Annotated in this window: 104 protein-coding genes, 1 other RNA gene and 1 pseudogene; 42 read left to right on the forward strand and 64 right to left on the reverse strand. The window is 62.8% G+C overall.

What is annotated here, in order from left to right; translation table 11 throughout:
• Positions 1-28: 28 nt before the first annotated feature.
• The 4 genes from FF124_RS16470 to FF124_RS16485 all read left to right on the forward strand — a co-directional run bounded on the left by FF124_RS16470 (position 29) and on the right by FF124_RS16485 (position 3405).
• A complete protein-coding gene (locus tag FF124_RS16470; RefSeq protein ID WP_138749580.1) occupies positions 29-1060 on the forward strand; it encodes a cysteine synthase A in 1032 nt (343 codons plus the stop codon).
• Positions 1061-1231: 171 nt separating this feature from the next.
• Positions 1232-1954, forward strand: coding sequence for an alanyl-tRNA editing protein (locus tag FF124_RS16475; protein ID WP_138749581.1), 723 nt, complete (start codon positions 1232-1234; stop codon positions 1952-1954).
• 29 nt (positions 1955-1983) lie between these two features.
• A complete protein-coding gene (sseA, locus tag FF124_RS16480) occupies positions 1984-2835 on the forward strand; it encodes a 3-mercaptopyruvate sulfurtransferase (protein WP_138749582.1) in 852 nt (283 codons plus the stop codon).
• Positions 2836-2838: 3 nt separating this feature from the next.
• Entirely contained in the window at positions 2839-3405 is a 567-nt protein-coding gene (locus FF124_RS16485; RefSeq protein ID WP_138749583.1) for a GNAT family N-acetyltransferase, read from the forward strand.
• Positions 3406-3458: 53 nt separating this feature from the next.
• Here FF124_RS16485 and FF124_RS16490 read toward each other — a convergent pair whose 3' ends face one another.
• Positions 3459-4118, reverse strand: a complete 660-nt coding sequence (locus FF124_RS16490; RefSeq protein ID WP_246072513.1) for a PadR family transcriptional regulator — start codon at positions 4116-4118, stop codon at positions 3459-3461.
• Between the two features lie 251 nt (positions 4119-4369).
• On the opposite strand from FF124_RS16490, the gene FF124_RS16495 reads away from it, so the two are divergent.
• The gene (locus tag FF124_RS16495; protein ID WP_138749584.1) at positions 4370-4855 is read left to right on the forward strand and encodes an Lrp/AsnC family transcriptional regulator; all 486 of its coding nucleotides are present in this window, start codon (positions 4370-4372) and stop codon (positions 4853-4855) included.
• Here FF124_RS16495 and FF124_RS16500 read toward each other — a convergent pair.
• Positions 4836-5423, reverse strand: a complete 588-nt coding sequence (locus FF124_RS16500; RefSeq protein WP_187326981.1) for a GNAT family N-acetyltransferase — start codon at positions 5421-5423, stop codon at positions 4836-4838. The two genes, FF124_RS16495 and FF124_RS16500, sit on opposite strands and share 20 nt — an antisense overlap.
• A gap of 177 nt (positions 5424-5600) precedes the next feature.
• Here FF124_RS16500 and FF124_RS16505 point away from each other — a divergent pair, with 177 nt between their 5' ends.
• Positions 5601-7589 (forward strand): bifunctional 2',3'-cyclic-nucleotide 2'-phosphodiesterase/3'-nucleotidase, encoded by a 1989-nt coding sequence (locus FF124_RS16505; protein WP_138749586.1) that lies wholly within the window; start codon positions 5601-5603, stop codon positions 7587-7589.
• Between the two features lie 409 nt (positions 7590-7998).
• Here FF124_RS16505 and FF124_RS16510 read toward each other — a convergent pair whose 3' ends face one another.
• On the reverse strand, positions 7999-8793 hold the full coding sequence (locus FF124_RS16510) for a toll/interleukin-1 receptor domain-containing protein (RefSeq protein ID WP_187326982.1): 795 nt from the start codon (positions 8791-8793) through the stop codon (positions 7999-8001).
• A gap of 330 nt (positions 8794-9123) precedes the next feature.
• Complete coding sequence (gene cckA / locus FF124_RS16515; RefSeq protein WP_138749588.1) at positions 9124-11724, reverse strand: cell cycle histidine kinase CckA; 2601 nt, start codon at positions 11722-11724, stop codon at positions 9124-9126.
• Between the two features lie 363 nt (positions 11725-12087).
• Between cckA and FF124_RS20835 the strand changes: the two genes are divergently transcribed.
• Complete coding sequence (locus tag FF124_RS20835; RefSeq protein WP_425462544.1) at positions 12088-12450, forward strand: flagellar biosynthetic protein FliO; 363 nt, start codon at positions 12088-12090, stop codon at positions 12448-12450.
• A 128-nt stretch (positions 12451-12578) separates the two neighbouring features.
• On the opposite strand, the gene dksA is transcribed toward FF124_RS20835, so the two are convergent.
• Positions 12579-12998 (reverse strand): RNA polymerase-binding protein DksA, encoded by a 420-nt coding sequence (gene dksA, locus FF124_RS16525; protein WP_138749590.1) that lies wholly within the window; start codon positions 12996-12998, stop codon positions 12579-12581.
• A 406-nt stretch (positions 12999-13404) separates the two neighbouring features.
• Between dksA and FF124_RS16530 the strand changes: the two genes are divergently transcribed.
• From FF124_RS16530 to FF124_RS16545, 4 genes are all read left to right on the forward strand, one after another.
• A complete protein-coding gene (locus FF124_RS16530; protein WP_138749591.1) occupies positions 13405-13923 on the forward strand; it encodes a SixA phosphatase family protein in 519 nt (172 codons plus the stop codon).
• An 82-nt stretch (positions 13924-14005) separates the two neighbouring features.
• Positions 14006-15481 (forward strand): YcjX family GTP-binding protein, encoded by a 1476-nt coding sequence (locus tag FF124_RS16535; RefSeq protein WP_138749592.1) that lies wholly within the window; start codon positions 14006-14008, stop codon positions 15479-15481.
• A complete protein-coding gene (locus tag FF124_RS16540) occupies positions 15478-16545 on the forward strand; it encodes a YcjF family protein (RefSeq protein ID WP_138749593.1) in 1068 nt (355 codons plus the stop codon). Before FF124_RS16535 ends, FF124_RS16540 begins: the two co-directional genes overlap by 4 nt.
• Before the next feature lie 113 nt (positions 16546-16658).
• Positions 16659-17207 carry a hypothetical protein gene (locus tag FF124_RS16545; RefSeq protein ID WP_138749594.1) on the forward strand — a complete coding sequence of 183 codons (549 nt, stop codon included), beginning with the start codon at positions 16659-16661 and terminating at the stop codon, positions 17205-17207.
• Between the two features lie 109 nt (positions 17208-17316).
• Here the strand turns inward: FF124_RS16545 and folK are convergent, their stop codons facing one another.
• The 4 genes from folK to FF124_RS16565 all read right to left on the reverse strand — a co-directional run bounded on the left by folK (position 17317) and on the right by FF124_RS16565 (position 19456).
• Complete coding sequence (folK, locus tag FF124_RS16550) at positions 17317-17832, reverse strand: 2-amino-4-hydroxy-6-hydroxymethyldihydropteridine diphosphokinase (RefSeq protein ID WP_138749595.1); 516 nt, start codon at positions 17830-17832, stop codon at positions 17317-17319.
• Positions 17819-18190: a dihydroneopterin aldolase gene (gene folB, locus FF124_RS16555; protein ID WP_138749596.1), complete on the reverse strand. Its 372-nt coding sequence runs from the start codon at positions 18188-18190 to the stop codon at positions 17819-17821. Before folB ends, folK begins: the two co-directional genes overlap by 14 nt.
• Positions 18187-19059 carry a dihydropteroate synthase gene (gene folP, locus FF124_RS16560; protein ID WP_138749597.1) on the reverse strand — a complete coding sequence of 291 codons (873 nt, stop codon included), beginning with the start codon at positions 19057-19059 and terminating at the stop codon, positions 18187-18189. Before folP ends, folB begins: the two co-directional genes overlap by 4 nt.
• A 76-nt stretch (positions 19060-19135) precedes the next feature.
• Positions 19136-19456, reverse strand: a complete 321-nt coding sequence (locus tag FF124_RS16565) for a 2Fe-2S iron-sulfur cluster-binding protein (RefSeq protein ID WP_138749598.1) — start codon at positions 19454-19456, stop codon at positions 19136-19138.
• Between the two features lie 532 nt (positions 19457-19988).
• Between FF124_RS16565 and FF124_RS16570 the strand changes: the two genes are divergently transcribed.
• On the forward strand, positions 19989-26225 hold the full coding sequence (locus tag FF124_RS16570; RefSeq protein WP_138749599.1) for an apolipoprotein A-IV repeat region-like domain-containing protein: 6237 nt from the start codon (positions 19989-19991) through the stop codon (positions 26223-26225).
• A gap of 217 nt (positions 26226-26442) precedes the next feature.
• Here FF124_RS16570 and FF124_RS16575 read toward each other — a convergent pair whose 3' ends face one another.
• The 7 genes from FF124_RS16575 to FF124_RS16605 form a co-directional block, all read right to left on the reverse strand.
• Positions 26443-27453: a branched-chain amino acid ABC transporter permease gene (locus FF124_RS16575; protein WP_138749600.1), complete on the reverse strand. Its 1011-nt coding sequence runs from the start codon at positions 27451-27453 to the stop codon at positions 26443-26445.
• 9 nt (positions 27454-27462) lie between these two features.
• Positions 27463-28323 carry a branched-chain amino acid ABC transporter permease gene (locus FF124_RS16580; RefSeq protein WP_138749762.1) on the reverse strand — a complete coding sequence of 287 codons (861 nt, stop codon included), beginning with the start codon at positions 28321-28323 and terminating at the stop codon, positions 27463-27465.
• Complete coding sequence (locus FF124_RS16585) at positions 28323-29045, reverse strand: ABC transporter ATP-binding protein (RefSeq protein WP_138749601.1); 723 nt, start codon at positions 29043-29045, stop codon at positions 28323-28325. The genes FF124_RS16580 and FF124_RS16585 overlap by 1 nt, the downstream gene beginning before the upstream one ends.
• Positions 29029-29763, reverse strand: coding sequence for an ABC transporter ATP-binding protein (locus FF124_RS16590; protein WP_138749602.1), 735 nt, complete (start codon positions 29761-29763; stop codon positions 29029-29031). Before FF124_RS16590 ends, FF124_RS16585 begins: the two co-directional genes overlap by 17 nt.
• A gap of 153 nt (positions 29764-29916) precedes the next feature.
• Complete coding sequence (locus tag FF124_RS16595; RefSeq protein ID WP_138749603.1) at positions 29917-31194, reverse strand: ABC transporter substrate-binding protein; 1278 nt, start codon at positions 31192-31194, stop codon at positions 29917-29919.
• Between the two features lie 254 nt (positions 31195-31448).
• Positions 31449-31982, reverse strand: coding sequence for a redoxin domain-containing protein (locus tag FF124_RS16600; protein WP_138749604.1), 534 nt, complete (start codon positions 31980-31982; stop codon positions 31449-31451).
• A gap of 9 nt (positions 31983-31991) precedes the next feature.
• Positions 31992-32708, reverse strand: a complete 717-nt coding sequence (locus FF124_RS16605) for a GntR family transcriptional regulator (protein WP_187326983.1) — start codon at positions 32706-32708, stop codon at positions 31992-31994.
• Between the two features lie 185 nt (positions 32709-32893).
• Here FF124_RS16605 and FF124_RS16610 point away from each other — a divergent pair, with 185 nt between their 5' ends.
• From FF124_RS16610 to FF124_RS16655, 10 genes are all read left to right on the forward strand, one after another.
• A complete protein-coding gene (locus FF124_RS16610) occupies positions 32894-33259 on the forward strand; it encodes a 2Fe-2S iron-sulfur cluster binding domain-containing protein (protein ID WP_138749606.1) in 366 nt (121 codons plus the stop codon).
• A 24-nt stretch (positions 33260-33283) separates the two neighbouring features.
• Positions 33284-34204 carry a catechol 2,3-dioxygenase gene (locus FF124_RS16615; RefSeq protein WP_138749607.1) on the forward strand — a complete coding sequence of 307 codons (921 nt, stop codon included), beginning with the start codon at positions 33284-33286 and terminating at the stop codon, positions 34202-34204.
• Positions 34204-34635 carry a GlcG/HbpS family heme-binding protein gene (locus tag FF124_RS16620; protein WP_138749608.1) on the forward strand — a complete coding sequence of 144 codons (432 nt, stop codon included), beginning with the start codon at positions 34204-34206 and terminating at the stop codon, positions 34633-34635. Before FF124_RS16615 ends, FF124_RS16620 begins: the two co-directional genes overlap by 1 nt.
• A 66-nt stretch (positions 34636-34701) precedes the next feature.
• Positions 34702-36150 (forward strand): 2-hydroxymuconic semialdehyde dehydrogenase, encoded by a 1449-nt coding sequence (locus FF124_RS16625; protein WP_210237492.1) that lies wholly within the window; start codon positions 34702-34704, stop codon positions 36148-36150.
• Positions 36151-36159: 9 nt separating this feature from the next.
• The gene (locus FF124_RS16630) at positions 36160-36954 is read left to right on the forward strand and encodes a 2-keto-4-pentenoate hydratase (RefSeq protein ID WP_138749609.1); all 795 of its coding nucleotides are present in this window, start codon (positions 36160-36162) and stop codon (positions 36952-36954) included.
• A 4-nt stretch (positions 36955-36958) separates the two neighbouring features.
• Entirely contained in the window at positions 36959-37903 is a 945-nt protein-coding gene (locus FF124_RS16635; protein WP_138749610.1) for an acetaldehyde dehydrogenase (acetylating), read from the forward strand.
• A 1-nt stretch (position 37904) separates the two neighbouring features.
• Positions 37905-38924 (forward strand): 4-hydroxy-2-oxovalerate aldolase, encoded by a 1020-nt coding sequence (gene dmpG / locus FF124_RS16640; protein ID WP_138749611.1) that lies wholly within the window; start codon positions 37905-37907, stop codon positions 38922-38924.
• Positions 38921-39688 carry a 2-keto-4-pentenoate hydratase gene (locus FF124_RS16645; RefSeq protein ID WP_138749612.1) on the forward strand — a complete coding sequence of 256 codons (768 nt, stop codon included), beginning with the start codon at positions 38921-38923 and terminating at the stop codon, positions 39686-39688. Before dmpG ends, FF124_RS16645 begins: the two co-directional genes overlap by 4 nt.
• 1 nt (position 39689) lies before the next feature.
• Positions 39690-39890 (forward strand): 2-hydroxymuconate tautomerase, encoded by a 201-nt coding sequence (locus FF124_RS16650; RefSeq protein WP_138749613.1) that lies wholly within the window; start codon positions 39690-39692, stop codon positions 39888-39890.
• Positions 39887-40456 (forward strand): antibiotic biosynthesis monooxygenase, encoded by a 570-nt coding sequence (locus FF124_RS16655; protein ID WP_138749614.1) that lies wholly within the window; start codon positions 39887-39889, stop codon positions 40454-40456. The genes FF124_RS16650 and FF124_RS16655 overlap by 4 nt, the downstream gene beginning before the upstream one ends.
• Positions 40457-40475: 19 nt before the next feature.
• On the opposite strand, the gene rarD is transcribed toward FF124_RS16655, so the two are convergent.
• From rarD to cysS, 4 genes are all read right to left on the reverse strand, one after another.
• Entirely contained in the window at positions 40476-41417 is a 942-nt protein-coding gene (gene rarD / locus FF124_RS16660) for an EamA family transporter RarD (RefSeq protein ID WP_138749615.1), read from the reverse strand.
• A 112-nt stretch (positions 41418-41529) separates the two neighbouring features.
• Positions 41530-43149, reverse strand: a complete 1620-nt coding sequence (gene cimA, locus FF124_RS16665) for a citramalate synthase (protein WP_138749616.1) — start codon at positions 43147-43149, stop codon at positions 41530-41532.
• Between the two features lie 43 nt (positions 43150-43192).
• Positions 43193-43696: a GFA family protein gene (locus tag FF124_RS16670; RefSeq protein WP_138749617.1), complete on the reverse strand. Its 504-nt coding sequence runs from the start codon at positions 43694-43696 to the stop codon at positions 43193-43195.
• A 193-nt stretch (positions 43697-43889) separates the two neighbouring features.
• Positions 43890-45311 (reverse strand): cysteine--tRNA ligase, encoded by a 1422-nt coding sequence (cysS, locus tag FF124_RS16675; protein WP_138749618.1) that lies wholly within the window; start codon positions 45309-45311, stop codon positions 43890-43892.
• Positions 45312-45700: 389 nt separating this feature from the next.
• Between cysS and FF124_RS16680 the strand changes: the two genes are divergently transcribed.
• Positions 45701-46402 carry an outer membrane protein gene (locus FF124_RS16680; RefSeq protein WP_138749619.1) on the forward strand — a complete coding sequence of 234 codons (702 nt, stop codon included), beginning with the start codon at positions 45701-45703 and terminating at the stop codon, positions 46400-46402.
• A gap of 150 nt (positions 46403-46552) precedes the next feature.
• Complete coding sequence (locus FF124_RS16685) at positions 46553-47122, forward strand: hypothetical protein (protein WP_138749620.1); 570 nt, start codon at positions 46553-46555, stop codon at positions 47120-47122.
• Between the two features lie 98 nt (positions 47123-47220).
• Here the strand turns inward: FF124_RS16685 and FF124_RS16690 are convergent, their stop codons facing one another.
• Together FF124_RS16690 and FF124_RS16695 are read right to left on the reverse strand one after the other, a co-directional pair.
• Positions 47221-47673, reverse strand: a complete 453-nt coding sequence (locus FF124_RS16690; protein ID WP_138749621.1) for a L,D-transpeptidase — start codon at positions 47671-47673, stop codon at positions 47221-47223.
• Positions 47674-47790: 117 nt separating this feature from the next.
• The gene (locus tag FF124_RS16695; RefSeq protein WP_138749622.1) at positions 47791-48741 is read right to left on the reverse strand and encodes a nucleoside hydrolase; all 951 of its coding nucleotides are present in this window, start codon (positions 48739-48741) and stop codon (positions 47791-47793) included.
• A gap of 141 nt (positions 48742-48882) precedes the next feature.
• On the opposite strand from FF124_RS16695, the gene FF124_RS16700 reads away from it, so the two are divergent.
• Positions 48883-49668 carry a TSUP family transporter gene (locus FF124_RS16700; protein ID WP_138749623.1) on the forward strand — a complete coding sequence of 262 codons (786 nt, stop codon included), beginning with the start codon at positions 48883-48885 and terminating at the stop codon, positions 49666-49668.
• Here FF124_RS16700 and cobU read toward each other — a convergent pair.
• The 3 genes from cobU to FF124_RS16715 all read right to left on the reverse strand — a co-directional run bounded on the left by cobU (position 49658) and on the right by FF124_RS16715 (position 52873).
• Positions 49658-50191 (reverse strand): bifunctional adenosylcobinamide kinase/adenosylcobinamide-phosphate guanylyltransferase, encoded by a 534-nt coding sequence (gene cobU / locus FF124_RS16705; protein ID WP_138749624.1) that lies wholly within the window; start codon positions 50189-50191, stop codon positions 49658-49660. The genes FF124_RS16700 and cobU overlap by 11 nt on opposite strands.
• 221 nt (positions 50192-50412) lie before the next feature.
• Complete coding sequence (locus tag FF124_RS16710) at positions 50413-51417, reverse strand: glycine betaine ABC transporter substrate-binding protein (protein WP_138749625.1); 1005 nt, start codon at positions 51415-51417, stop codon at positions 50413-50415.
• A gap of 328 nt (positions 51418-51745) precedes the next feature.
• Positions 51746-52873, reverse strand: coding sequence for an ATP-dependent DNA helicase (locus FF124_RS16715; RefSeq protein ID WP_138749626.1), 1128 nt, complete (start codon positions 52871-52873; stop codon positions 51746-51748).
• A gap of 143 nt (positions 52874-53016) precedes the next feature.
• On the opposite strand from FF124_RS16715, the gene FF124_RS16720 reads away from it, so the two are divergent.
• Together FF124_RS16720 and FF124_RS21065 are read left to right on the forward strand one after the other, a co-directional pair.
• Positions 53017-53403: a COG4315 family predicted lipoprotein gene (locus FF124_RS16720; RefSeq protein WP_246072514.1), complete on the forward strand. Its 387-nt coding sequence runs from the start codon at positions 53017-53019 to the stop codon at positions 53401-53403.
• An 88-nt stretch (positions 53404-53491) separates the two neighbouring features.
• Positions 53492-53887: pseudogene (locus FF124_RS21065) on the forward strand (RNA polymerase sigma factor); the annotation flags it as partial.
• A gap of 33 nt (positions 53888-53920) precedes the next feature.
• On the opposite strand, the gene FF124_RS16730 reads toward FF124_RS21065, so the two are convergent.
• The 4 genes from FF124_RS16730 to miaA all read right to left on the reverse strand — a co-directional run bounded on the left by FF124_RS16730 (position 53921) and on the right by miaA (position 58156).
• Complete coding sequence (locus FF124_RS16730; RefSeq protein WP_138749765.1) at positions 53921-54517, reverse strand: LysE family translocator; 597 nt, start codon at positions 54515-54517, stop codon at positions 53921-53923.
• Between the two features lie 88 nt (positions 54518-54605).
• Positions 54606-55178 (reverse strand): acetolactate synthase small subunit, encoded by a 573-nt coding sequence (gene ilvN, locus FF124_RS16735; RefSeq protein WP_138749627.1) that lies wholly within the window; start codon positions 55176-55178, stop codon positions 54606-54608.
• Positions 55179-55199: 21 nt separating this feature from the next.
• Complete coding sequence (locus tag FF124_RS16740; protein WP_138749628.1) at positions 55200-56972, reverse strand: acetolactate synthase 3 large subunit; 1773 nt, start codon at positions 56970-56972, stop codon at positions 55200-55202.
• A gap of 278 nt (positions 56973-57250) precedes the next feature.
• Positions 57251-58156 (reverse strand): tRNA (adenosine(37)-N6)-dimethylallyltransferase MiaA, encoded by a 906-nt coding sequence (miaA, locus tag FF124_RS16750; protein ID WP_138749629.1) that lies wholly within the window; start codon positions 58154-58156, stop codon positions 57251-57253.
• Between miaA and serB the strand changes: the two genes are divergently transcribed.
• A complete protein-coding gene (gene serB, locus FF124_RS16755; RefSeq protein WP_138749630.1) occupies positions 58155-59042 on the forward strand; it encodes a phosphoserine phosphatase SerB in 888 nt (295 codons plus the stop codon). The two genes, miaA and serB, sit on opposite strands and share 2 nt — an antisense overlap.
• A complete protein-coding gene (locus FF124_RS16760; protein WP_138749631.1) occupies positions 59039-59599 on the forward strand; it encodes a GNAT family N-acetyltransferase in 561 nt (186 codons plus the stop codon). The genes serB and FF124_RS16760 overlap by 4 nt, the downstream gene beginning before the upstream one ends.
• 5 nt (positions 59600-59604) lie before the next feature.
• Here FF124_RS16760 and FF124_RS16765 read toward each other — a convergent pair whose 3' ends face one another.
• The 6 genes from FF124_RS16765 to FF124_RS16790 all read right to left on the reverse strand — a co-directional run bounded on the left by FF124_RS16765 (position 59605) and on the right by FF124_RS16790 (position 65020).
• Complete coding sequence (locus tag FF124_RS16765; protein ID WP_138749632.1) at positions 59605-61113, reverse strand: Do family serine endopeptidase; 1509 nt, start codon at positions 61111-61113, stop codon at positions 59605-59607.
• A 107-nt stretch (positions 61114-61220) separates the two neighbouring features.
• Positions 61221-61412, reverse strand: a complete 192-nt coding sequence (locus FF124_RS16770) for a DUF2065 domain-containing protein (RefSeq protein ID WP_138749633.1) — start codon at positions 61410-61412, stop codon at positions 61221-61223.
• Positions 61412-62362 (reverse strand): protease modulator HflC, encoded by a 951-nt coding sequence (gene hflC, locus FF124_RS16775; protein WP_138749634.1) that lies wholly within the window; start codon positions 62360-62362, stop codon positions 61412-61414. Before hflC ends, FF124_RS16770 begins: the two co-directional genes overlap by 1 nt.
• Positions 62362-63528: an FtsH protease activity modulator HflK gene (hflK, locus tag FF124_RS16780; protein WP_138749635.1), complete on the reverse strand. Its 1167-nt coding sequence runs from the start codon at positions 63526-63528 to the stop codon at positions 62362-62364. Before hflK ends, hflC begins: the two co-directional genes overlap by 1 nt.
• Positions 63529-63681: 153 nt before the next feature.
• Positions 63682-64200, reverse strand: coding sequence for a dihydrofolate reductase (locus tag FF124_RS16785; RefSeq protein ID WP_425462545.1), 519 nt, complete (start codon positions 64198-64200; stop codon positions 63682-63684).
• A gap of 25 nt (positions 64201-64225) precedes the next feature.
• A complete protein-coding gene (locus FF124_RS16790) occupies positions 64226-65020 on the reverse strand; it encodes a thymidylate synthase (protein WP_138749637.1) in 795 nt (264 codons plus the stop codon).
• 98 nt (positions 65021-65118) lie between these two features.
• On the opposite strand from FF124_RS16790, the gene ssrA reads away from it, so the two are divergent.
• The 4 genes from ssrA (at position 65119) to FF124_RS16810 (ending at position 66495) form a co-directional block, all read left to right on the forward strand.
• Positions 65119-65478: a transfer-messenger RNA gene (gene ssrA / locus FF124_RS16795) on the forward strand.
• A gap of 103 nt (positions 65479-65581) precedes the next feature.
• A complete protein-coding gene (locus tag FF124_RS16800; protein WP_024707937.1) occupies positions 65582-66061 on the forward strand; it encodes an SspB family protein in 480 nt (159 codons plus the stop codon).
• Between the two features lie 6 nt (positions 66062-66067).
• Entirely contained in the window at positions 66068-66286 is a 219-nt protein-coding gene (locus FF124_RS16805) for a DUF4169 family protein (RefSeq protein WP_138749638.1), read from the forward strand.
• On the forward strand, positions 66283-66495 hold the full coding sequence (locus FF124_RS16810; RefSeq protein WP_138749639.1) for a ribbon-helix-helix domain-containing protein: 213 nt from the start codon (positions 66283-66285) through the stop codon (positions 66493-66495). The genes FF124_RS16805 and FF124_RS16810 overlap by 4 nt, the downstream gene beginning before the upstream one ends.
• A gap of 133 nt (positions 66496-66628) precedes the next feature.
• On the opposite strand, the gene FF124_RS16815 is transcribed toward FF124_RS16810, so the two are convergent.
• Entirely contained in the window at positions 66629-68155 is a 1527-nt protein-coding gene (locus FF124_RS16815) for a helicase HerA domain-containing protein (RefSeq protein ID WP_138749640.1), read from the reverse strand.
• Positions 68156-68232: 77 nt separating this feature from the next.
• Complete coding sequence (locus tag FF124_RS16820; protein WP_425462546.1) at positions 68233-68955, reverse strand: ArsR/SmtB family transcription factor; 723 nt, start codon at positions 68953-68955, stop codon at positions 68233-68235.
• Between the two features lie 126 nt (positions 68956-69081).
• Between FF124_RS16820 and FF124_RS16825 the strand changes: the two genes are divergently transcribed.
• Complete coding sequence (locus FF124_RS16825; RefSeq protein ID WP_138749642.1) at positions 69082-69291, forward strand: DUF1127 domain-containing protein; 210 nt, start codon at positions 69082-69084, stop codon at positions 69289-69291.
• On the opposite strand, the gene mntR is transcribed toward FF124_RS16825, so the two are convergent.
• A complete protein-coding gene (gene mntR, locus FF124_RS16830; protein ID WP_138749643.1) occupies positions 69288-69704 on the reverse strand; it encodes a manganese-binding transcriptional regulator MntR in 417 nt (138 codons plus the stop codon). The two genes, FF124_RS16825 and mntR, sit on opposite strands and share 4 nt — an antisense overlap.
• 341 nt (positions 69705-70045) lie before the next feature.
• Between mntR and FF124_RS16835 the strand changes: the two genes are divergently transcribed.
• A complete protein-coding gene (locus tag FF124_RS16835; protein ID WP_138749644.1) occupies positions 70046-71359 on the forward strand; it encodes an Nramp family divalent metal transporter in 1314 nt (437 codons plus the stop codon).
• A gap of 103 nt (positions 71360-71462) precedes the next feature.
• Here the strand turns inward: FF124_RS16835 and murI are convergent, their stop codons facing one another.
• The 3 genes from murI to FF124_RS16850 form a co-directional block, all read right to left on the reverse strand.
• Positions 71463-72278 carry a glutamate racemase gene (gene murI / locus FF124_RS16840; protein WP_138749645.1) on the reverse strand — a complete coding sequence of 272 codons (816 nt, stop codon included), beginning with the start codon at positions 72276-72278 and terminating at the stop codon, positions 71463-71465.
• Entirely contained in the window at positions 72271-73065 is a 795-nt protein-coding gene (locus FF124_RS16845) for an RNA methyltransferase (protein ID WP_138749646.1), read from the reverse strand. The genes murI and FF124_RS16845 overlap by 8 nt, the downstream gene beginning before the upstream one ends.
• A 73-nt stretch (positions 73066-73138) precedes the next feature.
• Positions 73139-73579 carry a VOC family protein gene (locus FF124_RS16850; protein ID WP_138749647.1) on the reverse strand — a complete coding sequence of 147 codons (441 nt, stop codon included), beginning with the start codon at positions 73577-73579 and terminating at the stop codon, positions 73139-73141.
• Positions 73580-73930: 351 nt separating this feature from the next.
• On the opposite strand from FF124_RS16850, the gene rplM reads away from it, so the two are divergent.
• Both rplM and rpsI read left to right on the forward strand, forming a co-directional pair.
• The gene (gene rplM / locus FF124_RS16855) at positions 73931-74395 is read left to right on the forward strand and encodes a 50S ribosomal protein L13 (protein ID WP_138749648.1); all 465 of its coding nucleotides are present in this window, start codon (positions 73931-73933) and stop codon (positions 74393-74395) included.
• Positions 74395-74874: a 30S ribosomal protein S9 gene (gene rpsI, locus FF124_RS16860; RefSeq protein WP_138749649.1), complete on the forward strand. Its 480-nt coding sequence runs from the start codon at positions 74395-74397 to the stop codon at positions 74872-74874. The genes rplM and rpsI overlap by 1 nt, the downstream gene beginning before the upstream one ends.
• Before the next feature lie 74 nt (positions 74875-74948).
• Here the strand turns inward: rpsI and lpxB are convergent, their stop codons facing one another.
• From lpxB to FF124_RS16930, 14 genes are all read right to left on the reverse strand, one after another.
• Positions 74949-76112, reverse strand: coding sequence for a lipid-A-disaccharide synthase (lpxB, locus tag FF124_RS16865; RefSeq protein WP_138749650.1), 1164 nt, complete (start codon positions 76110-76112; stop codon positions 74949-74951).
• A 30-nt stretch (positions 76113-76142) separates the two neighbouring features.
• The gene (locus tag FF124_RS16870; RefSeq protein ID WP_138749651.1) at positions 76143-77024 is read right to left on the reverse strand and encodes an LpxI family protein; all 882 of its coding nucleotides are present in this window, start codon (positions 77022-77024) and stop codon (positions 76143-76145) included.
• Positions 77021-77851 (reverse strand): acyl-ACP--UDP-N-acetylglucosamine O-acyltransferase, encoded by an 831-nt coding sequence (gene lpxA, locus FF124_RS16875; RefSeq protein ID WP_138749652.1) that lies wholly within the window; start codon positions 77849-77851, stop codon positions 77021-77023. The genes FF124_RS16870 and lpxA overlap by 4 nt, the downstream gene beginning before the upstream one ends.
• Entirely contained in the window at positions 77848-78315 is a 468-nt protein-coding gene (gene fabZ, locus FF124_RS16880; protein ID WP_187326984.1) for a 3-hydroxyacyl-ACP dehydratase FabZ, read from the reverse strand. The genes lpxA and fabZ overlap by 4 nt, the downstream gene beginning before the upstream one ends.
• Positions 78308-79363: a UDP-3-O-(3-hydroxymyristoyl)glucosamine N-acyltransferase gene (gene lpxD, locus FF124_RS16885; RefSeq protein WP_138749653.1), complete on the reverse strand. Its 1056-nt coding sequence runs from the start codon at positions 79361-79363 to the stop codon at positions 78308-78310. The genes fabZ and lpxD overlap by 8 nt, the downstream gene beginning before the upstream one ends.
• 45 nt (positions 79364-79408) lie before the next feature.
• Positions 79409-81748 carry an outer membrane protein assembly factor BamA gene (bamA, locus tag FF124_RS16890; protein ID WP_138749654.1) on the reverse strand — a complete coding sequence of 780 codons (2340 nt, stop codon included), beginning with the start codon at positions 81746-81748 and terminating at the stop codon, positions 79409-79411.
• A 318-nt stretch (positions 81749-82066) separates the two neighbouring features.
• Entirely contained in the window at positions 82067-83161 is a 1095-nt protein-coding gene (rseP, locus tag FF124_RS16895; protein WP_138749767.1) for an RIP metalloprotease RseP, read from the reverse strand.
• A 31-nt stretch (positions 83162-83192) separates the two neighbouring features.
• Complete coding sequence (locus tag FF124_RS16900) at positions 83193-84071, reverse strand: phosphatidate cytidylyltransferase (protein WP_138749655.1); 879 nt, start codon at positions 84069-84071, stop codon at positions 83193-83195.
• Entirely contained in the window at positions 84071-84817 is a 747-nt protein-coding gene (locus FF124_RS16905) for an isoprenyl transferase (protein ID WP_138749656.1), read from the reverse strand. Before FF124_RS16905 ends, FF124_RS16900 begins: the two co-directional genes overlap by 1 nt.
• 38 nt (positions 84818-84855) lie before the next feature.
• Positions 84856-85416 (reverse strand): ribosome recycling factor, encoded by a 561-nt coding sequence (frr, locus tag FF124_RS16910; protein WP_138749657.1) that lies wholly within the window; start codon positions 85414-85416, stop codon positions 84856-84858.
• 53 nt (positions 85417-85469) lie between these two features.
• On the reverse strand, positions 85470-86189 hold the full coding sequence (gene pyrH / locus FF124_RS16915) for a UMP kinase (protein WP_138749658.1): 720 nt from the start codon (positions 86187-86189) through the stop codon (positions 85470-85472).
• 94 nt (positions 86190-86283) lie between these two features.
• Entirely contained in the window at positions 86284-87210 is a 927-nt protein-coding gene (tsf, locus tag FF124_RS16920) for a translation elongation factor Ts (RefSeq protein ID WP_138749659.1), read from the reverse strand.
• A gap of 277 nt (positions 87211-87487) precedes the next feature.
• Positions 87488-88285 carry a 30S ribosomal protein S2 gene (gene rpsB / locus FF124_RS16925; RefSeq protein ID WP_138749660.1) on the reverse strand — a complete coding sequence of 266 codons (798 nt, stop codon included), beginning with the start codon at positions 88283-88285 and terminating at the stop codon, positions 87488-87490.
• Between the two features lie 208 nt (positions 88286-88493).
• A complete protein-coding gene (locus FF124_RS16930) occupies positions 88494-89303 on the reverse strand; it encodes an EipB family protein (RefSeq protein ID WP_138749661.1) in 810 nt (269 codons plus the stop codon).
• A gap of 95 nt (positions 89304-89398) precedes the next feature.
• On the opposite strand from FF124_RS16930, the gene FF124_RS16935 reads away from it, so the two are divergent.
• The 4 genes from FF124_RS16935 to FF124_RS16950 are packed head-to-tail and all read left to right on the forward strand — an operon-like array spanning position 89399 to position 92240.
• A complete protein-coding gene (locus FF124_RS16935; protein WP_138749662.1) occupies positions 89399-89866 on the forward strand; it encodes a RidA family protein in 468 nt (155 codons plus the stop codon).
• Positions 89866-90576, forward strand: a complete 711-nt coding sequence (locus tag FF124_RS16940; RefSeq protein WP_138749663.1) for a glycerophosphodiester phosphodiesterase family protein — start codon at positions 89866-89868, stop codon at positions 90574-90576. The genes FF124_RS16935 and FF124_RS16940 overlap by 1 nt, the downstream gene beginning before the upstream one ends.
• Before the next feature lie 22 nt (positions 90577-90598).
• Positions 90599-91774, forward strand: coding sequence for a GNAT family N-acetyltransferase (locus tag FF124_RS16945; RefSeq protein WP_138749664.1), 1176 nt, complete (start codon positions 90599-90601; stop codon positions 91772-91774).
• Positions 91775-91802: 28 nt separating this feature from the next.
• Positions 91803-92240 (forward strand): HIT family protein, encoded by a 438-nt coding sequence (locus FF124_RS16950; RefSeq protein WP_138749665.1) that lies wholly within the window; start codon positions 91803-91805, stop codon positions 92238-92240.
• 9 nt (positions 92241-92249) lie between these two features.
• On the opposite strand, the gene FF124_RS16955 is transcribed toward FF124_RS16950, so the two are convergent.
• Both FF124_RS16955 and FF124_RS16960 read right to left on the reverse strand, forming a co-directional pair.
• Positions 92250-95693 (reverse strand): ATP-binding protein, encoded by a 3444-nt coding sequence (locus FF124_RS16955; protein WP_138749666.1) that lies wholly within the window; start codon positions 95691-95693, stop codon positions 92250-92252.
• A 3-nt stretch (positions 95694-95696) separates the two neighbouring features.
• Positions 95697-96932 (reverse strand): metallophosphoesterase family protein, encoded by a 1236-nt coding sequence (locus FF124_RS16960; RefSeq protein ID WP_138749667.1) that lies wholly within the window; start codon positions 96930-96932, stop codon positions 95697-95699.
• Positions 96933-97076: 144 nt separating this feature from the next.
• Here FF124_RS16960 and FF124_RS16965 point away from each other — a divergent pair, with 144 nt between their 5' ends.
• Positions 97077-98060: an aldo/keto reductase gene (locus tag FF124_RS16965; protein ID WP_138749668.1), complete on the forward strand. Its 984-nt coding sequence runs from the start codon at positions 97077-97079 to the stop codon at positions 98058-98060.
• 75 nt (positions 98061-98135) lie between these two features.
• Here FF124_RS16965 and FF124_RS16970 read toward each other — a convergent pair whose 3' ends face one another.
• The 7 genes from FF124_RS16970 to FF124_RS17000 form a co-directional block, all read right to left on the reverse strand.
• Positions 98136-101048 (reverse strand): valine--tRNA ligase, encoded by a 2913-nt coding sequence (locus tag FF124_RS16970; RefSeq protein WP_138749669.1) that lies wholly within the window; start codon positions 101046-101048, stop codon positions 98136-98138.
• Positions 101049-101267: 219 nt separating this feature from the next.
• A complete protein-coding gene (locus tag FF124_RS16975) occupies positions 101268-102011 on the reverse strand; it encodes a PopZ family protein (protein WP_138749670.1) in 744 nt (247 codons plus the stop codon).
• A 150-nt stretch (positions 102012-102161) separates the two neighbouring features.
• Positions 102162-102830, reverse strand: a complete 669-nt coding sequence (locus tag FF124_RS16980) for a protein-L-isoaspartate O-methyltransferase family protein (RefSeq protein ID WP_138749768.1) — start codon at positions 102828-102830, stop codon at positions 102162-102164.
• Between the two features lie 208 nt (positions 102831-103038).
• On the reverse strand, positions 103039-103782 hold the full coding sequence (locus FF124_RS16985) for a hypothetical protein (RefSeq protein WP_138749671.1): 744 nt from the start codon (positions 103780-103782) through the stop codon (positions 103039-103041).
• Positions 103783-104116: 334 nt separating this feature from the next.
• A complete protein-coding gene (locus tag FF124_RS16990) occupies positions 104117-106633 on the reverse strand; it encodes a mechanosensitive ion channel family protein (protein WP_246072523.1) in 2517 nt (838 codons plus the stop codon).
• A gap of 13 nt (positions 106634-106646) precedes the next feature.
• Entirely contained in the window at positions 106647-107435 is a 789-nt protein-coding gene (locus tag FF124_RS16995; RefSeq protein WP_138749673.1) for an HXXEE domain-containing protein, read from the reverse strand.
• 84 nt (positions 107436-107519) lie between these two features.
• Positions 107520-114299, reverse strand: coding sequence for an autotransporter outer membrane beta-barrel domain-containing protein (locus tag FF124_RS17000; protein ID WP_138749674.1), 6780 nt, complete (start codon positions 114297-114299; stop codon positions 107520-107522).
• Between the last annotated feature and the right edge of the window lie 140 nt (positions 114300-114439).

Here is a 114439-nt window from a genome sequence, read left to right on the forward strand (position 1 = left end):
CAGGCCAAACATCAAGGATTTTGCGACCATGACGACACATAATTCGGTCATCGATATCATCGGGAACACCCCGCTGGTGAAGCTCAAGGCGGCTTCGGAAGCGACCGGCTGCAACATCTACGGCAAGGCCGAGTTCCTGAACCCGGGCCAGTCGGTCAAGGACCGCGCCGCGCTCTCTATCATTCGCGATGCCGAGCAGCGCCGCCTGATCGCGCCCGGCGGCACCATTGTCGAGGGTACGGCCGGCAATACCGGCATCGGCCTTGCCATGGTCGCCAACGCGCTCGGCTACAAGACCGTGATCGTCATTCCCGAGACCCAGGCCGAAGAGAAGAAGGACGCGCTGCGCCTGCTCGGCGCGAAGCTCGTCGAGGTGCCGGCGAAACCCTATCGCGACCCGAACAACTACGTGAAGCTCTCCGGCCGTCTGGCCGAGCAGTTGGCGAAAGGCGAGCCGAACGGCGCAATCTGGGCCAACCAGTTCGACAACACCGCCAACCGCAATGCCCATATCGAGACCACGGCGGAGGAAATCTGGCGCGATACGAACGGCAAGGTCGACGGCTTCATCTGCGCCGTCGGTTCGGGCGGCACGCTTGCCGGCACCGCCATGGGGCTGAAGGCGAAGAACAGGGACATCAAGATCGGCATCGCCGACCCGGAAGGCGCCGCACTTTTCGAATATTACACGAACGGCGAACTGAAGAGCGAGGGCGGGTCGATCACCGAGGGCATCGGCCAGGGTCGCATCACTGCCAATCTCGAGGGCTTTGCGCCCGATTTCGCCTTCCGCATCGCCGACAATGAGGCGCTGCCGCTGATATTCGATCTGGTCGCCCATGAGGGCTTGTGCCTCGGCGGTTCATCGGGCATCAATATAGCCGGCGCCATCCGGCTTGCGCGCGAGCTCGGCCCCGGCCACACCATCGTCACCGTGCTCTGTGACTATGGCAACCGGTACCAGTCGAAGCTTTACAACCCTCGCTTCCTCAAGGAAAAGGGCCTGCCCGTGCCGGAATGGCTGACGGCGAAAACGGAGATCGCCGTACCGTTCGAATAGCGTTTCCAGGAAAAGTGGATACCGGTTTTCCGTCCGGAAACGCGTAAAGAAAAAGAGATAAGCGTTTCCGGGAAAAGCGGATACCGTTTCTCCGTCCTGAAACGCGCAGAAACAAAGAGGTTGAGCGCTTTCGCAATCCGGTGAAAGCGGAAGCGCTCCAGAAAGTGACCCATGCCTGTTGATGCCCTCTTCCGCGACGATTTCTACCTTCAACGGTGCGATGCGGTGGTCACGACGGTGCATGAGGACGGCACGTTTCAAACCGACCGGACCTGTTTCTACGCAACCTCCGGCGGCCAGCCGGGCGATACGGGCACGGCCGTTCGCGCCGATGGCTCGACGCTTCAACTCGATGTGACCCGGCACGGCGACGGCAAGGACGTTATCCTCCATGTGCCCGCTAAAGGCGAAGCCCCGCCATCCCCCGGCGAGGCGTTGCGCCTTGAGGTCGACTGGCCGCGCCGGCTGAAGCTGATGCGCATGCACACCGCCTGTCATCTCCTCTCCGTCGTCTGTCCCTTTCCGATCACCGGCGCCGCCGTCGGCGAGGACGAATCGCGCGTCGATTTCGACATGAGCGAGACCGTCGACAAGCAGGCGGTCACCGAAGCGATGATGAGGCTCGTCGATGAGGATCATCCGGTCTACGTGCAGTGGATCAGCGACGAAGAGCTTGTCGCCAATCCCGAAATCGTCAAATCGAAGAATGTCCGCCCGCCCACGGGCATGGGACGGATTTCGCTTGTGTGCATCGGCGAGGGTTCGTCGGTTGACAGCCAGCCCTGCGGCGGTACCCATGTGGCCTCGACGGGAGAGGTCGGCGCCATCCATATCGGCAAGATCGAAAAGAAGGGCCGCGAGAACCGTCGCTTCCGCATACGCTTCGGCGCGTGAGCCCATTTTGTTTCAAGGAGTATGATCGAATGAGTGCTGAAAGCCGGTTTGTCGTTTCGCCGGACTGGGTGACCGAGCGCCTGAACAGGCCCGGATTTTCCGTCATCGACGCCTCCTGGTATCTGCCCGCCCACAACCGCGACGGCAAGGCCGAATATGCCGATGGCCATATTCCCGGCGCCGTCTTCTTCGATCACGACGAGATCGCGGATAGAACGACCGGCCTGCCCCATTCCCTGCCCGCGCCCGAATTCTTCGCAGCCGAAATGGGAAAGCGCGGCATCAGCGAGCGTCACACCATCGTCGTCTATGACGGTCCCGGCTTCTTCTCGGCCCCGCGCCTGTGGTGGCTGCTGCGGGTCATGGGCGCAAGCGATGTCTATGTGCTGAACGGCGGCTTCGATGGCTGGAAGGCGAACGGTCACCCGGTCGAGAGCAATATGCCGGAACCCGAGCCTGCCGCCTTCACCCCCCGCCTTGCCGCCGACAGGATCACATCGTTTTCCGCAATGCGTGACATCGTCGCTTCCGGCAGCCGCCAGATCGCCGATGCGCGCGGCCCGGGCCGTTTTGCCGCAGAAGAGCCCGAGCCGCGGCCGGGCATGCGCGCGGGCCATATGCCCGGTGCTAAGAACCTGCCCGCCACCGCCTTTTCGAAGGACGGCCGGTTTCTTGCCAATGACGAACTGAAGGCGCTTTTCGATGATGCCGGGATCGATCTTGAACGCCCGGTCGTGACCAGTTGCGGCTCCGGCGTGACGGCGGCGATCATCACGCTCGCGCTTGAAAGCCTCGGACATGAGAACAACAGCCTCTATGACGGCTCCTGGTCGGAATGGGGTGGCCGCGACGATACGGCGATTGTGACGGGAAAGGCGTAAGGCATGAGCAAGAGCAAGGAGCAGAAGCCGATCCGGATCCATGTCACCGAACTGGAGATGACGGCCCCTCCGAAGGCGCATATGATCGCGCCCTCGAACCTCCATATTGCACTGATGCGGGTGCCGGAGATTCCGCTGCCCTTCTACCGCTTCCTCTACCGTCAGGTCGGCACGCGCTGGGAATGGGTGGACCGCGTGCGCATGGATGATGCGGAGCTCAGCGCCAATATCCACAATGAGCGCACGACCGTCACCGTCTTCTATCTCGAAGGCGCGCCGGCCGGCTTCTACGAATATCAGCAGCAGGATGACGGGGTTACGGAACTCGTTCATTTCGGCCTGTTCGAGCGCGCGCTCGGCCTTGGCGTCGGCAAGTGGTTCCTGCTTCAGGGCCTGAAGGCGATGTGGGCCGACAAGCCGGAAAAGATCATCACCGCGACCAACAGCCTCGACCATCCGCGCGCCCTGCAGCTCTACCAGCAGTTCGGCTTCTCGCCGGTCGCCACCTATGAAAGCGAGATCAGGCCGCTTACCGACGCGGAATTGCTTTCCTTCGCCAGGAAGCTCTGAAATCGCAGCAACGCCCGCCGCGCAATGTTGCGGCGGGCGGTACGTTTTTTTTCCTAATCCTCGGACGGTTCATCGGGCGACGTCGTTGCGCCGGAGCCGTCCATCCGCTCGGCCATCGCCAGGAGCTCAGCCACAACCGCGCTCGCGGAACCGGCATCACGCTCCAGCCGCCGGTCGATGACCTCGCGCAGGTTCAGGAAGGCCGCCTCGACGCTGCGCGGCAGATTGTCGCCGCCGCGGGCGCGTTCGCGCTTGCGTTCGCGCGCGCCGAGGCGTTCGGCAACGGCTTTCAGCGCCTTCACCGCCATTTCCGCCTCCGGCGCTTCCTCTTCCAGATAGGCCCGGCCCGTTTCCGTGATCGCATAGGACTTCTTGTTGCCGTCGGCCGAGACCGCGACATAGCCGCCATCCTCGAGAAAGGCGAGCGTCGGATAGATCACGCCGGGACTCGGCGAATAGAAGCCGCCGCTCAATTCCTCGATCGCCTTGATGATGTCGTAGCCGTGACGCGGTTCGTCGGCGATCAGCCGCAGCACGAGAAAGCGGATGCGGCCCTGGCCGAGAAACCGGCCGATCCGGCCGCCGCCATCCTCCCCGCCATGGCCGCCAAACCCGTGGCCGCCGCCGCGACCGCCGCGTCCCGGTCCATGGCCGGGGCCCATGGCAAGGCGCATGGCGTGGCCGTGCTGATGTTGGTGAAAATGACCATGCATGACGGAATCCTTTTCGATATTGTTTCGATATATCTAAATATAGATCGGAGTCGCGAGACCGCAAGGGTTTCGTTATATCGAAAACATATTTTTATCCGATCGGACCACGACCAACAACGGAAAGCCCGCCTTCCGCAGCTCCATGGTAATCCAACCCTGGGCAGAATTTCCTTGCAGGCAACGGCTTGTCTCGCCGGCAAAACAGACTAATATTCGAACAAGAATAACAAAATTCGCAGGGAGTTCGAAAATTGGACCTGGATGATATCGATCGTGCGATCCTGAAAGCCCTTCAGAATAATGGCCGCATCACCAATGCGGAGCTTGCCGAGACTGTGGGTCTCTCGCCCTCGGCCTGTTCGCGCAGGCTGGATCTTCTGGAAAAAAGCGGCGTGATCGAGGGCTATACCGCAAAAATCTCGCCCGATGCGCTCGGCTACAAGATGACGGCGCTGGTCCACATCTCGCTTTCCGGCCAGTTCGCCCGCACGCTCGCGGAGTTCGAGGAAGCCGTCCGGCGCTGCCCGAACATCATTGTCTGCTACATGGTGTCGGGCCAGTATGACTATATCCTGCGCGTGGCGGCAAAGGACCTGAAGGATTACGAGCGCATCCACCGCGACTGGCTCTCGGCCCTGCCGCATGTGGTGCAGATCAATTCGTCCTTTGCGCTCAGGCCGATCATCGAACGGCTCAATGTCGATGTCGACGCAGCCTTCACTGCGCCGACGGCTTGATCATCAGCAGCCAGTCATCGCCGTCCGCATGCCAGTCAGGCGCCGTCACCAGGCTTTGGCGCGCCCTCTCCTTGAAACCGAGACGCTCGTAGAACCGTCTGGCGGGCGCATTGGCGTCGGAGACGATCAGGCTGATATCGCTGTCACCTGAAATCCGATCCGCCTTGTCGAGCAGGAACGATCCGAGTCCGCGTCCCCTGTATTCCGCATAGGCGGCAAGCACATGAATGTGGAACGTGCCCTCGGCCTGGCGTTTCAGGTCGCGGAGCGGCGTCACCACGGGATGGTCGATCTCGCAGCCATAGCCCGGGGCCTCGCCCTCAAGCGGATAGGCGAGCATCAGCGCGGCGACGTCCGAGCCGAGCGTCGCCACCGTGCCGTTGGTCCAGGAAATCGCCCCTTCATCCTGCGCGGCAAGCGTGCGGCCGACCTGCCACGGATCTTCCCGCCCGCCTTCAAGCTGGCCCCAGCACCACAGCGGCAGGCGATGACCGGCGATATTGATCAGCCGCACCATGTCCGGCACATCCTCGCGGGCCGCATTTCGGATCGTGAAACTGGTTACCAAACTTACCTCCCGTATTGACGGCCCGCACGCCCTCCAAATAGCGTACCACTTTGGTTTCATTGTCGACCCAAGGTTGGTGCTTAATCACGCCCGATGTCAACCGCCTGTCACACGACGGTGCGAAGCGATGATGGCGTTCCATAATTTTCCGCGCAAGCGATGAACCCCGGAGCTCTCATGACCACGACCCTTCTGATGCCATCGATCTCGCGCCGCGCCCTTCTAAAGGGCATGACGGCCGCCTCCGCGCTGATCGCGCTCCATCCCTTCGCCGTCCATGCGGCCGACAACCAGGCGCATCTTCGGCTGATGGAAACCACGGACATCCACGTCAACGTGTTTCCCTACGACTACTATGCCGACAGGCCCAATGACACGATGGGGCTGGCGCGCACGGCCTCGATCATCGATGCGATCCGCGCCGAATCGGCCAATTCCATGCTGATCGACAATGGCGACTTCCTCCAGGGCAACCCGATGGGCGACTATATCGCCTATGAGCGGGGCATGAACGAGGGCGACGTCCATCCGGTGATCAAGGCGATGAACGTGCTTGGCTATGATGTCGGCACGCTCGGCAATCACGAGTTCAACTACGGCCTCGACTTCATGTTCAAGGTCGTCGGCGGCGCCAACTTCCCCTTTGTCTGCGCCAATCTGACCAAGGGCCAGCTTGCCAGCGACCCGCGCAATGACGACCTGATGTTCAAGCCCTATCTGATCAAGGAAAAGATGATCACCGACGGCGCAGGCAACACAAGCCCGGTCAAGGTCGGCTTCATCGGCTTCGTGCCGCCGCAGATCATGGTCTGGGACGAGAAGAACCTTTCCGGCAAGGCCAATACGCGCGACATCGTCGAAGCTGCCCAAGCCTGGATACCGGTGATGAAGGAAGAAGGCGCGGATATCGTCATCGCGCTTTCCCATTCCGGCATTGACGGGACCGGCCCGGCCGAACTGATGGAAAACGCCTCGCTCTATCTTGCCGGCGTTGACGGCATCGATGCGGTCTTCACCGGCCACCAGCATCTCGTCTTCCCCGGCCCGACCGATTTCCAGGGCATTGCCGGCGTCGACCCTCAAAAGGGCACGCTTCAGGGCAAGCCCGCCGCCATGGCCGGTTTCTGGGGTTCGCATATGGGCCTGATCGACCTGCTTCTGGAAAAGGACGGCGACCGCTGGAAGATCGTCGACTTCACCACCGAGGCGCGGCCGATCTATCACCGCACCGAGGACCGCAAGGTCGTCGCCGATGTCGCCTCCGACACGGCCGTCGTCGCCGCCGCCAAGGCCGATCACGAGGCGACGCTCGACTATGTCCGCACGCCCGTCGGCAAGACCTCGGCGCCGCTGCAGTCCTATTTCGCGCTTGTCGCCGATGATCCCTCCGTCCAGATCGTCTCAAGGGCGCAGACCTGGTATACGAAGGAAATGCTGAAGGACAGCGCATACAAGGACTTCCCCGTCCTCTCCGCCGCAGCGCCCTTCAAGGCCGGCGGACGCGGCGGCCCGGATTATTATACGGAAGTGCCGGCCGGCGACATCGCCATCAAGAACGTCGCAGACCTCTACCTCTATCCGAACACCACCCGCGCCGTGCTGATCAATGGCGCGCAGGTGCGCGAATGGCTGGAAATGTCGGCGGGCATGTTCAACCAGGTGGAACCGGGTGCTGCGGATGCCGCCCTGCTGAACCCGGATTTCCCGTCCTACAATTTCGACATCATCGACGGCGTGACCTACAAGATCGACCTCGCGAAGCCGGCGCGCTACGCCAAGGACGGCAGCCTCGCCAATCCCGACAGCCACCGCATCATCGACCTTTCCTTTGACGGCAAGCCAATCGATCCGGAGCAGCAATTCATCGTCGCCACCAATAATTACCGCGCCGGCGGCGGCGGCAATTTCCCGGACATCGACAATGATGTGATTGTCTTCGTCGGCCCGGACACCAACCGCGACGTCATCGTCCGCTATATCGTCGACCAGGGCACGATCAACCCGTCCGCCGACTTCAACTGGACCTTCGCCCCGATGCCCGGCACCACCGCCACCTTCGAAACCGGCCCGCGCGCCAAGGCCTATATCGACGACGTGAAGGGCGCCAAGATCGAAACCGCCGGCGACGGCGAGAACGGCTTTGCGCTTTATCGGGTGGTTCTGTGATCGGTTGATTTGTTTGGCAAAGCGGATTGGCAGAGGCCGGCCTGAGGCCGGCTGACAAAGCCGCCCCACCCTCTTTCGTCACCCTCGGGCTTTACCCGAGGGTCTAAGCACGTAGCCGCGCGACAAGCGTTTCGGGTTAAAAAGGCAGAAAGAACAGCGCCTTACTAACCGCTGACTCCGCTCGCATGTAAGGGTGATTAGATCCTCGGGTCAAGCCCGAGGATGACGCGGAATAGAGGGAGAATGCCGAGTCAATATTTATTTCAGCATTCGGCACGGGACCCGCAATTGGAAATGGACGAGTTCTGACGTTTATCATATGAAGTATTATTCAAAATCCGAATGGAATTCGGATGCATACTATTATAGTATATATTGATCAATGAATGAATAATATTCTCCATGAGTTTTATTGTTCATATGGAGCCTTATCAAAAGGTGGTTCGTGCTCTTCCCACTTTTCAACATCGTTGCGAGTAAGCGGAAGTATATTACACCCACAACTGATGGCTTGCCGTTCGCAAAGTGGACATTCTTCCATATCACACCCGTAGACATGCAATTGTCCGAGCAAAACGCCGCAATCATGACAGACTGAGGGCAGCTCTAACTCGCTATCAAGACGCGTCTCCTCACCATAGCGAATCCTTTCAAATGGCAACGTAACCAGCGCCATCGGTTCGTGCTGAGCACCTTCAATTTTGCTAGGCCATCCTTTTGCTACCAGATGCCCGTTATACTCAACGAGCTCAACTTCTCTTCCGTCCTGAAGAGTGCGCCGCGCGATGGGCGTAGTCCGGTGTCCAATTTTCTCAAGTGTCAGTTCAATCAGTTTCTCAAGATCGACGTGGCGGAGATCAACATAGCCAATGGTAGGGTTGATGCCAGGCAATTCTGTTTCATCAATCCGTACGGGAAGAATATACTCGACATCCTGTTGAAAAGATCGGGCTTGCGCCTGTTGTAGCTCGTGCAGGGTCCAGTTTTTTTTGGCGTAATGTTCGGAAACAAAAATGATGCAGAAACGCGCCTTATCTTTGTATATGAACTGAAGGTGTTGATACAGGTCTTTCCCCCATAAGGTAGTTTGTTCAAAATTGTCATAAAATATGCGAACTCCTTTCTTTCTGAGAGAGCCGGCGAACTCTTCTACTAAAGCCCGATCTTCTCCAGCGAAGGAAACCGCGATATCATAATTTAACAATGGGCTTCTCCTGAAAACAGCTGCGGTAGAAAGCAAGCATGACCTCAAAATTTAAGTCAAGCGACCACGTAGTTTAATGTATAAGGCTTCCTGCTAGCGAGATCAAAGCAGGGTTCGTTAACCCAAGTGGCAGCCGTTTACGCAATCCACGCCAAATGTTTGCTTCCCGCCCTCTTTCGACCTTCACAGGTAGTGCAACGAACGGCGGCTTCGCAGCTCGTACCAAAATCCTGCGAACGACCGCATTGGCGGCCCAAACCAGTCGTCAAAGAGTAGCCCTTCCTACGAGAAGGCTTGAGCAGCTCTAGTCCCTTAAAGGCTTGAAAAACCTCACCCCTCCCGAAGCATCTCCCACACCGCCGCCACAAGCTGCTTCAGATTATACGGCTTCGGGAGAAACCCAAACTTGGCGTCTTCCGGCAGGTTTTTGGCAAAGGCGTCGTCGGCATAGCCGGAGACGAAGATGAATTTCAGTTCCGGATATTGCTTGCGCGCCTCGCGCAGCAGCGTCGGGCCGTCCATTTCCGGCATGACCACGTCGGAGACGACGATGTCGACCGCGCCTTCCAGCTTTTCCAGGATCTTCAGCGCATGCACGCCGGTGTCGGCCTCGTGCACGGTGAAGCCGCGCATTTCCAGCATGCGCTTGCCCGAGCGGCGCACGGCGTCCTCGTCTTCCACCAAGAGCACCACGGCCGACTGGCCGGTGAGGTCCATATCCTCCTCGCGGGGCGCTTCGTTGTCGCTCTCATTGCCCTCGGAGAAGGCCGAGGCGATCGGCTGGCCCTTGTGGTCCTTGGGCGCCTCGACCGTTTCCTCGGTTCCCACACGCACATGGCGCGGCAGGAGGATGATGAAGCGGGTGCCCTTGCCGACCTCGGAGACGGCGTTGAGGAAACCGCCCGACTGGGTGACGATGCCATAGACCATGGCAAGGCCAAGGCCGGTCCCCTTGCCCACATCCTTGGTGGTGAAGAAGGGTTCGAAGATCTTGTCCAGCACTTCCGGCGGAATGCCCGTGCCGGTGTCGGCGACTTCGATTTCCACGTAATCGCGCTCCGGCACCTCGCGCAGGCCAAGGCCTGCCACCGCGCCGGCTGCGATATTGCGGGTGCTGATCGTCAGCGTGCCGCCATCGGGCATCGCGTCGCGCGCATTGACGCAGAGATTGGTGATGACCTGGCCGAACTGGCCGGGATCGGTGCGCACCGGCCAGAGATCGCGGGCGAAATCGGTCGTCAGCCGGATATCCGATCCGCCGGTCAGCCGCTCGATCATCATCCGGTTGTCGCCGATGACGTCGTTGAGATCGACCACTTCCGGCCGCATGGTCTGCTGGCGCGAGAAGGCGAGCAACTGCCGCACCAGGCCCGAGGCGCGGTTGGCATTGCGCTTGATCTCTACCAGATCGGCGAATTCCGGATCGGAGGCGCGCGACTGCAGGAGAAGATGATCGGCCGACAGGAGAATGGCCGTCAGCACATTGTTGAAATCATGGGCGATGCCGCCGGCAAGCGTGGCGACGGCGTTGAGCTTCTGCGTGCGCGCCATCTGCGCCTCGAGCGCCTTCTGCTCGCTGATCTCGATGACATAGACAAGGGCGACGGCATCCGGCCCGCAATCGCGCGCGGCATGGACGAAAACCCGGAAATGGCGGGCATCATCGCGCGCATGGCGCACCTCGAAGGGGGCGATCTCGCCCTGCCCGTCGGCGGCAGCCGCCAGCGCGTCGCGCGCCTTCTGCCGGTCGCCTTCCTCGATCAGCCCGCCGATGCGCGCGCCGCGCCCGACTTCCTCGCGTTTCAGAAGATCGGGGAACATGGCGAGGAAGCGCGCATTGGTGGTCAACAGGCGGCCATCGCGATCGAGCGTGGCGATTGCCATCGGCGTGTCGTCGAAGAAACGCCCCTGGCCCGCAAGGCCCGTCTCGGCGCCCTTTCCTTCCGCGCGCTTCAGCACCACGGTGCGGCTTTCCGCCGGGTGGCCGTCCCGGCCGCCGGTCAGGTCATGCAGCAGGGTCACCGGCATATGGCGCCCGGACGGCAGGCGCAGCGAGGCCTCGACCGTCTCGCTCAGCCGCTGCCCCGGCTCGGCCGCAAGCGTGTCGATCAGGGTCATGCCCTCGCCGCCAATGACATCGGAAAGACGCACCGTCCCGGCGACGAAGCCGGCAAGGTCGATGCCGAGCCAGCCGGCGAGCGTTGCGTTGAGATAGCGGATCTTTCCCTGGCCGTCCGATGTCAGAAAACCGACCGGCGCATGATCCAGATAATCAATCGCCTTCTGCAACTCCTTGAAATAACGTTCCTGTTCCTGCCGCTCCTCGGTAATGTCGGAGATTTGCCAGATGTTGAAATTGCGGGTGTGGGCGCGGGTGTCGGTCACCGGAAAGAAACGGGCGCCGAGGCGATACCAGCGCGCCTCCCCCTTGCCCGAAAGCGGATGCGCCAGGCGGAACTCCTCCTGGTCGTCGTCGCCGCCGCGCACCGATTGCGTCAGCCGGTAGAGGGTTTCGGAGCTCTCCGGCTCCTCCGACAAGAGGGTCTCGAGGCTCGGCGGCGAACCGCCATCCGTAACACCCGTGAGCCGGCCATAGGCCGCATTGGCGTAGACCATCCGGTCGCGGTGATCGGTGATGACGACAGCCTCGGGAAATTGATCAATAAACGGGCCGGCAAAACTGTTCTGACGGGCTCCGGGAAAGAGCTGGGCAAGGCCGGTGAGCACCGCAAGGCCGAAAAACACGCCGAGAACCGCGAAGAGCCCAAGGATCGCCAGCAGGATATCCTCCGGCAGATAGCCGCGATACTGATAGCCGATGGTGATGATCACCGCCAGAATGAGCAAGACCAGCGCAAGCTTGGCGACAACGCCCGAGCCGGGCCCACGCCTGATCACAGGCTTGGCAGCCTTTTCGCTCTGTCGAACCATTGCAACCTCATCATCTGCGCTTTCCGGCGGAACGTCACGGAAGCGCATATTCTCTGCATCTCTTCTTGTGCGGAAAGGCGACCGACGCCCCTCCGCCCGGCAAGCGCCAGGCCGCCCGCAAGGGACAAGCTTTAGTCATTCTGACGCGTCAAGATAGGCTGAAATGCTTAAAATTGGGTATTGGATGGGCGAATCTCGACAGAGGACGGCGATGCCCTGCAGTTCTGCCTTGAAGGTGCCCGCCAAAAAGTTGATATTCCGGTCACAACGCGAATGAAACCATGACGCGAAACGCGAAACCGGCCACAATTGATGCCGGCTCCTTGAAGAAGACTGCCGAGCGAAAGACAGACAATGGGAAACATGACCTTCAGCAACGCCATTTTCGATTTCCCGCTGCTGTCACTGGGCGTCATCATCCTGGCCGTGCTGGCGATCTGGCTCCTGCTGCGTCACCGGCCGCCGTCCCCCTTCATCAAGGGCGGAAAGAACAGAAGACCGCGCCTCTATGTCGTCGATGCCGCTGCCGTCGACGCGCGCCGGCGCGTCGTGCTTGTGCGGCGCGACAATGTGGAGCATCTGGTGATGATCGGCGGGCCGAATGACATCCTGCTCGAAACCCGCATTCCAGCCCCCATCGGCACCCGCCACCGGCCTGAGACGGCCCAGCCGCCGACAAAGAGCGACCAGCCGGCCTCGAAGAAGGCCCGGCCTGAGGCCGAGTGATTCGCCAACAGGACGTACGTTATCCGCGATCGCGGGAGACCCCGACCCCAACGGGCACCGCTGTTAGATCCGCAACATCAAACCAAAAGGCCGCGTCCTGATCGGGCGCGGCCTTTTGGTGTGTTCTGCTATTCGTCGCGGTAGACTTTCTCGCGTCGTTCGTGACGCTCCTGCGCCTCGATCGACAAGGTCGCGATCGGCCGTGCGTCGAGTCGCCTCAGACCGATCGGCTCGCCCGTCTCCTCGCAATAACCGTAGGTCCCGTCGTCAATCCGCCGCAATGCCGCATCGATCTTCGAAATCAGCTTGCGCTGGCGGTCTCTCGCCCGCAATTCGATGGATCGGTCGGTTTCGGAAGAGGCCCGGTCTGCAAGGTCCGGGTGATTGGCGCTTTCGGCAGCCAGGTTATCGAGCGTTTCACGGGCTTCCCGCAAAATGTCGTTTCTCCAGGCGATCAGTTTTGCGCGAAAATAGGCCCGCTGGTTGGGATTCATGAACTCTTCGTTATCGGAGAGAACATAGCTACTAAGATCAATGTTCTTGTTCAAAGCCATTCTCCTGAACAACACCCCACGGGCGCTGTATATCCCAAACAAACCTGATAATTCAAGTCTCTGCTGTAAATTTGAGCAGCTTAAAAACTGTTGAAAAAATAGGCCGAGTTTCCGGTTTTTCTGCAAAAAAAGAAGGCAACTGCCATAAAACATTCATTGAGGCGCGCAACGCCCGGTTTTGTCGGGGCCGCGATCGATTCGCTTCTCCGCCTTGCGCGCGGCACTGCTCGGTTTATGGTTCCCGGCCACGCTGTCCCTTTGCGAAAAGACCTCTTCAAGCCTGAAAAAGCAGGCGGGCTTGCCGGAATTTCGTGATAAGGACATGTTCGAACCCGCTGATCCGCCGCAAACGGCGGATTCCGCACCGCCGAAACCGCTTCATGCCGCTTCGAGATGAGCAATGTCGACGATCAGCCCTCACCCTGAACGGATCTATCTTTTCCGGCACGCCCAGGCCGTCTGGCCGGAGCCGACCATGCGCGACTTCGAACGTCCCCTGTCGAAGCGCGGCGTTGACGACGCCGCCGATATCGCCCGCCGGATGAAGGCGGCGGGCTACGTGCCGGAAGTCATCCTCTCGTCATCCGCCATGCGCTGCCGCCAGACTGCCGACGCGGCCTACCGCGCGCTTGATCGCATCCCCTCCTGCCGTTTTATCGACGATTTCTATCAGGCCGCGCCGATCACCTATATCGAGGCGATCTCCGACCACGCCGAACGTCAGTCGGTGCTGATCTGCGGCCATAATCCGGGCATCGAGGAAACGCTTCTGATGCTGATCGGTTACGAAGCCTTCAACGCGACCTGCCCCTATGGCTTTCCCACCGCCGGCCTCGCCGTACTGGACCACACCGGGGCGAAGGAAAAGACCGGCGGCGGTTCGCCGGAATGGAAGGTGACGGCTTTCCTCGCGCCGTGAGGACGCCGTCGCCGCCCGGCCTTTCAACCCGGTCCGCCCCTGCCTATATTGCGGGGTGAACCGCGAAAGGAAGCCGATCTTCATGCCGATCCATACGTCGCTTGGCGACAATGCCCGCATCACGCTCGACACGATTTCCGATCGCGCCTCCGATCTCATCCAGCCGACGCTGCGCCTCGGCGTCACCGGCCTGTCGCGCGCCGGCAAGACGGTGTTCATCGCCTCGCTCGTTCACAATCTTCTCCATCGCGGACGGCTGCCAATGTTCGAGGCGATGCGTTCGGGCCGACTTTCAAATGTCAGTCTCGACGAGCAGCCGGACGATCAGATTCCGCGCTTCGACTATGAGAGCCATATCGACCGGCTGGTGGATGACAGGGTCTGGCCCGAATCGACCCGGGCGATCTCCGAATTGCGGCTGACCATCGAATTCGAAAGCGCCAGCCGCTGGAACCGGATGTTCTCGCGCGGCAGGATCGCAATCGACATTGTCGACTATCCGGGCGAATGGCTGCTCGACCTGCCGCTTCTCGGCCAGGATTTTCGTACTTTCTCGGCTGAAACCGAGGCGCGCGCCCAAAGCGGCGCGCGCGCGGCGCTGGCCCGCGACTGGCTGGCAGCCTGCGAAGGCCTCGACTATGACGCGCCTGCAGACGAAAAGACGGTCAAGACGCTGCATGAGCGCTTTACCGCCTATCTCAGGGCATGCCGGGCCGACGAGCACTCGCTCTCGACCCTGCCGCCAGGGCGGTTCCTGATGCCGGGAGACCTCGAGGGTTCGCCGGCGCTGACCTTCGCGCCGCTTGCCGGTCTTGGCGAAGGCACGCCGAAACGCGGCTCGCTCGCGGCCCTGATGGAGCGCCGCTACGAGGCCTACAAATCGGTCGTCGTCAAACCCTTCTTCCGCAATCACTTTGCCCGCCTCGACCGCCAGATCGTTCTGGTCGACACGCTTCAGGCGCTGAGCCGCGGCCCGGAAGCGGTCGCCGATCTGGAACGCGCGCTCTCCGAAGTCCTCGCCTGCTTCCGACCCGGCCGCAACACCTTTCTGTCATCGCTGGTCAGCCGGCGCATCGACCGGGTGCTGATTGCCGCGACCAAGGCCGACCATCTGCATCACGAAAGCCACGACCGGCTGGAGAAGCTCACGCGCCGCCTGGTGGAAGATGCGGCAAAGACGATCGGATCATCCGGCGCCGGGATCGAGGTGATGGCGCTGGCTTCCGTTCGCGCCACCCGCGAGGCGACGGTCGAAAGCGGCGAAAGCCTGTTGCCGGTGATCGTCGGGACGCCGATAGAAGGCGAGAAGATCGGCTCGGAAATCTTTGACGGAAAACGGAAAACGGCGATCTTCCCAGGCGATCTTCCGGCCAATCCGGACGCCTTTTTCCGGCTGTTGCGGCGCGGCGGCAAGACACCGGACCACCTGGCCGACATCAACGCCGTGCGCTTCCGCCCGCCGGAAACCGACATCGAGGGCCAGGAGGGGCCGCTTTCGATCCCGCATATCCGCCTCGACCGCGCCCTGCAATTCCTTCTCGGAGACCGGCTGGCATGACACCCAATGATCCGCGCAAACCCGCCGTCTTCGACATCGAGGAAGAAGAGCGCGAGGCCAACAATGCCGGAAGGCGAAGACCCCGCCATTTCGACGATCCGGACGTCAGGATGACACCCGATGAGGAGGATCCGTTCCTGCGGGATGCCGAAACCATTGCGGCGGAAGCAGGCGAACCGCCGGTCGCGACCATGAAGAAGCGCGGCTTCTCCTTCTCGAAACTGGCGGCCGCCGCCTTCGGGATCGTGCTGTCGCTGGCAATCGGTCTCTGGATCGACGATCTGGTGCGCAGCCTGTTTGCCCGCGCCCCATGGCTCGGCTGGCTTGCGCTCGGCGCCGTGATCGTCGGCGTCCTGGCCGCGATCGTGGTCGCGGCGCGCGAGGCGATCGCGATCCTGAGGCTCGGCGCGATCCAGACTATCAAGCTTCGTCTTGCCGAAGCCCATGCCGGACGCGACGCGGAAGCCGCCCGCAAGGCCGTCGGCGAGCTTGCGACGCTCGTCGCCGGCAAGGCCGAGACCGCCCGCGGACGCAAGCGTCTCGGCGAACTCGACGAAACCATCGTCGATGCGCCGCAGTTGGTGGAATTTGCCGAACGCGAGATGATGGCCCCGCTCGACATCAAGGCCCGGGCGCTGATCCTCAACGCCTCCAAGCGCGTCTCGGTGGTCACCGCCATCAGCCCGCGCGCGGCCGTCGATATCCTCTATGTCTTCTACGAATCGATCCGCCTGATCCGCAATATGGCCGAGTTATACGGTGGCCGTCCGGGCTCGATCGGCCTGTTCCGGCTGATCCGCGACGTGCTCGCGCATCTCGCCGTGACCGGCTCGATCGCCGTCGGCGACAGCCTTGTCCAGCAGGTGCTCGGCCACGGGCTCGCCTCCAAGCTGTCCGCCCGGTTCGGCGAGGGCATGATCAACGGGCTGATGACGGCGCGCATCGGCATCGCCGCCATGGATCTCTGCCGCCCCATGCCGTTCACCGCCCTCAAGCGGCCGGGAATCGGCGATTTCATCAACGATCTCGGCCCGGGCGAGAAGCGCGATCTATCAAAGCCCTGACCGCCCATCCACCCGCGATGCGGGCAGACAAACCAAAGCTTAACGTTTGCCCTTCATTCTTGCCGCTCAACCGAAACCAGACCTGCCATGCGCAGTTGCCCGGAAGCGCCAAGATGACACGACGGCCAGCACGCCTGTTCAGTTCCGCGATGATCGCCGCAGCCCTCGTCGCGGCCCTGCCCGCAAACGCCGCTGCGGAAAGCGCCGACAGCGCCTTCTTCCGCATGGTGGCCGGCAAATGGTCGGGCCCCGGCAAGATCGTCGAGGGCAAGATGAAGGGCACCCGCTTCCGCTGCGAACTCGACGGGCTTCCGATCGAGGGCGAAAAGGACGGGTTCAAGCTCGACGGCAAATGTCGCGCGGGCCTGTTTTCCCACCCGATGACCGCCGTGTTCATCCGCGAGGCAGACGGCTATCGCGGCCGCTTTCTCGACGGCGAGGACGGCGACGGCCTGGAGGTGACCGGCGGCTCGGTCGAAAACGGCAAGGCGGTGATCGAACTCAGACGCGAGGATGTCGAGGGCGCGCTGGTCACCAGCCTGAAAGGCCCGGAAGACCTCAACATCACCCTGCTGATCAAGGGCGGCACCCGCTACGTGCCGGTCATCGGCCTGTCGCTCAAACGCCAGACGGACCCGCTTTCGGTCGGATCGATCGACTGATACGGCCTAGCGCATCGGCCCGAAAATCGGAATCGATTTTCAGAAAGCACGATGCGTAGATTCAATAGGTTAGAGCGTCCTTTGTACGTCCGAATCGACGCACGGCGCTCTAGCTTTTCCACCAGGACCCGTCATCGCTGACAGGGTCGATGCCGTCCCTTTCCGCCGCATCGCGCCAGCCGACGACCGTGCGGCCCTCCACCACAAGATCCGGGGCGATTTCGGAAAGCGGCACGAGCACGAAGCCGCGCTCGGTCATGCGCGGGTGCGGGACGGTGAGAAGATCGCTTTCCTGTTTGATATCGCCGAAGGTCAGGATATCGATATCGATGAGGCGTGGGCCCCAGCGCCTGTCGCGCACCCGTTTCAGCCGTTTCTCGATGTCGAGGCAGAAGCGCATCAAATCTTCGGGCGCCCGTTGCGTCTCGATCAGGGCACAGCAATTGATGAATGGCGGCTGTTCGACCGGCCCCCAGGGCGGCGTGCGATAAAGGCGCGAGACGGCGATGACCCGGGTCTGAGGGTCTGCGTCGAGAAGAGCCAGCGCCCGGGCCATGGCTTCGGTCGGTTCGCCCAGATTGCCGCCAAGGCCGAGCGTGGCGCGGACCGTCTCATTCGACATCATAAGCGACCTTGGCCTCGGCATGGTCGAGAAGGCCGGGAACGGGGGCGGAGGGTTTGCGCACCGTCACCTCGATCCGCTTGATGGCATCGTAGTGGCGCGAAACCGAAACGGCGATCGCATGCGCCAGCGCCTCGATCAGCTTGAAGCGGCGGCCGGTGACGACGTCCTTGGTGATGCGGTAGACCTCGCCGTAATCCACAGCCTCGGAGAAATCGTCATGCAGCACCGCCGCCTCGTCCTCGATATGCATGACGATATCGACGTAGAAGCGCTGGCCGAGCCGCTCCTCCTCTTCCATCACGCCGTGGGTGGAAAAGAAGGCGCAGTTTTTCAGGGTGATCACATAGCGGCCGTTCATGATGGGTCTCCGGTGTGTCGCGCGATCATGGCATCGGCGAATGCAAGCGCCGCGCGATTGGCGCCGACATTGTGCACACGGAAAATCGCGCCGCCTGCAAGGCGGGTGATCGCGGTGGTCGATGCGGTTGCGAAATCGCGGGTCAGATTGTCGTCGGCGCCGCCGATTGCGGCAACGAAGCGCTTGCGCGATGTGCCGATCAGGATCGGCAGGTCGAGCGCATGAAGCGCGTCGAGATGCGCCATGATCGCCAGATTGTCCTCGACATCCTTGCCGAAACCGAATCCCGGATCGATGACCAGCTGGCTGTCGTCAATGCCCGCTGCGCGCGCCGCTGCGAGCGCCTTGTCGAGGAAAAAGAGCTGGTCGGCGACGGCGTTGGCAAGCGTTTCGCGGTTCCGGCTCGTATGCGTCAGACAGTAACCTGCCCCGGTCTCCGCCGCGATCCGCAAGATTTCCGGCTCGGCCGTGCCGCCGCTCACGTCATTGATGATGTGCGCGCCGGCGGCGACGGCCCGACGCGCTGTCTCGGCGCGATAGGTGTCAATGGAAATCAGCGCCCCGGTCTTTTCCGCCAATGCTTCGATGACCGGCAGAACCCGCGCCTGCTCTTCCTCAGCGGTTACCGGAGCGGCGCCAGGCCGGGTCGACTCCCCGCCGATATCGAGAATGGCCGCGCCCTCCTCGACAGCCCGCAGCGCGTGCACGACGGCAGCTGTCGAGGAGGCAAACTGTCCGCCATCGGAGAAGGAATCAGGCGTCACGTTGATGATGGCCATCAGCACGCCGACGGGCCCGAGTGCAAGCCTACGGCCTTCGGTGCAGGAAAATGTGCGCGGCCTGAAGCAGGTCGTCGGGGCTAGCATCATGGCCCTACCCTCTTTGCTTACGGATGGATCCGTCGCTTCGGTGTTGCGCTCGGCCAACCGCGCCGCGCGGCATCTGTCAGCCCTGCTCGTCGGGCACGCGCACCGTCAGCCCGTCGAATTCCGGACGCATGGTGATCTGACAGGACAGACGCGAATTGGCGCGCAGGTCGACGGCGAAATCCAGCATGTCCTCTTCCATCGGCTCCGGCTCGCCGACCTTTTCGAACCATTCCTCATCAACATAGACATGACAGGTGGCGCAGGCACAGGCGCCGCCGCATTCGGCCACGATGCCCGGAACGCCGTTGCGCACCGCGTTTTCCATCACGGTCGAGCCTTCCTCCACCTCGAGATCGTAAACAGTGTCATCATTACCGATGATTTTCAGTTTGAGCATGTCATGGACCTTAGTGTTCAAAGTGCCGGGCGGCATCGGGGTTGACGGGTTCTTCCCTCATTCCGCGCGAACAGTCAATATTTACGACCGGCGTCCTTGCCCCGACCGCGGCAACCGCGTTCGCGGGAAGTTCGCCAATGTGTGGAAAGCCTCAGAAAAGGCGCATTATGGTTAATATTTGCTAAATGACGGAATTTGATCGCTTTTTGCAGCTCTTTTCGGCCGCATTTCAAGGCCAAACCGGCTTGTGGTCGGATACGGCCTGTCGGATGATGTTGTGTGGCTTTTATGAATATGCGATTGAAAACGGGGGTAATCCCTTGAAATAGAAGACATTTGCCTGTCTTCCACGACCTGCCGCCGCAAGCGGCGGTCGAAGCGGCAAGGCAAATGACGGCTGTTTCGAACCTGTGTGCCGGCCATCCGCCCTCCATAAGGGTCAGGCGGAACCGGTTTTGAAGTTTCAGGGTCTTTCGGGTGCTTCGGCTTGAGGCGAGCATCCGGGAAGGCCCGTGTGTCACGAGGCGTATCCATGGCGAAACAATCAGGCGGCACTTCGCTCGACGATCAGGCCCTCCACGCGCTGGAGGATGCCCTGTCACCCGATCCGTCCGAGCAGAACGCCGACGGCGATGCGCCGCGCGAACAGGAAACGCAGCCGCGCAAGGAAAGCGTGTTCGGGCGTCAGGCCGCCAAGAGCGCCCGCGCCGAGGAAGAGCGCGCCAACGCCCCCCGGCCCAAGTCGCCCGCCTTCCGTCCCGCAAATGATCCGGGCATGCTGTCGACGCAGCGCGTGCTCAAGGCCTTCGAACGCCGTTCCACCATCAAGGCCCTGCGCACGTCCACGATCATGTCCGCCGGCTGGCTGGCACTCGGCGTCACGGGAACGCTGGTGGCCTTCGGCAGCCGGATCTTCAATGCCTCCTCCTTCGCCGACATTCTGAGCATTGACGGCATCGGCCTGGCCGCAGCGCTGACCGTCGCCCCGATCTTCGTCTTCTACGCCTTCAACATCATGCTGGCACGCGCGCGCGACATGCAGGAAGCCGCCCGCTCCATGGCCGAGGTGGCGTTGCGCCTGTCCGATCCGGACGAGAACGCCGCCCAGCAGGTGCGCAGCGTCAGCCAGGCCGTCCGCCGCGAAGTCTATGCCATGAACGAAGGCATCGAACGCACGATTGCCCGCGCTTCGGAACTTGAAAACCTTGTTCATTCCGAGGTCAATGCGCTGGAACGCAGCTATGCGGACAACGAAATGCGCATCCGCAACCTGGTGCAGGAACTGACGGCAGAGCGCGAGGCCGTGGTCAGCCACGCCGCCCGTCTCAGGACCTCGATCCTTGGCACCAATGACCAGTTGAAGGACCAGATCGGCACGGTCATGGACGAACTCACGCGCAAGGTGAGCACGGCCGGCGACGGGGTTGCCGAAATGCTCGAGACCCGCGCCGCCGTGATCAACGAGAACACCGCCCGCGCCGTCGCCTCGATCGGCGACCTGCTGGAAGACCGTTCGAGCGCGCTCAGGGGCGAATTCGACCGCAGCTATGGCGAACTCTCTGACCTCTTCGACAAGCGCTTCAACGATCTCTCGCAGCGTTTCGACGAACGCGGCCGCACGCTGATCGGCGACTTCACCGCAAGCGCCACCGCGCTCAATGAGGAGACGGAGCAGCTGACCTCCGCTCTTGCCGAACGCGGTGGCAAGCTGGAGACGCTTCTCGGCGAACGAACGCAGACCCTGCGCACGGTTGCCGAAGAAAGCGAGACCGCGATGAACGCCGCGCTGGAGCGGGTCGTCGGCGGGCTGTCGACGACGCTCAGCGAAAGCCAGACCCGCTTCAACCGGCAGATCAGCGAGACGGACGAGGAAATCGCCCGCCAGGTCGAGGAACGCAGCCAGTATGTCGACCAGCGCCTCGAGGCAACGATCTCGCGTCTCGGGACCGATCTCGACAGCCGGCTCGATGCCTTCACCAGCGCCTTCGAGGAGAGCGGCAGCGCCATGGAAGGGCGGATCGACCATACGCTCGGCCGCTTCAACCAGATCTTCTCCGAAGGCGGCTCGAGCATCGGCTCGATGCTGTCCCATGCCTCCGACCGGCTGCAGGAGCAGATGACGGATCACACGCTGGCTCTGGCCACAACCCTTTCGACCAGCACGGAAATGCTCGACCAGACGCTCAAGACCCGCGTCAACGAAGTCAGCGAGACTTTCAGCACCGATCACGGAAGGCTCGAAAAGGTCTTCTCCGATGCATCGGAACGACTGGAGGAAAAGCTCGCCCGGTTCAACCAGCAGATCGCCGGCGGCGAGGCCAATATCAGCGCAACGCTGGATGATGCCGGCGAAAGGCTCGGCGAACGCCTCAACGACCAGGCGATCATGCTCGCCACCACGTTGTCGACCAGCGAGGAAGCGTTTGCCATGTCGCTCGAGGGCCATACCGCCCGGATCGAGGAGCGGATGCGCGAGGGCAATGAACGCCTGAGCGGCACGCTGACGGGCGCTTCGGACCGGATCGACAGCCAGCTTGCGCAGTTCAACGAACGCATCGGCAGCGGAGAGAACGGCATTGCCGCCGTTCTGGACAATGCCTCGCAGCGCCTGCAGGAGCGCATGAACGACCATGCGGCCGGGCTGGCCACGACGCTGTCGATCAGCGAGGAAACCTTCGGCGAAAGCCTCGGCGCGCATACGGAAAGGCTGCAGACGGCCCTGCGCGAAGGTCAGGAGCGGCTCGACGGCTCGCTTTCCGGCGCTTCCGAACGGCTTCAGTCGCAACTTGCGAACTTCGACGCTACGGTCAACGCGGGCGAGACGGGGATCGCCTCGGCGATGTCGTCGGCGACGGAACGCCTCAACGAACAGATGAACGACCAGGCGATCATGCTCGCCACCACGCTTTCGGCGGCCGAGGAGACCTTCGCCCAGACGATCGACGCCCGAACCGCAAGGCTCGGAGAAACGCTCGAAAACGGCCAGGGCCGGCTCGATCGCGCACTTGGCGAAACAACAGGCCATCTCGATCGACAGTTGGAGCAGTTCAACGCGCGTCTCGACAGCAGCGAAGCAGGGATCACCGCGGCGCTTTCCGGCGCCAGCGAACGGATCGAGACGCAGCTTTCCGAAAAATCAGACCTGCTGTCCCTCAGCCTTTCCTCGGCGCAGACCGCGCTCGAGGAGACCTTTGACGCGCATGAGCGTCGCCTGAGCGATGCGAGCGAGAAGGGCCGCGAGCGGATCGCGGAGACGCTCGACAATACCGGCCAGCGCTTCGAGACCTCAATCGGAAACGCGGCAGAAAGGCTTGAGGCCGGCTTGAGCCGGCGCGAGGAAAGCATCAGCGCTGCCCTCTCCGGCGCCTCCGAGCGACTGGACGAGCGTCTTTCCGACCATGCCATGATGCTGGCTGCGACCCTTTCGACCAGCGAGGAGAGCCTCGGCCAGACGATCGATTCTTCGACCTCGCGTCTTGCCGAAACGCTGGCGGAAAGCCAGACGCGCCTGACCGGCGCCTATCGCGATGTGGCAACGAGCCTTCAGGAGACGGTCGACACCCAGGCCAGGGCGCTCGACGGTCGGATTTACGAAATCGACGACCGCATCACGAAAACCTTTGCCGAGCGCGAAACCGGCATCCGCAGTGCGTATGAAGACGGCCAGGCACGGCTGGAAGACAGCCTGCGTCAGGGAACGGGCGCGGTCGAAAGGGCGATCGAGCGGGCGAGCACGGACATTTCCGAGACGCTCGCCGACGGCACGACCAGCATTTCCGCCACGATTGCCGCCTCCTCCAGCCTGCTTGAAATGTCGCTGGAAGGCCGCGAGACCGCGCTGCGCGAAACCATCGACAAGGCCGGCATGGCGCTTGAGGACCGGCTGCGCGGTTCAGCCGGCGCGATCGCCGAGAAGGTTTCCACCGCGGCGGGCCTGATCACCCGCTCGGCCGAGACGATGACCGGTCGGGTCGAGACATCCTTCGGCGCGCTCGGCGAGAGCCTCGACAGGCACGGCCAGAGCGTGGAATCCGGCGCCATCCGCATCGAAGGCCTCGTCGACGAGGCCGGTCGCCGGCTCGACAGGGCGCTGACCGACCATGCAAGCGCCATCGAAAATACCGGCAGCGCGGTGGAAAACCGCCTCACCGCCTCGCTCTCCGGCCATGTCGAACGGCTGGCCGAGACCGGCGAGACGACGCGCAGCCGGCTGGAGGCAACCTTTGCGGAGCAGAATTCCGGCTTCGAGCACGCCACGCAGGAAGCCGCCGACAGGCTTACCGCTTCCGCCGACGCCGCGCGCATCCGTATCAGCGATACCCTTGCCGAGAACGCAACGCGGCTGGAACAGGCGAGCGAAACCGTCGCCAGCAACCTGAACGAGACATTGCTCACCCACGAAAACGCCTTCATGCTGACCGGCGCCCAGCTCGACGAGCGTCTCGGCGGCACGCTGGACGAGAAGGCGCGCTTGATCGAGACGACGAGCAGTATCGCCGCCGATCGGCTCAGCGAGGCTCTTGACGCCCGCCGCAGCGCCATCGCCGCAACGCTTGAGAACGGCCAGGCGCACATCGAAAACCGCTTCTCCGGCCTCGAAAACGCTCTCGACCAGGGCCTCGTCAGGATCAGCGACACCATGGATCGCCGCTCCGGCGAGCTTGCCGGGCGCATCCGCGAAACGGTTTCCGAAACCTCCGCCGATATGGAGCGCAGCGCCGAGGACGCCCGCTTCAAGCTGGAACAGGCAGGCCAGGGCTTTACCGAGCAGGTTTCCGGCGCCGTCGCTGCCGCGCGGCAGAGCATGGAAGGTTCGGCCCACGAAATCTTCGACCGCGCCCGCCAGATGCAGGCGGAGCTTGCCAATCAGGCGGCCATTGCCGGCGAACATGCCTCGGAAAACAGCACGCGGATTTCCGAGATCCTGTCCGCCACCAGCAGCCGGATCGACAACCAGATCGAGACGATCCGCCGGACGATGGGCGACGCCGAGCAATTGCTGGCCGAACGCGGCGAACGGCTGAACAGCGGCATTGCCGGCACGGCCGACATGCTGTCCGGCCAGCTCGAGGCATCCGAGAAATCGATGACCGAGCGGGCGCAATCGCTGCGCAACAGCCTCGGCGCCCAGATGAAGGCGCTGGAAGAAACGCTTGGCACGGTCGATCGCGTGCTGGCCGCGCGCGGCGACGCCGTCGGCAACGCGCTCGACGAACGCGCCCGCGACATGAATTCGATGCTCGCCGGCCACACGAGCGAGCTCAGCAGCCTGATCGAGGAGAAGGCGCGCCCGCTGATCGAGAGCTATGGCGAGACCGGCCGGCTTGCCGCCGAGCGGATCCACCAGGCCTCGGAGGAAGGCAGCCGCCAGCTACGCGCCGACGGCAATGCGCTTGCCGGCAATGTCGAGGCGCTCGTCAGCCACCTCTCCCAGAGCCACCAGATGCTCGCCGGTCTGGTCGATCAGGCCGCCGCCCGCCTCTCGTCTGCCGACGAACAGCTGGCAACGACCGCAGGCCGCATCAGCGAGACCGCGGAGCGTTCGTCCGCCTCGCTCGAACACACCAGCAGTCTGCTCGGCGCCAAGGTCGATGCGCTTGACGGCAGCGCCGCCGGGGCGCTCGAGACGGTGCAGAGCCTGGTCGCGCAGATCGAAAGCCATGCCGGCGTGCTCGACCGGGCCTCGAACCTGATCGAGACCGCGCAGTCGAACCTCGCCAGCACGCTGTCCGAACGCCAGGAGGCGCTTGGCCTTCTGTCGACCGGCCTTGCCGAGCGCTCGCAGGAAATCGAGAAGGGACTGAAGGGCGTTGCCGCAGCAGTGGCCGCATCCATGGAGAAGACCGGCCGGGATGCCGAAACCATGTCGCTCAACGTTGCCGAGACCATGCGCAGCTCGGTGGAGGACGCCGCAAAGCGGTTTGCGGGGGCGACCAAGGAAATCGAGCGGATTTCCACCGAGATCCGCGCCGAGCTTGACGACACGCGCGAGGCGGTCAAACGCGGCATTCACGACATGCCCGAAGAGGCGCGCGCGAGTGCCCAGGCCATGCGCAAGGCCGTGGAAGACCAGATCCGCGCCCTCGAGGACATCTCCTCGATGATCGCGACCTCGCGCTCGCAGATCTCCGCGCCCGAAGCGCCGCGCCCGCAGGCGAAGAAGGAAGAACCTGTCGCCCAGCGGCCGTTTACCAGCCCGCCGGCCGGATCGCTCAGCGCGCCGGGACTGTCTGCTTCAATGCCGAAGCAGCCCGCCCGCGAGCCGCGCCAGCAGGCGGTCGCACGGTCTGCCGCAAGCAATGCGCCGGGCGGCGAAGGCTGGATCAGCGATCTTCTGAGGGCAGCCGCCCGAGAGGAGGCCGGCCAGCGCGAGAGCCAGCAGGCAAGGACCGCCCAGTCAACGGCCGGCGAGCGCAAGCCCAACCAGGTCGTCGACTCCCTGAACTCGCTGTCCGTCGACATCGCCCGCGCCATCGACCACGACGCCTCGGTCGAACTCTGGGGACGTTACCAGCGGGGCGAACGGGACGTCTTCACACGCAGGCTCTACACGCTGAAGGGCCAGCGCACCTTTGACGAGATCAAGGCGAAATATGAGGGCGACCGCGAATTCAAGACGGCCGTCGACCGCTATATCGCCGATTTCGAGAAGCTGCTTTCGGACGTGATGCGCAAGAACCGCGACCGGACCGCCGTCCAGTCCTACCTGACGTCGGACACCGGCAAGGTCTACACCATGCTCGCCCACGCTGCCGGGCGGTTGAAATAGGGCAGGCTATCGAACTGACGAACAGGCTGAGGGGCGGTAGCGAAGATCGCCCTTTTGCTTGCCGACATTGCACTCGGCACACCGGCCGTGACCGTTGGCCTTGCCAGCAGAGCCATGCCCGGCTTAGCCCGAAGTTCGAACGATTTAGTCCATCGAATTTCAGGAATAATCTCGGCGAGTTTTTTTGGCGAGCGGCCAAGATGCGCCGCCCGTTGCGCTAAAGCCTGCGCGAGACCGGCAGGACCGAGAGATTGCCCAAGGCTGACTGCAGCGCGCCCCAGACGCCGCGGCGGTTGACGATCATGACGGCGATCGCGATCGCGCCCATGGCCATCAGATACCAGGTGCCCCAGTCGGCGGCGATCCAGCGCAGCAGGAAGAACAGCACCGTGCCGATGATCGGTCCTTCGATGGAACCGAGCCCGCCGATGACGACGATGAAGATGACGAAGGCCGTCCATTCATTGACGCTGAAGGCGGCATCGGGCGTGATTCTCAGCTTCTGCAGGAAGATGAAGGCGCCGGTCAGGCCCGTGTAGAAGGCGGCGAAGACATAGACCATGAATTTGACCGCCTCGACGCGCACGCCGACGCTTTCCGCTGCCGGCGCGCTGTCGCGGATCGCCGTCAGCGCCAGACCCCAGCGCGAGCGCAGAAGGCCCCACACGGCGGCGATGGAAACGACGCCGAGGCCAAAGGCGATGTAGTACATGATCATTTCGCGGGCAAAGCGGTCGGCCGAAAGCGAGCGGACAATTGCAACCGGCAGCGATATCCCCGATCCCCCGCCGAGCGCGCCGATCTGCGCCATGGAAAGCCGGAAGACCTCGGCGATCACCCAGGTGCCGATGGCGAAATAGGCGCCCTTCAGACGGAAGGCGACCCAGCCTGTCGGCACCGCGATGACGGCCGTGGCGATGGCTGCCGCCGGGATGGCGACGAGCAGCGGCACGTTCAGGAACATGGCAAGCGCGAAGAACAGGTAGCCGCCGAGCCCGACGAACGCCTGCTGACCGACTGAGATCAGCCCGGTATAGCCCGCAAGCAGGTTCCACATCTGGGCAAGCGCCAGAAGGCTGAAGGCCTCCATCAAAAGCCGCATGCCCGCAGGCCCGGTCCACAGCGGCGCGACGGCAAGCAGAACGAGCGCTGCCGCCAGAACCGTGCGCAGGCCGGGCGAGACGAAATCGCGCGAGACGGGCGGCGCGGTCGGAACGGAAAGGGTCATCGGCTCACCTCACATTTTCGGAAACAGGCCGCGCGGCCGCACGACGAGAAGGGCGAGGAACACGAGATGCCCCGCCAGGATCTGGTAGCCGGCGTCGATCTGGGCGCCGACCGTCTGGGCGATGCCGAGAATGATGCCGCCGGCAAGCGTGCCCCAGAGGCTGCCGAGACCGCCGATGATCACCGCCTCGAAGGCGAAGATCAGGCGCGCCGGGCCGGCCGACGGATCGAAATTGGTTTTCATCGCCAGGAAAATGCCGGCCACGCCGACGACAACGCTCGCCATCATCGTCGCCAGCGCGAAGATATGGGCGTTCTTCGCGCCCATCAGCGGCACGATTTCCGGGTCATCGGAGGTGGCGCGCAAGAGCCTGCCGAGCGATGTGCGATAGAAGATGAACTGCAGGATGGCGATCACCGCCACCGCCGCCGCGAACATCATGAGCGGCAGATAGCCGACGGCAAGGCCACCGCCGAGCGACAGGCTGCCGGTGTCGAACCCGCCGGTGGCAAGCCGCTGGCTGTCGGCGGAAAAGATCTCCAGAAGCGCGTTCTGGATGATGATCGACATGCCGAAGGTCACCAGGATCGGGGGAAGAATGTCCTTGCCCAGCATGCGGTTTAAGAGAACGCGCTGGTTGAGGTAACCGGCAGCCCCCAAAATGGCGAGAACCGCGACCGCGGCGATCGCCGGATGGATCGCCCAGCCGGCGACGAAGGCGACCATGAGATAGGCCGCCGTGACGATGAAATCGCCATGGGCGATGTTGATGAAGCGCATGACGCCGAACATCAGGCTGAGGCCTGCGGCAAAGAGCGCATAGAGGCCGCCGAGGAGGACGCCCTGCAGCACAGCGTTGACGAAAACCATCATGAAGCCTCCTTCAGATCGGACGCGCCGAAATAGGCGGCGGCGATTTCCTTGCGGGTGAGCGAGGCGGGCGTACCCGTCAGCGTCACCCTGCCCTCCATCAGGCAATAGACCCGGTCGGCGACGGCAAGCGCCTGCCCGACATCCTGCTCGACGACGAGCACCGACGCCCCCGAGGCGCGGATTTTCGGAAGGGCCCGGTAGATGTCGCGGATGATCTTCGGCGACAGGCCGAGGCTGATCTCGTCGCAGAGCAGAAGCACCGGGTTCGACATCAGCGCCCGGCCGATCGCGACCATCTGCTGCTGCCCGCCGGATAGCGCCGTGCCGGGATTTTTCCGTTTCTCAACGAGATCGGGAAACAGATCATAGACCGCCTCGAGGTTCCAGGCGCCCTTGCGCCCGCCTGCGGCCCCGATCAAGAGGTTTTCCTCGACCGAGAGCGAGGGGAAGAGCCTGCGCCCCTCGGGCACAAGCGCAATGCCGGCGCGATGGATGCGATCGGCCCGCCAGCCCGCTATGGCCTCGCCGTTGAAGGAGAGCGCCTTAACGTGCGACGGAACCAGGCCGGTCAGCGCCTTGAGGAAGGTGGATTTTCCAGCGCCATTGGCGCCGATCAGCGCCACAGCCTCACCTTCGCCAACCGAGATATCGACGCCGAACAGCGCCTGGAAATCACCGTAGAAGGCTTCAAGCCCCTTTGCTTCAAGCAGTTTCGTCATCAACGGCAATCCCCATGTAGATTTCCTGAACCAGCGGATCGGCCATGACGGCGGCGGGCTTGCCATCGGCGACGATGCGGCCAAAATCGATGACGATCAGCCGCTCGACCACCGCCGTCAGCGCATGCACAACATGCTCGATCCAGATGATGGACACGCCCGCATCGCGAATGCCGCAGACCGTTTCGACGAGATCATGACACTCCGCCTCCGTCAGCCCGCCGGCGATCTCGTCGAGCAACAGAAGCTTCGGTCCGGAGGCAAGCGCACGGGCAAGCTCCAGCCGCTTGCGCTCCAGAAGCGTCAGGCTGCCGGCCGGCCGGTTGGCCTCGCCCATCAGCCCGGTGCGCTCGAGAATCTCGGCGCAGACCTCCCTGCCCCCGCCGCTTCCCGGCGCGCCGAAGGCGGCGGCCACCAGCAGGTTTTCGTAGACGCTCATGCCGGTGAAGGGGTGCGGGATCTGGAACGAGCGGGCAATGCCCATGCGGCAGCGCTCGGCGGCGCTCTTGCGGGTGACGTCGCGGCCCTCGAAGAAGATGGCGCCCGACGACGGCGACAACGCGCCGCCGATCAGGTTGAACAGCGTCGACTTGCCGGCGCCGTTCGGGCCGATGATGCCGAGCGCCTGGCCTTCCGGCAGGTCGAAGGCGACATTGTCGGCGACCGTCAGCGCGCCGAAATGCTTGTTGACGCCCGAAAGCGAAAGGATCGTCGTCATGAAAACTCTCCCGGCGGGGTCCGGAGCGGGCGCGCCCCGGACCGCACGCTTTGGAGCGCCGTGCGTCCATTCGGATGCGCAAGGGACGCTCTATCGTGTTGAAACGACGCATCGTGCTTTTCGAAAATCGATTCCGATTTTCGGGCCGATGCGCTAGCCGATCGGCTTCATTGTGCCCGTGAGCGGGATTTCCGGATGGTCCTTGTTCTCGACGATCTCGAGAACCGGCTTGTCGCCGTCCATGTGCCACTGGCCGCCGACCAGCGGCGTCTTGGCGACATTGGGAACCGGACCCTTGGAGAAATCGATCGGGCCGACAATGGAGTTGTAATTGGTCGCCGCGATCGCCCTTGCGATCGAATCCGGATCGGAGATGTCTTCGGTGCGCTTCAACGAATCGACCACGACCTCGAACAAAGCGTGCTTGAAGCCGAGCGGCATGGTCCAGGGATTGCCGGTCGCCTGCTCGTAGGCCTTGGCAAGCTCGGCCGATGACTGGCCGGTGAAGCCGGACGAGAACGGATGATAGGGCGACCACCAGACCTCCACCGAAAGACCGTCAGCGCGCTGGCCGAGACCGGCGACAGCCTGCGGAAACTCGGTGGCCTTGGCGACATTGACGACCTTCGGGGCAAAGCCCTGCTGGGCGGCTTGGGTCCAGAAGGTGGTGAAATCCGGCGGCACGACAACGCCGGTGACAATTTCCACGCCGGCATTCTTGAAAGCGGAAATCTGCGCGGAAAAATCGTCGGAGCCGGACTGGAAGCGGCCAGGATCGACGAGCGAATAGCCGCGCTTTTCCATGACCGGCGGGAAGCCCACCGTCTTGTCGCTCCAGCCGTTGCCGTCCGGATCATTCGGCCAAAGCGCGCCGACAACCTTGTTGGTCGGCACCGCGTCCCACATGTTGATGAAGGTGGAGATGACGTCCTCAAGCCCCCAGAAGAAGTGGTAGGTGTACTGGAAGCCGACCTTGGGGTCGCCCTGCCGGCCGAAGAAATGCGGCTGCCAGGGCGTATCATTGGTCACGCAGGGCACGCCGTTGAGCTCGGCCTGGTCGGCCACCGGGTTGGTGGTGTCGGGCGTCGAGGCGGCGCAGAGAATGTCCACCTGGTCGCTGAAAATAAGGTCCTGAGCGACCGACGAGGCGCGGTTCGAACTCGACTGGCTGTCCTTGACGATGATCTCCACGGGATGTTTCGTGCCGTTGATCATCAGCCCGTCAGCAAGGCCCTTGGAGAACTGCTCGATGGTGAAGCGATCCGGCTCGGCGAAGATGGCGAGCGGTCCGGTTTCCGGCGAGACGAAGCCGATCTTGATCGTCTTCGCCGCCGCAATCGCCGGCATGGCGAGTCCGCCGGTCGCGGCGAGCGTTCCGGCCACGCCCGTGGTCTTGATGAACGTCCTGCGCGTGATGAATTTTCTGGACATGGGGTTTCCTCCTCCTGAACGTCCTGTCGTGCACGAACCCGCTTTTCGGCACAGCCTCACCCATTCCGCGCGCGACAGGCGTGCGCGGATCAAACGAAACCGGCTCGGAAAAGGTGTTTGTTCAAATACCGCCGGCGACCTCCCGCTCGCCGACGCGCCTCGCTCTGGGCGGACGCCGTCCGGTCGCACAAAAGCGTCGGCACGGCTCGTTTCGTCCGCGTGTTCCTGACAGGGCCGAAACGGTTCCCTTCAGGCTATTTTCCCGTTTCTCCCGCTCCCCTTTCGGGGAATTTCCTCAGCGTGTTCTCGATGCCGCGCAGCGTGTTCGTCACGTCGGCCCAGAGATTGGGCCCGCTCTGGATCGCCACCGCGCCGATCACATTGTCCTGCTTCACCCAGATCTGCGCCGGCTCGAATGTGAGCGCCGGGGCCTCCGGCTCGCCGCTGTCGCGCGTGACATAAAGCCCGAAGGCTTCAGCAATCGCCGCGACATCCAGCGAATGGGCGAGCGGCAGGCGAATGAGTTGCATCTCCTCCTTCAGCCGCTCCGTCTCGGCCCGTCCGTCGGCCGATGCGGCGATCAGGCGAATGCCGCGAATGGCGAAATCGCCGATCCGGTCGTCAAGCTCCTTCAGCGCGTTGCGCGTCCACTTGCAGTGACGACCGCGATGAAAGGCGATGTATGTGCCGCCTTCCGGCGCGTCCACCGCAAGATCAAACAGACCGTGCGAGACGGTTTCGCACCGCAATGAGGGAGCCTCGATACCCGGAACAAGCCGCGCAATCATGGCCGGGCCTCACGCGGTAAGCTTCATCTCCGCAAGCCGCGCCTCGATTTCGGGTACGGTGCGGAAAATATGGTCGGCGGTCAGCTTCTCGGCGCGCGCCGCATCGCGGGCGATCACAGCCTCGAAGATCGCCTGGTGCTCGCCGCGGACGTCGCGCGGAATGCATCGTTTCTGCGCGAACGAGATCTGCAGATAGCGGACGGAATGGCTGTAGAGCATGGACCGGCAGTTCAGCAGCCAGACATTGGTGCAGGCCGCCGTCATCGCGTCATGGAAGGCGCGGTTGCGCTTTTCCCAATCGCTGACCAGTTCATCCTCGCGGCCGACGGCTTCGGTTTCCAGCTTGGCAAGCCGATGATGGGCAGCAACGAAGGCGCTTTCCCAGTCGTCATCGCCCGTCTCGATCGAGTGGCGCACCGCACGGGCCTCAAGCAGCGCCCGCATCTCGACGATAGACTTGAAATCCTCGATCGAAATGGTCGCGGCGCGAAAGCCGCGCTGACCCTCGGTGGTCACCAGATTCTCGGCCAGGAGCCGCGACAACGCCTCGCGAACGGTCGAAGAGCCGACCCCGAAGGTCGCGCGCAGATCCTCGACGCGCATCCGGCTTTCCGGCGGGATCTCGCCACAGAGAATCGCCCGGCGCAGCGCTTCGTAGACGAGTTCGATCGTCGTTCGGCTGCCCGATGTGGCGCTGATTTCCTCGACCTTCTTCAGATGTGTCACGACCTCTCCGTTCCTTGCGGCGTGCTTGTCTTTTTCAATGCTTAACATAACGACGGTCAAAAACAACGATAAAATTACAAAATATCGTTTTTAATCTTCATTTATCCAAAATCTCGTTTTTATGTTTGACAAACGAGATTGCCGGGCGCAGTGTCTGACCATCGGTTTCGACTGCGGGAGGAGAGATGACCGAAAGCAATGACAGGAAAGAACACACGATCCGTATCGCCGGCCGTTCAAGGGCCTTTTCCTGCAGGGACGGCGAACCGGTTCTGTTTTCGATCGAACGGGCGACATCGTCGCATGAGCGTCCGCCGGTCAGGATCGGCTGCCGTCGCGGCGGCTGCGGCGCCTGCCGGGTTCGGGTCATCTCCGGAAGCTATGAAACCTTGAAAATGAGCCGTTATCACGTTTCCGAGCAGGAGCAGGAGGAAGGCTATGCGCTTGCCTGCCGGCTCATCGCCCGGAGCGATCTCGTGATTGAAACCGCCTATCGTCCGCCGCGTGCGCCGGACGAGACGCGAAACGAGAGACAACGGGAAGAAGTCTGAGAACAGGTAAGGAGGAACGCCAAAATGTCTCAGGAAGGTCTGCTGCGCCCGGGCATCGCCCAGTTGCGCGTTCTCGACATGGACGAATCGATCACCCACTATGTGGACCGGCTCGGCCTCGAACTCGTGAGCAAGGAAGCCGACGGTCGCGTCTACCTGAAGGGGTATGACGAGTTCCACCGTCATTCGGTGGTGTTGCGCGAAGCCGATCGCGCCGGCATCGATTACTTCGCCTTCAAGGCCGACAGCCAGGAAAGCGTCGACAATTTCCGCCGCCGTATCGAGGAATGGGGCCTGGCCGTGGATGACGTGCCTGCCGGCGAACAGCCCGGCGTCGGTCCGCGCATCGGCTTCACCATCCCCTCCGGCCACCGCATCGAGCTTTTTGCCGACATGGAGCTTTCCGACAACGGCCCGGACACACGCAACCCCTACACCTGGAAGACCGAGCCGCGCGGCATGCGCGCCCAGCGCATGGACCATTGCCTGCTCTACGGTCCGAATATCGACCAGGTCGAGGAATTCTTCACCAAGGTGCTCGACTTCCATCTCCCCGAGCGCGTCGATCTTCCCGACGGCACGTTGGCGATCTGGATGACGGTGTCGAACAAGGCGCACGACATCGCCTTCGTCAAGCATGAAGAACCCGGCAAGCTGCACCACCTGGCCTTCTTCCTGGAAGACTGGAACGCGATCGGCAATGCGGCCGACATCATGACCCGCTACGACATGAGCCGCGACCTCGGCCCGACCCGACACGGCATTACCCGCGGCCAGACGATCTATTTCTTCGATCCGTCCGGCAACCGCAACGAGGTCTTCTCCGGTGGCTACACCGCCTACAAGGACCATCCGACCCGCATCTGGGATCACAACAATGTCGGTCGCGGCATCTTCTACTACGAGCGCCAGCTCAACGAAGCCTTCCTGTCGGTCGTGACCTGATGGATGTCACCCGCACATCGCTGCGGCTGACCGCCGCCGCCGCCCACAAGGCCGTGGGCGCGGCGGTGGATAAGGCCATCGAACTCGGCGTCGCGGTCAATGCCTGCGTCGTCGATGCCGGCGGCAATCCCCTCGCCTTCCTGCGGGGAGACGGCGCCTTCCTGCCGTCCGGCAAGATCGCCCGCGACAAGGCCTATACGGCGGCGGGCTTCAACGCGGCGACGGGCGCCTTTTACGAGGCGCTTGCGGGGGAGCCGGCGGTTCTCGCCGGCATTACCGGCCAGCCGGGCGTTGCCGCCTTTCCCGGCGGCCTGCCGATCCGGGCGGACGGCGAACTCATCGGCGGCATCGGCGTTTCCGGCGCCTCGGCCGAAGAGGACGAGATTTGCGCCCGGGCCGGGCTCCAGGCGATCGGCCTCTCGGAGCAGTAGAATTTACCAAGGGCTTGAAAAGCATAAAGGATCACGATCGTGCTCAAGATCAACCTGCGCGAGGCAATGCATTTCATCGACGGCGAATATACCGCGGGCAGCTCCGGCAAGACCTTCGACAACGTCTCGCCGGTGACCGGACGCAAGATCGGCATCGTGCATGAGGGATTGAGACCGGAAGTGGATGCCGCCGTTTCCGCCGCCCGCGCCGCGCTTTCCGGCCCCTGGGGCTATCTGCCGCTTGCCGAGCGCGCTGCCCTGCTGCATGCCGTCGCCGACGGCATCACCAGGCGTTTCGATGATTTTCTCGAGGCCGAGATCCTCGACACCGGCAAGCCGAAAAGCCTTGCCTCCCATGTCGACATTCCGCGCGGCGCGGCCAATTTCAAGGTCTTTGCCGACCTGGTGAAGAACGTCCCGACGGAAAGCTTCATGCTGGATACGCCGGACGGCGCCGGCGCGCTGAACTACGGCGTACGCAAGCCGAAGGGCGTCATCGCCGTGATCTCGCCGTGGAACCTTCCGCTGCTGCTGATGACGTGGAAGGTCGGACCGGCGCTGGCAAGCGGCAACACCGTCGTCGTCAAGCCGTCGGAGGAAACCCCGCTGACGGCGACGCTTCTGGGCGAAGTGATGAACGAGGCAGGCATTCCGAAGGGCGTCTTCAACGTCGTCCACGGCTTCGGGCCGGAGTCGGCCGGCGCCTATCTCACCGAACATCCGGGCGTCGACGCCATCACCTTCACCGGCGAGACGCGCACGGGCGAGGTCATCATGCGTTCGGCCGCGAAGGGCCTGCGCCAGGTGTCGATGGAATGCGGCGGCAAGAATGCCGGCATCGTCTTCGCCGACTGCGACATGGACAAGGCGATCGAAGGGACCATGCGGTCTGTCTTCGCCAATTGCGGCCAGGTCTGTCTCGGGACCGAGCGCCTCTATGTCGAGCGGCCGATCTTCGACGAATTCGTCGCGCGGCTGAAACGGGAGGCCGAGGGCCTGAAGCTCGGCGCACCGGAAGAGGCCGGCACCAGTCTCGGCCCGCTGATTTCGCAGGAGCATCGCGAAAAGGTGCTCTCCTATTTCGAGCTGGCGAAGAAGGACGGCGCGACGGTCGTCACCGGCGGCGGCGTGCCCGACATGGGCGATGAGCTTTCCGGCGGCGCTTGGGTCGAGCCGACCATTTTCACCGGCCTGCCCGAGAGCGCCCGCGTCATCCGCGAGGAGATCTTCGGCCCGGTCTGCCACATCGCGCCCTTCGATACGGAAGACGAGGCGATCCGCCTTGCCAATGACACCGAATACGGCCTCGCCAGCGCCGTGTGGACGGAGGATTTGAGCCGCGCCCACCGGGTCGGACGCCGGATCGAGGCGGGCATCGTCTGGGTCAATTCCTGGTTCCTGCGCGATCTCAGAACCGCTTTCGGTGGTTCCAAACAGTCGGGCATCGGCCGCGAGGGCGGCGTTCACGGCCTCGAGTTCTACTCGGAGCTGACGAATGTCTGCATCAAACTCTAGGACAACATCATGAGCAGCGAAGAAAACATTCAAAAGGCCGCCGATCGTCTCTGGCAGGCCTGGCAGGCGGGCGAGACCACCGCACCGATCCGCGACCTCCTCGACGAGGGCGACGTGGCGGCGGCCTATGCCGTGCAGGAGATCAACACCCGGCGCTGGCTGGGCGGAGAGGAACGCCAGCTCTCCGGCCGCAAGATCGGGCTGACCTCGAAGGCGGTGCAGAAGCAGCTCGGCGTCGGCCAGCCCGATTACGGCATGCTGTTTGCCGACATGGAGGTGATGGACGGCGAGGAGATCGCCTTCTCGCGCGTGATGCAGCCGAAGGTCGAGGCGGAGATCGCCTATGTGATCGCGGCGCCGCTCACCGGCGGCTTCATCACCATGGTCGATCTGATGGCCTCCATCGGCTACGTCGTGCCGGCGATCGAGGTCGTCGGCTCGCGCGTTGCCAACTGGGATATCCGCATCACCGACACGATTGCCGACAACGCCTCGTCGGGCCTCTACGTGCTCGGCCAGAGCCCGAAGCGCCTCGGCGATTTCGACCAGCGCATGTGCGGCATGGTGATGTTCAGGAACAACCAGCCGGTCTCCGTCGGCGCGGGCGCGGCCTGCATGGGCTCGCCGCTCAACGCCGCCCTGTGGCTGGCGCGCACCATGGCGAAGGCCGGCCGGGCGCTCGGACCCGGCGACGTCATTCTCTCCGGCGCGTTGGGGCCGATGGCTCCCGCCGCCCCTGGCGACGTGTTCGAGACCCGCATCAACGGGCTCGGCTCGGTTCGCGCCGCATTTTCGAAGGATTGAGACGATGGAAAAGATCAAATGCGCCATCATCGGCTCCGGCAATATCGGAACCGACCTGATGATCAAGGTCATGCGCAAGTCGAAGACGCTGGAAATGGCCGCCATGGTCGGCATCGACCCGAAATCCGATGGGCTTGCGCGCGCCGCCCGCCTCGGCGTCGCGACCACGCATGAGGGCATTGACGGGCTGACGAAGCTCGACTGCTACAGCGACATCCGCATTGTTTTCGACGCAACCTCGGCCGGCGCCCACAAGCGCCATAACGAGGTTCTGCAGCGCGACGGCAAGCAGGTGGTCGACCTGACCCCGGCGGCGATCGGTCCCTACACGATCCCGGTCGTCAATCTCGACGCCAATCTCGCCGAGCCGAACGTCAACATGGTCACCTGCGGCGGCCAGGCGACGATCCCGATCATCGCCGCCGTCAACCGGGTCAGTCCCGTGCGCTACGGCGAGATCGTCGCCTCGATCTCCTCGCGCTCGGCAGGTCCCGGCACCCGCGCCAATATCGACGAATTCACCGAGACGACAGCGGCGGCGATCGAGAAGGTCGGGGGCGCTGAACGCGGCAAGGCGATCATCATCCTCAACCCGGCCGAGCCGCCGATCATGATGCGCGACACCGTCTACTGCCTCTGCGACGAAGCCGATCAGGAGGCGATCCGCAAGTCAATCCACGACATGGTGGAAGAGGTGCGCGCCTATGTGCCCGGCTACCGGCTGAAACAGGCGGTGCAGTTCGAGCATATCGGCTCCAACGCCCCGCTGCATATTCCGGAAATGGGCGGGGATTTCACCGGCCTCAAGGTCACGGTGTTCCTCGAGGTGGAGGGCGCCGCCCACTACCTGCCCGCCTATGCCGGCAATCTCGACATTATGACCTCGGCGGCGCTGAAGACCGCCGAGCGCCTCGCCGAAAAACGCAACTGGATCGCAAAGGCCGCCTGAGATGACCAAGCTCTACATACAGGACGTCACGCTGCGCGACGGTATGCACGCCGTGCGCCACCAGTATGATCTCGGCCATGTCCGCGCCATTGCCGAGGCGCTTGACGAGGCCGGCGTCGATGCCATCGAGGTCGCCCATGGCGACGGGCTGACGGGCTCGACCTTCAACTACGGTTTCGGCAAATGCACCGACGAGGCTTGGATCTCCGAGGCTGCCAAGGTGGTGAAGAAGGCGAAGCTGACGACGCTGCTTCTGCCCGGCATCGGCACGATCCACGACCTGAAGCGCGCCCGCGACATGGGCGTCGCCTCCGTGCGCGTCGCCACCCACTGCACCGAGGCCGACGTTTCCGCCCAGCACATCGCGGCTGCGAAGGAAATGGGCATGGACGTCTCCGGCTTCCTGATGATGAGCCACATGAACACGCCGGAAAAGCTCGCCGAACAGGCAAAGCTTATGGAAAGCTACGGCGCGGACTGCGTCTACGTGACCGATTCCGGCGGCAGGCTCACCATGAAGGACGTCGCCGCCCGTTTCGAGGCCTATAATGCAGTGCTGAAGCCCGAAACCCAGCGCGGCGCGCATATGCACGAGAACCTGTCGCTGTCTGTGGCTAATTCGGTTACCGCCGTCGAGCACGGCGCGACCCGCGTCGACGCCTCGCTTGCCGGCATGGGCGCCGGCGCCGGCAACACGCCGATCGAGGCCTTCATCGCCGTTGCCAATCTCTACGGCTTCGAACATGGCTGCGACCTCTTCAAGCTGCAGGATGCGGCCGAGGAACTGGTGCGCCCCCTGCAGGACCGGCCGGTGCGTGTCGACCGTGAAACCATGACGCTCGGCTATGGCGGCGTCTACTCGTCCTTCCTGCGCCACGCGGAACGGGCGGCGGAAGCCTATGGGCTCGACACGCGCGATATTCTCGTCGAGGTGGGCCGGCGCGGCATGGTCGGCGGCCAGGAGGACATGATTGTCGATGTCGCCCTCGACATGATCAAGGAAAAGGAGCTGGCGATATGACCGATATCAGCGCAATTGCGGAGATTGTCGACCGGGCAGCGATGACGGCGACGGAAATCCCGCAGTTTTCCGACACGGCGGCGCTTTCGATGGACGAGGCCTATGCCGCCCAGGCCTTGTCGCTTCAGCGGCGCTATGCGCGCGGCGAAAAGCGCGTCGGCATCAAGATGGGGCTGACTTCGCGCGCCAAGATGATGCAGGTCGGCGTTACCGACGTGATCTGGGGCCGCCTGACCGATGCCATGCGCGAGGAGGAAGGCGGAACCGTCTCGCTCTCGAAATATGTGCATCCGCGCGTCGAGCCGGAAATCGCCTTTTTGATGAAGAAGCCGCTTTCGGGCAAGGTCTCGGCGCTCGAGGCAATGGAGGCGGTCGCCGCGATCGCGCCGGCGCTGGAGATCATCGACAGCCGCTACAAGGCCTTCAAGTTCGATATCGGCGACGTCATCGCCGACAACTCGTCCTCGTCCGGTTTCGTCATCGGCCAGTGGTCCGATGCGTCAACCGATATCGCCAATCTCGGCATGGTTCTTTCGATCAACGGAGAACCGCGCGAGATCGGCTCGTCGGCCGCCATTCTCGGTCATCCGGTCCGCTCGCTCGTCGCCGCCGCGCGCATGGTGGCGGCTGCCGGCGAGGAGCTGAAGGCCGGCGACATCGTGCTTGCCGGCGGCGCCACGGCTGCCATTCCGATGGCTGCCGGACAGGCCGTGACGCTCGAGGTCGAACGGCTCGGCACCGTCGCCTTCAACGTGGGAGAGTGACATGCCTTTCATCGACGTGACCATGATCGAGGGCCGCAGCAATGCGGTGAAGGAAAAGCTGATCGAAAAGCTGACCGAGGCGGTTGTCGAAACCACCGGCGCGCCGATCGAGAGCGTGCGCGTGGTCCTGCGCGAAGTGCCGGGCCATCACTGGGGCATCGCCGGCAAGCCGAAATTCCCCGCCCCCGACGCCGGATCATGACCGAGGGGTTCGTCGAACCGGGCGAGGAAGGCCCGGTCACGGTTCAGGTCTCGCGCCGGGTGCGCCCCGGACGCGAGGCCGACTACGAGGCCTGGCTGCGCGGCATCGTCGAGGCGGCGAAGGCCTTTCCCGGCCATATGGGGGTCAACATCCTGAAACCCTCCGGCAAGACCGGCGGACGCTATGTGCTGATCTACCGCTTCGACAGCTTCGCCCATTGCGAGGCCTGGGAGAATTCGGCCGAAAGGGCGGATTTCGTCGACCGGCTCGGCGATCTGGTGGAAGGCGAGACCGAGCGCCGTCGCGTCACCGGGCTGGAAGCCTGGTTCGAACTGCCGGAACTGCCGGTATCAAAACCCGCGCCGCGCTGGAAGATGTCGATCGTGCTCATCGCCGTGGTTTTCGTCCTGGTCTATCCCCTGCAGCTGATCGTGCCGCCAATCGTTCCGGACTGGCCGCATTGGGCCAAGACCCTGACAATCGCCGTCATTCAGGTGCTGGCCATGACCTATGTCGTCATGCCGCGCGTGACGAAAGCGTTGAAATCCTGGCTGTTTGCCGGCTGACCGCGGTCTCCGGCCGCCGTCAGCGCGACGCCGGGGCTGGCCTGCGGCGGGCGCGCAGGAGAGACGAGGTGTAAATCGCCAGCGCCGCCCAGATCAGGGCAAAGGCGAGCAGCTTAACCGGCTGCAGCGGCTCGCGGAAGACCAGCACCGCGATCAGGAAGATCATGCTCGGCGCGATGTACTGCATGATGCCGATGGTCGAGAGCTTCAGCAGTTTTGCGGCATTCGCATAGATCATCAGCGGAATGGCGGTCGCCGCACCGCAGCCGATCAGAAGCAGCGCATCGCTCAGCGAGCCGAGGAAATGGCCGTTGCCGGTCGCCTCCAGCCAGATGATATAGGCCGCCGCCGGCAGGCTCATGATCAGCGCCTCCAGGGTGAAGCCCGGATTGCCGCCGATCGGCACGATCTTGTGCAGGAAGGCATACATGCCGAAGGAAAACGGCAGCAGCAGCGCGACGATCGGAATGCTGCCGATCTCGACGGCCATGATGACCACGGCCATCACGGCGAGCGCGATGGCAACAAGTTGCGTTCTCGAAAGCCGCTCGCGCAGGATCACCGCCGCGAGAGCAATCGAAAACAGCGGATTGATGAAATAGCCGAGCGCCGCGTCCACTGTGTGCGCATTCGAGACGGCCCAGATATAGGTGCCCCAGTTCACGCAGATGAAGACGCTGCAGAGCGCGACGACGGCAAGGATCCTCGGCTTGCGGCAGGCGGCAACGATTTCGCCGCCCTGCCCGGCATACGCCACGACGACGCCGGCAAAGGGCACCGACCAGATGATGCGGTGGGCGAGCACCTCCAAGGGCGGCAGATGCGCCACCAGCTTGAGGTAGAGCGGCAGGAAACCCCACATCATAAAGACGACGAGCGCCAGGACGAAGCCTTTGACCGTATCGCCATCGGCAACCGTCTTCACCGGCGCGGTCACGGCCGTGTCACTCTCGCTCGTCATGGCGCTTTCCCATTGGTTGACGCAAGGCAGATATCGACGATAGGCGCGGCGCGCCACCCGTTTCTGTTGAAGCACCCATCAACAAAGGTGATGGATGACGGTCGGCCACGCGCTATTCCGCCGCAACGCGGCCGGCAAGCGCGCGGTTCTTCATCAGCTTGAAGGTGATGGAATCCATCAGCGCCTGGAATGATGCGTCGATGATGTTCTCCGAAACGCCCACCGTCCACCAGCGCACGCCGTCATCATCGATGCTCTCGATCAGAACGCGGGTGATCGCCTCCGTGCCGCCGTTGAGGATACGCACCTTGTAGTCCGCCAGCTTGAGATCGGCGATCTCGGACTGAAACTTGCCGAGATCCTTGCGGAAGGCCCTGTCGAGCGCATTGACCGGGCCGTCGCCTTCCGAGACCGACATGACAGTTCGCCCGTCGATCTCCAGCTTGACCACCGCCTCCGACACGGTCTTGATCCGGCCGTGGCTGTCATAGCGGCGCTCGACCATGACGCGGAAACTGTCGACATGGAAGAAGTGCGGCACGCTGCCGAGTTCGCGCAACGCCAGAAGCTCGAAGCTCGCATCCGCGCCCTCATAGGCATAGCCCATGGATTCGCGTTCCTTGACGATCGCAATCAGCTTGTCGAGGCGCGGATCGTTCTTGGCAACGGCGATGCCGCGGCGCTTCAGCTCGTTGATGAAGTTCGACTTGCCGCCCTGGTCGGAAACCATCACCTTGCGCGTATTGCCGACCTTTTCCGGATCGACATGTTCATAGGTGCGCGGGTCCTTCAACAGCGCGGAGGCATGAATGCCGGCCTTGGTGGCGAAGGCGGATGCGCCGACATAGGGCAGTTGCGGGTCCGGCGCGCGGTTCAACAGCTCGTCGAACCCATGGGAAAGCGCGGTGAGCTCGGCAAGTTGCTCGTCATCGAGACCGAGCATATAGCGTTCGGCGTAGCGCTCCTTCAGCGAAAGCGTTGCCGCCAGCGTGATGATATTGGCATTGCCGCAGCGTTCGCCGATACCGTTCAGCGTGCCCTGCACCTGGCGCACCCCGGCCCGCACGGCGACAAGCGAATTGGCGACCGCCTGGCCCGTATCGTTGTGCGCGTGGATGCCGAGCGACGTCCCGGGAATGCCGCTTGCGATCACATCGGCGATGATTTCGGCGATCTCGTCCGGTTGCGTGCCGCCATTGGTGTCGCACAGCACGACCCAGCGCGCGCCAGCGTCGTATGCCGCTTTGGCGCAGGCGAGCGCGTAAGCGCGGTTTGCCTTGTAGCCATCGAAGAAGTGCTCGCAATCAACCATCGCCTCCTTGCCCGATTGAGCGACGGCGGCCACGCTTTCGGCGATGCAGGCAAGGTTCTCGTCATTGGAGATGCCGAGCGCCACGTCCACATGATAGTCCCAGCTCTTGGCCACCAGACAGACGGCATCGCCTTCCGCGGCAATCAGCGCGGCGAGCCCCGGATCGTTGGAGGCGGAGACGCCGGCGCGCTTGGTCATGCCGAAGGCCGTCATCTTCGCGGATTTCGTGCGCCGCGCGGCGAAGAAGGCCGTATCCGTCGGGTTCGCGCCCGGATAGCCGCCCTCGACATAGTCGATGCCGGCCTGGTCCAGCATGTCGGCAATGGCGATCTTGTCCTCCACCGAGAAGTCGATGCCCGGCGTCTGCTGGCCGTCGCGCAATGTGGTGTCGAACAGATAGATGCGCTCGCGCTTTTCCATGTCGTGGGTCTCCATCCCATTTGATCGGCCGTTTTCGGCCTTGTTATCCGGCATCCGCTTCATTTTCGGGCGGCCATTGTTCGGTGTCGTGGTCGGGGTGCTGGCGGTTGCTTTCGGCAATCGCGTCATTGCCGCCCGACAGGTCGGAACGATCGGTCGGCATCTCACGCAGATCGAAAAGCGCATGGAAGAACGGCGCCCGCCCCTCGACGCCATCCTGCGAGACCGGCGGAAAGGCCGAGGGATCATCCAGGCTGCCGAGCGCGACCGCGATATGATCATCCCCCACGGTCTCGAAGAACAGCGGCGTGCCGCAGGCCGCGCAGAAGCCGCGCCGGACCTGATCGGAGGAACGAAACCAGCCCGGCGCGCCGCGCGTGATGGTGAAACGCGCATGATCCGCGCCGGCAAGCGCCATGAAGTAATTGCCCGAGGCCTTCTGGCACATGCGGCAATGGCAGATATGCGGATAGGACAGCGCGCCGTCGACACGGTAGCGCACCGCCCCGCACTGGCAGCCGCCGGAGAAGGAAGGTGTCGTCGTCATGGTCGGCCCCCGACACTGACTGACGGATCGGCGCTTTTGAGTGCGCCACCCTCGCTTACCGGGTCATGCTCGGGCTTGACCCGAGCATCCAGGCCACACTGAAAACGCTGCCTGGATTCTCGGGTCAAGCCCGAGGATGACGCTCCGGGAGGGTGCATCGGGATTGATGAGAGCAATGGGCGGACGACAGTCTTCACCGCTTGACCTCCCAGGTGGTTTCGCGCTCGCCGGTTTCCTTGTTCTTCGAATCCTTTAGCTGAATCCCCTGAGATGCCAGTTCGTCGCGGATACGGTCAGCCTCGGCCCAGTTTTTTTCGCGGATGAAGGCGAGGCGTTGGGTGACGGCGGCCTCGATTGCTGCCCTCTGTCCGACGTCCACCTCAGGAGCTTCAGGCAGGACGCCGAGCAATTCTGCGCTGGCGGCAAAGACGGGAAGCTTTCCGGCATCCGCATTCGCCTCCTGGGCAAGCGCGTGAAGGCGCTGGATGGCCGCGACGGTGTTGAGGTCGTCATGAAGCGCTTCGCGTACGCCTTCATCGACCGCCGCGTCTGCGGCTTCTGTGACCGGCCAGCGCGCGAGCAGCCGCTCCGCCTCCTCCAGCCGCTTCACCGAAAAATCGATCGGCTCGCGGTAATGGGTCATCAGCATGGCGAGCCGCAGCACCTCGCCCGGCCATTTGCGGCCGCCGAAATTCTCCGTCTCCAGCAGTTCGTGGATGGTGAAGAAATTGCCCTCCGACTTGGACATCTTCCGGCCCTCGACCTGCACGAAGCCGTTATGCATCCAGACATTGGCCATGACGTGGTTGCCGTGGGCCGAGCAGGACTGGGCGATCTCGTTTTCGTGGTGGGGGAAGATCAGGTCGAGACCGCCGCCGTGAATGTCGAAGGTCTCGCCGAGGTGTTTTTCCGACATCACCGAGCATTCGATATGCCAGCCGGGGCGGCCGTTGATGGTCTCGGTCTTGCCTTCGAAGGTGAAATGCCCGTCCCAGCCGGGCTCGTCGGCGGCGCTTTCCTTCCACAGCACGAAATCCGCCGGGCTCTTCTTGTGGCTTTCGACAGCGATGCGGGCGCCCGCCTGCTGGTCTTCCAGGTTGCGCCGTGACAGGCGGCCATAATCGGGCATGGACGGCACGTCGAACAGAACCTCCCTGCCCTCCGCACCCTGCGCGACATAGGCGTTGCCCTTGTCGATGAGCGTCTGGATCATCGCCACCATGCCGTCGATATGCTCGGTCGCGCGCGGTTCCACCGTCGGCGGTAAAACGCCAAGGGCCGCGATATCCTTGTGAAACTGGTCGGCGGTCTTTTCCGTCACCTTGCGGATCGCCTCGTTCAGCGGCAGGTCCGGATAATCACGCTTTGCCCGCGCGTTGATCTTGTCGTCGACGTCGGTGATGTTGCGGACATAGGTGACGTGGTCCTCGCCATAGAGATGGCGCAGCAAACGATACAGCACGTCGAAGACGATCACCGGCCGCGCATTGCCGATATGGGCAAAGTCGTAGACCGTCGGCCCGCACACATACATGCGCACATTGTCGGGATCGATCGGCCGGAATTCGGCCTTTTCGCGCGTCAGTGTGTTGTAGAGCTTCAGGGCGTCGCCCATGTCCAGTCTCCCGAAATCCAGTCTTGATGCACGCACAGGCCAGCGGCCCGGCCGGGTCGTCTGTCAGAGAATGGATTTCAGGACAAGAACGGCCGGCCAGCGAGACGCTAGCGAATAATCGTGCAGATAATGCAAAGGGCCGTGTTCATGGCAGACCTTATGCCCCGCGCACGCCAAGGCGTCAAGAGCCGACCCTTGATTCGTTGGGCGATCAGTTAAAACCCCTTTACCTGAAATATAAGTAATAAATATAAATGTAATAATGTATAAAAATGAGATACGTAAAATAAAACTAATACATAATATAGTATTGACTGTTTACAGTTATATTTTCTTTAACCATTATAATGTTGAATTTATACTTGAGATAATTCACGAGGGCACAAACCATGATCAGATCAATCAGTATTATTGCACTTACGGCGGCTTCCGCAGTGCCGGCATTGGCAGCGGATATCGTCACCCCGCCACCGTCCCTGCCGCCGGTCGCTCCGCCTCCCGCCGTCTTTGACTGGACGGGCTTTTATGTCGGCGCTCTGGCCGGCTATCACTGGACGGACGCAGACCCGCACACCTTTCGCGTCGTTCAGGACCATATCAGGATCGACAACTGGCTGGGCGGCGGCTTTGTCGGCGCCAACTACCAGTTTGCAAACAATCTTGTCGTCGGCATCGAAGGCGAATTCGACTACCTCGCCGGATCGGGAAACGAGAGCCTCCAGGTGGTGATCTCCAACAAGACGGAGACGGCCGAGGGCAAGCTGGATCTCGGCTGGTCGGGCTCGCTGCGCGGGCGCTTCGGCTATGCCTATGAAAACACCATGCTGTTCGGCACCGCAGGCGGTGAGCTGGCAAGCGGGCGCGGCACGGGTAGTTTCAACGGACAATCGATTGACACCGGCACGCGCACGGTCAAGGCCTGGACTATCGGCGCCGGCATCGAGCACGCCTTCACCGACAATTTCTTCGCCCGCGCCGAATATCGCTATTCCTATTATCCGAAAATCAGCCACGACTTCAGCTGGGACAAGGATTTTAGCATCGAGGCGAGCCGGAACAAATTTCAGGTCGGACTCGGCTACAAGTTCTGAGCAGCCGCAGCGGCCGGATTTAGCAATCAGCACTGCCCCGAAAAAAGCACGCGAACCGCTTTTTGGAGTTCGAGAAATGTTGCTCTCGGCGCGAGCGCATCGTATCCAGGAAGGGATGTATCCGTTGCCATCTGCTTGGGGGGAAGCCGCGTGAATTGGAAAGCCTCGACTCTGATCGGTCTTGTCGCAATCGTATCGGCAGGCTGCGTCAGTGAAAGCAGCCCCTTCTCCCACGCAAATCCCGCCTTCGAAAAATACTACAACGGACCGACGGCGAAGAGCAAAGCACTCGAGAAGTCTTTCTCCGGCCACACGCGGATGACCTATGAGCCGATCCACGGGACTCAGGTGGAGTATTTTTCGCCCGACGGACGTACATACCTCTGGTACCCGGGCAACAAGGTCGTGCTTCCGGGGCTTTGGGAAATGCGAAGCTATACCATGCCCAATCTGGACCTCACCAACATCAACAGGCCTGTGCTCCGCGTCGAGGAGGTCATACCGCTCTGTTTCCAGTACGGAAAGAAAACCTACAATCCCGCCACGCGCAAGCATGGAGACTACTGGAGCTGCTCAATAGCAAGCCCTCGTCCGATAACCAGGGGTGAACTCCGGCGAGGCGATATCTTCAGGCTCTCGGAGCGTGTGAAGTCGCCATTCATCCTGCCAAAAGACAAGACCACCTTCACGGCATTGTTGAAGCAGTGCGGCGACTGCTAGAGCGGTTCCGCCTTTGGTGGGAACGCGACTCCGCTCCATCTACTTGTTTTGACGCATTTTCGCGAACACCAGATGTTTCCATCCGACTGCGAAATGGTCTAGTCGCCGATGACCACCGTCATGTTGTCCAGTCCGACGGACTGGGCCAGGCTGAAGAGTAGCGCCGCATTGTCGGGATGAAGCCGCACGCAACCATGCGAGGCGCGGGAGCCGAGACGCGACAGCTGGTCGGTCCCGTGAACCGCATAGCCGTGATAGAAAAAGATGGCATAGGGCATCGGCGCATTGTTGTATTTGCGCGACCGGTGGTTTTTCGACAGCCATTCCGCGCCGTAGATGCCCTCGGGCGTAGCGTAGCTGCCCGCTCCCGTCGATACCGGCCAGACATAGCGTTCATAGCCGCCGACGATGACTTTCATTGTCTGGCTGCGGAGGCTGACGGCTGCGACAACCTTGCCGGGCTCGAAAATGTCACCGCCCGACTTGCGGGCCGCGTCGGCAACGGACGCCGTCGCCAACAACGCGATGAGCGCGACAAGAAAAGACCGCATGATATCCCCCGGATACACATAAACCCTTGAAGTCAAGTTATGCGCACCGGGGAATTCATTCAACGCGTTACTGCAAACAAGGTAAACAATTCAGACTTGACGCGCGCGTTACTGGTATCAGGGCGCGAGCGTAGCAGCAACCAGATCGACGACCTTCTTCGCTTCGATCGTCATGGCGACATGCTGTTCCGGCTTGTCGTGCCAAGCGCTCGGCGGGAAGAACGGGCCGGCCGGCTTCTGCAGGGTCAGGCCATCGGCAATCCCGCCGCAGACGACGCGCACAGTTCCTGCCCGAAGGCCGAAAAGCTCCGGCGCGACCACATAGACGCAGGCGCAGCTGTCATGCACGACCATGCCGTCATCCACCTGCTGGCTGTAGAAATCGATATAGGGATCGGAGATCTTCGCGAGCAGTTCGACCGCCGGGCCGCCGCGCAGCGCCAGATCCTTCATCGTCGTGCGGGTCATCACCGTCTGGATCGTCACGTCGAGGCCGATGATCACCACTTTCCACGGCGCGGTGAAGACCGCGTCGGCGGCTTCCGGGTCGCCGTGGATATTGGCCTCGGCCGCCGGCGTCACATTGCCGTTGCGCTCAAACGCGCCGCCCATGACGACCACCTGTTTGACGAGACCGGCGATCTCCGGATCGCGGGCAAGCGCCAGCGCCAGATTGGTCATGCGGCCGACGGCGACGATCTCGACCTCGCCCGGATTTTCCCTGACGGTATCGATGATGAACTGAAAGGCAGGGCGCGGGTCGAGCGGCACATCGTCGACCGTCTCGGGCATTTCGATGTCGCCGAGACCGTTCACGCCATGCACGACCACCGGCCAGGGCGCCATCGGGCGGGCAGGATCATAGGTCTCGTCGGCGCCGCGCGCGACCGGGGCGGAAATGCCGAATTCACGCTTCAGGAACTGCGCGTTGCGGGTGGTGGTGTCGGCGGACGCATTGCCGAAAACCGACGTGATGCCGAGAAGCTCGATATCGGGGTGACGCTCGAGGAACAGCAATGCCATGGCATCATCAATGCCCGGGTCCGTGTCGAAAATAACCTTGTGCATGAAAACGAATCCTGCTTCTTGAAAGATCATAAACCGGCTGAAGCGCCGCCCGTGAAACGACCTACACGATCCGGGCGAAAAAGGAAACGATGACCGGTTCACGGCCATGCCCGCGCCCACCCCTCACGGAGCACGACCCCATTGTTCGAAGCCAGCCTCCACCTGCTGCTCATCCTGTTTGCCGCGGCCTTCATCGCGGGCTTCGTTGATTCCATTGCCGGCGGCGCGGGCCTGATCACCATTCCGGTCATGCTGATTGCCGGCATCCCGCCGCTTCAGACCCTCGGCACCAACAAGCTGCAGGGCATTTTCGGCGCGGCCTCGGCGACGATCTCCTATGCCCGCGGCGGAAGGGTGGATCCGAGAACGCAATGGCCGATGGCGCTTCTCGCCTTCGGCGGCGGCGCGCTCGGCGCGGCGCTGGCAACGGTGATTTCCGGCGACATTCTGCTGGCGGTCCTGCCCTTTCTGCTCGCCGGCATTGGGCTCTACTTCGCGCTGCGCAGCGGGCTGGACGATACCGACCGGCAGCAGCGCCTTGCAGTGCCCGTCTTCGCCGGGCTCGTGGTTCCGGCAATCGGCTTTTATGACGGGCTGTTCGGGCCCGGCACCGGGTCCTTCTTCATGATCGCTTTCGTCACGCTTGGCGGGCTTGGCATGCTGAAGGCGACGGCGCGCACCAAGATGCTCAATCTCTCATCCAATCTCGGCGCCTTTGCCGTCTTTCTCGCCGGCGGGGCGATCCTGTGGAAGATCGGCCTTGTCATGGGGGTCGGCCAGTTTCTCGGGGCCCAGACCGGCTCCAGACTGGCAATGAAGCGCGGCGCCAAGATCATCCGGCCGCTACTGGCAGTCTCCAGCCTCGCCATGGCCGCCAAGGTGTTTCTCGACGAACAGAACCCGGTCTATCAGTGGCTCATGATGTAGGTTTCATCGTCATCGGCAGGCCCGCCGCCATGAAGACCACTTCGTCGGCCGCGGCCGCGACCTTCTGGTTCAAGAGCCCGGCTTCGTCGCGGAATTTTCTGGCGAGCGCGTTGTCGGGCACGATGCCAAGCCCGACCTCGTTTGCAACAAGAAAGAGCGGATAGGGAGAATCGGCGACGAAACCGGCAAGCCTGTCGCCTTCCCCGCCAATATCCATATCGCGGAGAATGAGGTTCGTGACCCACAGCGTCAGGCAATCGACGAGAACCACGGGTCGTTCCGATCGCGCAAGGCCTTCAAGGCATGCCAACAGATCAAGCGGCGTCTCATGCGTCTGCCACCCTGCGCCGCGCGCGGCCTTGTGGTGGGCGATCCGAGCGTCCATTTCCGCATCAAGCGCCTCGGCCGTCGCGACATAATGGAGATTGCCGGCCGCCTGGCGCGCCAGTTTTTCGCCGTGGGACGATTTGCCAGATCGCGCGCCGCCGAGAATGAGGCAGGTTTTCCGACCCATCGCTTGCATCCGCAACGCCCCCGTCCTGCCTGCCGCCTGAAAGGAAAATGCGCCGGAAAACGGTTCGGACATGAAAGCGGACGATTCGTAGATCAAAGAGGCGTCCGCGCTGTTGATCATGTCCGGCGCACACCGCCGAAGACCATCTCCGGGCGACCGCAAACCATCAACCGGCGCATCATTGATATAACGTCGCAGCACCTGTTTCACAAGGCGCTGACCGAAGGATCTCAGAGAGCCGCGGCGACCTTGCCGGCCACATCCTCCGGCAGCCAGGCCTTCCAGACATCGGGATAGGTCGCAAGGAAATAACGGGCGCCGGCCTCGTTTCCGGCGTCGTTCGCGCTCATGAAGGCCAGAACCTCGCTGACGGTGCCGTTGCTCCACGAACGATTGTTGAAATAGTCCATCAGGTCCTTCTGCTCCGCGGCGAACGCGCCGGAGACCAGGGTGTAGACGGCAGAGACGGGATAGGCGTTGAGCTTCGGATCGGTGCAATCGGCGATGATCGTGCAGCTGTCCCATTCCTGCTTGCTGAACTCGACGCCGAAGCTGAGCTTGACCATGTCATATTCACCGAGAAGCGCCGTCGGCGCCCAATAATAACCAAGCCAGCCCTGTTGCGCTTCGAAGGCACGTGCGACGGAGGCATCGAGCGCCGCACCCGATTGGGAATCCACCAGTTCAAACCCCTTTTCCGCGCCGTTGAGCGCGCGGAAAAGATTGGTCGTAGAAACCCGGCAGGCCCAGCCCGCCGGACAGTTGAACACGGCGGGCTTTTTGCTGCCCCCGGCGGGCATGAACAGCTCCGGATGGCTGAGCGCCTGCTGAACGGTGGTGATTTCAGGATGCGCGTCGACGATGAATTTCGGTATCCACCACCCCTGGACGCCGCCCTCGTTCAGAAGCGGCGCCCCGAAAGCGACGCGTTTCTCGGCAACGGCCTGGTCGAGCGCCGGCGTAGCGCTCTCAAACCAGAATTCGGGAATGATCTCCGGCTCGCCGGAGGCGATGATGCTCTCCATGGTGCTGTCCGTATCGCCGGGCACCATGGTCACCGAGCAGCCGAAACCCTTTTCAAGGATCAGCCGGTCAACCCAGGCGGCGAGCCCCGCCGAGGACCAATTGAGCTCGGCGATCGAAACCGCGCCACAGTTGTCCCGCGCGTTTGCGCCATCGGCAAGCAGAGCAAGAGCGCCGAACAGAATTGAGGCGGTGGCGATATGCGCGTTCATGGCCTTGGGTCCGTCCCTTCTCCGGGATATCCGCCGAGCCCTGGACCGGTACTGGCCGCAGAAACCCGAGCGAGTTCGATTTTTGTCAAGAGTAGTGCTCGAAGGCTCAAATGACAAACACGGGCTTCGGCTTTTTTTATGGCGAAGTTCGCCGAGAATACGTCATTGCTAACCAAGCAGTAAGGTTCTGCCGCTAGAAAAAAGCCAGCGGACGGTTGCGCGGCGACAAAGCCCCGACCTTTTCAAGTATCTGCGTGATCGGGGTGCCGTTTAGGGTACTGCGTATGCAGCCGCCGCGCGTTTTCACCGCCCTCTCTCGCGGGCAGCATCAGGAAACGATGGTCAGCCGCTCGGCAGCGCGCGTGATCGCGGTATAGAGCCAGCGCTCGCGGGTGTCCCTGAAGGCCCAGCTCTCGTCAAACAGAACGACATTGTTCCACTGCGAACCCTGCGCCTTGTGGACCGTCAGCGCGTAGCCATAGTCGAAATCGTCATAGCGTTTCTTCGTGGACCAGGGGATTTCCGTCTCGCTGTCCTCGAAGGCCGCCTTTAAGAGCTTGATCCGCGCCGCGCCGCGATCGGGGTCATCCTCTTCCGGGTTCACCAGAAGATTGATCCCCGGCTTTACCGTTTCCTTCGAAGCGGACATCACCTTCCACAGCGAGCCGTTGAGCAGGCCTTTGGCCGGGTCGTTTCGCAGGCAGACGAGCTTGTCGCCGGCCTGCGGATAGACCTGCGAAAACCCCTTGAGCTCGCGAAGGCGCTGATTGTAGCGCCGACGCGTGCGGTTGGTGCCGACGAGAACCTGATCGGCCTCCAGCACGAGTTCCTGGGTGACGTCGCGCTTGGTGATCACCTTTGCCTGGCCGTAATCGCCGAGCGGAATTTCATCACCCTCGCGCACCCGCATCGCAAGGTCGATGATCGGATTGTCGCGCGCCTGGCGGTGGATCTCGGTCAGAAGATAATCGGGCTCGTGATTGGTGAAATAGCCGCCGCCGGAGACGGGCGGCAACTGACCGGGATCGCCGAGCACCAGAACCGGCGTGCCGAAACTGACGAGGTCCTGGCCGAGTTTCTCGTCGACCATCGAACATTCGTCGATGATGATCAGCGCCGCCTTGGCGAGCGGGCTCTGCCGGTTGATCGAAAACATCGGCGCGACCGAGGTCTTCCCGGTCTCCTCGTCCTCGATCATCTCCTCGCCCTTGGGACGATAGATCAGGGAATGAATGGTGCGGGCGTTGGTCGCCCCGCGCGAGCGCAGTACCTGTGCGGCCTTGCCGGTGAAGGCGGCAAACAGCACCTCGCCATCGACATGTTCGGCAAAATAGCGCGCAAGCGTGGTCTTGCCGGTTCCGGCAAAGCCGAACAACCGGAACACCGGCGACCGGCCTTCCTTCAGCCAGCGCGAAACAGCCTTGAGCGCCTCATCCTGTTGCGGTGAAAACTCCATGGCCGTGACTTGGCAGGATTCGCCGCGGCGGGGCAACAAAAAAAACTTGCCCCCTCTTGGAATAAAACAGGGGGCCGACGTGTCTATGGGGTGAACGCTTCATTTCGAACCCCGACGCGATGAACCGAAACGGACTGAAAGACATGATCAGGAAAGCATCCATTCTTGCCGCCGCCGCGCTGATTGCCGTGGCCGGCGCCGCCTTTGCCGGCACCACCACCTTCCGCGCCATGGACACCTATGACGGTCAGGTATTGGCCGCTCAGAACGGTCACACGCTCTACACCTATGACAAGGACGCAAGGGACGTATCCGCCTGCTATGGTAGCTGCGCCGCCGATTGGCCGCCATATATCGCCAACCCCACCGCGCAACCTTTTGGACATTTCTCGTTTGTGGTGCGCAAGGACGGGCAGAAACAGTGGGCTCTGAATGGCGAACCTCTCTATTTCCGGGCAAATGACAAGAAGCCCGGCGACGTTACCGGCGCAAGCGTCAGCAATCTCTGGCAGGTCGCGCGCCCGGCCTGACCGCGAACCAGCGCGGCGACGCGATGCCGCCTCGCCCGAACGCTTGTTCGAAACGGAGCTGCGGCGCTGCCTGCCGCAGCTCGGCCGCATGGCGCAGTGCCTCGCCGGTTCGCCAGAAGACGGCGCCGACCTGTTGCAGGATACGATCGAACGCGCCCTCTCCCATCGCGCGCAATGGCATGGCGACAATCTTGGCGGATGGCTCTATGCGATCATGGTGCATATCAACGCCAATCATTTCCGCCACAACAACACGCTGTCCTTTCTCGAACTGGACCTGGCCGAGGACCTGCCGGACGACAGCGCGGACGAAGATCTCGAACTCGACCGGCTGATGCTTGCCGATGGGCTCGACGCCTTGCAGCCGGACGCCCGCGACATCGTGATTCTATGCGATATCGAAGGCCTCAGCTATGAGGAGATCGCCGAGCGGCTTCACGTGCCGGCGGGTACGGTGATGTCGCGCCTGTCGCGGGCGCGCCGCCGCCTTGCGGCCCGCTTTGCAGGAGATGAAGCCTCACCGCAGCATCGGCCAGAGGCTTGCCACCAGCACCAGAGCCATGACGATGTTGAACCATTTGAGCCGGTTGCCGTAGGACAGCCAATGCCTGAGCCCCGAGCCGAATCCGGCCCAAAGCGAAATGCTGGGGATCGTGATCAGGCCGAACACGACCGCCACAATTACGACGGAGCGACCGTACTGGGCGGGATCGGTAAAGACGGACATGGCCGTCAGCGCCATGATCCAGCCCTTCGGGTTGACCCACTGGAAACCGGCCGCCTGAAGGAAGCTGAGCGGCCTGCCGGTCGTCGCCTCGCCGGAAGCCATCTTCCGCGTCGTGCCGATTTTCCAGGCGATCCAGAGAAGATAAAGGGCGCCGGCAATCTTCGCGAAAACAAGGATGGGCGGAAAGGCGGTGATGACCGCGCCCAGACCGGCGCCGACGCCCGCCATCAGAATGGCGAAACCACAAACGACGCCGGATATGTGCGGCAGCGTGCGCAAAAAGCCGAAATTCACCGTCGAGGCGAAGACCATCATATTGTTCGGGCCGGGCGTGATCGAGGCCGCAAGCGCGAAGCCGAGCAATGCCAGAAGCGTGTCATGCGTCATCGCCATGCCCCTCTTGCCTCAGGCTCGTGCCGGAACGGCGTCCCCTGATCCGGCGAAACGGGGCGAGCATCTCCTCGCCCCTTTATCCTCACATGCCCTGCGGACCGCGGTTCATCGAGGCAGGTCCCGTGCGGCAGATCTCGACAAGGCCGAGCGGCCGCATGATCGAGATGAACTGATCGACCTTGGAGACCTTGCCCGTCAGTTCGAACAGGAAATGCTCGACCGAGGCATCCACCACCTTGGCCTCGAAGGCATCGGCCAGGCGCAGCGCTTCCTGGCGCTGGTCGCCATTGCCGACCACCTTGATCAGCGCCACCTCGCGTTCGACCGGCGGGGCGATCCCGAGTTCGCGGGCGCGCACGGAAAGATCGACCACCTTGTGCACCGGCACCTGCCGGTCAAGCTGCGCCTTGATCTGCTCCAGTACGTCCGGCGTGCCCTTGGTGACGATGGTGATGCGCGAAAGGTGCGCCTCATGCTCGGTCTCCGAAACCGTGAGACTCTCGATATTGTAGCCGCGGCCTGAGAACAGGCCGATGACGCGGGCGAGGACGCCCGGTTCGTTGGCCACGACCACGGAGAGCGTGTGGCGCTCCGGCGGCGCGGTGGGGCTGGAGATGAAATAGGCTGAACCGGTCGGCTGTAGTTTGGCGTTCATTGTTTCAAACCTTTCTCAAGCTCAGACGAGCTGACGACCCTTGGCATCGATGGCGGTTGCGACGGCTTCGTCATTGGCCTCGTCCGGCAGCAGCATGTCGTTATGCGCCCTGCCCGACGGGATCATCGGGAAGCAATTGGCGAGATTGGCGACGCGGCAATCGAAGATCACCGGCTTCGGGCTGTCGATCATCCGCTGGATCGCCTCGTCGAGATCATCCGGATTGTCGCAGTAGATCCCTTCCGCGCCATAGGCTTCCGCCAGCTTGACGAAATCGGGCATCGCCTCGGTATAGGAGTGCGACAGACGGTTGCCGTGGAGCAGTTGCTGCCACTGGCGGACCATGCCCATATACTGGTTGTTGAGTATGAAGATCTTGATCGGCGCATTGTGCTGGATCGCCGCCGACATCTCCTGAATACACATCTGGATCGAGGCATCGCCGGCCACGTCGATGACGAGCGCTTCCGGATGGGCGATCTGGACGCCAAGGGCTGCCGGCAGGCCGTAGCCCATCGTGCCGAGACCGCCCGACGTCATCCAGCGCTTCGGCTCCTCGAAATCGAAGAACTGCGCCGCCCACATCTGGTGCTGGCCAACCTCGGTGGTGATATAGAAGTCCCGGCCCTTGACCGCCGCGTTCAGGCGCTCCAGCGCATATTGCGGCATGATCACGTCCTTGTTGGGCGTATAGGCGAAGCAGTCGCGCCCGCGCCAGCGCTCGATATTACCCCACCAGTCATCGAGCGACGGCTTTTCGGCCGGCAGAGCCCGCCAGGCGCGGACCATCTCTTCGAGAACATGGGCGACATCGCCGAGGATCGGGATATCGACATGAATGTTCTTGTTGATCGAGGACGGGTCTATATCGATGTGGATTTTGGTCGAGTTCGGCGAGAAGGCGTCGACGCGGCCGGTAATGCGGTCATCGAAGCGCGCGCCGATACAGACCATGACGTCACAGTCATGCATCGCCATATTGGCCTCGTAGGACCCGTGCATGCCCAGCATGCCCAGCCAGTTCTTGCCCGAAGCCGGATAGCAGCCAAGGCCCATCAGGGTCGAGGTGATCGGGAAGTCGGTGAGGCTGACCAGTTCGCGCAGCAGCCGCGTGGCGTCATCGCCGGAATTGACGACGCCGCCGCCGGTGTAGAGGATCGGGCGTTTCGCCTTCGCCATCAGCTCGACCGCCGTGCGGATCGCATCGGCATTGCCATTGACCTCCGGACGGTAGCTCTCGCGGATCGGATGGCCTTTGAGCGGCGTATAGCGCCCCTTGGCAAACTGGACGTCCTTCGGGACATCGACGACGACGGGGCCGGGACGCCCGCTCTGGGCGATACGGAAGGCCTCGTGGATGACATTGGCGAGCTCGTTCACGTCCTTGACCAGCCAGTTGTACTTGGTGCAGGGCCGGGTGATGCCGACGGTGTCGCATTCCTGGAACGCATCGGAGCCGATCAAGGTCGTCGGAACCTGGCCGGAAATGCAGACCAGCGGAACGGAATCCATCAGCGCATCCTGCAGCGGCGTGACCGCATTGGTCGCGCCCGGGCCGGAGGTGACCAGCATGACGCCGACCTTGCCGGTGGAGCGGGCATAGCCTTCGGCCGCATGGCCCGCGCCCTGCTCGTGACGCACAAGCACATGGGCGATCTCGTCCTGCTGAAAGATTTCGTCATAGATCGGCAGCACGGCGCCGCCGGGGTATCCGAAGATATGTTCAACCCCGTTTTCTTTCAGCGCCTGCAAAACGATCTCGGCGCCTGTCATCAAATTGTCCGTCGCGGTCATCGTCATTTTTCCGTTTCGATGGTCTCTAGGTGTTTGCGTTCCTATCGGGCATAAAAAAAGGCCCCTTCAAGGAGCCTGTCGTCGCGCATGGGTGGCTTATGCCGGATGGTTACACCATCCTGCCCATGCGCGATCCCACCACAATAAGAAGTTCTTTCATAGCCATGCTTGGCTGATAGCCCGTCTTGCCGCATCAGTCAACGCGCATTGCAAGAAAAATAGCCAAACGGGCGATCGAGTGAAATTAAATTAGGCAGAACTGGCGGCGCCCGCCGAGGCTAAAGCGCTGCGGGATCGAGCCTTTTCCAGTCGACGCCCATCTGGTTGCGAAACCATGTCATCTGCCGCTTGGCATATTGCCGGGTTGCGGCACTCGCCCGCTCGATGACGGTTTCGCGGTCCATTTCCCCGTTGAGCATCGCAGCGATCTCGCGCACGCCGATTGCCCGCATCACCGGCATTTCGGGAGCAAGGTCAAGGGCCAGCAACGATCGCACCTCCTCAACCGCTCCCTCATCCAGCATGGCCGAAAAGCGGCGGTTTATCCGGTCATGCAGGACCGGGCGCTCCGGCAGAATGACCACTTTCTCCGCTGCCTCCGGGCAGATCAGCGGCGGCGGCGTCTCTGCCTGATAGTCCGCGATCGATCGCCCGGATGCCTCCTTGACTTCAAGCGCGCGCACGATCCGCTGCCCGTCGGCAGGCTCCAGCCGCGCCGCCATCACCGGATCGCGGTCGGCCAGAATGCGATGAAGCGCCTCGGGGCCCTCTTCTGTCAGCGCCCGCCGCCAATGCGCACGGATATCCGACGGGACATCCGGCATTTCGGCAAGCCCCTCGGTCAGGGCCTTGAAATAGAGCCCCGTGCCGCCGACGAAAATAGGTACCCGCCCCTCGCCTTCAAGCCGCTCCACCAGCGCACCCGCTTCTCTCAACCATGCGCCCGTGGAATAGTCGGCCCCTGCGGCAACATGCCCGTAGAGATCATGCTCGATCCCCTCCATGTCTTCCTCCGAGGGACGCGCCGTCAGCACCCGCAGCGCGTCATAGACCTGCATGCTGTCGGCGTTGATCACAGCGCCGCCGGTCTCACGCGCGCGCCGAAGAGCATAAGCGGACTTGCCGCCCGCTGTCGGCCCGGTTATCAGGACCGCACGCAGTTTTTTGTCCAAGGAATTCGCCATGGTTCTCGTTGCCACGCTTGTCGCCAATCCGTCAAACCCTGTTGTGACGTCGGAGCGGGTTTCAAAGCTTTCCGGCGCGGTTGCGGTGGAAAAGATCGACTGGCTGAACGAGGGCGTCGCCGTCGACCTCTACATTGCCCATCATGTCGGCCGCCAGGAGGCCGAAACGGCGATCCGGGCGGAGATCGCAAACCTGCCCGTCGACCTCGTGATCCAGCCGCAGGTCTGCCGCCGCAAGAAAGCGCTACTGGCGGATATGGATTCCACCATGATCGGACAGGAGTGCATCGATGAGCTGGCCGCCGAAGTCGGGCTGAAGGAAAAGGTCGCGGCGATTACCGCGCGGGCCATGAATGGCGAGATCGAGTTCGAGCCCGCCGTGCGCGAACGCGTTGCCCTGCTTGCGGGTCTTGATATCGGCATTGTCGACGAAATCATCGAAAAACGCATCACGCTGACGCCGGGCGGCAAGGAACTGGTCGCGACGATGCAGGCCAATGGCGGCTATACCGCGCTTGTCTCCGGCGGCTTCACCGTCTTCACCAGCCGCATTGGCGCAATGATCGGCTTTGACGAGAACCGGGCCAACACGCTGATCGAAAAGAACGGCAAGCTGACCGGCCAGGTTGCGGACCCGATCCTTGGCCGGCAGGCCAAGATCGAGGCGCTGCACGATGTCGCCAAGAAGCGCGGCATCGCGGAAACCGAGATCATGGCCGTCGGCGACGGCGCCAATGATCTCGGCATGCTGGAACTGGCAGGCTCCGGCGTGGCGCTCCACGCCAAGCCCACGGTCGCCGAGAAGGCCGATATCCGGATCGATCACGGCGACCTGTCGGCGCTGCTTTACATCCAGGGTTATCGCCAGGAAGATTTCGTCCGATGAAACTTGCCGAGACCGAGCGACTGATTATCCGCAACTGGGAGGATCGCGACCGGGACCTTTTCCACGAGATCAACTCCAATGATACGGTCATGGCCTTCTTCCCCATGCGGCGCAGCCGCACCGAGAGTGATGAAATGCTCGAGAGGCTGCGCGATATGATCAGGGACACCGGTTACGGGTTCCCTGCTGTCGCGCTAAAGAACACCGGCGAAGTCATCGGCTTTACCGGGCTGAACCTCATCAACAACGCGAACATCAAACCGGACGGAACGCCCGAGATCGGCTGGCGGATGGTCACGCGGCACTGGGGCAAGGGCTACGCAACCGAGGCCGCCCGCGCCATGATCGCACTGGCCTTCGATGAACGCGGCCACGACCAGCTCGTTTCATTCGCTGTCGCCGACAATCATCGCTCGACGGCGGTTATGGAAAGGCTCGGCATGCGGCGGGATTTCGAAGGCGACTTCGACCATCCTTCGGTGCCCGACAGCCACCCCCACCTGAAACGCCACGTGCTCTATCGCCTGCACAAGTCGGACTGGAAACGCTCTGGCTGAGGCCGCTATTCCAACACCAGGCTCTTGATGCTGAGCGTTCCGTCAGGTTCGGCGACCATGATCGAGACACTGCGACGCCCCTCGGAAATCAGTTCGACGATGCGCGAGCGAACCTGCTGCGGCGTCGTCACCGCGTCCTGACCGACCTCGGCGATCACCATGCCGGGCACCAAGCCTTCGGCGGCGGCAGCACTGCCCTCTTCCACCTCGGCGATCAGAACGCCTTCGACATCGCCGTCAATCTGATAGAGCGCGCGGCCATTGTCGTCGAGTTCGGCAAGCGTCATCCCGTAGAGCCTGATCGACAGGCCGGGCGTAGCGAGGTCGCCCTCCGGCGCGGGTTCGTCGTCCGGAACAAGCGTTGCCTCCACCTCCTCCGGCTCCTCCAGCAATTGCGGCGTCACCTGAACCGTCATCCGCTCGCCGTCACGGATGATTTCGACATCGATCGGCTCGCCGATCCGGCCCTCCGCGACAAAGCGCGGCAGGTCGCGGGGGCTATCAACCTCCTGTCCGTCGAAAGAGAGGATGATGTCGCCTTCCTCTAGCGGACCGCCGTCGGAGGGGCCGCCCTCGATGATCGAGCCGACGGCGACGCCCGCCGGATCATCGGCGCCGAGCGAGGCGGCCAGCGCGTCACTCACCTCCAGCACGCGAATGCCGATCCAGCCCCGGCGGGTCTGGCCGTATTCGATCAACTGGTCGATGATGTTTTCGGCAAGCTCGCTCGGCACGGAAAAGCCGATGCCGATCGAGCCGCCCGACGGCGACAGGATTGCCGTGTTGATGCCGATCACCTCGCCATCCATGTTGAACAGCGGTCCGCCGGAATTGCCCTTGTTGATCGCGGCATCCGTCTGGATGAAATTGTCATAGGGCCCGTCGAGTTCGCGCCCGCGCGCCGAGACGATGCCGAGCGTAACCGAACCGCCAAGCCCGAAGGGATTGCCGATCGCCAGCACCCATTCGCCGATCCGGACCTTGCGCGAATCGCCGAATTTCACCGCCGGCAGCGGCTGTTCGGGCTCGACCTTGAGGACGGCAAGGTCGGTCTTGTCATCAACGCCGAGAAGCGTCGCGTCGAGCGAAGTGCCGTCGGACAGCGTCACCTCGATCGTGTCGGCATTGTCGATGACATGATTGTTGGTGACGATGATGCCCGAGGGATCGATAATGAAGCCGGAGCCGAGCGAGGAATATTGCCGGCTGCGCGGGCCCTCCTCGCCCTCGAAGAAATCCTTGAACAGATCCTCGAACGGCTGGCCCTCGGGGACATCCGGCAGAGGCCGCGTATCGCCGGAGGGACCGCCGTCTTCGGAGATCGAGATATTGACGACGGATGGAAGCAGGCCCTCGGCGATATCCGCAACGGAAACGTCAGAAAGCGTCTGGGCCTTGGCCGGCGTCATCGCAGCCGAGACCGGCAGCATGGCGGCAACGGCAATAAGGCCAGCGCCGGCGATGTGGCGGGCCACGGACCGGCGAGCAGGAAAATTGCGCTTGGCAGTCGTCATCTTGCCTCCGTCTAAGCCTTTGTCGCGGCGGGTTTTCGAAAAACCGGCATGCGCTTTGCCGCCGACGTCCAGTCGATTGCCATCATAGCGGAAGGCGAGCGGCAAGCCTATCCGCGGATCAGCCAGACCAGGCCGACGCCGAGAGTCACGGCGATCAGACCGGTCACGCGCAACGCGCCCTCCGGCACCGTCGGCAAAAGCCGCGCCATGGCAATGAGCAGCGAAGGGGCCAGCGCGTAGACCAGCCCCTCGATGATCAGATAAAACGCAAATCCGATCAAAATATCCTGCGGCAGCATTACTCGGCTGCCTGCTCTTCAACCTCTTCCGCCGGAGCGCCGCCGGGCAGTGCCGGGCTGAGCGGCAGAGAACTGGCGCCGCTTGAGCGGAAATACTCGAAGAACTCCGAATCCGGCGACAGAACCATGGTCGAGTTATCCCCGAGCACTTCCCTGTAGGCGTTCATCGAACGGTAGAAGTAGAAGAATTCCGGGTCCTTGCCAAAGGCTTCACCGAGAACACGGTTCCGCTCGGCATCGCCTTCACCACGCAGAACCTGCGCATCACGGTCGGCCGCCGACTCGATTTCAACCACTTCACGGTCGGCGGCAGCGCGCCGCACCTCGGCTCGTTCACGACCACGCGCGCGCGTCGCCTCCGCCTCGGCCAGACGTTCCGAACGCATCCGTGCGTATGTCTCGTCCGAAACCTCCTGCGTCAGGTCCGTTCTACGGATACGCACGTCGACAATCGAAATGCCGAGCGCCTCAGCCGCCGGGCGGAGTTGGTCGCCGACTTCCTTCATCATGGCGGTCCGCTCGGTTGAAAGCGCTGCCTCAAAGCCGCGCAGGCCGTAGACCCGGCGCAATGCCGAATCAAGACGGGTGCGGAGCCGCGAGACCGCAGCCATACGATCACCAGAAACGGATTCGCGGAAACGCTGTGCGTCCGTAATCCTGTAAACAACGAAAGCATCAACCTCGTAGAACTTGCCGCCCGAAACCTGGACACGGATATCGTCCAGATCAAAACGAAGGTCCTGATTGGAGACAAACTGGACCTGATCGGCCCCTGCAAACGAGAACGGCAGTTTGAAATAGATGCCGGGGTCTGTCTTGACCGTGTAGATCTTGCCGAAACGGATCACCAGCGCCTGTTCACGCGGATTGACCACAAAAATCGATGCGTAGAGCAACAACGCCAGAGCAGCGATACCGCCAAGCAGAACGAATATGCGATTTGAAGACATTATTGGTTCGCTCCCTGGCTGTTCTGTGACGTTGACGCGGATGAGCTACCGCTGCCCGTAGTGGCAGCATTTGCCCTGGCGGCCGAATTACGGTCGATCGCGTCGAGCGGCAGATAGGGAACAACACCCTCTCCGTCCTCATCCATGATAACGTTCTTCGACCTGGAGAAGACTTCCTGCATGGTCTCGAGATAGAGCCTCTTGCGGGTGATCTCGGGCACGGCCACATAGGTTTCGTAGATCGAATTGAACCGATCCGCCTCACCAAGTGCTTCCATGACCACGCGATCCTTGTAAGCGGCCGCAGCTTCGCGGATCTGGGCCGCTTCACCGCGCGCCTGACCCAAAGCCCGGTTTGCATACTGGTTTGCCTCTTCGAGGAAACGATCCTCATCCTGCTCGGCACGCTGCACTTCGTCGAAGGCATCGGCTACTTCGGCCGGAGGCGCAGCATCCTCGATGGAAACGGCGGCAATCGTCAGTCCGGCGCCGTATTCGTCCATCGTGGTCTGGATAATCTGCTTCACGTCTTCCGAAATGCCTTCACGATCATCGCGAAACACATCCTGGGCCGGCCTGCGGCTGACAACTTCGCGCATCGCGCTTTCGGCGACCTGCTGAAGCGTCTCAATCGGATTTTCGACGTTGAACAGATAGGCCTGCGGGTCGGTCACGCTGTAGAGCACGGCAAACTGAACGTCGACGATGTTCTGGTCACCGGTCAGCATGATGCCGGTCCGCGTGGAATTTCGCGAGCCGATATTGAGCTGCTGTTCCGTGATATTCGCCTTCTCGACCGTTTCCACCGGCCACATCATGAAATGCAGGCCAGGCCCGGAAATATCGGGCTTGGGAACACCGAAGCGAAGCTCAACGCCACGCTCTTCCGGCTGGATCGTATAGATCGACTGCATCACCCAGAAGACCGCCAGCACGACGATGACGATCATCACCAGACCGATGCTGAAGCCGCCCGGGAACATGCCCTTGAACTGATCCTGGCCCTTGCGGAAGAAGTCCTCGATGTCCGGCGGGCCGCCATTGCCGCCACCGCCATTGCCGCCGCCACCGGGGCGCCGGGGACCTTGACCCCACGGACCCTGATTGTCGCCGCCGCCACCGCCCCCTCCCCAGGGACCGCCGCCATTCTGATTGCTCCAGGGCATTCACACCTCTTCCAAAATAGTCCGTTCCTGGCTGCAGAACCATTGCCGCAGCCGCGCATTGACGCATTAAGCGTTTGTCCCGTTATAGGGACGCGACAGGGCGCTTTCAACGCGATCGGTCAACTGTGCGCCGAAATCGCGGTAAATTCCTGTTCATCGGGCTTTGCGGGCATAGACCACATAGCGCGTCGGATAGTCGTCCTTTTCGCCGGCCGGCAGGTTCTCGCTGCTTTCAGGTTGCCAAAGCGCCGGATCGATCACAGGAAAAGTGGTCTGCCCGTCGGCCTCGGTTTCCACATGGGTGATGCGCAAACGGTCGGCGAGCGTCATCGCCTGCCGGTATATCTCGCCACCGCCTTGCACATAGATTTCGTCGAGGCCCTTTTCGGCAGCATCCTTGCGGGCCAGCGCAACAGCCTCTTCAAGGCTCGGCACGACAATGCATCCGGGCGCCAGGAAATCCGGGTTGCGCGAGATGATGATATTCATCCGCCCCGGCAGCGGCTTTCCAATCGACTGATAGGTCTTGCGTCCCATGATCTGGGGCTTGCCCATGGTCAGAGCCTTGAACCGCCGAAAATCCGATCCCAGGTGCCAGGGCATCGCCGCGCCGTTGCCGATCACGCCGTTTTTCGCGACGGCGGCCATGATTACGATTTCGGCAGTCATCAACCCCGCCTCCTCACATGTCTGTCGCTCAAACCGCAATCGGCGCCTTGATCGACGGCGCGGCCTCATAACCCTCGAGGACAAAATCCTCGAAGGTGAAGGCGAACAGATCGTCGACGTCCGGATTGAGCCGCATCACCGGCAGGCGCCCCGGAATGCGGGAAAGCTGCTCGCGCGCCTGCTCAAAGTGGTTGGCGTAAAGATGGGCGTCGCCCAGCGTGTGGACGAAGTCGCCAGGCTTCAGGCCGGTCACCTGCGCCACCATCAGCGTCAGCAGCGCATAGGAGGCGATATTGAAGGGCACGCCGAGGAAGATGTCGGCGGAGCGCTGGTAAAGCTGGCAGGACAGTTTTCCATCGGAAACATAGAACTGGAACAGGCAGTGGCAGGGCGGCAGCGCCATGTTGTCGACCTCTGCCGGGTTCCAGGCGGTGACGATATGGCGACGACTGTCGGGGTTGTTGCGGATGCTCTCGACCACTTTCGCGATCTGGTCGATATGGCCGCCGTCCGGCGTCGGCCAGGAGCGCCACTGCGCGCCGTAGACGGGGCCGAGATCGCCGTTTTCGTCGGCCCATTCGTCCCAGATCGAGACGCCGTTTTCCTTCAGATAGGCAATGTTGGTGTCGCCCTTCAGGAACCACAGCAATTCGTGGATGATGGAGCGCAGATGCAGCTTCTTCGTCGTGAGAACCGGAAAGCCCGCCGCAAGGTCATAGCGCATCTGGTAGCCGAAAACGGAGCGCGTGCCCGTGCCGGTCCGATCCGCCCGGTCGGTTCCGTTTTCAAGCACGTGGCCCAGAAGATCCAGATATTGGCGCATAATGCTCCCTCGTTCGAAGTCGGTTTTCTCTTCTATCGCGACGAAAGGCGCCGCGAAAAGGGCCCGGAGACGCCTTTCCCCGCCTTTTGCGCGCCACCCCCCTTTGCAGAAGCTTTTGAAACACTTATATCAAGCGTGCCGGCTTGACCGGCTATGGTGATAAACGGCGTTGTAATAAGCTCATTGGACCCGGGGGCGGTACCCGGCGCCTCCACCACAAACAGGCGGTTCAGGCCTTTTTGTGATGGGGGCGAAACAGGATCGACAAGAGTGTAAAGAACGACCTTTTACCCGGCATGATACCACCGTTATCGGGTCAAACGAGTAGTTGCAAATGACAACAAAGCTCAGGGTTACGCTGTAGCTGCCTAATGGCGGTTCCAGAAACCCACCTTAAGTCCTTGCGGGTAGCACTGTAAGGCGGGGTCCGGAGGCACCTGGCAACAGAAGCCTCCACCTGAATTTGAACAAAATCCCCTATAAAGATTGCGCATCGGCATCAGGCGACTTAATTGGCTACAGGCAGAGCGCAATCAAACGGCCAAGGGCGGGAAAGACGTGATGGGGCAAGACCATATTCGCTACGACATTCTGGCACAGGACGCACTGCGCGGCATGGTGCGCAAGGTTCTCGCAGAGGTCGCCGCAACAGGCCACCTGCCCGGTGAGCATCACTTCTTTATCACCTTCCTGACCAATGCCCCCGGCGTGCGCATCTCCCAGGCGCTGAAGGAAAAATACGCCCAGCAGATGACCATCGTCATCCAGCACCAGTACTGGGACCTGAAGGTGACCGACAGCCATTTCGAGATCGGCCTGTCCTTCTCCGATGTGCCTGAGCGCCTCGTCATCCCCTTCAACGCCATCGTCGGCTTTTACGATCCGTCGGTGAATTTCGAGCTCGAATTCGATGTCGCCACGCTGGATCTGGAAGACGAAAAGCCGCTCGAGCCGGAAAACGAGGGTGGTGACGATGACGGCCCCGGCGGCGATGACGGCGCTTCGGTCGTCTCCCTCGATGCCTTCCGCAAGAAGCACTGACAGCCGATGTGCGCAGAGATCGTCAATCTCAGGATGAGCCGCAAGCGCGCGGCGCGGCAGAAGGCAGCCGACAACGCTGCTGAAAACCGGGCGATCCACGGCCGCACAAAGGGCGAAAAGAGCCGGGACAGGCTGGAACGCGAGAAGAGCGAACGGCGCTTCGAGCAGGGCCGCATCGAAGGCCTGCCGTCGACGCTCCCTTCGCAAGGGGACAAGGACGTTTGATCCGCAAGCGCTCCGTCAGCCTCCACGGCCACCGCACGAGCTTTTCCCTTGAGGATGCATTCTTCAACGAGATCCGTGACATTGCCGACAGGCGCGATGTCAGCCTTGCCTACCTTCTCAGCGAAATCGACGAACAGCGCCCGCCGGATGTGAACCTCTCCTCCGCCGTGCGCCTGTTCGTGCTGGATGACCTGAAGGCGCGCCTATAGCATCGGGCGAAAAAGTGGGATCCGGTTTTTCGAAAAGAACGATGCGCAGATTCAATAAGTTAGAGCGTCCTTTGTGCGTCCTAAAGGACGCACGGCGCTCTAATCGCCCGATGATCTAAAGTCCTGAAGCGTCCTACTCGGCCGCATCCCGCCTTTCGGCCTCTTCCGCCGGCGCGTCCGGGTTCCCGCCCGCCGTCTGCCGGTCGAGATCGGGGAAGGCGACGATGCGCAGGCCGGCAAGATCGGTATGCAGCACAATCAGCCCCTGCTCCTCGAACCAGTCGAGAAAGCGCCGGGCGCGACGCGCCGAATGCGTGCCATAGGCGCGCGCGATCATGGCGTCCGAGGGGCAGGCATCGCCGGCGATCGCCGCCTTTGCCAGCATCAGGAACACGCCCTGCAGGTCTTCGGTGACATGCGCCAGCAGCGAGACCGCCATCTGCCATTGCTCGCTTTCCACCATCGCCGCGTCCGCGCCCGAACGGGCGATCGCGAGCCGGCGGCGAAATTCGTTCATGGCAAGCGGCGCGCCGGATATTCGTTTCATCCGGCCGCGCATCAAAAAGTCCTGATAAAGCTCTGAATCAGAACGGAAAGCTGATTCCGGAGCGCCGGCGATTTCCGCCAGCGTCATCGCGATCCAGTCGTCCTTCTCCTCATCCGACATGACCGGCGCACGGGGTCCGCGCGCGGGCGTCTCCGGCGCTTCGGCCTCTTCGGAAGACTTCGCCAGAGCGTCCATGATGTCGACGGTCGGGCGCGGACGCGGGGCCACCCGGCGCGGGGTCGAGGCCTGACGGGCCATATCTTCCGGATCCGGCGTGAAGATCAGATCCTCCACATCCTCCGGCTTTTCCGGCAACGGCATCAGCTTCGGGCTGGAGGAGCGCGCGGAGGTTTCCACCGGCCCGATCGTCACCGCCAGAGGACGGCGCGACAACGCCGGGCCAAGCGCGACGAAATTGCCGCGCTTCAGATCGCGAAACTGTTCGGCCTGGCGGCGATCCATGCCGAGAAGATCGGCCGCGCGCGCCATATCGATGTCGAGAAAGGTCCGCCCCATCAGAAAATTCGAGGCTTCCGCAGCGACATTCTTGGCAAGCTTGGCCAGCCGCTGGGTGGCGATGACGCCGGCAAGGCCGCGCTTTCGCCCGCGACACATCAGGTTGGTCATGGCCCCGAGTGAAAGCCGGCGCACCTCCTCGCTCACCTCGCCGCCGGCAGACGGGGCAAACATCTGCGCCTCGTCCACCACGGTCAGCACCGGATACCAGTGGTCGCGGTCGGCATCGAAAAGCGCATTGAGGAAGACGGCGGCGGCGCGCATCTGGTCGTCGATCTCGAGACCTTCCAAAGTCAGCACGCAGGAGACCCGGTGCTGGCGGATGCGGTTGGCGATACCGATCAGCTCGCCCTCGGAGCGCTCGGCATCGACGACGATATGGCCGAACGCGTCCGAAAGAGTGACGAAATCGCCCTCCGGATCGATCACCACCTGCTGCACCCATTTCGCCGACTGCTCCAGGAGCCGGCGCAGGAGGTGGGATTTGCCCGAGCCGGAATTGCCCTGCACCAGAAGACGGGTCGCCAGCAGCTCCTCGATATCGAGTTTGGCCACGTCACCCGCCGATGTCGTTCCCATATCGATATCGACCTGCACTTTTCGCCTTTGCCTTCTGTTCGGTGTTGCGCCCGTTTGTAACAGGTCAGGAGCGCCCGTGCCGAGACCTTGCCGCGTTACCCACAGCTTTCCGGGGTGACGATCTTCAGCGCCTCCGCGGGCAGGCCGAAGGTTTCGACCAGGCCCACCTGTCCGGCGCGCGTCAGGGTCAAGGCGCGACCGTCGCCGGCCGGCCTCAGCCAGTGCCGCTCGCAACAACGTTCAAGCATCGCGGCGCCAAGCCAGCCGCCGATGTGAGGCCGGCGCTCGCTCCAGTCGAGACAGGTCCGACAAAGCGCCCGCCGGCTCTTTCTGGCGGTCGAGAGCGAGATGCCGAACTCCGTCAGAAACGCCTCTCCCCTTTCCGTCACCATGCCGGCATTGCCGTCGAAGACGACCGCGCCGGACCGCACCATCGAATCGGCGATGCCGACCGCGATCGCACCGGCCATGTGGTCGTAGCATGTGCGCGCCACCCTCAGCGCTTCGTCCTTCGGTCCTGTCGGGCGGTATCGCACGGGGCCGATGGCCGAGAGCAGGCTCAGATGTTCCAGCGTTTCGGCAACCTCCGCCGACGCCAGCCGAAAATAGCGATGCCTGCCCTGTTTTTCGACGGTGACCAGCTGCCCATCCACGAGCCTGGAAAGATGATTGCTCGCCGTCTGCGGCGAAACACCCGCGCATTCGGCCAGTTCCCCCGCCGTCAGCGCCTTGCCGCCGAGAAGCGCCGCCAGAATGCTCGCGCGCGAAACATCGCCGATGAGCGCGGCGACGGCGGCGAGCGTATTTCCCGAAACCATGTTTGTCATAGCTCTCAATCTACCACCGCAAACCGCCGCCGTCAGCGTCCGTTACTTCGTTCCCGATCGAAGCATGCGCGAAGGCAGACAGGCTATTGCCTTCGTCTCCAACCGAAGGAAAAGCCCATGCATGAGACCGTGATCGCCAAACCCCGCTCCCTACCGACGAAGATCGCCACAGGCGCCCGCAATCTGGCGAGGCTGATCTTCATCCGCTGGCCGCAGCGCCGCCGGCAACGCCTGCAACTCCTCGAAATGACCGACGAACGGCTGCGGGATATCGGCATCGAGCCGCATCAGGCCCGGCAAGAAGCCAGCCGTCCGTTCTGGAGCTAGCCCTTCTTCAAAAACGCCTCGAAGGCCGCGAGCGTCTCGTCGGAGACATGATGCTCGATGCCTTCGGCGTCGAGCTCGGCAGCCTCTTTGGGAACGCCGACGGCCAGAAGCAGATCGAAAACCAGGGCGTGGCGGATGCGTGCCTTCTCGGCCATGGCCTCGCCGGCCTCCGTCAGAAACACGCCGCGATAGGGCCGCGATGTCGCAAGCCCCTCGCGCTTCAGCCGGGAAACGGCCTTTGCCGCCGTCGGATGGGCAATGCCCATGGCTCTGGCGATATCGACCAGTCGCGCTTCGCCGTGCTCCTCGGTCAGGTCAGCGATCAGTTCGGTATAGTCCTCCAGAAGCGCGGAGGCGCGTTCCGAGCGGGCCTTGGAGAATCGATCCGCCTGATTGTCGGTTCCGTCGCTCATATCCTTCTCCCATGCCCTCCGGGACCAGACTGTCCCGATCGTCCGCCAGAAAAGCCAGTTCCTGTGGCGAAATCAAGCCCGTATACACTTTCAAGCCGCGGCTACACTTTGTCATCAGCAAGCCTAGCGCATCGGCCCGAAAATCGGAATCGATTTTCGGAAAGCACGATGCGTGGATTCAATAGGCTAGAGCGTCCTTTGTGCATCCGAATGGATGCACGGCGCTCTAGCCGGAACCAAAGCCCGGCGAAAGGCTTTGCTCATATAACGCCGATTGACAAAAATGTAGCCTAGGCTATATCTGGAATCATTGTAAAACTCTTTTCTGCGCAAATATTAGAATGTCAGACCCTCAATCCAGACGTCCCTCGCTGAGTGATCGCACCAATACGGCGATCGAACAGGCCATGGCTTCCGGCCGAATCAAGCCGCGCTCGGCGCTGCTCTTCGTCGGTCCGGCCGTCATCGCCTCCATCGCCTATGTCGATCCCGGCAATTACGCGACGAACATCCAGGCGGGCGCCGGCTATGGCTATACGCTGCTGTGGGTCGTGCTGTTCGCCAATCTGATCGCCATGCTGTTCCAGGGCCTGTCCGCCAAGCTCGGCATCGTCACCGGCCGCAATCTGGCGGAAGTCTGTCGCGACGAGTTTTCCAAGCCCGTTGTGATCGCGATGTGGATCGTCAGCGAGATCGCCGCCATGGCGACCGATCTTGCCGAGTTTCTCGGCGGCGCCATCGGCCTTGCGCTGCTGTTCGACATGCCGTTGATGGCGGGCATGGGCGTCACGGCGATTGTGACCTACGGCATCCTGCTGTTCGAACGGCGCGGTTTCCGCCCGATGGAGCTGATCATTGGCGCGCTGATCGGCGTGATCAGCCTCTGCTACATCGTCGAACTGTTCATCGCCCCGATCGCCTGGGGCGAGGCGGCCTTCCACATCGTCAGGCCGGACCTTCCCGACGCCACGGCGCTGGCGATCGCCGTCGGCATCATCGGCGCGACCGTGATGCCGCACGCCGTGTTCCTGCATTCGGGCCTTACCCAGCACCGCATCAGGATCGGCAACGAGGCCGACCGCCGCCGTGTGCTGCGCTTTTCCAACACCGAGGTTGTGCTGGCGCTCGCCGTTGCCGGCGTGGTCAACATGGCGATGGTGATGATGGCGGCAAGCGCCTTCCACAAGGGCCACAGCGAGGTGGCCGAGATCGAGACCGCCTATCACATGCTGACCCCGCTTCTCGGCGGGGCGGCAGCCGGCGCCTTCCTGATTTCGCTGATCGCTTCGGGCATATCGAGCTCGGTGGTCGGCACCATGGCGGGGCAGATGATCATGCAGGGTTTTGTCGGTTTCCGCATTCCCATCTGGCTGCGCCGGCTGATCACCATGGCGCCGGCCTTCATCGTCGTGGCGCTCGGCGTCAATGCGACGGAAGCGCTGGTCGTCAGCCAGATCATCCTGTCGATCGCGCTGCCTGTGCCGATGATCTCATTGGTGATCTTTACCCGCAGCCGCGCGATCATGGGCGAGTATGCCAATGGCCGGCTGATCGGGACGCTGGCGATCCTCGGTTCGCTCGCCGTGCTCTCGCTCAACATCGTGCTGCTGCTGCAGACCTTCGGCGTGCCGATCCCGGGGCTTGCGACCGGCTAGCGCATCGGCCCGAAAATCGGAATCGATTTTCGGAAAGCACGATGCGTAGATTCAATAGGCTAGAGCGTCCTTTGTGCGTCCAAATGGACGCACAAAGGACGCTCTAGCGCACTGCCGCGTCGGCAACCATCAGTCCGAAGCCCTGCATCAGTCGCTTGATCTCCGCTCGGACATCGCTGCTGGTGAAGATCGCGATGTCGCGGTTTGCCCCCTCGATCGCCGCAGACGGCCGCGCGCCCAGAACGCGCCTTGCCTGCAGCGCAATCGCCTCCGCCGGGTTGAGCCAATCGACCGGCCACGGCGCAAGCTTGCGGAAACGGTTGGCAAGGAAGGGATAATGCGTGCAGGCGAGCACGACGATATCGGTGCGCCGGCCGTTCTCTTCCACGAAGCAGGGCGCGATTTCCGCCCACAAGGCCTCGTCCGTCACGTCTCCCCCGCTGATATAGGCCTCGGCCAGCGCCGCCAGATATCTCGAGCCGACCAGCCGGGCATGGCAATGGGCGGCGAAGCTCTCGATCAGCGCGCGGGTGTAATCGCGTTTGACTGTCGCCGGCGTCGCCAGAACCGAGATCAGCCCCGAAGCGGTGCGCTCGGCCGCCGGCTTGATCGCCGGAACCGTGCCGACGAAATCGGTTGCCGGAAACCGGGCACGCAGCGCGCTGCCGGCAAGCGTGAAGGCGGTGTTGCAGGCGATGATGACGCAGGCCGGACGGAATTCGGCGAGCAGGCGCTCGAACAGCGCCAGAAGATGGGTCAGCAGCGCCTCCTCAGGCCAATCGCCATAGGGAAAGGCGGCATTGTCGGCGACATAGACGAAGCGCCGGTCCGGCATCAGCATGCGCGCCTCGCGCAGCACGGTCAGCCCGCCAATGCCGGAATCGAAGACGAGGACCGGAGCTTCGGCGGCCTCAGCCATCGCTGCCCTCGCCGCCGCGCGGGTTCCTGCGGCTGTATCTGTCGAGCGAGGAGATCACCCCGCGCAGAAGGTGGATTTCCTGCATGCTCATGGCGCGCCGGGTGAACACCGAGCGCAGATTGTCGATCATGCGCGGCTTCTTGTCGGCCGGACGGAAATAGCCGCGGGCATCGAGGGCCTCTTCCAGATGGCCGAAAAAGCCGAAGAGATCCTTTTTCGTCGCCGGCGTCTGCTCGACCGCCTGGAACGGCGTCTGGCTCTCGTCCGCCATGCCGGATTTCATCCACTCGTAGGACATCAGCAGCACCGCCTGGGCGATGTTGAGCGAGGCAAAGGCCGGATTGACCGGAAAGGTGACGATCTCGTCCGCCATGCCGACCTCCTCATTGTTGAGGCCCCAGCGTTCGCGGCCGAAGAGAATGCCGGTGCGCTCGCCGCCGCGATGGCGCGTTCGCAGCGTGCGGGCGGCAACGCTCGGTCCCCTCACCGGCTTGAAGCCGTCGCGACTGCGCGCCGTCGTGGCATAGACGAAGTTGAGATCGGAAATCGCATCGGCGAGGCTGTCATGCACGCTCGCGCCGTCGATCACATGGTCGGCCTTGGAGGCGGCGGCGCGGGCCGTGTCGCTCGGCCAGCCGTCGCGCGGGTCGACAAGGCGCAGTTCGGCAAGGCCGAAATTCGCCATGGCGCGGGCCACCATGCCGATGTTCTCGCCCAGCTGCGGGTTTACCAGAATGATCACCGGACCTTCGGCGATGAGCGGGAGCTCGCTGTTCGTGCCTGCCATGGCATCCTTCTTCATTTCGAACGATTGCAGCGGCTTATCGCTCCGCAGGCCAATGAATGCAAGAAAAACGCCGTCAATCCGGCAAGGTCATGCGGCCGTCCGCATCAAGCGGCGAGAACGGATTATACGCGACTTCCCACAAATGCCCTTCCGGATCGGCGAAATAGCCGCTGTAGCCGCCCCAGAACACCGCCTCCCCCGGCTTCACCACCGTCGCGCCGCACTGCGCGGCAAAGGCGATGGTTTCATCGACCGCAGCAGGCGAACCCACATTATAGGCAAGAGCTACGCCGGAAAATGCCGGCCTCTCTTCCGGGATGTCCGAAAGCCCCGCATCATCGGCCAGCGCCCTGCGCCCGAAAAGGCCGAGCACGATGCCATCGAGCCCGAAAAAGCTCACCCCCTCCTGCGAGGCCGAGGACCGTTTCCAGCCGAGCCGCTCATAAAAGGCGGTTGCCGCCGGCAGATCGTCGACGCCGAGTGTGATCATGCTGATCCTGCGCTGAAGGGGCATCCCTAACTCCCGAAAACATCCATTTTGTTCTTTATATGTTCTCACGAATTCAGGCGGCAGGCTACAGGAAATGGAGCCGTCCAAGAGGAATTTTTTCTCCGCTTGACGCAGGGTTGAGGCCCAAACTGGGCAAACACAATACGGTAAAATATTACCTCAATCGCAAGACATTGAAAAATATACAAAATTCATTTATTTAGTCACGCAATAGCGCTTGACGTTCAGCAAAGCGCTCTCTATACAACCGCCAACATATGCGCATCCCGCATCTGTTACCGCTTGGATACGCCAAGCAAAGCAACAAGAAACGTCCGTTCCTCGGGATCGGATTGAATTTGAGAGTATCAGAAAATGGTTACCTTCTCCCAGAAGCCTGAAGAGGTGGTGAAGAAGTGGGTCGTGATCGATGCCGAAGGCCTCGTCCTCGGCCGTCTCGCTTCGCTCGTCGCCATGCGTCTTCGCGGCAAGCATAAAGCCACCTACACCCCGCATGTCGATGATGGCGACAATGTCATCGTCATCAATGCCGAAAAGGTCGCGATGACCGGCAAGAAGTACAATGACAAGATGTACTACTGGCACACCGGTTATCCGGGCGGCATCAAGGAGCGCAATGCGCGCCAGATCATCGAGGGCCGCTTCCCCGAGCGCGTCATCGAGAAGGCTGTCGAGCGCATGATCCCGCGCGGTCCGCTTGGCCGTCGCCAGATGAAGAACCTGCGCGTTTACGCCGGCACCAACCACCCGCATGAAGCCCAGCAGCCCGAAGTCCTCGACGTTGCCAAGCTCAACAAGAAGAATGTAAGGAGCGCTTAATGGCTGACCTGTCCGATCTGAAGGCACTTGGCGACTCCGCCACGACCTCCGAAGCCCCCGCAGCCCCCGTCCACGAACGCAAGGTTGACGATCTCGGCCGCGCCTATGCCACCGGCAAGCGCAAGGACGCCGTCGCCCGCGTATGGGTCAAGGCCGGTACCGGCAAGATCACCGTCAACGGCAAGGACTTCACCGAATATTTCGGTCGTCCGGTCCTGCAGATGATCCTGCAGCAGCCGATCGTCCTGACGTCGCGCGACGGCCAGTTCGATATCGTCGCAACCGTTACCGGCGGCGGTCTTTCCGGCCAGGCGGGCGCCGTGCGCCACGGCATCTCCAAGGCTCTGACCTATTTCGAGCCGGAACTGCGCGGCATCCTGAAGAAGGGTGGTTTCCTCACCCGCGACAGCCGCGTCGTCGAGCGCAAGAAGTACGGTCGCGCGAAAGCCCGCCGTTCGTTCCAGTTCTCCAAGCGCTGATTTCAAAAGCCGCTTGCAATTATCGAAAAGGGCCGCGATCGCGGCCCTTTTTTGTTTTCCGGCTTTTCGGTCGGCTAGAGCCTGTTCTGATCCTTAAGCACCTGAAGCGTTACTTCCGCAGCCCGCCTGCCGGGTGGAACCGCCGTGCGCATCTTCGCAAAGACCTCGTCGAAACCGTCCAGCATCGTTCGCCGCTGCGGCGTGTCGCGGGTCAGAAGCTCCATCCACCGCGCCAGCGCGCCGGCCCGCATCGTGTCGTCGAAATATTCCGGCACCAGCGGCCGGTCGGCTATGAGATTCGGCAGCGAGGCGGACCAAATGGTAATCTTCTTCAGCATGAACCGGCCGATGAAATCCGCCTTGTAGGCCGAAATGACCGGGATGCCGGAAAGCGCCAGTTCCAGCACCACCGTGCCGGAGGCGGCAACGGCCGCATGCGCCGCAGCGAAGGCTTCCCATTTCGCCGCGTCACCGACCACAATCTCCGGCGTTACCGGCCAATCGGCAATGGCGGCGCGCACCAGCGCCTCACGGCGGGTGACCGTCGGCAGCACGAAGCGCGGCATCGCATTGCGCCCGGCATAGATTTTGGCGACATCTCGGAAGACCGGCGCGAGACTGTTGATCTCGCCCGCGCGCGAACCCGGTAAAAGCAGGATGGTCGGCGCCTCCCCCTCTCCCGGCAAGGCAGTGTTGCGACGGGCCGCGAGGACGCCCGGCTCTTCGCTCAGGCGGTGGCCGACAAAGGTGGTGGGCGGCCCGCCGAGCCGCTGCATGGCCTCCGGCTCGAACGGCAGAACCGCCAACACATGATCGACATAGGCCAGCATGTCGCGCGCGCGATATTCCTTCCAGGCCCAGACGCTGGGACAGACATAATTGACCACGGGCAGATCCGGCAGCGCCTTCTTCACCCGTTTGGCCACCCGATGGGTGAAATCCGGACTGTCAATGATGATGAGCACGTCCGGCCGCGCGGCAATCAGCGCGTCCGCCGTCTGGCCAATGCGGCGGATCAGAAGCGGCAGCCTCGCAAGCACCTGGGTAAAGCCCATGATCGACAGGTCGGAATAGTCAAACAGCGACTCCAGTCCCTGGGCGGCGAGCGCATCACCGCCGACGCCGACGAGTTCCACCGGGCCGCCATGCATCGTCTTCAGCGCGGCAACCAGGTCGCCGCCAAGCAGATCGCCGGAAACCTCTCCCGCGATCACGCCGATTTTCAAGCTTCTGGACAAGAGGTTCCCTCCGCTGAATGTACCGCTCGTTCAGAGGACCGGCTTCATTGCCGTGTCCGGCTCCAGCCCCAACAGGAAGAGCCCTGCCCTGTCGGCCTCGGCAATCGCCTCGGCGCGGTCAAGCACCAGCGCCCGCCCGGCCTCCACAGCAATGCCGCCCAGCCCGGCGGCAGCCGCCGCACGCACCGTCTCCGGGCCGATCGACGGCAGGTCGGCGCGCAGATCCTGCTGCGGTTTGCAGAGTTTGACAAGGACGCCGCGACGCTTCTGTGAAATCCGGCCGGCTTCGCGCATGGCCCGCACGCGCTCGAGCATCTGGTCGGTGCCCTCCGCGCCCTCAAGCGCCACCACCCGCCCGCCAAGACTGACGGCCCCCTGCCCGATATCCATGGAGCCGATGACGCGCGCCGCCCGGGCCGCAGCGTCGATATCGGCGCGAGCCTCTCGATCCAGCGCGACAGCGCCGAGCGTGCCCGCCGTCGCCAGAAGATCGCCGGCGATATTCTGCGCGGCGATGATCTCGAAGCCGTGGCGCTCGAACAGGTCGATCACCATGCGCAACACCTTGTCATCGCCGCCGCTGCGCAGTTTTTTCAGGATTGCCGGCAGCGACCAGATCACCCGCGCCGTCGGGCGCAGGCTCGTCAGCTCGGGACGGGAACGCACCCCGCCGGAGAGCACGACCCTGCGGATCCCGCGCTTCTGCAGCGCCGCGACAACCGGCCGAAACCCGCCGAGATCGGCGTCCATATGTTCGAAATCCGACCAGTCATTGCCGCCCTCGCCGCGCAACTGAACGATGAAAGCCGGCGTACCGGCCTCCCGTGCGGCTTCGGCGACATAAAGGGGCAGACGGCCGTTTCCGGCAATGATCGCGACCGGCTCCGCATCGCGGGCCGATATCCCGCTCACGCCTGGCTGCCCCGGCGCCGCGAACCCGGTGTGGTCAGCGCCCGCTCGCTGTCGCGGTCGAGAATGAAATCGACGATCTCGCGGGCAGCCCCCTCAAGCGCATCCGGCCCGCTGCGCAGGGCCCTTGCGTTTTCCACGACGGTGCCTGCGGAAAAGATCGTCTGGTAGGCGCGCCGCACGGCATGGACCTCGCCCTTGCTCATGCCCGCGCGCTGCATGCCGACCACGTTCAGCCCGCCCATTAAGGCCGGATTGTCGACGACCATCGCATAGGGAATGACATCATTGACGACGCCCGCAAGTCCGCCGATGAAAGCCTGACGGCCGATCTGCACGAACTGGTGGATTGCCGCGCCGCCGCTCAGGATCGCCCTGTCGTGCACGGTCGCATGACCGCCGATCATCACATTGTTTGACAGGATCACATGATTGCCGATGCGGCAGTCATGGCCGACATGGGAATTGGCCAGAAACAGATTGTCGTGGCCGACAATGGTTTCGCCGCCGCCATGGGAGGAACCGGTATTGACGGTCACGCCCTCGCGAAAAATGCAATTGGCGCCGATCTCAAGGCGCGTATCGCTGCCATCGTGGCGAATGCTCTGCGGCGCGCCGCCGATGACGGCCATGGGAAAAACCTGGCAGCCATTGCCAAGTCGCGTGATGCCCTCGACCACCGCGTGATGGTGAAGCTTCACATTGTCGCCGAGCACGACATTCGCGCCGACATAGCAGAACGCGCCGATCTCGGCATGCTCACCAATCACGGCTCCGTCCTCGACAACAGCAGTCCTGTCGATCTTCGCGGAGCTGGAAATCCTGGTCATTCTTCGTCCTTGCGCACCATCATGGCGCCGATATCGGCTTCGGCGACGAGCTGGCCGTCGACTAGCGCTTCGCAATGGAACTTCCACACGCGCCGGCGCTGTTTCTGTTTGACGACCTTGAACCGAACCTGGTCGCCCGGAACCACGGGCTTGCGGAAGCGGGCATTGTCGATCGTCATGAAATATACGAGATTGTCGACCTCGTCGGCCTTGCGCGCGCAGATCGCGCCGGCCGTCTGGGCCATTCCCTCGACAAGCAGGACGCCGGGCATGATCGGCATTTCCGGGAAATGACCCTGAAAATGCGGCTCGTTGGCGGTCACGTTCTTGATGCCTATCGCACTGTCATCGCCGTCGATCTCGATAATCCGGTCCACGAGAAGAAAAGGGTAACGGTGCGGCAGGAACTTCATGATCTCCAGAAGATCCATCTTCCCCATCGATGTCTTCGTCTCTTCACTCACCTTGCTTGTCTCCCGATTTGGCGGCGCGTCGGGCGATCTCCGCAACGTCCCGCAGATAGTCCCGGATCGGCCGTGCCGGGTTCCCTCCGATGCGGCCTCCGGCCGGCACTGAGGTCAGCACCCCGCTCTTGGCGGCGATCTGCGCGCCGCTGCCGATCTCAATATGGCCGTTGAGCCCGGCCTGCCCGCCGATCATCACACCGTCGCCGATCCTGGTGCTACCGGCAATGCCGACCTGACTGACGATACCGCAATGCCGGCCGATCTGCACGTTGTGGCCGATCTGCACCAGATTATCGATCTTGGTCCCCTCGCCAATCACGGTATCGTCCATCGCGCCGCGGTCGATCGTGGTATTGGCGCCGATCTCGACGTCGTCCTGGATGATGACCCGGCCCACCTGCGGCAGTTTCACCATGCCCGTCGGCCCCGGCGCATAGCCGAACCCATCCTGGCCAATGCGCGCGCCGGTATGAATGATCACATTATTGCCGATCAGCGCATTGGAGAGCGATGCGTGGGCGCCGAGCGTGACATTGCGGCCGATTTTCACGTCCGCCCCGACGACCGCGCCGCACAAGATACGGCTTCCGGCGCCGATCACGGCGCGCGCGCCGACGACGGCGAAGGGCGCGATCTCCACGCTCTTCTCGATCACGGCGCTATCATCGATGACGGCCTGGGAGGAAATGCCGCTCTGGCGCTGCAAGACCGCCTGCGGCCGCATGGCAGCCGGATAAAGCTGCGCCGCCGCGCGGGCAAAGGCCAGCTGCGGCATATCGGAGACAAGTGTGGCAAGAGAAGCGGGAATGTGCTTCTTCAATTCCGGCGAACAGATCACCGCCGCCGCCTTGCAGCTCTTCAGCTGGTCAATGCTGTTCTTCGAAAGGATATAGCAGATATCATAGGGACCGGCGCGATAGATGGGCGCGACGGATTCGACCATCCGCTCGCCGGCATCCGGGCTCGACAAAACAGATCCGATGCGCGAGGCCAATTCGTCGAGGCGAATCGACTGCCGCGCACCGAAAAACTGGTTCTGATCCATTCAAACTCTCCAGAACGGGAACGATATGAGCTCTGGACAGCAATATCAGAACGTATTGGCAATTCCGAAGCGGAAACGCTGGGTTTCGTCGAAATCTTCCTTGGCGAAGGGAATGGCGTAGTCGAAGCGCAGATCACCGAAGGGCGAATTCCAGATGAGGGCCACGCCGCCGGATGCGCGCAGCGCGAAATCCGTGCCTTCAACAGCCGTATTCGCGAGCTCAACCGCGTTGCCCCAGGCCGAACCGGCATCGAGATAAGCCGCTCCGCGCAGGCTGACATCCTCGGGGATGCCCGGAAGCGGGAAGTTCGCCTCTGCCGAGATCGTGGTGTAATACTGCGAACCGAGGGCATCGCCCTGCACCACCGTGCGCGGACCAAGGCCGTTCTGCTTGAAGCCGCGGATTTCCTGGCCACCGATCGTGAACTGGTCGAACACGTTCAGATTGCTGTCAAACGGCGTGACGAGACCGCCGCGCGCCGTCAGCGAGCCGATGATATCGGCCTGGTCGGAAATCATCTGGTACCAGCGGACCTTACCGGTCAGCGAATAGTAGTGCGAATCGCCGCCAAGACCGGCCACGGTGTTGGTCAGGTTGGCAAGAACGCCTTCGCGCGGCTGCTGGTAATTGTCGACGCTGGAGAAGTTGAAGGCCTGCTCGACCGAGGAAACCGTCCAGGGGCTGCCATTGATCAGATTCTGGAACACCGGCGACAGATTGTTCGGGTTCTGCCAGTCCCCCGTGCCGTCATACTCGAACTTCTGGTAGACATATTTGATGGTCGAGCTGAGCTCGTCGGTCAGCGGCGCCGTCAGGCGGATATCGCCGGCCGTCTCGGCATAGGTATAGTAGTCCTGCGAGGCGGAATAGGCGCGATAGAGATCGAAACCGGCCGCGACCCGATAGCCCAGGAAGAAGGGTTCGGTGAAGGCGAAGTTGTAGATCTGCGAATCATTGTCGCCGAGACCGGCCGATGCGCGAATGAACTGGCCGCGACCGAGGAAGTTGCGCTCCTGCACCGACAGCTCGACAACCAGCGAATCGCCTTCCGCGTCATAGCCGGCGCCGATCGAGAAGGCGCCGGTCGGCTCGTCGGTCACGTCGACGACGATGACGACGCGATCCGGCGCGCTGCCGGGCTGGGTCGAGATATTGACCTCGCTGAAATAGCCGAGCGCCTCAAGACGCCGCTTGGCGCGCGCGATCATCTCGCGATTATAGGCATCGCCTTCAGCCAGCTCGAACTCGCGACGAATGACATAGTCGCGGGTGCGGGTGTTGCCAACAATCTCGATCCGCTCGATATAGGCGCGAACGCCCTGGTCGATCTCGTAATTGACCGAGAAGGTGTCGTTGCTGAAATTGCGATCGCCGCGCGGATTGACCTGCGCGAAGGGATAGCCCTGCGAGGACACCGAGGCCGCGATCGATTCCGAGGTCTTCTGGATATCGTCGGCATCATAGATCTTGCCGGACCTGGTCTTGATGTCGCCCTTCAGCGTTTCGATATCGACGCCTTCCACGGTCGAGGCCACGCCGATATCGCCGAAGCGATAGCGATCGCCTTCAGACATGGTGAAGGTGATCGAATAGGAATTGTCTTCCTCGTCATAGTCGACATCGGTCGAGATCAAACGGAAATCAGGGAAGCCGTGATTGTTGTAGAACTCGCGCAGCAGCGTCTCGTCGTGACGCACCTTGTCAGGATTATAGATATCCTTGCGGGTCAGGAAGGAGAGCGGCGTCGAGCGCTTGGTCGAGATCACCGAGGCAAGGCGCGCGTCGCCGAAGGTGTTGTTGCCTTCAAAGTTGATCTTCCGCGTCTTGGTGCGGCCACCCTCGTCGATAACGAAGGCCACATTGATTCGATTGTCCTGCACCGTCGCCGTCTCAATCGAGACTTCGACGTCGGCACGGCCGATCTGCGCATAGGCGTCCTTGATGCGTTGCATGTCGACCTGGGCCTGCGCCTCATTGTACGGACCGAGCGAATGCAGCTGCACAACGCCTTCGAGCTTCTTGTCGTTGACCTTGCGGTTGCCGTTGAAGACCACCTGGTTGATCAACTGGTTCTCGGTGACGTTGACGACGAGCGTCGATCCGGAGACCGAAATCTTGACGTCGGAGAAATAGCCGGTGCTGTAAAGATTGCGGATGGACTGGTTGATATCGGCATCGGTGAAGCTGCGACCGGGCTGGATGGTCAGCTTCGACTTGATCGCATCGGAGCCGGCCTGGCCGGTTCCGTTGACAACGACGTTACTGACAACAGCGGCGTATGCGCTCGTGGGCACAGCAACGGCGGCGACGACCCCCCCGGACACGGCGACTGCCAATGAAAGCGCCGCACCTGAAACTGTGTTCAAAAATCTTGAACCGGCCATGCTACTATCTACCCTTTATGATCGCTCAATATCAGCGTTTTATAGGCTTTGTGGTCTTTTGTTCTAAAGACTTCACACCCCCACGCAATAGAAAGCCGTGCGACTTATGCAACTTCCGCCCCAAGCGTGGCCAAATCGCCACGATCTTTTCGACTCATGGTAAACGGAAGGCTACAATAAGCGACAACCTGTCTCCTATGCGTTTCCTATCATCTCCCGCGCCAAAGGCAAGGCCACAATCTCACAACCGGCGCCCTTCGACAAGATCATGGGCCCCTCCTGTTAATCAAACAGTGTCAAAGGGTTAAAATGTAAACCTCAGCCCATCCGGCCCAGCGTGTCGTTCCATGTGGCAAAAACCATCAGCGCCAGAACCAGAAACAGGCCAACCCGGAAGGCGAATTCCTGGACGCGGGCCGACAGGGGCCGGCCGCGAACCGCCTCGATTGCGTAGAACAGCAGGTGCCCGCCATCCAGCATGGGCACCGGCAAGAGGTTGAAGAGGCCGACCGAAACGGAGAGAATCGCGGCGAAATTGGCAAAGGCGACGATTCCGAGCGAGGCCATCTGGCCGGCCATGGTCGCCACCCGCACCGGACCGCCGATCTGGTCGGCCTTCATCCGTCCCGTAAAGACGTTGGTGATGTAATCATAGGTGCTGACGACGATGTGCCAGCTCTGCAATGCGCCCTGCCCGATCGCCTGCAGCGGCTCGTAGCGCTCCACCCTGAAATTGCTCGAATCACGCGTGCCGACCACGCCGATCCGGCCAAGCTCCATCTGGTTGCCGAACTGGTCCTCTTCCTCGATTCGCTCCGGCACCACCCTGAGTTCAACCGGCGCCCCGTCACGCTCGACAGTCAGCTCGATCGGCACGCCGGGCCGCACGCTGATATAGCGCACCACCGCGTCGAAGGTCCCGACCTTCTGGCCGTCGAGCGCCACCATGATGTCGCCGGGCTCTACGCCTGCCGCAGCCGCCGGACTGTCCGGCACGACCTCGCCGACCACCGGATCGGAGACCCCGCGCCCGTAGACAGAAAAGATGACGGCGAAAATGGCGATCGCCAGGAGGAAATTCGCGATCGGACCCGCAGCGACGGTCAGCGTCCGCTTCCACAGCGCAGCGCCGTTGAAGGTCTTTGCCCGCTCCTCGGGCGGCAGGGCCGCAACGCCGTCGAAATCCGGACGGCTGGCGGCGTCTTCATCGCCGTAGAACCGCACATAGCCGCCAAGCGGTATCGCGCAGAGTTTCCAGCGCGTGCCGTGCTTGTCCGTCCGCCCGACGATCTCCGGACCGAAACCGAGCGAAAAGGCCAGAATGCGGATGCCGCACCAGCGCGCCACGAGGTAATGGCCAAGCTCGTGAAAGAAGACGAGAAAGGAGATCGCGATCAGGAAGGCGACGATCATCCCGGGCGCGTTTGTAAATCCGATATCCAAATCAGGCTCCGTGAACAGGCGACATCGCGATGAGGCCGCTCCACCGATAAAGCACTGCGCCGACGCTGTCACCGGCGCCGAAGACCATTGCGCAATAGGCCAGGATGAACATGGACGCTGCTGCGGCCACAAGTCCGTCGACGCGGTCCATCACGCCGCCATGGCCGGGAATGAGATGACTGGAATCCTTGGCGCCGCACCGGCGTTTGAGCGCGGATTCAAACAGGTCGCCCGCCTGGCTGACCGCTGAGAGAACAAGCGCCAGCAAGGCCAGAAGCGGGGACGGCGTGCCGCCATAGGCGAGGCACAGGCCAAGCGCTGCCGCAACGCCGAAGCATGCCCCGCCGATCGCGCCCGACCATGTCTTGCCCGGCGAGATCGACGGCGCGAGCTTGGGGCCGCCAAGCGCCCGGCCGACGAAATAGGCCATGATGTCGGTTGCCCAGACGACGGCAAAGACGAAGAGAATGGTGTAAAGTCCCGCCGCGCCGCCATTTCTGATCGCCGCAAGCGAAACCATGGCAAGGCCGCAATAGATGAGCGCGCCGGCAAACCAGGAGGGCACCGGCCTGTCGCGACCATAGGCATAGGCGGCGGCGGCGGCAATGGCGGCAAGCAGCAGCGCCGGCAGGAAGAGCTCGAGAAAGGTCAGGATTGCGGTCGCGATCATCGCCGCCCAGCCGGCGAGCAGCACCGTCATCGTTCCCTCGCCGCCGCCTGCGGGCCGCGCCCGGCTCATCGCCAGCCATTCATGAAAGGCGATGAGCCCGATGCCGACGGAAAGAAGCAGAAAGGCCGCGCCGCCGAACCAGGTCGCCAGCAGCACGACGGCGGCCAGCACCACGCCCGAAATCACGCGCAGCTTGAGTTCACGCCCCATCAGGACCCCGTCAGCGCGGCGGCCGGCTGAACCACGCCGCCGAAGCGGCGCGAGCGCCTGGCATATTCGGCAAGCGCCTCGTCAAACGTCTCCCGCGAGAATTCCGGCCACAGGCACGGCAAAAAGACGAGTTCGGAATAGGCCGACTGCCACATCAGGAAATTCGACAGCCGCTGCTCGCCGCTGGTGCGGATGATCAGGTCGGGATCGGGGATGCCGGCCGTGTCGAGCCGGCCGGAAATCATCGCCTCGTCGATCTCCTCCGGTGAAATCCGTCCCGCGACGGCCTCACGCGCAAGAGCGGCAGCCGCACGGGCAATCTCGGCGCGCGAGCCGTAATTGACGGCGACGACCACATGAAGCCCGGTATTGCTTCGCGTCAGTTCTTCGGCCGTCTCCAGCGCGCCGAGCACCTTGGGTCCAAGCCCAGCGCGTTCGCCGATCATCTGGAAGCGCATGTTCTGGCGATGGTAGGTCTGCAGCTCACGATGGATGAAGATCGCGATCAGCTCCATGATGTCGCTGACTTCGTCCGCAGGCCTCTTCCAGTTTTCGGATGAAAAGGCGAACAGCGTCAGATGCTTGATCTTGGTGTCCCGCGCCGCCTCGACGGCGCGGCGGACCGCCTCGACGCCCTTTCGATGTCCGAAAATACGCTTCAACCCGCGCCCGCTGGCCCATCGGCCGTTGCCATCCATGATAATCGCAACATGATCAGGTTTTGCAGGATCTGCGTAAGGGGTCATATCGTTGCTCAAATTCTTGAAAAAATGCAGGTAAAAAATCAGACCTGCATGATTTCTTTTTCTTTCTCCGCAAGCAAGTGGTCAATGCGAGAAATTGCGCCGTCAGTCAGCTTCTGCACGTCATCTGAGAGAGAACGGCTGTCGTCCTGACTGATATCCCCGTCTTTCTCGGCCTTTTTCAGCGCGTCCATTCCGTCGCGGCGAACATGACGGATCGCAACTTTGGCCTTTTCGGCATACTCATGGGCAACTTTGACCAAAGAACGGCGTCGTTCCTCATTCAGCTCCGGCAACGGAATGCGCAGGTTCTGGCCGTCCATGATCGGGTTGAGGCCGAGATGGCTTTCGCGGATCGCCCGATCGACGGCGCTGACCATGCCCTTGTCCCAGACATTGACCGACAGCATGCGTGCTTCGGGCACGGTGATATTGGCAACCTGGTTGATCGGCATCTTCGAACCATAGGCCTCGACCAGAACCGGATCGAGGATATTGGCCGACGCCCGTCCGGTGCGCAGCGAGGTAATGTCGCCGACAAAGGCGTTGACTGCGCCTTCCATGCGGCGCTCGAGGTCTTTCAGATCGGTTGCATCGCTCATCGTCATTCTCCCGTCTTGCGCCCGGCCTTCCCTTTAAGGCCTTAAGCGCCTCATCACTCGTCGGTTACAATCGTCTTGCGGCCGCCGCCGGCCATGATCTGGCCGAACCCGCCGCGCTCGTGGATTGAAAACACGATAATCGGAATATTGTTCTCCCGCGCCACTGCCACGGCGGCGACATCCATCACCTGAAGGCCGCGCTCCAGCACCTGGCGGTGCGTCAGCGCCTCGAACCGGGTCGCGTCCGGATCCTTCTTCGGGTCGGCGGAATAGATGCCGTCGACCTGCGTGCCCTTGAAGATCGCCTCCGCGCCGATCTCGGCTGCGCGCAGCGCGGCGGCTGAATCCGTGGTGAAGAAGGGGTTGCCCGTGCCGCCGGCAAAGATCACCACCTTGCCCGCATCCATATGGGAGCGGGTCGCGCGCTGCGAGAACGACTGGCAGATCTCCGGCATGGCGATCGCAGACAATACCACCGTGTCCACATTCATCTTGCGCAGCGAGGTCGCGAGCGCAAGCGCGTTGATCACCGTGCCGAGCATGCCCATGTGGTCGCCGGTCACCCGCTCTCCGCCCTTGGAGGCCACGGCGACGCCACGGAAAATATTGCCGCCGCCGACCACGATGCCGACCTCGACGCCCATGGCGCGAACCTCGGCAATATCGGAGGCTATGCGGTCGGCAACGGCGACATCAATGCCGAAACCCTGATTGCCCATCAGGGCCTCGCCTGAAACCTTCAGTAGAACGCGCTTGAAAATCGGATTCGTCAAAGTCACAAACTCCTAAAAAGCAATGCCATCCGGATACACGAAGGGCGCCGCGTTGTCACGCGGCGCCCTTTCAAATTCCAAGCCTTTCGGGCAATCAGCCCTTGGCCGTCGCGGCGACTTCGGCAGCGAAGTCGCTCTCTTCCTTCTCGACGCCCTCGCCGAGCGCCAGACGGGCAATGGCAGCGACCTTGATCGGCGCGCCCGCTTCCTTCTCGGCTTCCTTGACGGCCTGTTCAACCGTCAGGTCGGGATTGATGACGAAGGACTGCGAGAGAAGCGCGACTTCCTCGAAGAACTTGCGCATGCGGCCTTCGACCATCTTTTCGGCAATGTTGGCCGGCTTGCCGGATTCCTTTGCCTGCTCCAGGAAGACGGCGCGTTCGCGGTCGGCAATGTCCTTGTCGACCTCGTCGGCGCGCACGGCGAGCGGATTGGTCGCGGCAACATGCATGGCGACCTGACGGCCGATCGTGGCCAGAACAGCCTTGTCGCCTTCCGATTCCAGCGCGACCAGAACGCCGAGCTTGCCAAGACCGTCAGCCACGGAATTGTGGACATAGGAAGCGACAACGCCCGAGCCGACCGAAAGCTTGGCGGCGCGGCGCAGAGTCATGTTCTCGCCGATCGTGCCGATGGCGTCCTTGATGCTGTCTGCAACGCTCTTGCCGGTGGCCGGATAGGTCGCCGCGCTGATCGCATCGACGGAACCGTCGGTCGACAGCGCGACTTCGGCAATGCCCGAAACCATCGACTGGAACGCCTCGTTGCGGGCAACGAAATCGGTCTCGGAGTTGACTTCGACGACGACGGCTTCCGTGCCCTTCTCGGCGATGCCGATCAGGCCTTCGGCGGCCGTGCGGCCGGACTTCTTGTCAGCCTTGGAAATGCCCTTGGCGCGCAGCCAGTCGATCGCTGCTTCCATGTCGCCGTCGTTTTCGGCGAGTGCCTTCTTGCAGTCCATCATGCCTGCGCCGCTCTTTTCGCGCAGTTCCTTCACCATTGCAGCCGTAATCGTGCTCATAACTTGCCTCTTGTCCATTCGCTCGGCGGCGCTTGTCGCATCAAAGCGCGGCCTGTTGGGCAACGAAGTGTACCCATACTGTGACAGGGTGATGAAACCCTTGTTGCCGACGGCTGACGTCCGACGGCTCAAAAGTCCAAAGGCAAACGCATCGGCAATCCCGATGCGCCTGCCTGCCTCCGGTTGACCTCGACTGCGCACTGCGCGGCCGGCGCAAAAAAACCGGATCGGAATTTCAAACGGGCCGCGAGCGTGCCGCGGCCCAAGGCCAGTTGCCTTATTCTGCCGGCTTTTCGGCGGAAGCGTCCTCGGCGGGCGCTTCGTCTTCCAGCGCGGTCTCTGCCGGTGCCTCGGAAGCGGCGCCGAGATCGATGCCCTGGGCGCCCTGCTGGCGGGCGATGCCGTCGATGGCAGCGCGCGAGATCAGGTCGCAGTAAAGGGCGATGGCGCGCGAGGCGTCGTCATTGCCGGGGATCGGGTAATCGACTTCATCCGGATCGCAGTTCGAATCGACGATGGCGACGACCGGAATGCCAAGGCGCTTCGCCTCTTCGATGGCGATCTTTTCCTTGTTGGTGTCGATGATGAAGATCAGGTCCGGAACGCCGCCCATGTCGCGGATGCCGCCGAGGGCGCGGTCGAGCTTTTCACGCTCGCGGTCGAGGTTCAGGCGCTCCTTCTTGGTGAAGCCCTGTGCCTCGTTGGCGAGGATTTCGTCAAGCTTGCGCAGACGCTGGATCGAGTTCGAGATCGTGCGCCAGTTGGTCAGCATGCCGCCGAGCCAGCGGGAGTTGACGTAATACTGGGCCGAACGCTGGGCGCTGTCCGCAATGATTTCGGAGGCCTGGCGCTTGGTGCCGACCATCAGCACGCGACCGTTGCGGGCAACGGTGTCGGAAACGACCTGCAGGGCGCGCGACAGCATCGGAACCGTCTGGGCGAGATCGATAATGTGGATGTTGTTGCGGTCGCCAAAGATGTAGGGCTTCATCTTCGGGTTCCAGCGGTGGGTCTGGTGACCAAAATGTACGCCTGCCTCAAGCAGCTGGCGCATGGTAAAGTCGGGCAATGCCATGCCTTTTCTCCTTTTCCGGTTGAACCTCCGCAGGCCTGAGACCAGACGTCAATGACGCCTGACACCGGCGGAACGCACCGGATTTCTCCCGGAACATCCCATGGCCTGTGTGTGGAATGAGGGCGCGATACCCCGTTTTGCGGCAAATTGCAAGAGGCGCGGGGCAGCGAAAGGGCGACCGCATGCGCGCCTGCCCCGATGAAGGGCCTCAGGGCTTGGAAGAAAGCGTTTCCGGCGGCGCCTCGCAGCCTGCCGGCTTGAGCGGCTCCAGGCGGGTCAGTTCGCCCGCCATCTTGAAGTCGCCGAAATCCATGACGATGTCGCGGCTGACGCCTTCGGCGGAAAGCAGCATGGAGACCGTATAGTCCGGCGTCTCATCTCCCGAGACCGCGCCCATCGGGAAATAGGCCGTGGTGATCGGCCAGCCGGCATCGCCCTCGATCCGATCCTCGCGATCACCGATCAGGGTGATCGCGCGCATCGTCTCCTCCCCGGAGCCATCGAAGGAGATTGCCTCATAGGCGCGTCGTCCGTTCTGGGCGGCAAGAATCACATTGGCCATATATTCGGTCGGGAACTCGGCGTCCTGAAGCTCGATCGCCCTCGCCTCGTCGCCGCCGAAGGTAACGGAGATCGCGCGCTTTTCGGTGCGCTGGGCCTCGCCGACGGTCTCCGATTGCAGGGCGTTGTCGGAAAAAAGCGTGCTGGAAAAGGCAAAGGCGCCCTTTTCTTCAAAGGATGACGACACCTGGTCGGTGACGACAGCGCCGTATTCGCGGGCAATATCGGTGACCATGCGCATCTCGGTCACATAGCCGGCACAATCGCTGCCGGTGAAGGAATAGACGAAGCGGCCGTCAAGCCCCTCGACCCCGGACTGCGCCGAAGCCCATTCAAGCGAAAGATCATAGACCGCGCGGTGCGGCAGCAGCGACACCGCATCGAATGCCGGTCCCGCCGCCTGGGCGCCGGCCGCGAGTATGGTCCAGAAAATCCCCGTCCCCATGACTGTCCGCATCCAAATTCCCCTTGGTTTTGGAGATTAATCGTATAGAAAAGTCGCGGTTCTGCCAATGTTGTTGAATCCCTTTCCCGAGAAGCCCGGAGCCAGATATGCCCAACGTCGTTTCAGACCGCCTGAACGCCCTTTCCATCACCCTTCCGCAAGCCTCCGCCCCCGCCGCCAACTATCTCCCCTTCACCCGGTCGGAGAAGCTGCTGTTCATCTCCGGGCAACTGCCGACCGAAAACGGCAAGATGGTTGCGACCGGACGCCTTGGCGCGGATGTCTCGCTTGAAGAGGGACGGAAGGCCGCGCGCGCCTGCGCCATCAACATCATCGCGCAGATCGATGCCGCGCTCAACGGCGATCTCGACCGGGTCAAACGCATCCTCAAGCTTTCGGGCTTCGTCGCCTCGGCGCCGGATTTCACCGACCAGCATCTCGTCATCAACGGCGCCTCGGACCTCTTCGCGGACGTCTTCGGCGAGGCAGGCAAGCATGCCCGCGCCGCCGTCGGCATGGCCGCCCTTCCGCTGAACGCCGCCGTCGAGATCGACGCGATCGTGGAGATCGACTGATGCCGCAGCATGACTGGCTAACCGCCCGGCCGATCGCCCATCGCGGCTATCATGACATGAACAAGGCGATCTTCGAAAACACCATGCCCGCCTTTGAACGCGCCATCGAGAACAACCTGGCGATCGAATGCGATGTCCGCCTTTCCGCCGACGGCAAGGTGATCGTGTTTCATGACGATGACCTGAGCCGGCTCTGCAGCCGTCCCGACACGATCGAGGCGCTTGAGGCGAGCGAGATCGACGGGATCCGCGTCGGCACGGGCGAGGCGCGCATTCCGCGGCTTGAGGCTCTGCTTGAGGCAACCGACGGGCGCGTGCCGCTGGTGATCGAACTGAAAGCCGGCCCGAGCGACCCTGACGTCTTTGCCCGCGCCGTCATCGCCGGGATCGCGCATTATCAGGGTCCGCTGGCGCTGATGAGTTTCGCGCCTTCTCTTCTTGCCGCGCTCAAACGCGCCGGCGCGGCCTGTCCGCTTGGCCTGACGGCTGGCGGACACGACGGAAAATCCTTCGAGGCCCATCGCGAGACGATGCGGATCGGCCTTGATTTTGTCTCCTATTATTATGATGATCTGCCCAACGACTTCGTCGCGGGCCTGCGCGACAGCGGCGTACCGGTCATCACCTGGACCGTCCGCAACGAGCGCGCCCGCCAGATCACATTCCAATATGCCGACCAGATGACGTTCGAGGGTTTCGACCCCGCGTAAGGTCCGGGCCTTGAGAGTTCTGTTGAGCGAAAACCTGCAAATCCGCATCGAGAAAAGCTTTTCCGCCATTCCGCGATCTGAATGGGAGACGCTTTCGGGAACGCATCCGGGCTTTGACGGCGCGGGCTATAACCCGTTCCTGTCCCATGCCTTTTTCTCGGCGCTGGAGGAATCGGGCTCGGCATGCGCCGAGACCGGCTGGCTCGGCCATCACCTTCTGCTTGAAACGGAAGACGGAAAATTGATCGGCGCGCTGCCGTGCTATCTGAAGAACCACAGCCAGGGCGAATATGTGTTCGACCATGGTTGGGCGGACGCCTTCGAACGCGCCGGCGGGCGCTATTATCCGAAACTGCAGGCCTCGCTGCCGTTTACGCCCGCGACCGCTCCGCACCTTCTGGTGCGCGAGGGCTATGACAGGGCGACGGTGCAGAAGGTTCTGGCGGACGCGTTGGTGACGGTCAGCGACCGGCTCAATGTCTCATCCGCCCATGTCACCTTCGTTCCGGAAGAGGAGACCCGGATTTTCGAAGCAGCCGGCTATCTCCACCGCACCGACCAGCAGTTTCATTTCCTCAACAAGGGCTATGCCCGCTATGACGACTTTCTCGACACGCTCGCCTCGCGCAAGCGAAAGGCGCTGAAGAAGGAGCGCCGCGTGGCGCTGGAGGCCGGCATCACCGTCGACTGGCTCACCGGCGACGACCTGACCGAGGATATCTGGGACCAGTTCTTCGAATTCTACATGGATACCGGCAGCCGCAAATGGGGCCGGCCCTATCTGACACGCGCATTCTATTCGCTGATCGGCGAACGCATGGCGCGCGATATCCTGCTTGTCATGGCGAAGCGCGACGGACGCTACATCGCCGGCGCGATCAATTTCATCGGCTCCGATGCCCTCTACGGTCGACATTGGGGCTGTATCGAGGATCATCGCTACCTGCATTTCGAGGTCTGCTATCACCAGGCCATCGATTTCGCCATTGCGAACAATCTTGCCCGCGTCGAGGCCGGCGCCCAGGGCGAGCACAAGCTGGCGCGCGGCTATGTGCCCGTCACCACCCACTCCGCCCATTACATCACCCATGAGGGGTTACGGAACGCGGTCGCCGCGTTTCTCGTTCAAGAACGGGAGGACGTCGCGCATTTCAATGATATCCTGAGCGCGCACGCGCCCTACAAGAAGGGCGAATGAAGCGCCGGCAACAAGGGAGCTGAACACCATGGCAGACGAAACGCATATCGCCGAATATGAAGACGACAATATCTTCGCAAAGATCCTGCGCGGAGAGATCCCGGCCACGAAACTCCACGAGGATGACGACGTCATCGCCATCATGGACGTGATGCCGCAGGCGCCGGGCCATGTCCTGGTCATTCCGCGCAAGCCCTCGCGCAACCTGCTCGATGCCGATCCCGTGGTTGTCGGAAAGGCCATGGCCGTGGTGCAGAAGATGGCACAGGCAGTGAGAGCCGCGTTCAAGGCTGACGGCGTCTTCATCGCCCAATTCAACGAACCGGCCGCCGGCCAGACTGTCTTCCACCTGCACTTTCACGTCATTCCGCGCCATGAGGGCGTGGACCTGAAAAGACATTCTGATGGAATGGAAGACCCTGCGGTCCTTCAGGAAAATGCGGACAAGATCCGCAATCACCTCTGAGATGCGCTGCTAGGCAGAGCGCTCCAGCATCACGATATCGGCCCTGTCGCCAAGCTCGCTCCGGGCAATGTCGACAAGGCTTTTTTCATGGGTGAACAGGATCGTCTGGATATCGCCGCCAAGGCCCGTGAGCGCCTTCAGGCCGGCTGCGCTTCGCGCATCATCGAAGGTCTGGAAGATATCGTCGACGATCAGCGGCGCCGGTTCGTTTCGACTGGCGTAGTCTTCGATGAAGGCAAGACGCAGCGCCAGCCAGAGCTGATCGCGCGTGCCGTCGCTCAAACCATCCACCGGCACTTCGCCGCCATCAGTCCGGCGGGCGGAGAGCAGCAATTCATCATGGGCGCCGTAATTCTGCAGCAGCCTGTCGAAGCCGCCCATGGTGAGCGCGGAAAAGTGCCGCCCGGCGTTTTCAAGGATGGGATCGGCGCGCCCCTGGCGATAGCGTTCCATCGCCTGATCGAGCAGATTGCCGGCAAGCTTCAGCACCACCCATTCGCGGGCAAGCTCAAGCGCTTCCTCCTCGGCAGACACCCGGTCGAACGCCGCCTGTTCGGCGCTTTCGCCGCGCCCGAGCTCCTGCTTCTTGTGGCGGCATTCGGCGCGGCGCTGCAATAGTTCCTCGCGCATACCCTCGTCCTCCGCCTCTTCGGCGGCAAGCGCTTCACGCTCCTGCCGGCAGGCGATCACATCCAGCCCCTCGGCCAGCCTGCGTGTTTCCTCCGCATCCGCGCCCTCGCTGCCGTCATCGAAGCGCCGCTTCGCCTCGGCCAGCGCGTTTTTCAGGGCGGCCCGCTCCTCAAGGCGCGCGGAAAGACCTTCCATGACGACGCGCGGCGGCAAGGCCTCGGCGATTTCCGCGATTTTCGCCCTGCAGGACGCAAGATCATCCTCGAGCGCCTCAATCTCCGCGGTCAAAGAAGCGGCAGCCTCTTCGAGCGCCTTGCGGCGGGCGGCACCCGACGTGTCGCGGTCGATGCGTTCGCCAAGGATGCGGACACTCTCTTCGGCGTCGCGCCCGGCAAGGTCCGGCGCCAGCGCCTCGGCGAGCGCATCGACGGCCGAACGGAACCGCTCGACGCGCGCCCGGCCTGCTGTGATCTCGCGCTCGAGCCTGTTCTTTCTTTCCAGAAGCTGCGGCACCCTGCGCCAAAGCCCAAGCGCCGTTTCGGCTGCCGCCAGCCCGGTTTCCGGCTTCAGCCCGAGCTCTGCAAGACAGGCTTCATAGCGCCCGGCAAAGTCGCGCCGCACGACCTGCAACGCCTCAAGCTCCTGCTCCCGGCGCGCGATGGCCTGACGGGCGGCGGCAATCTCGGCCTGCTGCCGGCGTGCATCTTCCCAGCGCTCGGCAAGACGCTCGATCCGGGCCTCGGCAAGGCGCGCAAGCGCGGGAACCGGCATCTCGGCATCCGCCTCGTCGGCAAGCGGCAGAAGGCTTGCGCGCAGTTCGTCCTTCAGCTTGTCCAGTCCGGCCTGCCGATCGATGAGGCTCAACAACTGCTCGCGCTGATCAAGCAGAACGGCAATCTGACGCAGCCATTCGAGCATGTCATCCGGCGCGCCGGCCTCGACGCCTGCAGCGCGGAAAAGCGACCGGTGGGCTTCACGCTCCGCTGCAAGCTCTGCGGTCAGCCGCTCAATCTCACCCTCCGTGGCTTCACGATCACGCGCCAGCGCCGCGAGGCGTTTGCGGTATTCGCCGTGGCGGGCCACCGTGTCGGCATTGTCGAGGGCGCTGTCGGCAAGCCCATCGGCCGCCTTCACCGCAGTGACATAGCGCTCACGATCGCTGCTTCCCGCGACAAGTTCCTGGAAGAGCCTGTCGCGCTCAAGCCGGCCGGCCGCGATGTCCTCGCGCGTCGGCACAGGTGCGTCGCCGGCCTCCCCGGCGATCAGCCCCTCGATCTGCAGCCGCTCCTGATCGCCTTCGGTCTTTCTGCGCTCCAGCGTTTCCAGAGTGCTGCGGATCGCCGAAATCCTCTCGCCCGCCGCCCGCACCGCCGTCTGATCCGGCAGCGTCGCGCGGGAAAAGCCGAAGATATCGGATACGGCCGGGCGCAGCAGCGCCGCGTTTTCCGCCAGCGCGCGGCGACGGCCGGCAATATCGGCTTCCTGCGCCTCGGCATCGTCGAATTTTGCAATGTCGGGCCGCAGTGCATCGAAGCGGCGGCGCAGCGGCGCCGGATCGGTCAATTGTCCGCCGCCGCCTTCGCTCTCGAGGGCTTCGAGTGAGGCGCGGCTGTCGGCAAGCCCCTTTTCGAGCGCGGATGCCTCGCGCTCCAGCCGCCGTGCCTCTTCGATCACCGCATCCAGGTCGGCGAGCACGATATTGTCCGGCCGGTTCTTTTCGAGACGTTCCATGTCCGCAATGCCAAGTTCCGCGGCCAGGATGGAAAGCGCGGAAAGCGTCTCTTCCAGCCCGGCTTCGCGCTCCGGCAGGCCGTTGACCGCCTCGGCATAAAGCCCGCTTTCGCCATGCAGGCGGCGGATTTCCTCGCGACGGGCGAGCAATTGGTCGTCGATCTTCAGCGTTTCGAGATCACGCCGCAGCGTTGCAAGCCGCTCGGCCTTGCCTTCGATCTCGGTCTTGCGCTGGCCTTGGCGCGCATGGAGCCTCTCAAGTTCCGCGCCGGTCTCGTCCGCGACCGGTTCCAGATCGGCAAAGGCCTGCAAGGCGCGTTCATGGCCGTCGATTTCGGCAATCAGGCCGCGCAGCCGCTGCAGGCGGTCGAGCGTTTCCATGCGGGTGCGGCGCGCGTGCTGCCTGTCGGCAAGAGCTGCAAGCTCGTCCTCGATCTCGCTTTCCGAACGCAACAGCGCCTTCCACTCGCTGGCATTCAGTTCCAGCGCCCGCTCGGCCTTGCGCGCAGCTTTATGGCGTTCCAATACCTGATAGAAGGACCGGCTCTTCGACGGATGAGGCGCGTAGATGCCGCTGGCCTCGACGGCAAGCCTCTGCGCAATTGCCCTGAGCCCCGTCAGTCCGGAAGCGGCGGAAAACAGGATCTGCCCGATCTCGCCGCCATCGGCCAGCATTTCATCAGCCCCTGCCCGCAGCCGCTCGCTGTCAAGCCCGAAGGCTCGCTCGAACACGGTTCGGTCAAGACTGCCGAGATAGGCGGAGAGCGCATCGTCATTGAGCGCGGTCTCGCTGTCGCCGCCGGCGGCCAGCAGCGTATCCTTGCGGCCCTTGCGGCGGCGGAAGGCAAGCGTCTCGCCGGAGCGCGCGCGGATTTCCGCGCCGATCCTCAGATCACGCGCCGGATGCAGGAAATCATAGCCGACATCGCGATCTGGAAAGCCGAAGAGAAGATCGGAAAAGGCCGCGAGTGCGGAGGATTTCCCCGCCTCATTCGGCCCGTAGACGATATGCAGCGCGGCATCGGGCCTGAAGGTCATGGAACGGCCGGAAAAATGTCCGTAGCGCAGGAGATCGAGGGAGAGAAACCGCATCGCTCAGCCCTCGCCCGCAAGCCGCGCCCGCAGGATGTCGCGCGCTTCCGCCAGAAGCTCGGCCGCGCTTGCGCCAAGCGGCTCTTCGCCCGCCGCCACACCGCCCGGCAGCTTTCGCGAGATCTCACCGACGAGTTCGTCGGTGCCGGCATCTTCGCCGGCTGCGATCGAAGCGACCAGCGCATCGATATCGACCGCGAGCTCACCTACCGCAGCGGGCCTTTCCGTGCCCGTTGCCTCAAGCGCGATTACAAGCTTTTCAAGCCAGAGATCGGCATGAATGCGGTGGCATGCGGCCTGCACGTCATCGCGCCACTGGGACCGCGCGGCCTTGATCCGCTCGGCTGACGCATGACGGCCGGAAAGCGTGACCCTGAGCGCGTGGGGCCGCTCATCCGCCGCCTCGGCAAACGGCAAGAGCGCCGCCTCGATTTCGCCGGGAATAGCGCTTTCGGGCAGGTCCTCGGCAAGGTTCACCTCCACCGTCTCGAACCGGGCGCAATCCAGCATCACCCGCTCATAGCGCGGCCGGCCATCCTCGACGCTTACCAGCACCGCACCCTTCGGCCCGGTTTCGCGGATGTTGCGGCCTTGCAGATTGCCCGAATAGAGCGTCAGCGGATCGGCCGAGACCGCCTCGAAGGCATGGACATGGCCGAGCGCCCAGTAATCATAGCCGCGCGAGGCGAGATCGGCGACCGAACACGGCGCATAGACGGCATGCGGCGGACGGCCGGACAGCGAGGTGTGCAGCACGCCGATGTTGAAATGTCCGGGCACGGCGGGCGGATAGGCAAGCGCCAGATTGTCGGCCGCCACGCGCTCGGCAAAGCCCTGGCCGTGCAGCGCCACCTTCAGATCATCCAGAACAAAGGTCTCCGGCTTGCGGGTGGAAAACTCATGAACGCCCTCCGGCATGGCGATGGTGCGGGCAACGATGCTTTCGGCATCGTGATTGCCGCGCAGGTAATAGACGGGAATGCCGGCGCGTGACAGCCGCGCGATCTCGCGGTTGAAGAACAGGCCGATATGATTGTCCTTCCACGCGCCGTCATAGACGTCGCCGGCAATCACGAGAAAATCCACCCTTTCGGCCAGCGCATATTCAACCAGCGCGGAAAAGGCATCGCGCCCGGCGGCGGCGAAGCGTTCCGCCATCTGGCGGTCCTTCAGCATCAGCCCGGAAAGCGGGCTGCCCAGATGCAGGTCTGCGGCATGGATGAAGCGAAAGGACGTCACAAATTTCGTTTCCCTGTTTTTTCTTCGGCCTTCGCGGCGTAAAAGACCTTAGGTTCACACCGCAAGCCCAAACAAGCGCCGGACCGGCGCCTTATCCCGTCCGCCTCTTTGAGGGCGGGAATCAGACACTCACCGGAGGAACGCATGCATTATCATAATTTCGGACGCACCGGACGCCCCGTCTCCAATATCGGCTTCGGCGCCTGGCAGATCGGCGGCTCGTGGGGCTCCGTCAGCGACGAGGACGGCCGCGCGGCCCTGAACGCAGCGCTCGATGCCGGCATCAATTTCATCGACACGGCCGATGTCTACGGCGACGGCCGCTCGGAAAAGATCATCGCCGACGTTCTGGCGAGCCGCGGCGAAAAGCCCTTCGTCGCCACCAAGGCGGGCCGCCGGCTCAACCCGCATACCGCCGAGGGCTACAACCGCGAAAACCTCGAGGGCTTCATCGATCGCAGCCTGAAGAACCTGAAGATGGAACAGCTCGACCTGGTGCAGCTTCACTGCCCGCCGACCGAGGCCTTCTACCGTCCGGAGGTGTTCGAGGCGCTGGACGCGATCAAGGCCAAGGGCAAGATCGCCAATTACGGCGTCAGCGTCGAAAAGGTCGAGGAAGCGCTGAAGGCGATCGAATATCCGGGCGTTGCCAGCGTGCAGATCATCTACAACATCTTCCGCCAGCGCCCGGCCTCGCTGTTCCTGCCGGAAGCGAAAAGGAAGAATATCGCCGTGATCGTGCGGGTGCCGCTCGCCTCCGGGCTTCTCTCGGGCAAGATCACGCGGGACACTGAGTTCGACAAGGAAGACCACCGCAACTTCAACCGTTCCGGCGAGGCCTTCGATGTCGGCGAAACCTTTGCCGGCGTGCCCTTCGAGATCGCGCTCGATGCGGTGGAGGACGTGCGCAAGCATGTGCCGGGCGGGGAAAGCATGGCCGCCTTCGCGCTGCGCTGGATCCTGATGAACGAGGCGGTCACCGTCGCCATTCCGGGCGCGCGCAATGCCGAACAGGCCAGGGGCAATGCGCGGGCCTCAGACCTGCCGGTAATCGGCGCCGACGTGATGGCGGCAATGGAAGAGATCTACCGCAACCGCATCGCGCCCCACGTTCACCAGCGCTGGTAGAAAGACGTAGAAAGAAGGAGGGGCGGAGCGCGCAACGCTCCGCCCCTTCTCGTCATTTCATCGACCGAAGCCTGATCACCCGGCTTCACTTACCCGCGTCAGGGCCACGGCGAGCTGTTCGCGTTGCGTCTTCAGTTCGGCAAAACGTTCGCGTTCGGTCTCGACCACTTCCGGATCAGCATTGGCGACGAATTTCTCGTTGTCGAGTTTCTTCGCCGAGCGTTCGATATCCTTGTCGACCTTGCCGATCGCCTTTTCCAGACGCGCGGTTTCGGCAGCGACATCAATCAGGTTGCCGAGCGGAACGCAAGCCGTTGCTTCGCCGATAATCACCTGGGCCGCGCCCTTCGGCGTCGTCTTTTCGAAGTCGAGCGAATCGACGCGCGCCAGACGCTCGATCGCGGGGAAATGCCGGGCGCTGCGCTCGCGCGTGGTTGAGTTGGCCCCGACGAAGATCAGCGGCGCCTTGGCCGAAGGCGGTACGTTCATTTCGGCGCGCGCAGAGCGGATGCCGGAAACGAGATCGACCAGCCAGTTGATCTCGTCAGCGGCCTGATCATCGCGATGGAGCGGCACATGCCAGTCGGCGTGGCAGAGCAGGCCTTCGCCGCCGATCTGGGCCCAGAGCTCTTCGGTCATGAACGGCATGAACGGATGCAGGAGCTTGTAGGTTTCGGCCAGCACATAAGCGACGCAGGCCTGCGCCTCCGCCTTGGCGGCCTCGTCCTCGCCCATGAAAACAGGCTTCAGCAGTTCCAGATACCAGTCGCAGAGCTCATGCCAGACGAAGTGGTAGAGCGCGCCCGCCGCCTCGTTGAAGCGATAGGTTTCAATCGCCCGCGTCACCTCCTCGGCCGTCTTCGAAAGCTCGGTCAGGATCCAGCGGTTGATCGTCTGCGTCGCCTTTTCCGGACGGAAGGCGGCGTCCAGCTTCATCCCGTTCATTTCGGCAAAGCGGGTGGCGTTCCACAGCTTGGTGCCGAAATTGCGGTAGCCGGCGATGCGGCTCGTATCGAGCTTCACGTCGCGCCCCTGGGCGGCCATGATCGCCAGCGTGAAGCGCAGCGCATCCGCGCCATATTCGTCGATCAGGTCGAGCGGGTTGATGACATTGCCCTTCGACTTCGACATCTTCTGCCCGTTCTTGTCGCGCACCAGGGCGTGGACATAGACGGTGTGGAACGGCTCGACCGGGTTGCCGTGCTCATCCTTCATGAAATGCAGCGCATCCATCATCATGCGCGCAACCCAGAAGAAGATGATGTCGAAACCGGTGACGAGAACGCTGGTCGGATAGTAGCGCGCCAGTTCATCCGTCTTTTCCGGCCAGCCGAGCGTGGAGAAGGGCCAGAGACCGGAGGAGAACCAGGTGTCGAGAACGTCCTCGTCGCGGGTCAGGATATTGCCGGGCTCGTAATTCTCGAGCTGTTCCTCGACCCAGGCCTTCCACGGGCCCTCATGCGAGATGTAGTGCTGGATCGCGGCCTCGAGCGCTTCTTCCTCGGTCTTCTCGACGAAGACAGAACCATCCGGGCCGTACCAGGCGGGGATCTGGTGGCCCCACCAGAGCTGGCGCGAAATGCACCACGGCTCGATGTTTTCCATCCACTCGAAATAGGTCTTTTCCCAGTTCTTCGGCACGAATTTGGTGCGGCCCTCGCGCACGGACGCGATCGCCGGCTCGGCCAATGTCTTGGCATCGGCGAACCACTGGTCGGTCAGCATCGGCTCGATGACGACGCCGGAGCGGTCGCCGAAGGGCTGCATGATCTTCTTGTGCTCGACGAAGGGGACGTCATTGCCCTCCTCGTCCTTGATGGTGACGGCGAGACCCTCGGCATTGATGGCCTCGACGATGCGCTTGCGCGCCGCATAGCGGTCAAGCCCGCGATACTCGTCGGGCACGAGATTGATATCGTCGACATCGGCCTCGCTCGGCAGGTCACCGGACTTCGCGATCTGCATGGCCTGGCCGGCGCAGGTCGCGTAGGGCTCGCCGTCCTCGCGCATCGCCGCCTTCCCGTCCATCAGGCGGTAGAGCGGAATGTGGTTGCGGCGGGCAACCTGGTAGTCGTTGAAGTCATGCGCGCCGGTGATCTTGACCGCGCCGGAGCCGAAATCCGGATCCGGATATTCATCGGTGATGATCGGGATCAGGCGACGATGTTCCTTCGGTCCGACCGGAATTTCACAGAATTTTCCGACGATGGGCGCATAGCGCTCGTCGGACGGATGAACGGCAACCGCGCCGTCGCCAAGCATCGTCTCGGGGCGCGTGGTGGCGATCGAGATGTAGTCGCGTTCCTCTTCGAGGACGACATTGCCGTCCTCGTCCTTCTCGACATAGGTGTAGGTCTCGCCATCGGCCAGCGGATATTTGAAATGCCACATATGGCCGTCGGTCTCGCGGTTCTCGACCTCGAGGTCCGAAATCGCGGTCTCGAATTCCGGGTCCCAGTTGACGAGACGCTTGCCGCGATAGATCAGGCCTTGCTTGTAGAGCGTGACGAAGACTTCGAGAACGGCTTGCGAAAGCCCCTCATCCATGGTGAAGCGTTCGCGCGACCAGTCGCAGGAGGCGCCGAGGCGCTTCAGCTGGTTGAGGATCTGGCCGCCGGATTCATCCTTCCATTCCCAGACCTTGTCGATGAAGGCCTCGCGGCCCATTTCGCGGCGTCCGGGAAGCTGCTTTTCCATGAGCTGGCGCTCGACAACCATCTGCGTGGCGATGCCGGCATGGTCCATGCCCGGCTGCCACAGCGTATCCTTGCCGCGCATGCGCTCAAAGCGCACCAGAATATCCTGCAGCGTGTTGTTGAGGGCGTGGCCCATATGCAGCGAGCCGGTCACGTTCGGCGGCGGTATCACAATGCTGAAAGACTCCGCACCCGGCCTTGCATTGGCGCCTGCCTTGAACGCGTCGGCTTCCTGCCAGCGTTCGGCGATCTTGGGTTCGACGCTTTTCGCGTCATAGGTCTTGTCAAGCATTTCCGTGCCAATTCCTGGTTTGAAAGGATGATCGGCGCGCGCGGCCGACCGTCATTTCCGGTTTTTTGACCGCCCCCGGTTTCACCGGCCAAAGAGCCGGTCGAGAGCCAGATGGTTGTTAAGCGTTAGGCGCGAAGCCTGTCAACAACAAAGCCGCCCCGAAAGGGACGGCCAGGCGGCCCGAGGGGCCGGAGAAAAGGGGTGAGCGACCAAGCGCAATCAGCGCCGACGCATGCGCTCGAGTTCGCGCGCCACCACGTTTTCGACGATTGCGGGCATGTGGGTCTCGAGCCAGTCGCTCAGGAGCGGCCGAAGCTCTTCGGCGACGATCTCCTCGATGCTGCGCGCGCCCTCGCGCTCAAGCGCGGAGGACAGTTCACGCAACGCCTCGGAAATGCGCATCTCCGATTCCGCGGACAAAAGCGGCGCGTCATCTTCGCTTTCGGCAGCCCCCATGGCCTCGCGGCTATCCTGCTGCTCGTTGGCGTCGAACTGGCCGCTTGCCGCGCGCACCTGTCGCGCGACCTCGCCCATCGTGCCGGGATAGACGGCCTGGAAGGGCTGCCCGGCCTCGGAAGGCGCCTCAGCGGACGCCTCTTCCCGATAGGCAGGCTCAGCCGGCGCCGCCTGGGCCTCTTCGCTGCGATAGACCTGCTGCTCGGCCATCGGCGGTTCCTGGCGCACCGGTTCGGACTGTTCGGGGACAGCCGGCTCGTCAGCGGCATGGTGGCGCGACATGATCACCGGCTCGCTCGGGCGCTCCTCGTCACGCTGATACCAGTTTTCCTCGCCGTGTCCGGTCGACCGGCGCGCCTCGTCGCTGCGGTTCTCCGCGCTCTCGCGCGGCTGCGACGAGCGGTAGCCCGGCGAACGCCCGGCGTCCTCACCGCTGTCGATGATCCGCCGGATGGAGGCCAGGATCTCTTCCATCGTCGGCTCTTGCTGCAACTTCGGCTGCGCCATGACAAACCTTTCTGCGCGCTTAGGCGAATTTCTCGTCGACCCGAATCATAGTGAAGGATAATCCGGTTCCAACAGGCATCACCCTGAAAACATCATGTTTTCAGGGATGTACACAGGTTTTTGAGGAAGGAACCTGCCGTGCCGCCGAGGTCAGAATTCGAAGGCCTTCTCGCGGGCGAAGCCCGGCAGCGGCTTCACGGCGGCGTTGAAGGACAGGAACTCGGGAAAGACGTCGCCGTCGCGGCGATAGATTTTGGCGCGCGCCGCGTTGCCGACACCCTCGACGCAGACCAGGCGACCGCCGTCGCGCAACTGCTCGAGCAGCGCGTCCGGGATATATTCGACCGCGCCGTTGACGAAGATCACGTCATAGGGCGCTTCCGAAGGATAGCCCGCCGTCAGTTCGCCGACGACCACGGCGGCATTGTCGTAGCCGAGCTCGAGAAAATTGTCGCTCGCCGACTGCACCAGTTCCTCGTCATTGTCGATGCCGACGACCGATTGCGCCAACAGCGAAAGCACGGCGGCGGCATAGCCCTCGCCCGTGCCGACCACGAGGACGACATCCTTCTTGGAGACTTCCACCAGCTGGATCAGCTTTGCGAGCGGCGACGGCTCCATCATGTAGCGCGCGGGGCTATCGGCGCTGGCCGGCTTCACAAGGATATCCTCGTCGATATAGGCAAGCGGCTTCAGCTTGGCCGGAAGGAATGCTTCACGCGGGACCGACAGGAACGCAGAGATTACCGGATGCGCCGTGACATCGGTGGTGCGGATCTGGCACTCCACCATCTTTTCACGCGCCGTTTCGAAATTCATCATCGCCATCAACCTCACAGTGCATTTTCGCGAGCCATAAAAAGCCACGTGAGACTGTCACGCCGCCCGAGCATTTTTCTTAAATCGGCCATCGCCCCGTGGCAAGGCGTGAGTGCAATGCTTGCCCAATTTGCGGCAATCCGCAACAGATGCGAAAAAGGGCGCTTGGTCCGCGCCCTTTTCCTGCTGGTTTGATTTGGGATCAGTATCAGCGACGATATTCGTGCATCAGGCGGCAGAGGCGCTGCAGCCCCGGCTCGAAATTGTCCGGCGTCCGCATCACGCTCTCGCACTGGCGACGCACCACCTGCTGTTCTTCACCCGAGAGCTGGTCGAAAGCCGTCACCAGGCGCTGGTCGTCCGCGTCGGACGGCATGTCGCCGCCGCCGGAGCCGCCCCCGGCCGTGCCGCTGCCGCCGGAACCGCCCATGCCGCCGGAACCGTCGCTGCCGCCGCCACTACTTCCGCCGCCAACCGGGCCGCCCGGCGCGCCGCCGTCACCCGAACCGCCGATCCCGACATCGACATCCGCGCCGACACCGGAGCCGCCGCCGACATTGGCGTCAGCCGAGGCGTTGACGCCGGAGGAGCCGCCAACGCTGGCGTCCACGTCCGCGCCAATGCCCTGCCCGCCACCGACATCGGCATCCGCGCTGGCGTTCACGCCGCTATCGCCGCCGACACTCGCGTCAACATCCGCATCAACGGCCTGACCACCACCAACATCGGCACCAACATCGGCGTTGACCCCGTTGTCACCGCCGACACTTGCGCCGACATCCGCGCCGACGCCGCCCTCCGGGTTGAGATCGGCATCGACGCTCGCATTAATGCCGTTTTCGCCGCCAATGTTCACGTCAAGCGCGCTTGCCGTTCTTGCGCCGGAAAGGGCCACGGCACCCGCGAAAACCACACCGGCCAGAAGTTTCGATCTGTTACTGAATGCAAACATGTTTTCCTCCTCGAGGACCGTGCGATATTCAGGCGCACCCCGAACAGACGGCTCCCATTCACAAGTCTCAGAGAGTTGTTGTTGCGGCTCCTCTCGGCCGCGTGACAGATCAACGGAGGTTCAACGAAAAAAGTTCCGGTAAAGGCTTGTATCGACAATATATCCCTGATTTTGAAATCCTATTTCTCAAGCAGGAAACCCGGCGAATGCGCCGGATATTTTTCGACAGAACAATGACAGCGCAAACAATTCTTGCACGAAACAAGACTGCGACGCCGGGCGTGTCGGCCAGGCGTCGTTCTGCGCTCGGGCACCACCTCGCGATCCGCCGTCTTCACCGTCTGCCAAAGCGGAAGAGCCAGAAGCGGCCGCGCTGTCGCTTCTCTTCGGGACTGGCGGGCTTGTACTGCTCATCCTCGGGCGGAGCGCCTTCGGGCGGGTAGTCGAGCGTGTCCTGCAGGCCGGAAACCTCGTCCGCCGTGAGGTTGGGAAAGGGAAGCCTTCCCTCGCCGCGCCAGCCCGCCACAGCCTGTTCGGCGGCCTCGCCCTTTTCAGCGTCAATGCCGCGATCGCGCGCGAGATAGAGCGTGCTGGCCGGATAGGCGAAATCCGTTCCGGATTTCTCGATGAGATCCATCATCCGCAGGATCACATCTTCCTGTATGGCGAGGAACTCGGAATAGTCGACGGTGCGGATATAGGCGAAGATTTCGTATTCGACCCGGTTTTCGGTAATTCCGAGAAGACGCACGCGGGCCGGATCCGGAAGCACTTTCGGATGGGCGATCAACATGCGCCGGATTTCCGTCAGAAGGTAGCGCAGCTGGTCCAGGCTCGTCTCCGGCCTCAGGGCAAAGCTGCGACGCATCAACACGCTGTCGCGACGGGTGAAATTCTCGATGCTGTCGGCGATGAAATCGGAATTCGGGATGGTCAGCAACGTGCGATCCAGCGTGCGGATGACAGTCGCCCTGAGGCCGATATGCTCGATCGTCCCGATTCTACCGTCGAAGCGGCCCAGATCATTGACGTCGACGGGCCGGTCAACGAACAGGATAAAGGCCGAGATCACGTTTTCCAGCGTCGAACGCGCCGCAAAGGCGATCGCGATGCCGGAGATGCCGAGGCCGGCAATCGCCGCGCCATAGGGAATGGAGAGCGCGTCGGCAAACAGCAGGATATTGGCGCAGACCACCAGAACCTTGGCAACGCCGACCAGAAGCGACGCCAGGATCGCCCCGCGTTGGTTGATCAGACCGGCGCGATCGATGGCGTGGTGAAGCCGGTCGACCAGCCAGAATTCGATCGGGATCGCGCCCGCGATCATCATCAGCACCGCCAGCGACTTGATCGCGCCGCCGAATTCGGACGGCAGGCCGAGAATGGCGAAGCCGAGATAATTGATGACGCCGAAGGCGAGCAGACGGAAACCCCAGATCGCGAAGGCGCGGCTGCTTGCCGCCCTTCCGCTCGCCGGGCCAAGCCGTCCGGCAAGCGAGAGGACGATGCCGACGAGAAGCGCAGCGGCGACCGCGATGACGAAAATGGCGACAAGGCCCGCCCATTGCCAGGCCTCCAGCGGGCCGACCGGCTGCAATGCCGCCGGCACCGCCCCGGCAACGATCGCGCGGATCTTGAAATAGGGCGCTTTCGAATGGGTGTCATAGGGAAGAACCCTGATGGCCTGCGGCAGGTTCTCCGTGGCAGCATAAAGCGCGCGGACCGTGCGCACCGTCTCAGGCGTGAACTGCCACTGCACGCCGTCTTCGGTCTCGGTCGGGGCGAGCACGATATCGCCGGCGGGATGGGTGAAATAAACGAAGGGCTCCAGAGACCCGGGATCATTGGGGATTTCCTGGAAGACGACCTCGCCGATCCTGGCGATCACCTCGTTCAGATATTCGGCGACAAGCACGGATTGGCGGTCGCGCACCACCGTCGGCATTTCGGAAAGGTCGAGCGCGGCAATCGCGGTGTCCTGCATGGCAGGCCCGGCGCGCATGGCGTCGATGAAGCTCTCCATGGCCGCGCGCGGCGTGGAGCCATCAAACCGGCCACCTGCCTTGTAGCCGCCGCCCGGCAGGCCCGCCGCGATCTCGGAAAACAGGTTTTTGACGAAAGCGGCCGGCGGCGCGACCATGAACCAGTCCTCGCCGACGCGGCGGAACTGCAATGGCAGCGTCCGTCCGTCATAGCGCGTCAGCACCAGTTCGGCTTCATCGCCTTCCGGGGCCTTGGTCTCGAAAACGTCGGGATCGACGGTGAACTGGTCGAGCAGAAGCACGAGCGGCGCCAGTTCGCGAGCGTGGTTCTCGCGGCCGCCCTCCGGAAAGATCAGCATGGACAAAAGGTCGTCCTGATATTCCAGCCGTCCGCTTTCCACTGCCTCGGCGGCAATCAGGAAGGTGCGCAGCGTTTCGGACGGCGACGACTGAAAGGCGCGCAAAGCCTGGTCGTGCCCACTGCTGATCCGTGCGCCCGTCCACCATTGCTTGTTGCCGAGCCGCCCGACAAAGCTCCGGCCATCCTCCGACAGGATGAATTCGAACGAGCCGCTGCCCTTCGGCGTCGTCCACGTCCCGACAAGCCGCCGGCCCTCGGCCTCGCCTTCCAGCCTGCCGTTATAGGCCGGGTAGCGCCCGGTCACATGCGTGCCGTCCTGCTGCATGTAGACCCGCGCGCCGCCGTCGAACCAGCGCGAATCCCAGGCGCCGGTCCATGAGGCGGGGGCGGCCATCGCCAGCGCGGTAAGCCCGATGAAAAGAAGGAACAGGATCGAGAGGACGACGGCAAGACAGGCGCGCACAGGGACCGGCCGGTCCCCGCTCTTCTTCGCCAGTTCGTTCTCCATCAGCACCAAGATTTCAGCCCCCCAACGGTTTCATGAGCGCTCCGGGCGGACCGTTGCGCAGAACAAGGCAGGGCACGGCCGACCAGATCACAAGAAGGGCAAAATAGCCCATTTCCGGTATGACATGGAAATAGCCTGCCGCAAGCAGGCCGGCAAACATGATGATATGGGCAATCACGCCCCAGCCGATGCTGGCAACAACTTCCCCTCGGCTGGCAATGCCCGCCTTCAAGAAACGGTGATAGATGGCGAGGGAAAGCGGAAAGAACAGGACGATTGCCGTCAACAGGCCCGGATTGTAGCCGCCCCGGATGATCGCCATGCCGACATGGCTGACGGCGTTCACCAGAACGATCGACACCATGCACAGCGCCGGAAACAGGTGATGGCGCGCTCTGAGGATCGCCAGCGCCGCCACAAGCCAGACCAAAGAGGTGTTGATGACGAACACCCCGGCATCGGTGAGCGGCGGCGACGTGCCGGCAGGCGCCCGCATCAGGTCGAGCAGCACCATGTTGACATAGGGCTTGAAGGCGTAGACCTGGCCGTACAGATCGACCCAGTGTTCCTCGAACTGGTGGATGATATAGGCGATCCACAGGATCAGCGCATAGAGACCGACGTCGTTGTCTGCGAGCCGCAGAGGCCTGTCGGAAAAGGCGAAGGCCAAGAAGAGCAGGAACGGCGCCATGAAAGTGCCGAGCTTCATCCAGCCAGTGAGCAGAAATTCATGCTGGCCGAGCGGCAGCCACAGCATGGCAAAGGCCAGAACCAGAAAGATGAACGCCCGATTTTCCGACATGCAATGCCTCCGCCGCGATTCCCCGCGCCTCCCGAGGTTAGCGATGCCTGAAATTAAGGCAAGTTGCGCCGCGGCGGAGACCGATCAGAACCGGTATCCGAACCTGATCGAGCCGGTATGCGACTGGTAGTCGTCGGCAAAGGCCCCGTCATACTGGAATTTCAGCTCCATGCCCTGCCGCTTGGCAAGGTCCAGCCCGAGCGTGACATGCCCGACCGTATCCGCAATCGGCGTGAAGGTGGAGAAACTGTCCATCGACGACAACCCGGCAAAGCGCGACGTCGTTTCCCAGCTATCGGCCGTCAGGAACGAGACCCCGAGATCGCCGTAAAGCCGCGCCGGCCAGTCCTCCATGAACGGGATCCGCGCACCGAACTCGATCCCCGGGGTAACGCCGAAGGCCGTATCCGAATTGCCGTCGACCATCAGGTTCATCGCCCCCGCGCCGCTCTCCGTATAGCTGAACTGGTGCATGTTGATGACGTCGAAATCGACCTTGGGACGCATGTAATATTCATCGCCGAAGGCAAATTCGTAAGAAGCGCGGGCGCGGGCGAAGAGCATTGCCGAATCCGGCTCGCCGCGGGCGGTGGCCGAAAGCGTGTCGAGATTGATGTAGCGCTTGGAATCGCCCCAGTTATAGCCGGCGCCGCCGACAAAGCCGAAGAGCCAGGGGCCGGCCTCCTTCTTCAGCGCCACCGCGCCGGTGAAGGATTGCTGTTCCATCTTTTCAGAACCGCTCTTGTTGCGGAACCAGCTGTTCTCGTAGGTCAGGCCAGAGCCGAGGAACCAGCCATCGGCCAGCGCCGCCTGCCCGCCGAACTGCAAGCCGCCGACCGATTGGGTATAGCCTGAGGAATCGCCGTGCTGGCCTTGCGTGGTCTCGCCGCCGAGCGCGCGGCTCCACACGCACGAGCCCTCGTCCATCATCACGCCCGTCGTCGCAAAGGCCGGGCAAGAGAGCACGCTGTTGGCAGCCGCGATCGCGGCGGAGGGTGAATCGGCCAACGGCGCCGCCGCCGTCTGCGAGGCCAGTTCCAGCAGCATGTCGTCGAATGTGTCGGGATCGGCCTGGTGGAACGCGCCGAAGGCCGCGCCGAGCGAGATTTCGTCCTCGGCGAATTTCACCTCCGTGGCGCTGCCATCGGCGATCCTGTCCCAGGCCTGCTGCATCGCCCGCGAGACGCCGCCTGCATTTCTGCCGAGCGAAACGCCGTTATCGGCGAAATGCGCATCGGCAACGGAAAACCCCTGCCAGCCCTCGGCCGATTTCGTCACATCGGTAAAATCGAAGACCAGGGAGGAGAGCGCCGAAAGCTCGGCCATATCCATACCCTCGGCCTTCAGGAACTCGGCGCGCGTGTTTGGCAGGAGCGCGTTGGCATTGACGTCAACGCCCCAGGTGCCGGCGAAGTCGCCTTCGATCAGAAGCGTGTCGGCCGTGCCGTTTTCCATGTCGACGTCAAGCCCGGTCAGAAGACCGCCCTTGCTCGAATTCTCGGTGCGCCAGTCGACCCGTTTGCTGCGGTCGAAATAGCTGAAGGGCGAGAATGTTGTCGAAAGACCGAGATCGGCAACGTCATAGGCGCTGCCCGCATCCTTGGTGCCGACGCCGAGAAGGTCTCCGGTCACGCGCGTCCGGACCGTGCTCCAAGTCCCGCCCGGATTGATGCTGCCGGCGTTGAGAATGCTGCCGGCATCGGCGATATGGCCGGTCACGAGCGTACCCGTGCCCTGATTGATGAAGAGGCTGGTACCGGCACGCGCCGCCGTCCGCACCGCGCCATCGGCGGCCGAGGAAGCGGTTGCGAACGTGTGGTGGACAATATTCCCGGTCACCGTGCCGTGATTGTCATGCGTGATAGCGGTTCGGCTCGCGGCGGAGGAATAGATTGCGCCGCCGCTGTATTCACCATTGTCGGCCGCCGCAGTCGAGCCGGAGAGGACACCGCCGCTGCCGATCGTCAACGACATCGCCGGACCGGTCGCCTGCGCCCATCCCCCCCAGGCTGTCGGATCGGAAACCTTGACGCTGCCGTTGATCGTGACCTCGAGATTGCCGTTCTGCGTATTGCCGGAAATGTTCGAGCCCTGCTGATTGTTGAAATTGGCGAGCGTGCCGGCATAGGTCTTGCCGTTCTGCAGGAAGATGCCGCCGGAGCCGCCGATCGCCTGCGCGACAACGCCATGGGCATATTCCCCGCTGGTGCTGACGCTGCCATCGACAGTCACCGAGACATAGCCCGTTTGATCGGCGATCCCTGAGCTGTTGTCGTAGTAATACTGGCTGTTGGTAAAAGTGCCGCCGTAGGCGCGGTAGAAAGCATTCAGCTTTTGTGCGAGATCGGCCGAAACGCCGCCGCCGCCGGAAACGGTTTGCGCAAGAATGCCGAAGGCGCCATCGCCCGAGGTGACGATCGAGGCGTTTTCCTCGACGTCGATATCCACGTTGTGGGCGCTGGACGACGCCTGCTTCTGGACGAAGCCGGACTGGTCGAAATTGCTGGCCGCGGCCGTCAGGAAACCGCCGCCGCCGCTGATCGACTGCCCAGCAATGCCGATGGAGCGTTTGCCCGAAGTCGTGATCGAGCCATAGTGATTGATAGTGACGTCTTCTCCATGCGTATCGCCACTGTCGCTGCCGCCGCCGAAGGTGGAACTGATGACGCCGGAAATGCTCTCGTCATTGACGGCGTTGTAGGTGCCGAGCGCGACGCCGGCAAAACCGCCGCCGCCGCCGATCGACTGGCCGAGGATGCCGTTGGCATTGTCGCCGGAGGTGGTGATCTTTGTGCCCGCGATCGTATCAACCAAAACATTGCCGGCGTTTCTCGTCCCGTCGGACTGGCCCTGCGCCCCGAACTTGATCGAGACCTTGTCCATGGCATAGCCGGTCTGGATCGCATGCCCGCCGCCGCCGCCGAGCGACTGGGCAATCACGCCGTTGGCGGCAAAGCCCTGGGTGTAGATATTCGCGGCATAGACCGTAACCTGACCACCGTCGCCTGCCGCGCCGTTCGTCGCTCCGAAGGAGATCGTCGAAAGATCAAGGTCGGCTTCCGGTCCGGAAACCGTGACGCTGTTGGCGCTGGACGACGTCGAAACCGCGCCGCCGCCGCCGCCGATCGACTGCGCCAGAATGCCATGGGAGAACGAGCCATAGGTCGTCGTTGTGCCCTTCGTCTGCGACGTACCCTTCTTGTCGACACCGACATAGACATTGCCGCCGTAGCCGCCATCGCCGCCGGAGGCGCCGGTATTCGCCGAAAGCGTCACGCCGACATCGAAGGAGGGATGCGCCTTGACCCATTCCGAGAACTTGACCTTGGTCTCCTTCTCGAACTCGAAGGCGTGGCCGATGGAGCTTGTGCCGGAACCGCCCTGCCCGCCGCCGCCGCCGATCGACTGGGCAACCAGGCCGGGAGAAGAATCGCCCTTGGTCAGGACCGTGCCGTTGTTCCAGGCATAAACGGTCCCGCCATCGCCGCCCTCGCCGCCGGTCGCGCCGATGCCGACTTCAAGCTTGTTGTCGGCGTCGACATCCCCGGTTCCGCCGCCGCCCTTGCCGCCGCCGCCGCCAATCGACTGGACGAACAAGCCGGCCGAATTTGCGCCATAGGTCCTGACCGCCCCGCCCGCTGCCACGCCACCATAGGCCGATCCGCCGTCGCTGCCGCTGCCGGCATTGCCACCGATGGAGAGCGAAAGATTGAAGGTGGAACTGCCGAAATAATCGATGCCGTCGGTCTCGCCGGTTCCGCCCTGGCCGCCGCCGCCGCCGATCGATTGCACCAGCATGCCGTCGGCAAAATCGCCGCTGGTGGTGATGGTCCCGTAATTATGGGCGAAGGCCTTGCCGCCGGATCCCGCTGCGCCGCCATTGCCGCCGAGCGAAAAGGTCAGCGATGCGGTAACGGATTCGCCCTCGAGTTTCTTCTGAAGTTCGGCCTCTCCGTCCGTCAGCTTGGCGAAAGCGCTCTGCAGCGTCGCGGTTCCCGCCGCTGCCGTCGAATCGCCGCCCTGTCCGCCGCCGCCGCCGATCGACTGAACATGCAGGCCGAGCGAACCGTCGCCGGCAGTCGTGACGGCGCTCTTGTCCTTCAGGACCGCCGTCGCGGAACCGCCATCGCCCGCGACGCCGCCGTCGCCGCCATGCGAGACGGACACGGAAAGCGCGAAACTGTCGCCCTTCTCGTCAAAGGGCAGGCCGAAGGCGAGCGCATTGGCGCTGGACGCGCCGCCCGAGCCGCCGCCGCCGCCGATCGACTGGACCACAATACCGGTCGCATCATAGCCGGCTGTCGAGACCGCGCCGTAATGATTGATTTCGGCGGTTCCCCCGTCGCCGCCGCCGGAACCGTAGCCGCCGGTGGCGATCGCGATGTCGAAGGTCTTCCCAAGCGAGACGGATTTCGCCGCGCCGCCCGAGCCGCCGCCGCCGCCGATCGACTGGGCAAGTATGCCGAGGCCGTTGACGCCGCTGGTCTTGACCGTCGAGCCGGCTTGCGTCGAGAGGTTGACCGTACCGCCATAGCCGCCATAGCCGCCATTGCCGCCGATCGCATCGGAGAAGCCGACCCCCCAGGCCGTCGCCTTGCCGCCGGCGCCCCCGCCCCCGCCGATCGACTGCGCGACAATGCCGGCGGCATAATCGCCGGAGACCGTGATGTCGGCGCCGGAGGTGATCGTAACCTCGTTGCCATCGCCGCCATTGCCGCCATCGCCGCCAACGGCAACAAAAAGCCCGCTCTTGTTGCGGCCCGTACCGCCGCCGCCGCCGATCGACTGGGCGACGATGCCGTGCGCATCCGCGCCATAGGTTGTCAGCGCGCCGTAATTCTGGACCGAAACCGTTCCGCCGTCAGAACCATCGCCGCCGGATTTGCCGCTCCCGCCGATGCCGCCGATCGCGCCCGAGCCGGTATTGTCGCCGCCGCCGCCGCCAACCGATTGCGCCAGAATGGCGATGCCGCCGCCGAGCGGAACATCGCCCGAACTCTGCGTGCCGGTCTTGCCCGCCGCATATCCGCCATGGGTGGTGACCGCCGCCTTGTTGGTCACCGTGACGCCTGCCGCATAGGCGCCGCTCGACGCGCCGCCGACCCGTTGCGAAGCGGAATTGGTGACCGCCGAATAATAGCTGTAGGACTGCGTGGCGATCTTGCCGCTCGAGGTCAGAAGCCCGCCGCCGCCGCCGATCGACATTGCGACGATGCCGTGGGAATCGACGCCGTAGACCTCGATCTCGCCATCATTCTTGACAGTGACTTCTCCGCTCGTATTGGAGGCGATATTGGCATCGCCCCACTGGAAACCGCCATTGCCATCCCAGACATAGACGCCGCCGCCCGCCCCGGACGAGATCGCCGCAATCCCGTGGGAGTGATCGCCCTGGGTCGTGATTTCAAAGTCGCTCTTGACGTAAACGCTTCCGCCAGTGCCGCCCTTGCCGTTCTGCGTCGAAGATGCCGTCGAGGCGACCTGGCCCAAACCGCCGAGCGAGGTGGCCTGAATGCCGCTCGCATGCGAACCCGCCGTGGCAATCGAACCGCCGCCGGTGAGCTCGACATAGACAGCGCCCGCCGCACCGCCTTTCTTCGAGGCGTCGTAATAGTTCAGGCTGGAGCCGCCATAGCTGGCCGCAACGATGCCGCCCGAATCATCGCCGGACGTCTTGATCGTGGTGCCGGATGCGCCGTAGACCGTCACGGAGGCCTTGCCGCCATTGCCGCCGTCATAGCCGGAGCCCGAGCCGTTGGTGTTGACGGGCCCCTGCCCGCCATAGCTGATGGCCGAGACCGCAGCCCCGCTGTTGCGGTCGGTAAAGGTCCAGTGCTTGCCGATACTTCCGGCGGCAACCGTCGAGACCGTTCCGGAAAAGGCGCTGTCGCTGGAGCCGAGCGTCACGGTTGCGTTTCCGGCGTCGCCGCCTGTCCCGCCTTCCATTTGGTTCCATGAGATATTGTTCGGGCTGTTGCCGCCGTAGGAGGCCGCAAGAATGCCGCCGCCCGCATTGGTCGAGGCGATCGTGTTGACGTCGCCGGATACGGTGATGGCAGCGGTATTTCCCGCGCCGCCCGTCAGCGCCCAGGTCGCGCCGCCGCGACTGATGGCGACAATCCCGAACCCTTGCGCCGAGATATCGGCGGTGGTCCCCACCGTGACCGTGCCGGCATTGCCGCCATAGGTCGCATAGGCCGTGCCGCCGCCGCTGACGGCATAAATGCCGTGGCGGGCCGCGTTTTGAATGGTCGCATTGTTGTAGACGGCGACATTGCCGCCCGCCCCGCCGGAATATTTGTCGGCGTCCTTGACCTCGCCGCGGAAGGCGTTGCTGCCCGCGGAAACGACGCCAATCCCATCCGAGTGCCTCTTGGTATAGAAATGCGTTCCACCCGGCGCATTGAAGGAGATCATCGAGGAGACGAGGGCCTCCGCAGAAACATCGATCGTCGCGCTGTTGGTGATCGTGATGTTCAGGCCCTGCTGCGGATTGACCGGCGGCATGTCGTAATAGCCGTAATAGACATTGCTCGACTGGTACCAGGTCATGGCGCCGCCATAGGCATATTGCGGCGCAGTCACGGTCGAGGAGGAAGAGATCGTGCAGGAGAAGGTCGTGGCGCTGATCGAATCGGAATCGTTGATATAGTTACCGGTCGAACTCGGATTGCAGACCGCCTGCGCATAAACGCGCGTGTAGCCGCGCGAGTAGAATGGCACGGGAACGCCGGCCAGCGTGCCGGCAAGCGCGGTCGAGTGAAACAGCAGCGACGAGGCGATCCAGCGTTTTCGCGCGCTCTTGCGTTCTGTTTTGTCGAACTGATGAGCACCGGCGCGTCCGCGTTGGTCTGGTTTCATCATCAATCGTCTCCCCGGCGCATTTTCTTGCATGCGGTTTCCCCCGCATTGGACGATCACTGTTGATGATTTCTAAACAATTAGACAGCCGCAAAATGCCAGAATGCGGACCTTTTCTGGCCTTTTGCCTCCCTATGGCTGCC

The sequence above is a fragment of the Martelella lutilitoris genome (genome assembly GCF_005924265.1).
GTDB classification, from domain to species: Bacteria; Pseudomonadota; Alphaproteobacteria; order Rhizobiales; family Rhizobiaceae; genus Martelella; species Martelella lutilitoris.

Excerpts from the sequence above, each read along its gene's own strand:
- FF124_RS16470 (WP_138749580.1), top strand. The coding sequence starts at position 29 with ATGACGACACATAATTCGGTCATCGATATCATCGGGAACACCCCGCTG.
- FF124_RS16475 (WP_138749581.1), top strand. The coding sequence starts at position 1,232 with ATGCCTGTTGATGCCCTCTTCCGCGACGATTTCTACCTTCAACGGTGC.
- sseA (WP_138749582.1), top strand. The coding sequence starts at position 1,984 with ATGAGTGCTGAAAGCCGGTTTGTCGTTTCGCCGGACTGGGTGACCGAG.
- FF124_RS16485 (WP_138749583.1), top strand. The coding sequence starts at position 2,839 with ATGAGCAAGAGCAAGGAGCAGAAGCCGATCCGGATCCATGTCACCGAA.
- FF124_RS16490 (WP_246072513.1), bottom strand. The coding sequence starts at position 4,118 with ATGCATGGTCATTTTCACCAACATCAGCACGGCCACGCCATGCGCCTT.
- FF124_RS16505 (WP_138749586.1), top strand. The coding sequence starts at position 5,601 with ATGACCACGACCCTTCTGATGCCATCGATCTCGCGCCGCGCCCTTCTA.
- cckA (WP_138749588.1), bottom strand. The coding sequence starts at position 11,724 with ATGGTTCGACAGAGCGAAAAGGCTGCCAAGCCTGTGATCAGGCGTGGG.
- FF124_RS20835 (WP_425462544.1), top strand. The coding sequence starts at position 12,088 with ATGACCTTCAGCAACGCCATTTTCGATTTCCCGCTGCTGTCACTGGGC.
- FF124_RS16530 (WP_138749591.1), top strand. The coding sequence starts at position 13,405 with ATGTCGACGATCAGCCCTCACCCTGAACGGATCTATCTTTTCCGGCAC.
- FF124_RS16535 (WP_138749592.1), top strand. The coding sequence starts at position 14,006 with ATGCCGATCCATACGTCGCTTGGCGACAATGCCCGCATCACGCTCGAC.
- FF124_RS16540 (WP_138749593.1), top strand. The coding sequence starts at position 15,478 with ATGACACCCAATGATCCGCGCAAACCCGCCGTCTTCGACATCGAGGAA.
- FF124_RS16545 (WP_138749594.1), top strand. The coding sequence starts at position 16,659 with ATGACACGACGGCCAGCACGCCTGTTCAGTTCCGCGATGATCGCCGCA.
- folK (WP_138749595.1), bottom strand. The coding sequence starts at position 17,832 with ATGATGTCGAATGAGACGGTCCGCGCCACGCTCGGCCTTGGCGGCAAT.
- folB (WP_138749596.1), bottom strand. The coding sequence starts at position 18,190 with ATGAACGGCCGCTATGTGATCACCCTGAAAAACTGCGCCTTCTTTTCC.
- folP (WP_138749597.1), bottom strand. The coding sequence starts at position 19,059 with ATGATGCTAGCCCCGACGACCTGCTTCAGGCCGCGCACATTTTCCTGC.
- FF124_RS16565 (WP_138749598.1), bottom strand. The coding sequence starts at position 19,456 with ATGCTCAAACTGAAAATCATCGGTAATGATGACACTGTTTACGATCTC.
- FF124_RS16570 (WP_138749599.1), top strand. The coding sequence starts at position 19,989 with ATGGCGAAACAATCAGGCGGCACTTCGCTCGACGATCAGGCCCTCCAC.
- FF124_RS16575 (WP_138749600.1), bottom strand. The coding sequence starts at position 27,453 with ATGACCCTTTCCGTTCCGACCGCGCCGCCCGTCTCGCGCGATTTCGTC.
- FF124_RS16580 (WP_138749762.1), bottom strand. The coding sequence starts at position 28,323 with ATGGTTTTCGTCAACGCTGTGCTGCAGGGCGTCCTCCTCGGCGGCCTC.
- FF124_RS16585 (WP_138749601.1), bottom strand. The coding sequence starts at position 29,045 with ATGACGAAACTGCTTGAAGCAAAGGGGCTTGAAGCCTTCTACGGTGAT.
- FF124_RS16590 (WP_138749602.1), bottom strand. The coding sequence starts at position 29,763 with ATGACGACGATCCTTTCGCTTTCGGGCGTCAACAAGCATTTCGGCGCG.
- FF124_RS16595 (WP_138749603.1), bottom strand. The coding sequence starts at position 31,194 with ATGTCCAGAAAATTCATCACGCGCAGGACGTTCATCAAGACCACGGGC.
- FF124_RS16600 (WP_138749604.1), bottom strand. The coding sequence starts at position 31,982 with ATGATTGCGCGGCTTGTTCCGGGTATCGAGGCTCCCTCATTGCGGTGC.
- FF124_RS16610 (WP_138749606.1), top strand. The coding sequence starts at position 32,894 with ATGACCGAAAGCAATGACAGGAAAGAACACACGATCCGTATCGCCGGC.
- FF124_RS16615 (WP_138749607.1), top strand. The coding sequence starts at position 33,284 with ATGTCTCAGGAAGGTCTGCTGCGCCCGGGCATCGCCCAGTTGCGCGTT.
- FF124_RS16620 (WP_138749608.1), top strand. The coding sequence starts at position 34,204 with ATGGATGTCACCCGCACATCGCTGCGGCTGACCGCCGCCGCCGCCCAC.
- FF124_RS16625 (WP_210237492.1), top strand. The coding sequence starts at position 34,702 with ATGCATTTCATCGACGGCGAATATACCGCGGGCAGCTCCGGCAAGACC.
- FF124_RS16630 (WP_138749609.1), top strand. The coding sequence starts at position 36,160 with ATGAGCAGCGAAGAAAACATTCAAAAGGCCGCCGATCGTCTCTGGCAG.
- FF124_RS16635 (WP_138749610.1), top strand. The coding sequence starts at position 36,959 with ATGGAAAAGATCAAATGCGCCATCATCGGCTCCGGCAATATCGGAACC.
- dmpG (WP_138749611.1), top strand. The coding sequence starts at position 37,905 with ATGACCAAGCTCTACATACAGGACGTCACGCTGCGCGACGGTATGCAC.
- FF124_RS16645 (WP_138749612.1), top strand. The coding sequence starts at position 38,921 with ATGACCGATATCAGCGCAATTGCGGAGATTGTCGACCGGGCAGCGATG.
- FF124_RS16650 (WP_138749613.1), top strand. The coding sequence starts at position 39,690 with ATGCCTTTCATCGACGTGACCATGATCGAGGGCCGCAGCAATGCGGTG.
- FF124_RS16655 (WP_138749614.1), top strand. The coding sequence starts at position 39,887 with ATGACCGAGGGGTTCGTCGAACCGGGCGAGGAAGGCCCGGTCACGGTT.
- rarD (WP_138749615.1), bottom strand. The coding sequence starts at position 41,417 with ATGACGAGCGAGAGTGACACGGCCGTGACCGCGCCGGTGAAGACGGTT.
- cimA (WP_138749616.1), bottom strand. The coding sequence starts at position 43,149 with ATGGAAAAGCGCGAGCGCATCTATCTGTTCGACACCACATTGCGCGAC.
- FF124_RS16670 (WP_138749617.1), bottom strand. The coding sequence starts at position 43,696 with ATGACGACGACACCTTCCTTCTCCGGCGGCTGCCAGTGCGGGGCGGTG.
- cysS (WP_138749618.1), bottom strand. The coding sequence starts at position 45,311 with ATGGGCGACGCCCTGAAGCTCTACAACACACTGACGCGCGAAAAGGCC.
- FF124_RS16680 (WP_138749619.1), top strand. The coding sequence starts at position 45,701 with ATGATCAGATCAATCAGTATTATTGCACTTACGGCGGCTTCCGCAGTG.
- FF124_RS16690 (WP_138749621.1), bottom strand. The coding sequence starts at position 47,673 with ATGCGGTCTTTTCTTGTCGCGCTCATCGCGTTGTTGGCGACGGCGTCC.
- FF124_RS16695 (WP_138749622.1), bottom strand. The coding sequence starts at position 48,741 with ATGCACAAGGTTATTTTCGACACGGACCCGGGCATTGATGATGCCATG.
- cobU (WP_138749624.1), bottom strand. The coding sequence starts at position 50,191 with ATGCAAGCGATGGGTCGGAAAACCTGCCTCATTCTCGGCGGCGCGCGA.
- FF124_RS16710 (WP_138749625.1), bottom strand. The coding sequence starts at position 51,417 with ATGAACGCGCATATCGCCACCGCCTCAATTCTGTTCGGCGCTCTTGCT.
- FF124_RS16715 (WP_138749626.1), bottom strand. The coding sequence starts at position 52,873 with ATGGAGTTTTCACCGCAACAGGATGAGGCGCTCAAGGCTGTTTCGCGC.
- FF124_RS16720 (WP_246072514.1), top strand. The coding sequence starts at position 53,017 with ATGATCAGGAAAGCATCCATTCTTGCCGCCGCCGCGCTGATTGCCGTG.
- FF124_RS16730 (WP_138749765.1), bottom strand. The coding sequence starts at position 54,517 with ATGACGCATGACACGCTTCTGGCATTGCTCGGCTTCGCGCTTGCGGCC.
- ilvN (WP_138749627.1), bottom strand. The coding sequence starts at position 55,178 with ATGAACGCCAAACTACAGCCGACCGGTTCAGCCTATTTCATCTCCAGC.
- FF124_RS16740 (WP_138749628.1), bottom strand. The coding sequence starts at position 56,972 with ATGACCGCGACGGACAATTTGATGACAGGCGCCGAGATCGTTTTGCAG.
- serB (WP_138749630.1), top strand. The coding sequence starts at position 58,155 with ATGGTTCTCGTTGCCACGCTTGTCGCCAATCCGTCAAACCCTGTTGTG.
- miaA (WP_138749629.1), bottom strand. The coding sequence starts at position 58,156 with ATGGCGAATTCCTTGGACAAAAAACTGCGTGCGGTCCTGATAACCGGG.
- FF124_RS16760 (WP_138749631.1), top strand. The coding sequence starts at position 59,039 with ATGAAACTTGCCGAGACCGAGCGACTGATTATCCGCAACTGGGAGGAT.
- FF124_RS16765 (WP_138749632.1), bottom strand. The coding sequence starts at position 61,113 with ATGACGACTGCCAAGCGCAATTTTCCTGCTCGCCGGTCCGTGGCCCGC.
- FF124_RS16770 (WP_138749633.1), bottom strand. The coding sequence starts at position 61,412 with ATGCTGCCGCAGGATATTTTGATCGGATTTGCGTTTTATCTGATCATC.
- hflC (WP_138749634.1), bottom strand. The coding sequence starts at position 62,362 with ATGTCTTCAAATCGCATATTCGTTCTGCTTGGCGGTATCGCTGCTCTG.
- hflK (WP_138749635.1), bottom strand. The coding sequence starts at position 63,528 with ATGCCCTGGAGCAATCAGAATGGCGGCGGTCCCTGGGGAGGGGGCGGT.
- FF124_RS16790 (WP_138749637.1), bottom strand. The coding sequence starts at position 65,020 with ATGCGCCAATATCTGGATCTTCTGGGCCACGTGCTTGAAAACGGAACC.
- FF124_RS16800 (WP_024707937.1), top strand. The coding sequence starts at position 65,582 with ATGGGGCAAGACCATATTCGCTACGACATTCTGGCACAGGACGCACTG.
- FF124_RS16805 (WP_138749638.1), top strand. The coding sequence starts at position 66,068 with ATGTGCGCAGAGATCGTCAATCTCAGGATGAGCCGCAAGCGCGCGGCG.
- FF124_RS16820 (WP_425462546.1), bottom strand. The coding sequence starts at position 68,955 with ATGGTTTCGGGAAATACGCTCGCCGCCGTCGCCGCGCTCATCGGCGAT.
- FF124_RS16825 (WP_138749642.1), top strand. The coding sequence starts at position 69,082 with ATGCATGAGACCGTGATCGCCAAACCCCGCTCCCTACCGACGAAGATC.
- mntR (WP_138749643.1), bottom strand. The coding sequence starts at position 69,704 with ATGAGCGACGGAACCGACAATCAGGCGGATCGATTCTCCAAGGCCCGC.
- FF124_RS16835 (WP_138749644.1), top strand. The coding sequence starts at position 70,046 with ATGTCAGACCCTCAATCCAGACGTCCCTCGCTGAGTGATCGCACCAAT.
- murI (WP_138749645.1), bottom strand. The coding sequence starts at position 72,278 with ATGGCTGAGGCCGCCGAAGCTCCGGTCCTCGTCTTCGATTCCGGCATT.
- FF124_RS16845 (WP_138749646.1), bottom strand. The coding sequence starts at position 73,065 with ATGGCAGGCACGAACAGCGAGCTCCCGCTCATCGCCGAAGGTCCGGTG.
- FF124_RS16850 (WP_138749647.1), bottom strand. The coding sequence starts at position 73,579 with ATGCCCCTTCAGCGCAGGATCAGCATGATCACACTCGGCGTCGACGAT.
- rplM (WP_138749648.1), top strand. The coding sequence starts at position 73,931 with ATGGTTACCTTCTCCCAGAAGCCTGAAGAGGTGGTGAAGAAGTGGGTC.
- rpsI (WP_138749649.1), top strand. The coding sequence starts at position 74,395 with ATGGCTGACCTGTCCGATCTGAAGGCACTTGGCGACTCCGCCACGACC.
- lpxA (WP_138749652.1), bottom strand. The coding sequence starts at position 77,851 with ATGACCAGGATTTCCAGCTCCGCGAAGATCGACAGGACTGCTGTTGTC.
- lpxD (WP_138749653.1), bottom strand. The coding sequence starts at position 79,363 with ATGGATCAGAACCAGTTTTTCGGTGCGCGGCAGTCGATTCGCCTCGAC.
- bamA (WP_138749654.1), bottom strand. The coding sequence starts at position 81,748 with ATGGCCGGTTCAAGATTTTTGAACACAGTTTCAGGTGCGGCGCTTTCA.
- rseP (WP_138749767.1), bottom strand. The coding sequence starts at position 83,161 with ATGATCGTCGCCTTCCTGATCGCGATCTCCTTTCTCGTCTTCTTTCAC.
- FF124_RS16900 (WP_138749655.1), bottom strand. The coding sequence starts at position 84,071 with ATGGGGCGTGAACTCAAGCTGCGCGTGATTTCGGGCGTGGTGCTGGCC.
- FF124_RS16905 (WP_138749656.1), bottom strand. The coding sequence starts at position 84,817 with ATGACCCCTTACGCAGATCCTGCAAAACCTGATCATGTTGCGATTATC.
- frr (WP_138749657.1), bottom strand. The coding sequence starts at position 85,416 with ATGAGCGATGCAACCGATCTGAAAGACCTCGAGCGCCGCATGGAAGGC.
- tsf (WP_138749659.1), bottom strand. The coding sequence starts at position 87,210 with ATGAGCACGATTACGGCTGCAATGGTGAAGGAACTGCGCGAAAAGAGC.
- rpsB (WP_138749660.1), bottom strand. The coding sequence starts at position 88,285 with ATGGCATTGCCCGACTTTACCATGCGCCAGCTGCTTGAGGCAGGCGTA.
- FF124_RS16930 (WP_138749661.1), bottom strand. The coding sequence starts at position 89,303 with ATGCGGACAGTCATGGGGACGGGGATTTTCTGGACCATACTCGCGGCC.
- FF124_RS16935 (WP_138749662.1), top strand. The coding sequence starts at position 89,399 with ATGCCCAACGTCGTTTCAGACCGCCTGAACGCCCTTTCCATCACCCTT.
- FF124_RS16940 (WP_138749663.1), top strand. The coding sequence starts at position 89,866 with ATGCCGCAGCATGACTGGCTAACCGCCCGGCCGATCGCCCATCGCGGC.
- FF124_RS16950 (WP_138749665.1), top strand. The coding sequence starts at position 91,803 with ATGGCAGACGAAACGCATATCGCCGAATATGAAGACGACAATATCTTC.
- FF124_RS16955 (WP_138749666.1), bottom strand. The coding sequence starts at position 95,693 with ATGCGGTTTCTCTCCCTCGATCTCCTGCGCTACGGACATTTTTCCGGC.
- FF124_RS16965 (WP_138749668.1), top strand. The coding sequence starts at position 97,077 with ATGCATTATCATAATTTCGGACGCACCGGACGCCCCGTCTCCAATATC.
- FF124_RS16970 (WP_138749669.1), bottom strand. The coding sequence starts at position 101,048 with ATGCTTGACAAGACCTATGACGCGAAAAGCGTCGAACCCAAGATCGCC.
- FF124_RS16975 (WP_138749670.1), bottom strand. The coding sequence starts at position 102,011 with ATGGCGCAGCCGAAGTTGCAGCAAGAGCCGACGATGGAAGAGATCCTG.
- FF124_RS16980 (WP_138749768.1), bottom strand. The coding sequence starts at position 102,830 with ATGAATTTCGAAACGGCGCGTGAAAAGATGGTGGAGTGCCAGATCCGC.
- FF124_RS16985 (WP_138749671.1), bottom strand. The coding sequence starts at position 103,782 with ATGTTTGCATTCAGTAACAGATCGAAACTTCTGGCCGGTGTGGTTTTC.
- FF124_RS16990 (WP_246072523.1), bottom strand. The coding sequence starts at position 106,633 with ATGGAGAACGAACTGGCGAAGAAGAGCGGGGACCGGCCGGTCCCTGTG.
- FF124_RS16995 (WP_138749673.1), bottom strand. The coding sequence starts at position 107,435 with ATGTCGGAAAATCGGGCGTTCATCTTTCTGGTTCTGGCCTTTGCCATG.
- FF124_RS17000 (WP_138749674.1), bottom strand. The coding sequence starts at position 114,299 with ATGATGAAACCAGACCAACGCGGACGCGCCGGTGCTCATCAGTTCGAC.